We start from the raw sequence: 91,601 nt of genomic DNA on the forward strand, positions 1-91,601 counted from the left end.
GACATCGCCGGTAATCCATTGGCTGCTGCCATCGGCCGCCGCGGTACGTCCATCGAGACTCATCGCCAGCTTCACACGCACGCGTGGCCTGCCCGCGCGCATGCGCATTTCAAACCCCGGATTGAGCGCCCGACAGCGATCGGCCACCACGTCGGCGATCACCTCGATACCGGCATCGCGCAGGCGGGCTATGCCCTGGCCGTTGACCTGCGGGTTCGGATCGGTGGCGCCGATGATTACCTGGGCCACGCCCGCGCCGATCAGCGCATCCACACAGGGCGCGGTGCGCCCAGTATGGCTGCAGGGTTCGAGGGTGACATAGACGGTGGCACCCCGAGCGTTATCGCCACGGCGTTCGACATCCGCGAGTGCGGCTTTTTCGGCATGGTCTTCGCCCGCTCGCTCGTGCCAGCCTTCGCCGATCACGGTCTCACCGCGCACGATCACACAGCCCACACGCGGATTCGGGCGGGTGGTGTACCAGCCCCGCCGCGCCAGCTCGATCGCGCGCTGCATGAAATAGGCATGCACCGCCTGTCGCACGGGCGTTACGCTCATCGCTGACCAGGCTCCTCGCCGGCTGCGCTGTCGATCAGCGACAGCTGACCGCTACGCCGGCCGGGCGTGGCTTCAAGGCGCTCGATTTCTTCGCGAAAGGCCTGTACGTCCTCGAAGCGCCGGTAGACCGAGGCGAAACGCACGAACGCCACCTGATCGAGTTCGCGCAATTCCTCCATTACCCATTCGCCAAGCTGGCGCGAAGCGACTTCGCGCTCGGCATCGGTACGCAGACGCTGAAGAATATGGCTGATGGCGGTATCGATCGCCTCCGCCGCCACAGGTCGTTTGTAGAGCGCGCGAGTAATGCCCTGACGCAGCTTCGCCTCGTCGAACGGTTCGGGCGTGCCGTCATTCTTGACGATACGCGGCAACACCAGTTCGGCCGTTTCGAAGGTGGTAAAGCGCGCGCCGCAGGCCGGACACTCACGCCGACGGCGCACCTGGCTGCCTTCGGCGGCCAGGCGCGAATCGACCACGCGCGTAGCGCGCTCATCGCAGAACGGACACTGCATGCGTGGCTTCCCTGTTCGCTATGCCCGGCTCAGGCGGCGCCGCGTGCGGCCTGGCGATATACCGGGTAACGCGCACACAGCTCATTGACCTGCTTGCGCACCCGGTCGGCCTCGCTGGCGATATCGCCGTTGTTGGCCAGGGCATCGAGCACGTCACAAATCCAGGTCGCGACCTGGCGCACATCGTCTTCGTTGAAGCCACGGGTCGTCGCCGCCGGCGTACCGATACGCAGCCCGGACGTCACGAACGGCGAGCGCGGATCGTTGGGTACGGCGTTCTTGTTGGCGGTGATATGCGCCTTGCCGAGCCATTCCTCGGCGTCCTTGCCGGTAATATCCTGCTTGACCAGACTCACCAGCATCAGATGGTTGTCGGTGCCGCCGGATACCACGTGATAGCCGCGATCGATGAAGACCTGAGCCATGGCCTTGGCGTTAGCCACGATCGTGCGCGCATAGGTCTCGAAATCGCTTTCCAGCGCTTCCTTGAAGGCCACGGCCTTGGCCGCGATCACATGCATGAGCGGCCCACCCTGGGTGCCCGGAAAGACCGCGCTGTTGAGCTTCTTGTAGAGTTTTTCGTCGCCGGCGGCCGACAGGATCAACCCGCCGCGCGGCCCGCGCAGTGTCTTGTGCGTGGTCGTGGTCACGACATGGGCATGCGGCAACGGGCTGGGGTATTGGCCGGTCGCCACGAGCCCCGCGACATGGGCCATGTCGACAAGCAGCCAGGCGCCGACCGAGTCGGCGATCTGACGCATACGCGCCCAGTCGATACGACGCGAATAGGCAGAAAAACCGCCGATCAGCATCTTCGGCTTGTGTTCATCGGCCAGACGCTGAATTTCGTCGTAGTCGAGTTCGCCGGTTTCGGGGTCGAGCCCGTACTGCACGGCATTGTAATTCTTGCCGGAGAAATTGGGGGCCGCGCCGTGGGTGAGATGGCCGCCCGCATCCAGGCTCATGCCGAGAATGGTATCGCCCGGTTTGACCAGGGCGAGATAGACCGCCGCATTCGCCTGCGCACCGGAGTGCGGCTGCACGTTGGCGAAATCGCAATCAAAGAGCTTGCAGGCACGGTCGATGGCCAGCTGCTCGGCCACATCCACATATTCGCAGCCGCCATAGAAGCGCTTGCCGGGATAGCCTTCCGCGTACTTGTTGGTGAGCAGGCTACCCTGGGCCTGCATTACCCGCGGGCTGGTGTAGTTCTCGGAAGCGATCAGCTCGATATGGTCTTCCTGACGCTGATCCTCGTCGGCCATGGCCGCGGCCAGTTCCGGGTCGAATTCGGCGATGCGCTGGGCAGAATCAAACATGTTCGAATGCTCGGGTTGAAGTACGAAAAAAGCACAGCGACGGCGGCGCGATTCGCGCTCGCCAACACGTTTTCGAAGCTTGTAGGGGCGCATAGTGTAGCGCACACGCGCGGCCGACCCCACATATGGGGCCCACGCAGCGCTACGCGGTGATTTCGAGCATGAGATCGAGCGCGGCCTTGGCCTCGCGGGCCTCGTCGGCGTCGACCTTGATCTGGTTCACGACATGCCCTTCGGCCAGATTTTCCATCACCCAGGCCAGATGCTGCGGATCAGTCCGGAACATGGTCGAACACATGCACACCACGGGTGACATGAATTGGACCTTCACGTCCTTTGCCGCCATTTCGTGGTGCAGGCGATTGACCAGATTCAGCTCCGTGCCCACCAGCCAGTGGCTGCCCGGCTCGCTGGCCCGCACCGTCTTGAGGATGGTTTCCGTGGAGCCCACTACATCCGAAGCCTGGCAGACCTCGAAGGCGTTTTCGGGATGCGAGATCACCTTGCCGTGCGGGTGTTCTTCCCGAAACTTCTTGATGTGGTTGGGATGAAACATCTGATGAACCGAGCAGAAGCCCTTCCAGAGAATCATCTTCGCCGCGCGGATCTGCTCGACCGTTAGCCCGCCCATGGGCTTGTCGAAATCCCAGACCACCATCTCGTCGAGACCAATGCCCATGTCGTAGGCGGTATTGCGCCCCAGATGCTGATCGGGAAAGAACAGTACCTTTTCGCGGCGCGAAAACGACCAGTCCAGTACGCCGCGCGCATTCGATGATGTACACACGATGCCGCCATGGCGACCGCAGAAGGCCTTGAGATCGGCCGCGGAGTTGATATAGGTCACCGGCGTGATCGCCTCGTCCGGCTCTAGCACCTCGGCGAGTTCGCGCCACGCGCGCTCGACATTGCGCAAGTTGGCCATGTCGGCCATCGAGCAGCCGGCCGCCATATCGGGCAGGATCACAGTCTGATCGTCGCGCGAGAGGATATCGGCGACCTCGGCCATGAAATGCACACCGCAGAATACGATGTACTCGGCATCAGATTGTGCCGCCTGGGCCGATAGCTTGAGCGAATCGCCCGAGAAATCGGCATGGGCGAAGACTTCGTCGCGCTGGTAGTGATGACCCAGAATCGCACAACGTGAACCCAGCGCCGCCTTGGCGGCACGAATACGCGCATCGCAGGCTGCATCGTCGTAACGGGCGAAATCCTGCAAGGCCAGAGCAGTTGCAGACATGCTTATGATCGGTCGGCGAATCGTCAGGAAAATGTACCACAACCGGGCTAGCGCGTCGGTGCCGGGCGCTTGACCTTTATACTCGCGCCATGACCCAACACGATCGTCAATGGCTCGCGCGGGCAGCGCATCGCCTGCTACGCCCGCTGGTGCGCATCATGCTCGGCCAGGGCATCGCCCATCGCGACTTCGACGCGATCGTGCGCGCGGTTTATGCCGAAGTTGCGCGCGAGTCGTTCACGCCCGAAGGCAAGCGGGCGACCGATTCGCATGTCGCAATCGTGACCGGGCTGACCCGCAAGGAAGTCAAACGCCTGCGCGAACAAGCCGATTCACAATACGACACCAGCCGCTGGGGCGGCGCAAACCGCGCCACGCGCGTGCTATCGGGCTGGCATCGGGATCCGGATTTCACCGACGACGAAGGCGCCCCGCGGCCGCTCGTACTGGATGACGAACACACCGGCTTCAGTGCCCTGGTACGGCGCTACAGCGGCGATATCCCGGTGATGGCCATCCTCGACGAGCTCGAACGCGTGCACTCGGTCGAGCGCGACACCGACGGCACGGTGCGCGTGCTCAATCGCGCCTATCTGCCCGGGCTGGGCGATAGCGAACGCCTGCGCATGCTCGGCTCGGCCGGTCACGATCTGCTGTCGACACTGGAACACAATCTCTCGTCGGCGGCGGATAAAAAACCGCGTTTTCAGCGCACGGTATTCAATACGCGCGTCGATAAACGCGCCTTGCCCGTATTCCATCGTCTGGTTTCGGCGCAGGCCCAACAACTTTTGGAAACGCTCGACGACTGGCTCGATCGCCATGAGGTCGACCCGAAGGACGAGCACACACCGCATACCCGCACCGGCGTGGGTATCTATTATTTCGAAGACAAGGGGGAGAGCCCGGATGATGACCGCTCTGGATAACGCCGGCTTGACCAAGCGCGCGCTGGCCGCGCTGCTGGTCAGCCTGCTCGCGCTACTGACGGTCGCCGGTTGTGGCTCCGATGGCGGCAACGACGGTGGCGGCCAACAGGCCGGTATCGAGGGCACCGGCATCGTCTCGGGGTTTGGCAGCGTTTATATCGACGGCGTGGAGTTCGAAACCGACGCTGCCCAGATCGTATTCGTTGGCGAGCCGGTGACCGAATCCCGGCTCAGCCCGGGCGATCTCGTGACCGTGGTCGGCACAGTCGATGCCGCCGGCCAGGCACGGGCCACACGTATCGTCTACGAGCGCACCCTCGACGGGCCGATCGACCAAATCGAAACCGACGGCGATACTGGCACCCTGGTCGCACTCGGCCAGACCGTGGAATTCGACAGCGATACGGTCTTTGTCAACGCACCGGCCGAGGAACTCGCCGCAGGCGATCTGATCGCGGTGAGCGGCTTCACCCAGACCGATAACCGCGTCCATGCCCAGTCGATCCGGCGTAGCGAGACCGGATTCGTGCCCAACAACTCGACGCTCGAAATCGAAGGCACGGTGGATTCGATCGAGGCCACCCGCCTGCGCGTTGGCGACCAGACCATCGACTTCGCCAATGCACAGATTCGCCCCGATCGTTCGGCGCTGGTCGTAGGCAGTCGGATCGAGGCCTTCGGCACACGGGCCGAATCGCCGGATGCGCCGATGATCGCCAGCCGCCTCAACGTAAGCGTTTTCAAGCAGCCCCCCGCGGGCCGACAGATGCTAGTGGGTGCCCAGATCCGGGATTATGTCGACCAATCGGATTTCGTGGCCGGCGGCTGGCGTATGGACGCCGACGATGCGCAGCGTCTGGACAACCTGGCGAGCGAGCTCTCCAACGGTATGTATATCAGCGCGCGCGGCGTGTTCGAAAACGGCCGGGTCAAGGCGCGCACCGTGCGTGTCGAACCCCCGGCGAACGCGATGCTGAAAGCCGATATCGACACGATCGACACCACGGCCGGGACCATTACGCTGCTCGGCCGGCGTATCGATGTGCGCGACGACACTCGCTATATCGAGCGCCGCGAAAACGGCGACCGCAGCCTGCGCATCGGCACCCTCGTCCGTGGCGACACGATCCGCGTCCAGCTCTATATCGACGCGGACAAGGCGACCGTACGCAGCCTCGAGCGGCTGCCGGCCGGTACGTCCAATGCCGCGGTATCCGGCCAGGTGATGCAATTTGAGCGCAACGACAACACGGCCACGATCGTGGTCGCGGGCGTCACCGCCGAGCTGGCCGACGACACCACCGTGTATCGCGATACCGAGGGCGACGAGATCGATGCCGATAGCTTCTTCGCCCGTGTCGAAAATGGCAGGCGCGTACGCCTGAGCGGCCCACAGAACGGCGAGCGAATCAGCATCGTGCGCAGTGCACGCCTTCTACGCGATACGTCAAAGTAAGCGATCGCTTGGCAAACGGGCACGCGTCGGCGGGCACGACACAGCGCGCGGGTTGCTGGCGCCGCGCGCCGCATAGCCCATGCAAAAAAACCGGCCCGGGCAGAACCCGGGCCGGTCGTACACGAATGACCCGCCGTTGATTTAGTTCGAATCGTTGGCCGTGGCCTGTGCCTGGAACGAAACGGTCGGCCCGGTGATTGGCAGCCCGTCGCCGATCAGCAAGTCGGTTCCGGTGCCCTCGATCTGGCGTAGTACAAAGGTGACTTCGCCTTCGCCCATCCGATCGTTGCCCGGCTGATTGATCGTGACCCCACGATCGCCATCGCTATCGCTACAGGCGGTGAGCATCATCACCAGCGCGCCCGCGATCAGCAGATACTGCGTACGCCGGCGCACGCCACCGACCGAGACCAGGCCGAGCAGCGCAAGCAGCCCACCGCCCGCATAAAGCGACGTGGGCAGCTGTACAGTCGCCACGCCGCCCACAAGATCGACCTGTTCGACCCGATCGGCCACGACGAAGTAGCTCACGCTATCGTTGGCAGACACGCTCTGCCCCCCGCCGTTGAAGGTCACGGTGAAGTCGTAGCCCTCATCCAGGGTTGCGCTGCCTACCGACATGTCGCTGCCCATGTCATAGCGGCCGTTGTCGTTGCTGTCGGCATAGACCGTGAGACGGATGTCGCTCGGGTCAATACCGGCCGGCAGCCGATCGTCGCGATTTACGTAGCCGGAGAAGCCGCCAATCGTCACCGCGGTGTCGCTGTTGTTGGCCAGCCGCACACCCAGCACCACGGCATCGGCATCGTCGTTTCCGATCACCGCCGAACCCAGGTTCAGGCGGGTTGCTTGTACCACCGGATCATCGGTGAGCTCGAACGCGCCGCTATCGCAGTCGCCGTCCCCATTATTCGGGCCCACGGCATCGAAACCGCGCTCGGCGCCGCGCTGATCGGTGTCGGTGGCCGCACAGTCCGCGTTGGTGTCGAGCGCCGCGCTGTCCGTGGCCAACGGCTGGGTCGCGGTCGGTCCGCCATACAGGCGATACGCGCCGTTGAAGGCCACCTCGCCGGTGACGTTGCCGTTCGCCCCATCGGCGGTCACGCCGCTGCCGAGATCGGGGCTGTTACCGGACACAAGGCTGTTGTTCACGGTAATGGAACCGCCCGCACCGTCGACCGCGAACACGCCGCTGCCCTGATTATTGGTCACGCTGACATAGTCGAGGGTGATGGTGCCGCCGGCCCCGTCGAGATACACGCCGGCCCCACGGGTCGCGCTGTTCTGCGCCACGGTGCTGTTGTCGACATCGAGCGTACCGCCGCCCGAGTTCCACAGACCGCCGCCTTCCACGGCCTTGTTGTTACCCACGCTGGAGTCGACGATCGTGGTTGTGCCACTACCGCCGATATGCAGGCCACCGCCGTTGCCCGGGTTGGCGCCGGCATCATTGCCGTCAGCGCTTGCCGTGCCACCCAGCGTGACCTCGGTCAGCGTCACGCTGCCACCTGCGTTCTCGATACCGCCGCCGGCACGCTGGGAGGTATTACCCGCAATGCGCGTATCGGTAATGTTCGCAGTGGCATTCGGGCTGACCAGAATACCGCCGCCCGAGCCGGAGGTGCCCGATGCACGGTTCATGGCGATACGGCTGGCCGTGATCGTGAGCGTGCCGCTATCGCCCATGTCGTTGCCTTCGGCATAGATGCCGCCGCCGCCCTGGGTCGCATCGGCACCGGTGGCTTCGTTGTTGACGATGGAGACACCGTCGAGGGTCATCGTGCCCTGGTTGTTCCAGAAAGCGCCGCCTTCGACCGCGGTATTACGTGCGAACAAGCCGCCGGTCACATCGACGTCGCCGTCGCCGGTCACGTGCAGAAAGCCACCGTTGCCGGGACTCGCGCCCGCATCGTTGCCGGTCGCCGTGACGTTGTCGAGCGTGGTGGTGCTGCCTGCCAGCACTTCGATGGCGCCACCGGCACGCCGGGCCGTGTTCATGCGAAACACCGAGTCGGAGATCGTCAGCGTGGTGCCGTCGCCGGCCAGAATGGCGCCGCCCGAGGCCGAGCTTTCGTTATCGTCCGAGTTGCCGGCCATGTTCGACACGAACGTGGCATCGGATACGACCACCGTGCCGTTTGCGCCGCCGACCTGGCCGAAGATCGCGCCGCCGCCCATATCGGCTTCGGTGCCGCTGGCCCGATTTTGCGTGAAGCTTGCGCCCGACACGGTCAGGGTGCCGCCGTTGTTCCAGAGCGCGCCGCCTTCTTCGGCGATATTCGCGTTGAACGTACCACCGTTGACGACAATATCGCCGCTGCCGGTCACGTGCAGCGCACCGCCGTTACCGGGATTCATGCCGGCGTTGTTGCCGCTGAAGTTGACGTCGTTGAGCGTCACGCGGACGTTGTCGTTCGCGGTATCGTCATCGAGGTTCGCGGCCGTCGCGCCCGAGGCTTCTTCGATGGCGCCGCCCGCGCGATCGGCGGTGTTGTTGTTCATGGCGCCGCCGTTAACGGTCAGCACGCCGCCGTCGTCGTTGAGAATGGCGCCGCCGGAGCGTGCATCGGCGTCGCCGCCGGAAATAGTCGCCACGCCGTTGACCAGCGTCAGGCCGTTAAGCGTGAGGTTGCCCTGGTTCGTGAAGATACGGCTTTGGTTGTTTGCATCGATGGTCATCGCCATCGAATTATTGGCGCTGTCGGCATCATCGCCGCTGGACATGCCGATGGTCAGCGTCGAGCCGGCGGCGATCGTTGGCAACGCGCTACCGCCCAGCGTAATCGTCGAACCCGACACGCTGCTGGCGAAAACGATGGTGTCGTTCGCGTCGTCACCCGCCGCGCACGTGCCGACCATTTCATTCTGGTTCGCTGCGGCGATCGCATCGCGCAGCGTGCACTGGCCGGCGCCGCTCATATCAGCGGCCGAATCGACGGTTATCGTTGCCGCCATTGCCCCGGGCACGACGGCGGCGAGCGACGTGCCGACGAGCGCAACATGCACCTGTCGACGCAATCGCCCACCGGTTGGCTTGGAAACTGTCATTACGTATTCCCCTTTGCAGTAGCGCGTTGGGCGCGCCGCCCAGAATTTAGGATTTTTATCCCAAACTCTGAATCGACAGTTACTGGGTGCGGGTCACACGGTCAAAAGCGAATGCCAGATACAACAAAGCCGGCGACCGCTCTCGGCGGCGCCGGCTTTGAAGCCCAAGGGTTTTGCGGTATTGGCGTCAGGCGCGTTAGCTGTCTTTCGCGGCCTTGCTGTCGCCGGTCGCGCGCAGCCGAATACCCAGTTCACGCAATTGGGCATTGTCCGCCAGTCCCGGCGCGCCAGTGAGCAGGTCGGTCGCGGTCTGGGTCTTGGGAAACGCAATCACTTCGCGAATCGAATCCGCACCGGCCATGAGCATGACCAAACGATCCAGGCCGAAGGCAATGCCGGCATGCGGCGGCGCGCCGAACTTGAGCGCCTCGAGCAAAAAGCCGAACTTCTCTTCGGCGTCTTCGCGCGAGATACCCAACACATCGAAGGCGGCCTGCTGCATCGCCGGGGTATGAATACGCACCGAGCCACCGCCGATTTCGGTGCCATTGAGCACCATGTCGTAGGCCTGAGAGAGCGCATTCTTGGGATCGTTGCGCAGCGCGTCGGCATCGTTGACCGCGGGTGCGGTGAACGGATGATGCAACGCGTCCCAGCGTTTGGCTTCCGGATCGTATTCGAACATGGGCCAATCCACGACCCAAAGCGGCGCCCAATCGCCTTCGATACGGCCCAGATCGTGACCCAGGCGTACGCGCAACGCGCCCAGGGCATCGTTGACCACGGTGGCCGTATCCGCGCCGAAGAACAGCAGATCGCCATCGGCGGCGCCGCTACGCGACATGATGCCGTCCACCGCCGCGTCGGACAGGAACTTGAGAATCGGCGAGGCCAGGCCGTCCCGGCCCGCGGAGGTGTCGTTGACCTTCACATAAGCCAGGCCCTTGGCGCCGTAGCGACCGACGAACTCGGTATAGCCATCGATCTGCTTGCGCGTGAGGCTCGCACCACCCGGCACGCGCATGACCGCCACGCGCCCGGTTTGGCTGTTGGCCGGGCCCGAAAACACCTTGAAGTCGGCATCGGCCACCAGATCGGCGATATCGACCAGTTCCAGATCGATACGCAGGTCCGGTTTGTCCGAGCCGAAACGGCGCATCGCTTCTTCATAGGTCATGCGCGGGAACGGATCGGGCAGCTTCACGTCGAGCACATCGGCGAACAGCGAACGGATCATGGTTTCGTTGATCGCCATGATGTCGTCGGCATCGACGAACGAGGCCTCGATATCGATCTGGGTGAACTCGGGCTGACGGTCGGCGCGCAGATCCTCGTCGCGGAAACAGCGCGCGATCTGATAATAGCGATCCATGCCCGACACCATCAGCAGCTGCTTGAACAGCTGCGGCGACTGCGGCAGCGCAAAGAAATGGCCCGGCTGCGTCCGACTGGGCACCAGATAGTCGCGCGCGCCCTCCGGCGTGGCCCGGGTGAGAATCGGCGTTTCGATATCCAGAAAGCCGAGCTCGTCGAGCGCATTGCGCACCGCACGCGTCACCTGGGCACGCAGCTGCATATGGCGTTGCATGCGCGGCTTGCGCAGTTCCACATAGCGATAGCGCAGTCGCGCGGCGTCGCCCACGTTTTCGGTATCGTCGAGCTGCAGCGGCGGCGTTTCCGAGGCATTGAGCACGGTCAGCGCGGTGGTATAGACCTCGATCTCGCCCGAGGCCAGGTTCGTGTTCACCGTGCCTTCGGGGCGTGCGCGTACGCGCCCGGTCACCTGAATCACGTACTCGCTGCGCAGTTTTTCGGCTTCCGCGAAGGTGTCGGGTTCGTCCGGGTCGAACACGACCTGGATCAGGCCGCTGCGATCGCGCAGGTCGACAAAGATGACGCCGCCATGGTCGCGGCGGCGATGCACCCAGCCGCAGACGGTGATTTCGCTGTCGATGTCAGCGGCGCTGACATCGCCGCTGTAGTGGGATCGCATCATGGCTATCGTCTTCGAGGTCTGCAAAAGAGCGCGAGTCTAGCAAGATGCGCCGCATCGCCGGTAGCCATGCGCTGAATCAATGCCGGCCGGGCGCGCCGGGCCGGCACTGACCTGCCGTGCGCCCAGGCCGGCGCGCGGCTTTATTCAGCTATCGGCCTTGGGCGACGAGGCCGTGCTGGTCTTTTTCTCGGGCTTGCTGGCGGTGTCGGTCTTCTTGTCGGCCGCCGCCGGTTTGGCCGGCGATGTGGCGGTATCGGATTTGGTGCTTTCGCCACTGCTCGACGAGGCGCTGGATGTCGAGGTCTTGTCGTCGCCGGCAATATTGCGCTTGCCGTCGGATTTGAAATCGGTTTCGTACCAACCACCGCCTGCGAGTCGAAATCCGGCCGCGGAAATCTTGCGTTTGAGTTCTGGCGTATCGCAGGCGGGACACTGGGTTAGCGGCTCGTCGGACAAGCGCTGGAGCCGTTCCAGCTCATGGCCGCAGTTGCGGCAGACATATTCGTAAATGGGCATGCTCTAAACCCCTGAAAGACCTGTAACGGCGCGTATTTTATACGACGTGACGCGTTGCGCCACTGGCCGCGGAGCGGCCGATACCGTAGTAGGTGAATCCGGCCTGTGCCACATAAGACGGCTTGTAGATGTTGCGTCCGTCGACCAGCACCGGCGCGCGCATACGCTGGGCGATATCGGCGAAATCCGGGGTCCGGAAAATATGCCATTCGGTCACGAGCACGAGCGCGTCGGCCTCTTCGACCGCCTGCTCGGCGTTGTCGCATAGGGTCAGATCCGCGCGTTCGCCGTAGATCCGCCGTGTTTCCTTCATGGCTTCCGGGTCGTAGGCGCGCACCTTCGCCCCGGCCGCCCAGAGCGCTTCCATGAGCGTACAGCTGGGCGCTTCGCGCATATCGTCGGTGTTGGGTTTGAAGGCGAGCCCCCACAGCGCGATGGTCTTGCCCGCCAGGTCGCCGTAATGCGCCGAGAGCTTGTCGAACAACACCTGCTTCTGGCGATCGTTGACGCGCTCGACCGCGTTGATGATCTCGGTTTCGTAGCCTAGCTTGCCCGCGGTCTGGGCCAGTGCGCGCACGTCCTTGGGAAAGCAGGAGCCGCCAAAGCCGCAGCCGGGATAGATGAAGTGATAGCCGATACGGTGGTCGGCGCCGATGGCCTTGCGCACCTGTTCGATATCCGCGTCCACGCGATCGGCCACCTGTGACAGCTCGTTCATGAGGCTGATCTTGGTCGCCAGCACGATATTGGCGGCGTACTTGGTGAGTTCCGCCGAGCGAATATCCATGACGATGGTGCGATCATGCTGGCGATTGAACGGCGCGTAGAGCGCGCGCAGATGCTCGGCGGCGCGATCGCTGTCCACACCCACCACCACGCGGTCAGGTTTCATGAAGTCCTCGACCGCGGCGCCTTCCTTGAGAAATTCCGGGTTCGAGGCGACATCGAACGCCACGTCCACGCCGCGTTCGTTCAGCGCTTGCGCCAGCGCATCGCGCACCTTGTCGGCCGTACCCACGGGTACTGTCGACTTGGTGATCACCAGCCGATAATCGTTCATATGCGCGCCGATGGTCGCGGCGACCTTGAGCACATATTGCAGATCGGCACTGCCATCCTCGTCGGGCGGCGTGCCGACGGCGATGAATTGCAGCATACCGTGTGCAACCGCGGCTTCTGCATCGGTGGTAAAGCGCAATCGGCCCGAGCGCACGTTATCGTGCACGATCTGCTCCAGGCCCGGCTCGTAGATCGGGATTTCGCCGCGCGTCAGGCGCGCGATCTTGTCTTCGTCGATATCCACGCACACCACATGGTTGCCGCTCTGGGCGAGACATGCGCCGGTGACGAGGCCGACATAGCCGGTTCCGAAAATCGTGATATGCACGCTGACCCCTTGATTGTGTCGATGGCTAAGATCGCGTTGAAACGCCGGCGATTATGCGCAACCGCGCCCACGGATGCGAGTTCGGTCTGGGCATCCAGACATAAAAAAGGGCCAGGCCGACTGGCCTGACCCTCGATCAATTCTGGTGGGCGGTACTAGGTTCGAACTAGTGACCCCTGCCGTGTGAAGACAGTGCTCTACCGCTGAGCTAACCGCCCGGTTCGCTTTGCGAGCGCGAAATTCTAGTGCGCAAGCGACGGCGGGTCAACGCATAAATCGATCGCGCACCCGTCAGGTGGCGGCGATGCTAGAATTCGGCCGATTTGATACTTCTGACCAGCAAGCGGGAGCCCGGATGCAACTTATCGATCTGCAAGCCCAGTACCAGCGCATCAAGCCGGACGTCGACGCCCGCATTCAGGCGGTTCTCGATCACGGTCGTTACGTGATGGGCCCGGAAGTCGAAGCCCTGGAAACGCGACTGGCTGAATATGTGGGCATCGACCATTGCATCGCCCTGTCCAGCGGCACCGATGCCCTGCTGGTCGCGATGATGGCACTGGAGATTGGCCCGGGCGATGAAGTGATTACCACGCCGTTCACGTTTATCGCGACCGGCGAGATGATCGGCCTGCTCGGCGCTACGCCCGTGTTCGTGGATATCGATGACGAAACCTACAATATCGATGCCGCGCTCATCGAAGAAAAGATCACCGATCGCACCAAGGCGATCGTACCGGTGAGCCTGTTCGGCCAGACCGCGGATATGGACGCAATCAACGCCATCGGCGAACGCCACGGCGTACCGGTGATCGAAGACGCTGCCCAGAGCTTCGGTGCGACCTACAAGGGCAAGCGTTCCTGCGGTCTGTCATCGATTGCGGCCACCTCCTTCTTCCCGGCCAAGCCGCTGGGCTGCTATGGCGACGGCGGCGCGGCCTTCACGACCGACGCGGCACTCGCCGAGCGCATGCGCGAACTGCGCAACCACGGCCAGAACGCGCCCTATCAGCACCCGCGGCTGGGCATCAACGGGCGTCTCGACACCATTCAGGCCGCCGTGCTGCTGGCCAAGATGGAAGTCTTCGACGATGAAGTCGAACGTCGTGCGCGGGTGGGCAAACGTTACGCCGAATTGCTCGAGGGGGTGGCGCACGCGCCGGTCATCGCCGAGGGCTGCACCAGCGTCTATGCCCAGTACACCATCGAAGTGGACAATCGCGACCAGGTACGCCAGGCGCTTAACGACGCCGGCATTCCGAGCGCGGTCTACTACCCGGTGCCGCTCAATCGCCAGCCGCCGCTGTACTCGGATGTCGCGATTCCCAAGTCGGAGCGCGCGGCCGAGCGCGTGCTGAGTCTGCCCATGCACCCCTATCTGGAAGACGCCGATCAGCGCCGTGTGGTGGACGCGTTGAAAAACGTATTAAAAAAATAGTGCTGTAGAGGTTGGCAAGGGGCCAAGCAATCTCTACAATACGCCCTCGCTGCAGATCAGGGGCCATAGCTCAGCTGGGAGAGCGCAACACTGGCAGTGTTGAGGTCGGCGGTTCGATCCCGCCTGGCTCCACCAAAACTGTCCCCATCGTCTAGAGGCCTAGGACACTGCCCTTTCACGGCAGCGACAGGGGTTCGAATCCCCTTGGGGACGCCATTACGGCAGAAGCCGCCCACCGCAAGGTCGGGCGGCTTTTTTTTGCTTCGAACAAGGGCCACCAGGCCGAGCGCCGGGCACGGCGGTCGAACGCGATGCCACGCCGCCCTCGCGCAGACATCATCAACGCGCGTGGCTGCACCCGCCTTGTCGTCGTTCCGGCGCGACCCTTACCCAATCCAGGCGTGCTTGGCTAACCCGCTGACTTCGAGCGCTAAAGCCGTAGCTGGCTCGACCCGTACCAGAACCCCGCGCAATCTGCGCGCTGTGCATGTTCCCCATGCGCCTATAGTCGGCTCGACACCTCAACGATCCGCGCGCTAAATTAAAGCCTGTTTTCCCAGTGAATGCGTTGCTGTAATGGATTATTCCCGTCCGAGCCAGATTGACGACGACGCCTACCGCGGTGTTCTCGAAACCTACCGCTGTAACGAGGCCGAGCAAGTCAATCGACTGATCGAAATCGCCCGGCTGTCGCCGCATACCAGCCGGCGCGTGGAAGCCGAGGCGGCCAAGCTGGTACAGGCGGTACGCAAGAAAAACGCGCACGGCAGCGGTATCGACGCGTTCATGCACGAATACGAGCTATCCAGCCAGGAAGGCGTGGTGCTTATGTGTCTGGCCGAAGCACTGCTGCGTATTCCGGATGCGACCACCGTGGATCGTCTGATCGATGACAAGATCGGCGGTTCGAACTGGGAGTCACATCTGGGCGAGTCCAAATCCTGGTTCGTGAATGCCTCGACGTGGGGCCTGATGCTCACCGGCCGTATTCTGCGCTACGAGGATTCACCGCAGCGCAACTTCCGCAGCGTGCTGCAACGACTGGTCAAACGCAGCGGCGAGCCGTTCATCCGTCAGGCGGTAAGCCAGGCGATGCGCATCATGGGCAAGCAGTTCGTGATGGGCCGCACCATCGAGGAAGCGATCAGCAACGCCAAATCCCTGGAACGGCGCGGCTACACCTACTCCTACGACATGCTCGGCGAAGCCGCGCGTACCGATGGCGATGCGCAGCGTTACTTCGACGACTACTGGCATGCCATCGAAGAATGCGGCAAGGCCAGCCGCGGCCTGGGCCCGGAAAAATCCCCGGGCGTGTCGGTCAAGCTCTCGGCCCTGCACGCCCGCTACGAGCTCAGCCACCGCGTGCGCGTGCACCGGGAGCTGTTGCCGCGCCTACTCAAGCTGGCCCGCCTGGCGGCCAAGCACAATATCAACATGACCATCGACGCCGAGGAAGCCGCGCGTCTCGATCTGTCGCTGGAACTGTTCGCCTGTGTTTCCCAGGAAGACGATCTCGCCGATTGGCAGGGCCTCGGTCTGGCCGTTCAGGCTTACCAGAAACGCGCGCTCGACGTGATCGACTGGCTGGCCGACCTGGGCCGCCGCCATAACCGACGCATCATGATTCGTCTGGTCAAGGGCGCCTACTGGGATACCGAAATCAAGCGGGCTCAGGAAGCCGGTGTCGACGGCTATCCGGTATTCACCCGCAAGATGAACACCGATGTTTCCTTTCTGGCCTGTGCACAGCACATCCTCGACGCGTCCGACGTGTTCTACGGCCAGTTCGCCACCCATAACGCGCATACGCTGGCCTATATCCGCCAGGCCGTGGGCGAGCGCACCGATTTCGAGTTCCAGCGTCTGCACGGCATGGGCGAGGAACTCTATGAAGAAATCGTGGAAAAAGGCGAGCGTCGCGCGGCCTGTCGTATCTATGCGCCGGTCGGCGCGCACGAAGACCTGCTGGCCTATCTGGTCCGACGCCTGCTTGAAAACGGCGCTAACAGCTCGTTCGTCAATCGTCTGGTCGACGAAGACGAGCCCGTAGAAGACATCGTGGCCGATCCGGTTTTCGCCGCCGAAAAACAGGACCAGGCCCAGCATCCGCGTATCCCCCTGCCCCATAACTTGTATGGCGAACGCCGCCCGAACGCCAAGGGCGTGGATCTATCCGACATTCGCGAGCTGGATGCGCTGGCCGAGGGCATGCGCGCCGCGGACGCACAAACCTGGCGCGGCGTGCCGTTGCTCGGCGAGAACAAAACCAGTTTCGACGATCGCAGCGCAGTGGCGGTGAAGTCCCCCGCGGACAACGACATCAGCGTAGGTGATGTCGTCTGGGCCAACGAAGACGACATCGAAACAGCACTGGCCGGCGCCGCTGCGGCCGCCGATCGCTGGAGCGCAACCCAGGGCCGCGAGCGCGCGGCCATACTGCGCCGCTATGCCGACCTGCTCGAGAGTCATACCGCCGAGTTGATCGCGCTGTGCGCGCGCGAGGCCGGCAAGAATATCGGCGACGGCGTGGCCGAAGTCCGCGAAGCGGTGGATTTCTGTCGTTATTACGCTTGCCAGGTCGAAGACGAATTCGATGGCGAGATGCTGCTGCCCGGGCCGACTGGTGAGCGCAACACCTATCGGCTGGTCGGCCGCGGCGTGTTCGTATGCATCTGCCCTTGGAACTTCCCGCTGGCCATCTTCACCGGGCAGGTCACTGCGGCGCTGGCGGCCGGCAATGCCGTGATCGCCAAACCCGCCGAACAGACCTGTCTGATCGGCTATCGTGCCATTCAGTTGATGCATGAAGCCGGCGTACCGCGCGACGTACTGTATTTCCTGCCCGGCGACGGCCCCTCGGTGGGCGCCAAGCTGGTCGCCGATCAACGCGTGTCGGGCATCGCCTTTACCGGCTCGCTGGCCACGGCGAAGGCCATCAACAAGACCCTGGCCGAGCGTGACGGCCCGCTCATTCCGATGATCGCCGAGACGGGCGGCCAAAACGCGATGATCGTGGACTCCTCCGCGCTCATCGAACAGGTAGTGGCCGATGTCATCCGCTCGGGCTTTCAGAGCGCCGGGCAGCGTTGCTCCGCGCTGCGCGTGCTCTATGTCCAGAACGATATCGCCGATACCCTGCTGACCATGCTCTCCGGCGCAATGGCCGAACTGTCGATCGGCGACCCGTGGAAGCTGTCGACCGATGTCACGCCGGTCATCGATGCCGAAGCCCGGGATGGCCTGGCCGACTATGCCGAAAAAGCCAAGCAGAAGCTCGATACCATCTATGCCTGCACGCCGCCCGAGGGCAACGGCACCTATTTCGCGCCGCGCGCCCTCGAGCTGAAAAGCATCGACGACCTCGGCGACGAGCAGTTCGGCCCGATCGTGCATGTCATCCGCTACGAAGCCGAAGACATCGACAAGGTCGTGGATCAGATCAATAGCCTGGGTTACGGGCTGACGTTTGGCATTCACAGCCGTATCGATACCACGGTCGAACGCGTGGTACGCCGGATCAAGGTCGGTAATGCCTATGTCAACCGAAACATGATCGGCGCTGTCGTGGGCGTGCATCCGTTCGGCGGCGAAGGGCTATCCGGCACCGGCCCGAAAGCCGGCGGTCCACACTACCTGCACCGCTTCGCCACCGAGCGTGCGATCAGCCGCGATACCACCGCGGCTGGCGGCAATGCCTCGCTGATGTCGCTGGAAGAAGACGAACCGGCCGATAACCAGTTCGTGACGCCGGAGCCGCAGCGCTACGCATAAGCGCTCGCAGCCTACGACAGCCCCGTCGGTCAGCGCGCGGTTCGCGTTGGCCGGCGGGGCTTTTTTTTGCGACGAATCGCGCGTTGCCCCGTTCAGCTCGCGCGTTTTTGAATCATTGGCGCGGCAGGCTATCGCGACAATGTCGCGATTGCGTCATAAGCCAACGCGTGCAAGGCACGGCTGTACCCATGCTTGACTAAGCCTTGAGCCGTAACCCGCCAGGTCAACCAAGGCGACGACCTGGGACGGAGCCACGCTGCGCCGAGCGCATAGCCGCCCTGGCCGCCATGGCCGCCAGCGCTGACGCGAGCGCGCTCAGCCGGCTGCGGGCAGCCCGAGCCACGCGGAATTATCATTCGAGCGCTATGTGCGCAGGCATAAAAAAGCCGGGCCATTACTGGCCCGGCGCTTCCACACCCGCATTCCGGTTGCGATCAGGCTTTTTCGATGGCCCGATATTCACCGCTGGACTGTGTGGCAAGACTCACTGCATAGATCGCCAACCACGACACGACAAAGCCTGGAATGATCTCGTAGATACCGGGCCCGCCGAGGAAGCTGCTATTCCAGCCCATCGAGATCCAGACCAGCACCGTCACCGCACCGCTGACCAGCCCCGCCACGGCGCCGGTCCCGGACATACGTGGCCAGGTCAGCGAGAGAATGATCAGTGGCCCGAAGGCAGCACCGAAACCGGCCCAGGCGTTACTCACCAGCCCCAGCACCTCCGAGTCCGGATCACGCGCGATAAAGGCCGCGACCAGGCCCACGATCAACACGCTGATACGGCCGATCATTACGCTTTCGCTTTCGCTGGCATCGCGTCGTACGAACAGACGATAGAAGTCCTCCGTAAGCGACGAGGACGCGACCAGCAACTGGCTTGAGATCGTACTCATGATCGCGGCCAGCAGGGCTGCAAACAGAAAGCCCGTCACCAACGGATGAAACAGCAGATCGGCCAACACGATAAAGATGGTTTCCGAATCTTCCACGTTCAGGCCATTGCGTTCGGCATAGGCCCGACCGAACACGCCCACACAAACCGCGCCGATGAGCGATATACCCATCCAGGTCATGCCGATGTTACGGGCCTTGGGTACGTCGGCCACGCTACGCACGGCCATGAAACGCACGATGATATGCGGCTGACCGAAATAGCCCAGCCCCCAGGTCACCGCCGAAAGAAAGCCGAAGAACGTCAAACCATTGGTCAAAGACAAAAAGTTTGGATCCACACCGGCCAGGGTTTCCGAGGCCTGGGAGAAACCGCCCCCGCCGCTGCCGAATAGCACGACGGCCGGCATGATGATCAACGCCAGCATCATGATCACGCCCTGGCAGAAGTCGGTGAGGCTCACCGCGAGAAAGCCACCCACGACGGTATAGGCCAGCACCACCGCCAGCGTGCCCCACACGCCGACCTGATAATCGGACAAAGACGCGATATTGACGACTTCGCCAAAGGCGCTTTGTACCAGCTTACCGCCGGCCACCAAACCGGACGCCGTATAGACGGCGAAGAACACCACGATGATGATCGCCGATACGGTACGCAGCGCCATCGCCCGGGTGGGAAAGCGTTTGGACAAAAACTGGGGAATGGTCAGGCTGTTGTCGTAGCGTTCGGTCTGTTCGCGCAGACGCGGCGCCACGATAAGCCAGTTGAAGAACGCGCCCACGAACAGACCGATGCCGATCCAGGCCTCGACCAGCCCGGAGGCATAGAGCGCGCCGGGCAGACCCAGCAACAGCCACCCGCTCATGTCCGAGGCGCCGGCAGAGAGCGCGGCCACCGCCGGACTCAGATTGCGCCCGCCCAGCATGTATTCCTCGGACGACGCTGTGGACTTGCGCCACGCATAAAAGCCGATGCCGAGCATCAACGCGAAATACAGGATCAGACTGATCCATACCCCAATAGCCATGCGATTCCCCCTTATAAAAAAACAGTCTTACGTCATTAGCTTTTCATATTCGATTGATAGTGGGAAGGTCGACATAGGTCGCGTAAGCCTGGTCGGAAGGCAAAGCGACGTTGTTGGGCGAAACACAAAACGTGCCAAATTCTGCACTTAGTGCAAACACCCGCACAAAAAGAAAAGCCGGCGCGAGGCCGGCTTTTCCAGTTCGAAGTGCTCAGTCTTCGAGCGAGGTCACGGTATTACCGTCGAAGTTGAACCCGTAGATACCGTTGAAGAGTTCGTCTTCCGCGTCGTCGTAATAGGAGTCGAACGCGCTTTGGCAGTAGCCTTGGTTATCGCGCACGACCACCTGCATGTAGTAGTCACCCGCACTCGGCACCGTCACGGTCACCGCGTTACCGGTCAACCCATTCTGAGAATAGACGTTACCGGTGATAACCGGCATCGGGTCGTCGGCGGTGGTGCATTGCGCGCTATTGCTGCCAAGCTCCGGATTCGTGCCCAGGCGGACGTCATACACCAGCGAATCGCCCTGAATGTCGTAGGACTCGTCCCAGGTCAGCCGCAGTGTATTGGTCCCGGTGGCTTCGACGCCCATGAATACCGGCATCGGCCGTTCGAGGGTATCCAGATAAAGATCACGCGCGGCCGTAACCGTGCCCGGTAGCCGATAGATCTCCGCGTTCATCGCAGCCGCAGGATCGGCAGCATCGCCGGTCGGCAGGTACTGCGCGTCCTGGTTAGAGGTCGATATCTCCACGATTTCGTCGATCGGGTAGCTTTCGATCTTTTCTTGGACACTCGCCGGGCTGAGCGGCCCGTTGAACAACGTATTGACCTTGGTGGTCAACGCCGCTGTATTGCCGTTACGGATATAGCGCTGCACCAGCGGCATGAACCACCAGTTGCTAATCCCTTCCTGCCAACGGGGGCGATCCGCGGCATTCTCGGCAGGCTGGCCGTAGAAATCGAAGGCGCCGTCGTAATCCCAGGGCGTGAAATAGAACTGGTCGATCTGCGAAGGCCGGTAGAGATAGTAGTTCTGGGTATTGGAGTCCGCATTCGCCAGCAGGATGTTGATGCTCAGCCAGGTCTCGAAATTGTCGCGGTTGAAATAACGCGTCAGGACATTGTTGAAGTTATTGCCGCCGTCATTCAGAGCGCGAAGCATTTCCCGAAGTTTGGCCGGATCCTCATCGTCACCCTTGGACTCGAGCACGGTTTCGAAGGCATCCGAGTCGACCGGTTCAAGCAGTTCCGGTGTTGCTTCGAGCGACTGGAACGAAAAATCCTCCGTCTTGAAGATATTCGATTCTTCTTCCTGGCCGTGATAGCGCGCCCACTTGTCGTCCATGTACTCGACATTGGTGAACAGACCGGCATCCTGTGTTACGTCACTGTTATCCGGGTCGGACTCGTCGATTAGAAAAACATGCACAAACTGGGTTCGCAGACTGGGAAAATTTTCGATGTCCCGAAACAGGTCGAAGGCGAGCTTGTTACGAATACGGCTCAGATCGTAGGGATGCTTGTTGAGCTGTAGCCGCTCCATCTCGAACCAGTCGTTGGCATATTCGTCGTTGTCGTCGTCAACGAACTCGACCTTGTACGACTTCTGCTTGCTTAACCGGCTGGTGGCACCGCGGACTTCGACCTCGTCGGAAAACAGCGTCAAATCGGCACTCGGAATCGTGACAACAGCTCTTAATTCCGGGTCGAACGCATCATCACCATCGGTATCACCCAAGTCATCCGGGTTATCCCCACCGTTTAGATCAGCCAGCGTACAGCCGCTGTAGTCCTCTTCGTCCACGTCGGGCGTGGCCGGATCATCGCCCTGACAAGGCCCGCCGGGATTCGTTGGCGCGAGGATTCGCACATCGATATCCAGGATCTCGCTATCGTCGGGGTTGGCATAAATATTCGGCGTGTCCGGACCCGGGTCGACGATATGACCGTTCGCATCCAGGCCACGTACCGATACCGGGTCTGTAGGCTGGTTCGGCGTGCCGCCGCCACCGCCGCCGCCATCGTCGTCGGAGCCCCCACCGCCGCTGCCACAAGCACTTAGTGCGCCGACGAGCGCAACGGCGATCAACGGCCGCGCGTACGGGCCGCGAAGCAAACATTCAAGCATTTTGTTCCCCCTGGGTATGAACGGACAGCACGCCATCGCTTTCTATAGCACGGCGGATCGTTGCCCGATAGTACTGCATCATGAAAGATTACCGGCAAACGACTCGAGCATTTTGACAGTGTGATCGAGCGCGCCGGCACGCTCGCGCACAAGCCGCCGGCCGGCCTCACCGGCCGCGCGTGCCTGCGCTGGGTCGGCCAACCACGCCGCTAGCGCCACCGTTAATTGCGCTGGCGTATCGCATACCCGCGCCGCGCCGACGGCGGCCAGTGCGTCCACAATATCGCGCCATTCGCGCACATACGGGCCGACACACAACGGACAGGCCTGGGCCGCGGCTTCGAGCACGTTATGGCCCTCGATACCAGGCACCAGACTACCGCCCACCAGCGCGACATCGGCTGCGGCATAGAACAACGGCACCTCGCCAAGGGTGTCGGCCAGCACGATCTCGGTATCGGGCGTTACGGGCTGCTGCGAACTTCGCCGGGCGAAACCATGCCCGCGGGCGCTTAGCAACTCGGCGACCGCTTCGAAGCGCTGTGGATGTCGCGGCGCGATGACGAGCAATAGCGACGGAAATCGCTCACGCAGGCTCGCCCAGGCATCGAGCACCCGGGCCTCTTCACCTTCGTGCGTACTGGCCGCCACCCAGATCGGCCGCTGGCCGGCGTGCCATGCGTCGCGCAAGTCCCGGGCACCAACGTCATCTGCGCCGGCGGCGACTGTGTCGTATTTTAGATTGCCAATGGCATGGGTGCGATCCGCACGGGCGCCCAGGGCGACGAATCGCTGCGCATGCGCATGGCTGGCCGCGCCAATCGCCGCGAGCGAGGCCAGCATGTCGGCGACCGTTGCCCGCCATAACGCAAAGCGATAGCGCGACGCCGAACGCGACGAAATACTCGCATTGACCAGCGCTACCGGTACGGCGTAACACCGGGCTGCCGCGAGCAGGTTCGGCCAGAGTTCGGTTTCGGCAATCACGGCCAAACCGGGGCGCGTGGCGCGCATGAAGCGTCGTGTTGCGCCGCGCGTATCGAGCGGTACATAACGACAATAAACCGTATCCGCGAATACGCGCTCGATATGCGCACGCCCGGTCGGCGTCATGGTCGTGACCAGAATCGCACGCTGCGCATGATCGCGCTGCAAGCGCTGAATCAGCGGCGTGACCAGCACGGCCTCGCCGACAGAGGCCGCATGCACCCAGATCGCGCCTGTCGGCACGCCACGTACCTGCCCCAACCGTTCGCGCCAATGTTGGCGATAGGCCGGTTCACGGCGCCCGCGCCAAAAGAAGTAGGCGAGCACCCCGGGCAAGGCGCCCCAGGTGAATAACGTATAGAGTCCGCGCACCAGCCGATCGGCGAGCGCCGCCGCCAGACCGTTCGTGCGCGAACCGGCGGCGCGCTGTGTGTTCACCGCGGCTTGGCCGTGTCGCCCTGCATGCGTTCGATGATCGATGTCGTGGAATAGCCATCGACGAAATCGAGCACGCGCACCTCGCCGCCGGCCGCACGTACACACTCGCCCCCGGCGATCTGATCGGGCGTGTAGTCGCCGCCCTTGACCAGCACATCGGGCAGGATCCGGCAGATCACCCGTTCCGGCGTATCCTCGGAAAACGCCACCACCCAATCCACCGCAGCCAGACCACGCAACACCTGCATTCGGTGGTCCAGATCGTTGAGCGGGCGGGTTGGCCCTTTCAAACGGCGTACCGAAGCATCGTCGTTGACGGCCACGATCAACCAGTCGCCGAGCGCTCGGGCGGCTTCGAGATAGGCGATATGCCCGGGGTGGAGTAGATCGAAACAGCCATTGGTCATGACCACACGTTCGCCGCGGGCACGACGCTGGGCCACGATCGCAGCCAGCTCGTCTTCATCCACGACGCCGCGGCGCCCCTGGCGCTGGCTGTGGGCGGCCTGCTTGAGTTCACCGGGGGTGACCGTGGCGGTGCCGAGCTTGGCCACCACGATGCCGGCGCCGAGATTGGCGATCGCAGCCGCGTCCGCCAGCGGCATCTCGGCGCCCAGCCCGGCGCCCAGCAAGGCGATCACGGTATCCCCGGCGCCCGTCACATCGAAGACTTCCTGGGCCTGGGCGGGCAGATGTAGATGACCGGCTTCGGCGAACAGACTCATGCCCTTTTCACTGCGGGTAACCAACAAGGCATCGATACCCAGACGCGTACGCAGGGCATCGGCTTCGCGCTCCAAAGATGCGTCGTCGCCGACCACCCCCACCACCGCTTCGAACTCGTGCAGATTGGGGGTAATCAGGTGCGTGCCGGCATAACGCTGCCAATCGCTGCCCTTGGGGTCCACGAGCACCGGAATACCGCGTTCACGCGCCGTTGCGATAATCGACTGTACGTCGGCGAGTGTGCCCTTGCCATAGTCCGAACAGATCACGACATCGGTGTGTGCAAGCGCGGCTTCATAGCGCGCCACAAGCTGCGCGCGGTCGAAAGCCCCGTCGAGGGCGAACGACTTTTCGAAATCCAGGCGAATGAGCTGCTGGTTGCGACTCATCACGCGAAGCTTGGCGATCGTCGGATGGCTATCGCTGGTGATCAGATCGGCGACCACGCCCGCCTGCTCAAGCAGTGCGCGGGTCGCACTGCCCGGCTCGTCCTCGCCGATCACGCCAATCAACCGGGTCTGCGCGCCCACGCGGGCCAGATTAAGCGCGACATTGGCCGCCCCGCCCAGACGGCGCTCTTCGTCGGCAATACGCACCACCGGTACAGGCGCTTCCGGCGAAATGCGGCCGGTATCGCCGTACCAGTAGCGGTCGAGCATGATGTCGCCCACCACGAGGACGCGCGCGTTTTCGAACGAAGGAACCGTGAGCATGCTTTCACCGGACGAACAATTCGCGCATCATACAAACCCTTGTGCGCGCTGTGTAGCGCGCGACCCACGACCTGATTCTCGTTCGTGCCTATGATCGCCGACCGACTGCTGCGGGTTGCTTTGCATGGCTAGCCCCGCCCCGGAGCAAGATCCCCAATCCCCGTCCTTGAGCAGCCCTCGTTACTGGCCGAGCTGGCTGCTGATGGGCCTGGGCTGGCTGCTCGCCCGGCTTCCCTATCGCCTGCAAATGGGCTTGGGCAAGCGATGCGGTGACCTCGCCTATCACCTGATCGGCGAACGACGGCGTATCGCCGAGGTCAATCTGCGACTGTGTTTCCCCGAACTGGATGCCGACGCACGCCAGCAATTGCTGCGCCGTCATTTCCAGTCCGTGGGTATGGGCGCGATCGAAACCGCGCTGTGCTGGTGGGGCCCGACCGCCAAGATCGAGGCGCTGGCGCATATCGAAGGCCAGGAAAATCTCGAGGCGGCGTGCGCGCGCGGACGCGGCATTATCCTGCTGTCGGCACATTTCACGTCGCTGGAGCTGGGCGTACGCATGGCCAAGCGGCCGCTGCGCGAACTCGGCTATATCACCACGGCGATGTACAAGGCCCCGCACGACCCGGTGGTCGATCACGTGATGCGCACGCGTCGCGAGGCGCATATCGGCGGCTCCAGCATTCGTGACGACGACGTCAAGGGTCTACTCAAAGCCCTACGCCGCAAGGATGCGGTCTGGTATGCCGCCGATCAGAAGCCGCCGAAGCGTCTGGGCACGGTCGTGGACTTCTTCGGCCAGCCGGCGCGTACGCATATCGCGCTCAGCCGGCTGGCGCGCATGAGCAAGGCTAGCGTCGTGCCGTTTTTCACCCTGCGCTGTGACGATGGCAGCGGCTACCGGCTGATCATCCTGCCGGCCATCGAAGATCAACTCGGCACGGACGAAGCCGAAGACGCCCGCATTATCAACAACATGATCGAATCGGTCGCACGCCAGGCGCCGGAACAGTATTTCTGGCTCCACCAGCGTTTCAAGCTGTCGAACTACAACCCCTACAAGGCGCCAGCCAAAACCGATACATAGCCGCCGCGCAACGCACGCCAGTCGGCATCGAGAAAGTTGAAGGTCAGTGATGAGTCGCTGAATTTGGTCAGCGAGCGATGAAAACGATCGAGGTTGGCCTGGCGCCACGTGCCCGGCGCACGCAGCCGCGCCTTGTCGAAATCGATCAGATGAAACGTATCGTGCGTATCGACGAGCACATTGCGCGCATTCAGATCGGCATGCCACAAGCCGGCGCGATGAAAACGCGCGAGCACGGCACCGAGCTGCTGCCAAGCGGTCGACGCCAGCGCCTGCTCGGCCAGCCGATCGGCCAGTGGCTGGGCGTCGACGATACGACGGGTGATTACATCGCCGCGATACAGGCCCAGCCACGGCATGACCCGGGCCGCGATCGGCTCGGGGACCGGCAGACCGTGCGTGCGTAGCGTCGCGATGAGGCGCAACTCGCGTACCGGCCGGGCACGCTCGAGGCCGGTATACACGAAGCGGTCGTGATTGACGCGGGCCAGCGCCCCGCCGCGCCGGTTGTGGCGCAGCACCCATTCATGGCCATCGACGCCCTGCAAAAAATACGCTGCGCCGCGCCCTTCGGCTTCGCCGAGCAACGCATTGCGCGCACGCCACCATGTCGGATCGAACCACTGGGAATCGACGCCGTCGACGACGGCGTCGTTCCAGATCATGCATTCGCCATGCGCGCCGCGATCGATCTGCAACGTCATATCCGACACGCGCGCAGCACGCGCCTTATACGAACGTCAGCCAGTCCGAATGATCGTCCCGCTTCCCAGTGACCTGATCGAAGTAGCGCGACTGCATGGCCTCGGTGATCGGGCCACGCTTGCCTTCACCGATGGTGCGGTCGTCGAGTTCACGCATGGGCGTGACTTCGGCGGCTGTACCGGTCAGAAACGCTTCATCGGCGATATAGACTTCATCGCGGGTGATGGTCTTTTCCCGATAGGGAATGCCCATTTCCTCGGCATAGGTGAGAATCGTACGCCGCGTGATGCCATCCAGCGCGCTGGTCAGATCCGGCGTGTAAAGCACGCCATCGCGCACGATGAACAGATTCTCGCCACTGCCCTCGGACACGTAGCCATTACAGTCGAGCATCAGCGCTTCGTCGTAACCGGCCTTGTTGGCCTCGGTGACGGCGAGCATGGAATTGAAGTACGGCCCGTTCGCCTTCGCTTTGGTCATGGCCGAATTGACATGATGGCGCGAAAACGACGAGGTCTTCACGCGAATGCCCTTGGTCATGTTCTCTTCGCCGAGATAGCTACCCCAGGTCCACGCCGCAATGGCCACATGTGCACTCAGATCATGCGCGTGCAGCCCCATGGCCTCCGAGCCATAGAAGATGACCGGCCGGATATAGGCCGATTCGAGCTTGTTTTCGCGCACGACCGCGACCTGGGCGGCATTGAGCTCGTCTTCGCTGTACGGCATGGGCATGCCGAGAATCTTGGCCGAGCGACACAGCCGACGGGTATGGTCGGCCAGCCGGAAAATCGCCGTACCGCGATCGGTGTTGTAGGCGCGTACGCCCTCGAACGCGCCCATGCCGTAATGCAGGGTATGCGTGAGTACGTGGATCTTGGCATCGCGCCAGTCGACGAGTTCGCCGTCGAACCAGATCAGGCCATCGCGGTCGGCCATGGAAGTCATGCGCTTTTCTCCTGTTACGCGGACAGCGGCGCGCCGCATGAATACGGCGCGGCCGGGTATTTGACCATACCCGCGCCCTTGCAGGCCAGCCTATTCGGTGTATAGCGCAGCTAGCCGGTCGCGTTGAGTGCCCGGTCAGCGTCGCCCCGCTCGGCAAGCCAGTCCAGATAGCGAGCCACGCCCTCGCCGACCGTGGCAAAGGCCGGGCCATAGCCGGCCGCGCGCAGGGCATCGATATTGGCCTGGGTGAAGCTCTGGTAGCGCCCGACCAGCGACTGCGGAAACGCGATATAGCGTTTTTCGCCGCGGCCATACCAGTCGATCACCGCATCGGCGACATCGTTGAAGGTCTGGCTGCGCCCGGTACCGCAATTGAAGATGCCGGACACGCCCGAGTCGAGCAGCCACAAATTGACATCGACACAGTCGCCGACATAGACGAAGTCCCGGCGCTGTTCGCCGTCGCCATAGCCTTCAGCGCCTTCGAACAGCCGGCAAACGCCCTCGGCTTCGATCTGGCGCGAAAAATGCCAGGCAACGCTCGCCATTTTGCCCTTGTGCTGTTCACGTGGGCCGTAGACATTGAAATAGCGCAGCCCGGCCACCTGCGAGCGGGTTCTGGCCGATTGCGCACGCACGTACTGATCGAAGGCGAACTTTGAAAACGCGTACATATTGAGCGGACGCTCGGCATCGCGTTGTTCGACGAAATCCGGTCCCATGCCGTAGACCGACGCCGACGAAGCATAGATGAACGGGACTTCACGGGCCACGCACCAGTCATGCAGACTCTTGGAATAGCGATAGTTGCGCGCCATGACGTAGCGTCCGTCCCATTCGGTGGTGTCCGAACAGGCGCCCTGATGGAACACCGCGCGAATGTCGCCGAGCTCGTCGCCGGCTTCCACACGCGCGATCAGATCGTCGTATTCCAGATAATCGCTGAAGTCCAGATCGGCGAGATTCAGGCATTTGTGGCCATCGGACATGTCGTCGACGATGAGAATGTCACGCTCGCCGCGGGCATTGAGCCCCGCCACGATATTGCTGCCGATGAAGCCCGCGGCCCCGGTTACGATGATCACTGGCCCGTATCTCCGTTGTGTTCGTTGCTTGGATCGATGCCCGCGATATCGTCGGCCACGCCCAGATCCAGGCCCAGGGCGCGATACCAGCGCACATAGCGATCGGCCATCGCGGCGGCAGTATACGCGAGCGATTTCTGCCCTGCCGCGTTCGCCAGACGCCGCGCCAGCGCCGGGTCGGCGCGCAAACGCTTCAGTGCCTCGGCCAGCGCAGCGGCGTCACGCGGCGCCACCAATAGCCCGTCTACGCCATCGGCCACGATATCGGGAATGCCGTCGACATCGCTGGCCACGATCGGCAGGCCGGCATGCATGGCGTCGAGCAGTGCCGACCCCAGGCCTTCGTGGACCGACGGAAAGGCAAAGATATCGAACGCCGCCAGATGATCGCCGACATTATCGACATGGCCGGTAAAACGAATCGCCGGATTGTCGCCCGCCAGCTCGCGCAACATCGCCTCATCACGCCCGCCGCCTACGAACACGAACCGCCAACTGGCGTCGACGGCACTTAGTTCATGGGCCGCCGCGATCAGATCGCGCTGGCCCTTCTGGCTATCGTCGAGCGCGCCGACGTGGCCCACCACGCAATCACCGCCGAACTCGGCGCGCAACGCCGCGACATCCGGATGCGAGGTATGAAACTCGCCGCAGGCACTGGGAATACGCACGGTGGCAAGCCCCGGAAAGCGCGCCTGCAGAATGCGGTCTATCGCCCGCGATAATACGGCCACGCCGAGCGCCTGTCGGTACATGCGCCGGGTCGTCCAACTGTTCGAGGGCGCATTGTCGACCCGCCGGGTAAACACATAATCACAGCCCACCAGCGTATGCGCGGCATGCGCGAAATGCGCGCCCTTGCCATCGTGTGCATGGACGAAATCGCCGCGTACCAGACGTGCATTCAGGGCAAACGGCTTGGCGATCGGCAAGCGTTCGAGGTTGGGCACATCAGCCAGCCGTTCAAACAGCACCTCACCACGACGTACCACCACGCGCTGCGACACACCGCGGGCGGCCAGCTCGCGAATCAACAATTCGGTCTGGCGTTCGCCGCCGCGAAAACCGCGGGCGAGATTGACATGGGTTAACCGCGGTTGCGTCATATCAGTAGGGTCACGGGTCATGTTCAAGCGCCGGCGAAACGTCGCAACACCGCGCTACGCTGCCGCGCGCTCTCGTGCGAATGCGGCCACCGATGTTGCGCAGAGCTTGCGCCCGAGCTGCGTAGAACTCAAATGGCTGGACAATCGCTGCGCGAACACTTGCCACTCTGCCGGCGAGATGAAGTCCCGCGAGGTATACGCCAACTGCCGTAACGAGCCATCGAACCGACGCCGCAAAACGTCCGCCCGTGCGCTATAGCGTAGATCGTTATCGACCCATATCAAGTCTGGATAGGACGCATTCGGCCCCTCAGCATCCGTTTTCGGCAGCACCACATTTTCCAGGTGACAGTCCTTGTGATGCCAGCCATTGCGGTAGAGCCTGGCGATGTCCTGAGCGATACGATCGATCAGCAGCGCTCGGCCGTGCTCGTCGGTCACCTGGCGCAGCACCACGCGAAGCGTATCGTGCGCGGGCAGTTCGTCCATGAACAGCAGCGACTCCAGTCGCGACCAGGGCATCAGGCGTATCCCGTAGCCGATGAGAGTCGCGGTCCGTATGCCCAATCGCTGCATGATGCGGTTCGCCGCCATCTCCCGCTTTGCCTGCGCGGCCCAGTACTTGCGCACGTTATCGCGCGGCGCGCTCTTGACCCAGGAAAGCTTGCTTATAAGCGCCGGCTGGCCCGGGTGGCGCCTGATACGGGTATACGATCCCTCGTAAATCGTTTGCGCGTTGGCAAAGTCCGGCTGGCGCAACGCGATGGCTTCGTCCAGCCACCAAACGTCGTTTCGCGCCATGAGCCCGCGGCAGAGCGTCATCGTCATACGTGGCTCAGTCGCCCGCGTCGCCAGGATGCGGTATCAGCGAAATTCGTCATAGAACTCGAGCAATTCGCGGCGCATACGAGCAATCGAATAATCCTGGGCGATCGCTTCGCAGGAGATTCGGCTGCGTTCACCGGCCGCCCGATTGCGCTCGGCATATTGCTGCATTGCATTGGCGAACCCTTCAATATCGAGGGCGTCCAGCAAGCAGCCCGTTTCCGGGCCCGCGACCATAGCGCGCGCCGCGCCGGTACGCTCGGAGGCTATAACGGGCAGGCCGGCGGCCATGGCCTCGGCGATGACGATGCCGAATGCCTCGTAAAGCGCAGGATGGACCAGCGCATCCGCGGCCCAGAAATATGGACGCACATCGTCTTGCGAGCCCGTGAAATGCGTGCGCGCATCCACGCCGTGTGCGCGCGCCATCCGTTGATAAGCGCCCATACGGCTATCGCGACCGACGACCACAAGATGCGCGCGCGCGTCGGTTTTCGCCAACGCGGCGATCGCCGTTTTCACGCCCTTGCGTTCGAAACCGGAGCCCACACAAAGAAAAACCGGCGCGTCTTCGGGAATACCGAGCTCTGCACGGGTGCGCCGGCCGATATCGATGGCCGATTCGTCGCGTTTGAAATACGCCACATCAATGCCGTTTTCGATAACCCAGAGCTTCGCTCGACAGTCAGGAAAACGGCGCCTGATGTCATCGCGCACCATATAGGAATTGCAGATCACCGCCTTGAGCTGGTCGCTGGCATACATCTGCTGTTCCATGCGCAGCTTGTCGCGATGATACCCCCCGAAACGCCGCCACCACCGCGAGAGCGGCTCCGCGCCGCGTCGACGCTGATCGAGCCATTCGGCATGGACGCCCCCATCGGCCCGAAAAATATCCACCTGAGGCAAATGAACCTGTGACTGGATGAAATCGACCGACAGCGTGCTGAGCTGGCTTTCGAGCGCACGCACAAATGCCTGTAAGCGCCAGCGCCGACCGATAGCGAAGGGCCGACATTCAATCACCTTCACGTTCGCCGGCAGCTCGCCACCCCAGCGCCGGGTCAGCACAACCCATTCCACATCATCCTCGGCCAGTGCATCGAAAACGCTGGACGTAATACGTTCTGTACCGCCGTCGCTACGGTAGCGGTTAAAGATCAGTCCGATGCGAATGCCCATACGGATCAGCTTGCCATGGTCGTGAGGCCCAGCTTCGGGGTAGGAAATCCAGCAGTTGTCCGAAGCGCTTCGATGGCGCGCAATTGTGCCATATACACTGTTCCCAGCGCTGTGCCGGACGCCCAGCCGTGGCTAAGCGGCTTTTTTATCGTCAAAATATGTCGCTCGGCAACCCCGACTCCAGCCCGTGAGGAGGCCCTTGCGCCCCATGCCAGATCAGACACGCCATATCGCTTTCTTCTTACCCACATTCCCGGCGGGCGGCCAGGAACATACCACGCTGTTGCTCATGAAAGGCCTCGTCGAGCGCGGGCACCGAGTCGATCTATTGCTCGAGCGTAAAGTGGGCGCCTATCTGCCGCGCGTGCCTGAAACCATCCCGATACATGAGCTCAAACGACGTTCACGCTGGAGTGGTTATCGACGACTGATTCCCGGCTGGCCAAGCGAGGGCTTTCGCCATCTGCGTGGGTCGCTCGGGCTCGGGCAACGCTCCATACCACTGCATCGCTTGATCGCGCTCGTCGACTATATGGAAACGCAGCGTCCCGATGTGGTGATAAGCGCCCACGATCGTGCCCCGCTACTCGCCCAATGGGCCGCCGGCATCTCGCGTCACCGCGTGGCAACCGTCGTCATCGAGCGCAGCATTTTCTCGCGCAACTACGAGGCAACACGCTCGGATGCGCGCGCCTACGCCGTCATGCAGCACCGCCTGACGCTCATGCGAAGACTCTATCCCGAAGCCGATCGACTCGTCGCGGTGTCGAACGGGGCCGCGGCCGATCTGGCCCAGATTTTGAACCTCCCGCGGGACGCAGTGGGCACGATGTATAACCCGGTTCTGCGCCCTGAACTCATGCAAAGAGCCGCAGAACGAATCGACGACCCCTGGTTGAACGACCGCAGCACGCCGCTCATCGTCACGGCCGGCCGGCTGGCGCCGGAAAAAGCGCAGCATGTATTAATCGATGCCTTTGCCCAGCTCATCGACGAAGGCCGGGACGCACGGCTGGTCATACTCGGGGAAGGCCCGGAACGCGACAAACTGACACGCCAAATCGCCGAGCGCGGCATCGAAGCCCGTGTGCGCCTACCGGGCTGGGCCGAAAACCCATACGCGTGGATGGCGGCAAGCGCACTGTGCGTGCTGCCGTCCGAATTCGAGGGCCTGCCCAATACGTTGATCGAAGCCATGGCCTGCGGCTGCCCGGTCGTGGCGACAGACTGCCCCGGCGGCACGCGTGAAATCCTTGCCGACGGTGAATATGGACGGCTGGTGCCGGTGGGTGACGCCAAAGCCCTGGCCGACGCCATGGCCGCAACGCTTGACGACCCGACCCCGGTCGAGCGATTGCACGCACGGGCCGCGGATTTTTCCCTGGAACGATCGGTCGATGCCTATGAAGCCGAGATCGAACGCCTGTGTACGCGTGCCGATGACGAGACCCGCTAGGCGCGCCTCAGCGGTTCACCGTCACGAGTGCTGTCCCTTTTTCGGTCGCTTCAAAAGCCAAATCCATGGATGGAAACGCCTCACGCCAGCGCGCCAGGGTGGCTTGCTCGCCCGGCCGGTCCGCATCGTCGAGCACCAGCACCGCGGTGGGCGTCAGGCGCTCGGCCAGCGCCGGCAACGCAGGGGAACGCACAAGCGGACCGCCGGCTGCCGGCGGCCCGTCCACGATCACCAAGTCTATGTCGCCAGGCAGCGCCTCCACGACGGCGTCGTCGTACCACGCAATCGGCTGGCCTTCATCATCCAGATACGACGACGACTTAAGCTCGGCGACGCGCACATCTGCCCCGCCACCCAGGTCATGGCGCGACAGCTCGTCACGGGTTCTGGCAGCGAATTGTGGATCGTGATCAATCGAAATGATCTCACCGCCGCCTAGCCGCTCCAGACAATATGCGCATACGAGCGTCGAATTGCCGCTGCCGAACTCGACGATGCGTTTCGGCCGGCGATCCTCGATGAGGCGCACCAGCAGCACGGCGAAATCCGGTGAGATGGCCCAATCGCGCATCGGCGGCAGTATGAAACGCGGACGCAGATAGGCGTGTAACTGCTGGAACGTCGTGAGTTGGCGATACTCGTTGAGATCGTGATACACGCCGGCACTACGCTGATCCGCGAGTCTTCCCAGAATGCGTTTCTGCGCTTTGCCCAGCCGATGTTGCTGCCTACTAATGACGACCAGCGCCACCACGATCACCGTGAGAACCGCGATTAGCCACCATGTCTGCATCATTACGCACGCTCCGATTTTCGAGTAGCAAGTTTTCGGTCGCGCTCACGCATGCGAAACACTTCCCAGGCCAGATCGCGCCGCGGCCAGTCCAGGCGACGAAGAACGGGCACTTCACTGCGCCATCCGTGGTTGGTCGTGACATACGCACGTTGGTAGCCCGCCGCGGCCGCGGCACGGCGCACACGCGCATCGGTATCACCAAAGGGATAGGCCAGCGTCGTAACCCGATGCCCGAGCCAGTCTTCGAGTCGATCCCGCCCGGTGACGAGTTCTTCGCGCAACTCGGCATCCGTCACGTGGCGTAAATCCGGGTGGCTGACCGTATGGGCACCAATCGTAATCAGCGGGTGCGCATCGAGCTCGCGCAGTTGTTCCAGCGTCAGATAGTCCGCTGTCAGCTCGGCCGCAGCCAGGTCGTAGTCGGCCATGATCGCCTGTTGGTGCGCGAAGCGGTCCTGATTGGTCATCTTCTTCAATACACCGCGTAGCTCGGCGAACGCGGCTTTGCGCTCGTCGCGAGCGATGGCGCCTAGCCACGGCGCGACCGACGGCCGGCTCCAATCGTCATGGCGTGCCACCGCGGCCGCAATACGCGACAACAGCGGCTGACTGCGATCAATAAAACCGGTCGTCACAAAGACCGTCGCGGGCGTGGCGTATCGCTCCAGAATGGGCAGTGCTACGGTCAGGTTGTCGGCATAGCCGTCATCGAAGGTGATCTTGGCCTGGTGCGAATGCCGCCGTAAAAACTCATCGAGATCGGCCGGGTGTACATAGGTCACCCGGTCGGAGCTGACCTCGGGTGCCGAGAGTGGGTCGGCGACGCCGTGGCCATAGAAAACGCGGCGATAACGCGAGCGAATACGTGCCATGAATCATTCCGTTATTGCGCGACAATTGGCATCGGTATTGAAGACATCGACGCCCTACGCGTCGGTGTGCAATATACGTAGCGATATGCGCTGACGCCACCCGGCCAGATCAGGGCTTGGCGGCCAGCACCCGTTCCACGAGCGCACGGTAACGTTGTGTCGCAGCCGCCACCGAATAATGCTGAGCCCGAGCGATCAACACATCGCTATTGCGGTCGGCGTCGAGTGTGTGCTCGATAGCCGATGCGAAGGCGTCTACATCGTTAACCGGCACGAGCCGCCCGTAGCGCCCATGATCGAGAATTTCGCGCGGGCCGTGTTGGCAATCGGTGGCCACAACCGGAGTGCCACATGCCAAAGCCTCAATCACAACCGTCGGCAACCCCTCCCAGTTGGACGATAAGGCGACGACTGCCGCACGGGCCATCCAGGCATGGGGATTATCGACCCAACCGGGCATTAGCACGCATTCGGTGAGTCCAAGTTCGTCACGAAGGCTTTCCAGGTGTGTCCGCTCACTACCTTCGCCAAGAATGGCCAGGCGCACATCGGGGCGCTTCATACGCAGTCGCGCCATGGCACGGAGTAATAATGCATGGTTTTTCTCGGGGCTCAGGCGCCCAACGGCTACGACTAGCGGCGACGCACCATCCGCTAGCCAGGCATGGGTCACATGCTCGGCGGCACGTTCGGCCAGCTTTGGCGAAACAACTGGATTCGACAACGTTTCAACGCGGTCGCGGGCGATGCCCACGATCCGGACCAGATCCTGACCCACACCGTCGGAAACGCTTGCGAGCGCGTCCGCTTGGGAATAGAAATGGCGACAAAATGCAAAGAAATGCCGCCATCTCAGCGGATGCTTGCGCGCTGAGCGCCGCTGGATAGCCTCGGCAAAAAAGGTGCCGTGAAACAGGCCGATCAAGCGCGGCCGTGACTGGGCTGCCGAACAGGCGCAGGCCGCGACCAGCACCGTATTCCATACGTTGGCAAGCACTAAAGCCGGCCGGTATGTTTCAAGATAGTCGACGAGCGCCGGCAGGAACACTAAATCGGTCAGGCGATTGGGCGAGATGTAACGCGCGCGAATCCGCATCAATGGATGCCCGCGTAGCGAGCGTGCGATATAGCGGCCGGTTCGTTCGGCATCCGCGCGTTCCAGCAGCAGAACGCGCACGCCCTCGGGTACCTGCGCTCGATACTCGCCGGCCTCCTCATGCAGCACCAAATCCACTGTATAGCCGGCCGCCTGCAGTATGCCGATTTGGGCCAACGCGATATGCGCCACCCCACCGCCGAGATCGGGGCAATAGACCGCCACGTGGTCAGGTGCTGTAGAAGGCGTATTCATCCTTGGGCCTTGCCTGTTTTGCTGCGCCGTGTCGATAAAACCTGGTCGCGAGGCGAGTAGTAGGTATAGCCTGCGCGATTGCCCAGACCCGTTCGGCCAAGCGCAGAGCCGGTGGGTGTAATCCGTATCATCGGGCGCCGTTTTACACCCGTGCTACGCGCAAGCGTACAGGGCGCACCAGCTTCGCGAACACTCGCCCGAGTGCCGCATAGAAACATGGCGGCCTCGCAACCCATGTCACCGTCATCGACAACGCGAGCCGTGCACACGACAATACTTACGATGTGCGGCATAACCGGTATTCTCCAGCGCCAGCCCGATACCCAATCCCTGGCTGACAACATCGGTCGGATGCGCGATGCGCTCGTGCATCGCGGCCCCGACGATTGTGGCAGCTGGATCGATCGCGCGGGCGGCCAGGTTGCCCTCGGACACCGTCGCCTGTCGATCATGGATACCTCGTCGCTGGGCGCCCAGCCCATGATGTCCGCCGAGGAGCGTTATGTGCTCGTGTTCAACGGCGAAATCTACAATTTCCGCAGTCTGCGGGAAACGCTCGAGCAGAAGGGACATCTGTTTACCAGCCGCTCGGATACCGAGGTGATGCTGAATGCGTTCGTGCAGTGGGGTATTGAACAAGCCCTGCCTCTGTTCGAAGGCATGTTCGCGATCGCGGTCTGGGATCGACAGCAAAGCGCGCTATATCTCGCTCGCGATCGCTTTGGCGAAAAACCGCTCTACTACGGTCTACACGACGGTACCCTGCTATTCGGCTCGGAGCTCAAGGCACTCGCGCGCCACGATCGATTCGTCGACACGATCGATCGCAACGCCCTCACCGAGATGATGCGGCTCTCATACATCCCCTGCCCGTACAGCATCTTCACGCACTACCGCAAACTGCCACAAGGCAGCTACCTGCGGATAACCAACCGGCTCGAACCCGGTGAGCCCATACAATATTTCGATGCCGATACGCTGGCACATGCGAGTACCGAACCGCTTGCGGACGAGGCGGCCGTCGACAAGCTCGAACGTCTTCTGTCGGCATCGATCGCCGACCGCATGGTCGCCGACGTACCCGTGGGCGCTTTTCTATCCGGCGGTATCGATTCCTCACTGATCGTATCGTTGATGCAGGCGCATACGGATCATCGTATTCAGACGTTTACCATTGGCTTCGACGACCCGAGCCTCAATGAAGCCGCCCAGGCACGCGCAACCGCGGCCATCCTCGGCACCGAACATCACGAACTCACCGTCAGCGATGACGATCTGCTCGCGGTGGTCCCGCGCCTGGCTCGAATCTATGACGAGCCGTTCGCGGATCCAGCGCAGATTCCGGCCGTGTTGCTGTCGCAGATGGCTCGCCAACAAGTCACCGTTGCACTTTCAGGCGACGGCGGCGACGAACTGATGGCCGGCTACGATCGCTATCACGATATCGGGCGTCACTGGCACGGCCATGAACGCTCCGCTCCGGCCCTGCACGGCGTTCAAGCCCGGTGGCTGGGCTTCAAAGCCAGGATCCAGCCCCGTAAAGGCGCGAAGTATCGCCGCCAGCAAGCCATCAAACGCGCCGGATCGGATCTCCCGCGCTTCTACCGCGATAGCGTGAGTGTCTGCCCGGATCCGCAGCAGTTCGTCATCGACGGCGCAGAGGCCCGGACGGCCTTCCTGCGCCACGAATCGATGATCGCGCGACAGGATGCACAGCGATGGATTCAAGCCACGGACGTTCAGTGCTACCTGCCCGATGACATCATGGCCAAGGTCGATCGAGCCGCGATGGCCGCAAGCCTGGAAACCCGGGCCCCGTTTCTGGATACCGAACTCGCGACATTCGCCCTTGGCCTGCCGGTCGACCAGCAGTATCGGGATGGCAAGGCAAAATGGCTTTCGCGTCAGCTGCTATATCGCTACCTGCCCCGCGAAACCGTCGAACGGCCCAAGCACGGCTTCGAGGTGCCGCTCGCCCAATGGCTGCGCGGCCCACTGCGCGAATGGAGCGAAGCAATGCTCGAGCCGGCCCGGCTGGATCGCGAGGGCTATTTCGATAGCACGTATGTACGACGCCTCTGGGCCGAGCATTTATCCGAAAGCCGCGACTGGAGCAACCAACTGTGGTGTGTACTGATGTTTCAAGCCTGGCTGGCGGACTTCTTCGAGCGCTGAATGGCGCGGGAAGATCACGCCTCGGATTCAACCCGACACGGCGCACATGGCATGCAACGGTACAGTCCCGTCACGTGCTTCGCCGCTCCCCGAATAGTTTGAGCGCCGCGAGCACGCTGTCGATGTGGCGCTCGAAAGAAAAGCGCTCGCGTGCGTGCGCGGCGGCCGCCCCCGCCATGTCCGAATGTACCTGCGAATCGCCCACAATATGCGCGACCGCCTCCGCAAGGGCCTCGGGCGACGCGAATGCCGCGGCACGCAAGGCGTCGCTGTCCGGGTCATAAACGCGCGTCGATTGCATCGACGAGCGCCCGCCACCGAACGCCTGGTACGTTGCGTAAGGCTCGCTAGCGGCCACCAGACGACCCGTTTGGTTATCGACAACGGTTTCGGCCATACCGTCGACACGCGTTGCCACCACCGGCACCCCGAACGCCTGGGCTTCGATGGTGACGTTGCCCAGCGGCTCCTGGAGCGCGGGATGCAAGAGCACATCGATACTCCGATAAAAGGCGGGCATATCCGACACGCGTCCGAGAAAACGCAGATGCGGTTGCAGGCCAAGCGTTGCCGACAGCGCTTCCAGCGCCGCACGATCAGGGCCCTCACCCGCGATCTGCAACTCGCAATCAATGCCCTGCGCACGCAGATGCTTCAAGGCATGAATGGCCAGACAAACACCCTTCTCCGAGGCCAGACGCGCCGCCACACCGATGCGTGGCCGGCGCGCCGAGAGCGTACGCGTACTCACATCGGTCGCATCCGCGGAACGCATGACCTCGGGGCGAATTCCACCAAGACACACCCGCGCCGGCCCGTCGTAGCCCCACTTGAGCTGCAGCATGCGCATCGACGCCCGGGTATTGCAGATGGCGCCACTGATTTCGCGGATGAACTGTGCAGCCGCTTTGGGTGGATGCTCGAACCAGCAGCCACCGCCCTCGCGGTAAACCAACGGTGTCTGGCTGGCCCGGGCCGCTGCAGCGACCGATGTGCGTGCAAAACCGCTCCAGGAGAACACGATATCCGAGTGCAGGCGTTTGATGCGTGCCGCCAGCGCCCGCTCGCGTAGCACCAGCGGGCGCCGCGGCAAGCGCAAGCGACCAGCACGTTTGAACGATACGGCAGTATCGACGAACGGCGCGATATGGGGCAGCAGGTCCGGGTGCAACCGACTGCCATAGACCACATCGTGATCAAAAGCGGCCTGCACCAATGGATGGCCGAGAAACGCACAAAACTGATGCTCGACCCCGGCCGGCACGTCCAGATTGATCCGATGCAGGATACGCATTACGTGGATTTAATCCTTCAGAAAAGCGAAGCGTCAGCCGTTCACCGCCATGGCCGAGCCTATGCCGGCCCAGCCGCCAGACGCATAATGGCGCGATCGAGTGCCGGTCCATAATCGACGACCGAAAAACGCTGGCCCACATGGACCAACCCCGCCCGGCTCGCACGATGATAAGCCGCATCGCTGCCGAGCAACGTCATCACCGCAGCGGCAATGCCATCCGGCGTCGGGGCACGCGGGGCGACGAGTTCATCCTGGCGCGGATCGTAAACCCATGGCACCCCCAGTTCGGCCTGGCCATCAAGTTCGCGGGCGTATTCCGCCAAAGACCATTCCGGCGCGACCAGACTTTGTGCATGCTGTGTCGCGGCGAGTGTTTCCGGCAGGCCGTCGACCCAGGTGGCCACCACGGGGCACCCCCGAGCCTGGGCTTCGATGCTGGTACGCCCGAACGGCTCGCGCATGGATGCGACAAGCATGATGTCGATCGCATCATAGAATGCGCGCATATCATTAACAGCACCCTCGAAGCGCACGAAACGCGACAGCCCCAAGGTGTGTGCGGCTTCCCGCAGCGCCGCTTCGCGTTCCCCCGTCCCGGCAATCGCCAGGCGCGCATCGATGCCATGAACGTCGCGTAGCACCTTGAGCACATGCAGCGCGATCAGATGTCCCTTGAGTTCGATCAGCCGGCCTGCACTGCCCAGCCAGATTGGCCATTGCTGCGGTAACGCCGTGCGCGCAGCGTCTACGTCGAGAATACCGTCGATCGCGCAATAGACCCGCTCGGTCGGCCCCTGCCAACCCCAGCGCAGCGCCAGCATGCGCTCCGCGGCCAGACTGTTACTGATCACGCCCTTTGCACGGGCCATATAGGCGCGCGCGTGGCGGCGCTGCTCACGCCATGCCTGCCCGTGCTCGTAATGGATAAGCGGCAAGGCTGCCTGTTCGGCGATGTCTGCGATATCGCGATTGCCGATGCTGTTCCACCCGACCAGCGCCGTCTCATGGCCGCGTACCAATTGGGCCGTGGCCGTACGGGCGCGCAGATGGCGAGCCGCGCGTGGCAAACGGATTCCGTGCCAGCGGGCTAGCGTGCGACGGGCAACCGTTCGCATCGGCGGTGCAACCACGGGCGTGAAACGTGGATGGATCTCGCCGTGCACGATTACGGTGTCGGCATGCCCGGCACCACGCCGATAGTCGGCGTATTGCGCAAACGATACCTCGGCGCCGCCCACGACATTTAGATTAAGCCGATAGATCAGGGCAGCCGGCGCCGCTCGACCATTCGATTCAACCGAATCGCCCATGTCTTGTGTCATCGCCTTTGTATTCACGAAAGGCCTGGAACGTCGATTAGGCGCGTCCTACTCAGTCGACGGGCGAGCGGGCGCATCAACAGGTCGCTCATTCCGGTTCCTTGCCTACCGCGCGACTGTCCAGATAACCACGCAGACGGCCGGCCCGCACCTGCCACTGCCAGCCATACTTGAGCCGAAAATGGCGTGGCCCGAAGGCAAAAGGCGCATAGCGTAGCCAGGCCCGAAGTGCGCCGGACCAATAGCGCAACGGCACGCCGAAGACATAGAGCCCGCGCTCAGAGCGACCATGCGTTAGCGCCATACTGCGCCCCCATAGATAGGCGCGCGACCAGACCGCTTTCACGGTCAGTTGCTCCGGGCGCACGCGGTGCTCGGCGCGTGCCGCGGGCACATACACATACGGGTGATAACCCAATCGCGCCAGCCGATACTCGAATTCGGTCTCATCGCCCATCAGGCGATGCGTCCCCCCGGGCCCGAGTCGCTCATCGAAACGGTGCTCGCCGATGGCGCTGCGCCGGATCATCATGTTCGGGCCGAGCGGCACACGGGTCGTCAGGCCCTCATCTTCACGTGCCTCGTAGTAGGCGAACATGGGGCTCTGGCGTACGTAGCGCTGGTCTTGAACCCAGTCCGGCGCACCGGCGGGAAATACGGGAATAATCGGGCCGCCGAAGATTGCATGATCCGGCCAGCGCCCTGCGGCGTCGATGTAGGATTGCAGCCAGTCAGGGCCCAGATTGACGTCGTCGTCGATAAAGACGACCAGCCCATCGTCGATCTGCTCGAGCGCACGATTGAGGGCCCGCGGTTTGCCCGGCTGCGGCTCGCTGAGCGCCAACAGCTCAAATCGGGTATCGGCCGCAAAACGCGCCAGCACATTGGTTGTTTCATCCTCGCTCGCGTTATCGACGGCAATCACGCGCCAGCGCGCATGATCGACCCGTTGCTGGCCAAGACATTCGAGCGTGGCTGCCAGCGAACGCGCACGATTGTGGGATGCGACCACGACGGTTACGCACTGATGAACGGATGGAGACAGGGGTTCGGTCGGCATCGTGACGGTCTGTGAAGTCCCAAATTGAAGGCTATGGCGCCGGTCCATGCGACTCAATGCTTCTGAGGGATCGCCTGTACGACATGGACAGCGACCGGGTAAAAATACCAACCGCCGCGCGCGGAGTGCTATCGTCTGGCTCGGAGCCGCTTATTGGCGAGCATCGAATACAGCGACCTTGATGAAACATAATAACAACCCGCGAAAGGCACGAGTCCATTGGCTAGCAGCCCGATAGAGTCCAGGCCGAGCGAGGGCGGCGCGCAGCCCTGTTTGAACACGGAGGGCGGGCATGAGCCATCATGCCGGGTCACTGTGCTGATGCCGGCATTCAACGTCGAGCACTACATCGCTGCAGCGATCGAGAGCGTGCTTGCACAAACCTTTACCGATTTCGAGCTTCTAATCATAGATGACGGCTCGACCGACGCCACGCCGGCCGTGATTGCCGGCTTTGCGGGCGACCCGCGGCTACGTGTCGTTACCCATGCAGAGAATCGCGGCCGGCCGATGGCACGCAATCACGGCGTTGACCTGGCACGCGGCGAATATATTGCTTTTCTAGACGCCGATGATCTGTGCGCGCCGCACAGACTACATCGGCAAGTGTCGTATCTCGACGCTCATACCGATATCGCGGGCGTTGGCAGCTGGATGAACTGCATCGATGCCCGCGGCAATGCATTGCCCGGCCAAACATACGCCGTGCCTACCGACGCCGACGACATTGCCTGTCGCATGCTCTATGACTGTGCGCTGGTCCAAGGTTCGATGATGTTGCGCAGGTCGGCTTTCGAACACTACCGCTACGATGAGGCGTTCTGGATCGCTCAGGATTACGAGCTATGGGCGCGCATGATCAGAACGCTCAAGTTCGCCAATCAACCCGAGCCGATGACGAGCTATCGGCGACATGACAGCCAGGTGTCTGTTACCCATACGCCGGCCCAGCGCGAGGCCGACTTGGCGATTTATAGCCGCCAACTCGCCGCCCTTGACGTCGAGCACAGCGACCATGATCTATTGCGACACGGCTGCCTGTTCAAATGCCACGGCCGCAAACCGGTGCTGAAACACACAGGTCGACCATTCGATATAACCTATTTGCGCTGGTGTCGGATATGGCTGGAAAAATTACTGCAGGCGAATGAACGACACCAGATCTATCCAGAACCGGCATTTTCCAACATGATCGTACATCGCTGGTTGTTTGCGTGTCGCAAAGCGGCACGTACCAGCTCCTGGTTGACGGTCGCGGTTGAGTTTTCAAAATCCCCGCTTTCCTTGCGTGTGACTACTTACCACTGGAATAAGTCCAAAACTGCTGCGCGGCCTGCCCCCTGACGACCCGACGCAACCATTACTCACGTCAAATTCACGTAACGGTCTATCTGTTTTATGAGGTTATTCGGAAAACCCGCGAAGCCGACACCAGCGCCGCGCTCCAGCGAAGAGATCATCCGCGCCTACGAAAACAACGAAAACATCACGCGTGACGAGTGCCGAATACTCTACGACCTGGTCGAAGACCCCTGGGATCTGGGCTCGCAGACACATTATGAATCCTATGCCCACTTGATCGCGGTCACCGACAAGTACATCGACTGGGCTAATATCGACTGGGTGGTCGATTACGGCAGCGGTGTGGGCACCTTCACCAAGGCGCTCAAGGATGCCCACCCGCATATTCGCTCGCTCGGCATCGACTTCGACCGTGCGCGCGAAGCGGCCGACCGGCGTTTCGGAAACGATTTGTTCGACGCGTTCTATGAGATGACGCCCGGCACGAGTGAATACGACCTGATGCGCGATGGCTTGCCGGATATCGATCTCGCGCGCGTGTGTATCTGCTTTATCAACAGTACCTATTACGTGTTCACAGAGCAGCGGCGGCGCCAGCGAATCGAACATATGTCACGGCTGATTGGGCGCTTCGAGGAACGGGCTCGAACCAATGCCGTCAAGTATCTGCTCGTGACCGCCAACAATACCGATCGGGCCGCGGTCGATGCGATCAACAAGCGCGGTGCGGAACTGGTCTATCTATCACGCGATCTGGAACTGGCCAGCCGTATCGCACAGTTCAATTCCGAACTGCATACCCGCGTATGGCAACGATGAGTCGAGATCAGTTGTGTTCGTCTGCGGCCTCTTGCATATCGCTGATCCAGGCCTGCCATATTGCGGCCACCGCACGGCGCTGTTCGGCGTATTCGTCGGCCTTGATCATGGCTCGCTGACGTTGCAGCGACTGCGCATGGATGATGCGCCGATAACGTCGATAAGCCGAGGTAAGCGTCTTGATGTCGGCGTATTCCGCCCGCCCAGCTGATTCGTAGGTTTCCAGTACCCGAATCGCGTCGGTAAAGATCAAAAGTTCCGGGCACTCTGCACCGTAGGCGAGTGCGATGAACTGGGCGATGAACTCGATATCGATCAGCCCGCCGGGCATTTGTTTTACGTCGAGACATTCACCCTGACTTTCGTCCTTGACCCCGCGCATGCGATCCCGCATACCGCAGACCTCGCGCGCCAGTTCTTTTATATCGCGACGCTTGCCGAGCACCGCGCGCCGGATCTCTTCAAAACGCGCACCCAGGCCTTCGTGGCCACTGACCGGCCGCGCGCGCACCAGCGCTTGATGCTCCCAGGTCCAGGCGTGCTCCTGCTGATAACGCTCGAAGGCATCGATGTGCGTGACCATCATGCCGGCCTTGCCGCTCGGGCGCAGACGCATATCGATTTCGTATACCCGCCCGGCCGCGGTCTGCGTACTCAGCACATGGATCAGGCGCTGCGCCAGGCGCGTAAAAAACGCCTGGTGCGTAAGCTGACGATCACCGTCGGTCATCGCCTGGGTGGCGCCGTCGTAGACGAATACCAGATCCAGATCGGAGGTATAGCCCAGCTCCAGACCACCCAGCTTGCCGTAGGCGATGATTGCGAACGGCGCGCGTTCGCCGTTGTCGTCGCGGGGTGTGCCATAGCGACGGGTCATCTGATGCCAGGCCATATCAAGGGCCACATCGAGTACGAGTTCGGCCAGCTCGGTGAGATGATCGGACACGATCATCAGCGGCATGGAATTGCTGACGTCCGCCGCGGCAATACGCAACGTCGCACTCTGCTTGAAGCGCCGCAGCGTATCCATACGCAGTTCGAGATCATCCGCGTCGATGGCCGCCATATCGGCGGCAAGACTGGCCGCCAATTCGGCACGCCGCGGCGGGCGATAGAGCTGGCGCGGGTCCAACAGACTGTCCAGCAACGAGGGCTGCGCGCGGATACGACTGGTAATCCACTCACTGGCCGAACACAGCCGCATGAGCGTGGACAGTGCAGCCGGATGCTCCACCAGCAAGGCCATGTACGTACTGCGGCCGACGATGGCGGACAAAACACCAATGGTGCGCGTGATCGCCAAATCGGGATCGTCGGCGCGTGCGGCGGCACTGAACAACAAGGGGATCAGCCGCGCGATCCAGCGCCGCCCGCGATCCTCGAGGCCACGATAAAGACTCTGGCCCTGGATCTCTGCCAATGCCTCGCGTACGGCAACGACATTCTCGATGCCATATTCGGCCAGCAACTCGCGCGACTGCGCTTCGTCGAGATCGCCATCCCAGAAAGCGCTCAGGCGCTGGGTTTCTGCGTCGGCCGAGGTGTCGTCAGCCTGCGGCGACACGAAGACCTGCTCGAACGCCTGGTGGACGCCATCCCGCGTGTCCTGCATGGCCTGGCTGAACGCGTTCCAGCTGTCGTATCCCATCGACTCGGCGAGCGCCACGCGCTCTTGCTCGTCTTCGGGCAGCTCGTGGGTCTGGCGGTCGTCGACCATTTGCAGTCGATTTTCGGCACGACGCAGGAAGCGATAGGCGGTTTCCAGCTCCTGTGCTGTGTGCGACGGTAAATGGTCGTCTTGCGCCAAACGCTTGAGCGTCGGTAGCAAGCGGGCATCCTGCAACGAGGGCTCTTGGCCGCCACGAATCAGCTGAAACGCCTGGACGATAAATTCGATCTCTCGAATGCCGCCGCTGCCGAGCTTTATGTTGTTCTGCAATTCGGCCTTGACGACCTGTCGATCGATCAGCGCTTTCATCTCGCGAATCGACTCGAACGTGCCGTAATCGAGGTAGCGCCGGTACACGAACGGACGTAGCGCCCGAATCAGGCTTTGCCCGCCGTTCAGATCGCCGGCCACCGGCCGTGCCTTGACCCAGGCGTAGCGCTCCCATTCGCGCCCGTGCGCCTGGTAGTAATTCTCCATTGCCGTGATGCTCGCGGTCAGCGCGCCGGAATCGCCGAACGGCCGTAATCGCGTATCAACGCGATAGACAAACCCCTCGGCTGTCGTTTCGCTCAGGATCTGGACCAGCCGCCGGGCAACGCGCTTGGTATAGCCTTCGGCATCCAACGGCTTGTCGCCATCGGACTCGCCCAGCCCGCGGTAGGCAAAGATCAGATCGATATCCGAAGAAAAATTCAGTTCACGACCGCCAAGCTTGCCCATGCCGATCACGATAAGCCGCTGCGCGTGGCCTTCGGCATCGCGCAAGACGCCGTGCCGTTCCTGAACAGCCTGCTCGGCCGCGACAAGGGCTGCCTCGATACAACGATCCGCCAGCGTGCTCAATGCCCCCAGTGTGGTTTCCAGCGCATCGATGCCGGCCAAATCACGCCAGGCGATGATCGCCATGCTTTCGTTTCGATAGGCTCTCAGCGCGGCGTCGAAATCTTCTATCTTTTTGCAAACCGGGGCGTCGTCCAGAAATTCAGTCGCATCGCCCTCCAGGCGTCCGGCATCGACCAGCACCTGCATGCGCTGCGGATGGGCAGAACACCACGTGTCGAGGAAATGACTCCAACGGCGAATCTGCGCCTGCGGTTCAGATACGTTCACACCACTCCAATCCTGGCTGCCGGCTGACCCTGCCGACTTTAACAGGCGTGGTGGCCCTACGGCCGGGATTCATCGATGGCGAGATATTCGACGGCACTATCCACCAGGTCGGCGCCATCAATATATAGAGGGCGCTTCTTGCCACGCGGGACGAAAAGCCACACGCGCTCCTGAGCAACACCTCGCCCAATCACGGCCGTGGCCCGGTCGGTCTTCGTTGACCGCCGGCTTACCGCTTTCCGCGCTAGCTACCTGCGTCCACAAGGAACGCACTATAGGTTGCTTCAATGCCTTGTCGAAGCGGCGTCGATGCATGCCAACCGGTTGCGTGGACCCGCGACACATCGAGCAATTTGCGTGGTGTGCCGTCCGGCTTGCTGGTATCGCACACGATCTCACCCTCGAATCCGACGACGTCCGCGACCAGGCGAGCCAGGTCAAAGATCGAAATGTCTTCTCCAACACCCACATTCACCGGCGCCGCCTGGTCATAGCTGTCCATGAGATGGACACAGGCATCCGCGAGATCATCCACGTACAAAAACTCTCGGCGTGGCCGGCCACTCCCCCAGATCGTGACTTGTCCGGCACCCTCGACCTTGGCCTCGTGGCATTTGCGTATCAGCGCCGGAAGTACGTGCGAGGTTTCGAGATCGAAATTGTCGCCCGGCCCGTACAGATTGGTCGGCATCACCGCGATGGCATTGAAACCGTACTGCTGCCGATAGGCCTGACAGAGCTTGATGCCTGCAATCTTGGCGATCGCATACCATTGGTTGGTTGGCTCGAGCGCCCCCGTGAGCAGGGCGTCCTCGTGGATAGGCTGCTCCGCGTGTTTCGGATAAATACAGGACGACCCGAGAAAGAGCAGCTTGCGCACGCCGTGACGATAGGCCGCATCGATCACATGGGTCTGAATCAGGAGATTCTCGCGCAAAAAATCTACCGGTGCGCGGTCATTAGCCAGAATACCGCCAACCCGAGCAGCCGCGAGATAAACCTGATCGATATCGTGTTCAGCAAAAAACCGATTCACGGCATCGGCATTGGTCAAGTCCAGGTCGGTCGAGCTGCGTGTGAGAATCGAGGTCTCGCCCTGTCGACGTAGCCGGCGTTCGATCGCCGAGCCCACCAACCCCCGATGCCCGGCGACGTATATCGAGCCGCGGCTTTGGCGTTCGCGATGCATCTTCAGTTCCCTGTTCGATTCGGCCCATGCATCTGTTCGCGTTTCGCCGCGAGCAGGTCGTGGGTCACCATCTCCGAAACGAGCCCATCGAACGACACCTCAGGCCGCCAGCCGAGACGCTCGCGCGCGCGAGAGGCGTCGCCAAGCAACGACGCCACTTCCGTGGGCCGATAGTATCGCGGGTCCACACAGACAATCGTTCGACCCGTAGTGCGGTCGATCGCGCATTCGTCCACACCGCCTCCCTGCCACTCGATCGTCATATCGAGATGCGCGGCCGCCGCCGAAACAAACGCGCGCACGCTGTGTTGTTCACCAGTCGCGATCACGTAGTCGTCTGGCTTGTCCTGCTGCAGCATCAACCACATGGCACGAACATAATCACGGGCGTGGCCCCAGTCGCGTAGCGCGTCGAGGTTGCCCAAATAGAGCCGTTGCTGCAGGCCGAGCTTTATTCGTGCGAGTGCCCGCGTGATCTTTCGCGTGACGAACGTCTCACCGCGACGCGGCGATTCGTGGTTGAACAGAATGCCGTTCGAGGCATGCATGTCATACGCCTCCCGATAATTGACGACGGCCCAGAAGCTATAGAGCTTGGCCACTGCATAAGGCGAGCGTGGATAGAACGGCGTGGTTTCGTTTTGCGGAACGGCCTGGACCTTACCGTACAGCTCGGACGTCGACGCCTGATATAGCCGCACCTTTTCCTGCATTCCCAGTATGCGTAAAGCCTCGAGCAGCCGCAGCGTACCCAGCGCATCCGCGTTGGCGGTGTACTCCGGTGTTTCGAACGACACCTGCACGTGACTCTGAGCAGCAAGGTTATAGATTTCGGTCGGCTTCACTTCCTGAATGATACGAATCAGATTCGTGGCATCGGTCATGTCGCCATAGTGCAGAATGAAACGCGGCTGCTGCTCGTGCGGATCTTCGTATAGATGGTCAATGCGCTGCGTATTGAAAGACGACGCACGCCGCTTGATGCCGTGCACTTCATAGCCTTTTTCCAACAGGAGCTCGGTTAAATACGCACCGTCCTGACCGGTGACTCCCGTAATCAGTGCGCGCTTCATTGCGTATTCTGCCTGCTGGTTGATATGCGCGTACTCACGGCAGCACGATCCATTCTTCGGGCAGGATGTCGAGCTCGCGCGTAGCAACATTGCCGAACCATTGCGCTGGCGCCACCACCTTCTTCGCAGGGTCCGGATTAAGCCACGCCCCCCACCAAGAAAACGAGGAATTCGCAATGATGTGTGCCTTGCAAAGGCTCATGAGTGCCATGTCTTCATAGTTCCTGTTCTCGCCTTGCTCATTCATGTACATGACTTGGTAAGGCAGCTCGATATTGTCTTTTACCCACGCCAGGTCATCTGAAAAGACCAGAAAAACAGGCTCGGCATCGTATTGCGCTGCCAGGTGTGCGGCGGCCTGCTCATAGTATTGCGGCGTACAGCAGGGGTGCATCGCGTTGCCGACGTAATCGCCACGCCGCACATGAACCGAGATCGGCGTGGCATCGACCTCGTTTGGCCAGACTGCCCCGGCCGGCGACGGCAGCCGGATATCCGACCGGATCGTCTCGGCATAACGAACAAAGTACTTTTCCGTCTGCCAGTAACCATCTAGGTAAACAGGCGGCCGATGACGCAGCAGGTGCGGGTCATAACCATGACCAACCTGCTCTATTCGTTTCGGCCTACTGCCCGTCCAATACAGAATCGAATTCCGCGCGGCCCGTCGAATCCGCTTGTATGGCGAAGGCGAAGTGCTCGCTCGCGGTGCGATTTGAGGTTGCGTGGCCACGTCATAGTCCGCCAACAGCGCATCCAAACAAAACGCCATAGGGCCAGACGTTTGAACATCGCTCACGTCGAGCTTTAACGGCACACCGTGATGCAATGAAAGCGCTCGCGCTGTTGCATACTGGAACAGCTGGTTGCCCAGGCCGCCTTTCATTCGAACGGTTATATAGCTGATCTCGTTCTCCAACTGACAAAGCCGCGGCGTACGAGCGTCACTACGAAGCCGCTTGAAGATCGGCACGGATATAGGCTCGCAGAGCATCAGCCATCCATGTGAACTTCGAGCGGAAATTACACATAAAAAAACCCCGCCACAAGCCGTGGCGGGGTTGTCTTTCACGCGCTATGGGCGTGACAGGACAGGCAATGAGCCCATGATTTACATCATGCCGCCCATTCCGCCCATGCCACCCATGCCACCCATATCGGGGGCACCGCCCTTGTCGTCGTCCTCGGGGACGTCGGTCACGGCGGCTTCGGTCGTCAGCATGAGGCTGGCGATGGAAGCGGCGTTCTGCAGCGCGGTACGGCTGACCTTGGTCGGGTCGAGAATACCCATGGCGACCATGTCACCGTATTCGCCAGTCGCGGCGTTGTACCCGTAGTTGCCTTCCTTGGAAAGCACTTCGTTGACCACGACGGACGGCTCGGCACCGCTGTTGTGCACGATCTGGCGCAGCGGCTCTTCGACCGCACGACGCAGGATACGGATACCCGCGTCCTGATCGGCGTTGTCGCCCTTGGCGTTTTCGATCGCCTTGAGGGTGCGCAGCAGGGCCACGCCGCCGCCCGGGACGATGCCTTCTTCGACGGCTGCACGGGTGGCGTGCAGGGCGTCTTCGACACGCGCCTTCTTCTCTTTCATCTCGACTTCGGTGGCCGCACCGACCTTGATCAGTGCCACACCGCCGGCGAGCTTGGCCACGCGTTCCTGCAGCTTCTCCTTGTCGTAGTCCGAGGAGCTTTCCTCGATCTGCGCACGGATCTGCTTGATGCGGGCTTCGATATCGCTGTTCGGGCCGGCGCCGTCGATGATGGTGGTGTTCTCTTTCGAGATCTGCACCTTCTTGGCTTCGCCCAGATCATCCAGCGTAGCCTTCTCGAGGCTCATGCCGAGATCTTCCGAGATCACGGTGCCGCCGGTGAGCACGGCCATGTCTTCCAGCATCGCCTTGCGACGATCGCCGAAACCGGGCGCCTTCACAGCGGCGACCTTGACGATGCCACGCATGTTGTTGACCACCAGCGTCGCCAGGGCTTCGCCCTCGACGTCTTCGGAGATGATCATCAGCGGACGGTTCGCCTTCGCCACGTTCTCCAGCAGCGGCAGCATGTCGCGGATGTTGGAGATCTTCTTGTCGTGGAGCAGGATGTACGGGTTATCCAGCTCGGCCTGCATCGTCTGGTTGTCGGTGACGAAGTACGGCGACAGATAACCGCGGTCGAACTGCATGCCTTCGACGACATCCAGCTCGTTGGACAGGCCGGAGCCTTCCTCGACCGTGATCACGCCTTCCTTGCCGACCTTGTTCATCGCATCGGCGATGATCTTGCCGATATCGGCGTCGGAGTTGGCCGAGATCGAGCCCACCTGGGCGATGGCTTTTTCGTCGTCGCAGGGCTTGGACAGGTTGGCCAGTTCGGCCACGGCCGCGTCGACGGCCTTGTCGATGCCGCGCTTGAGATCCATCGGGTTCATGCCCGCGGAAACGGCTTTCACGCCTTCGCGCACGATGGCCTGGGCCAGAACCGTGGCGGTGGTGGTGCCGTCACCGGCGATGTCGGAGGTCTTGGAAGCGACTTCCTTGACCATCTGCACGCCCATGTTCTCGAACTTGTCTTCGAGTTCGATTTCCTTGGCGACCGAGACACCATCCTTGGTGATCGTCGGCGCGCCGAAGCTCTTGTCGAGCACAACGTTGCGGCCCTTCGGGCCCAGCGTCACCTTGACGGCGTTCGCGAGCGTGTTGACGCCGCGTACCAGACGCGAGCGTGCGTCTTCGCCAAAACGTACTTCTTTAGCTGCCATTGCTAGCTTCCCCTAAATACTGTGTGCGTAAACGGTGAACGTCAGCGACGCGGGCGTTAGCCCAGCACCGCCAGGATGTCGTCTTCGCGCATTACGACGACTTCGTCACCGTCGACCTTGATTTCGGTGCCCGAGAACTTGCCGAACATGACCTTATCGCCGACCTTGACTTCCGGCTTGCGCGTTTCGCCGTTATCCAGCGGCTTGCCGTTGCCAACCGCGACGACTTCGCCGCGCTGGGGCTTTTCGGCCGCCGTATCGGGAATGACAATACCCCCGGCCGTCTTCTGCTCTTCCTCGAGCCGTTTGATGACGACACGGTCATGTAAAGGACGGATATTCATGCCACCCTTCTCCTCGAAACGTTGGTTGTTGATCAAAACATATTGCCGACGTGCCATCTTCGGCCGCCGGGAGAGAGCGTCTTCATTGACGTTCTCAATCACCGCCATTGATGCGGCCGTGGCGCAGCCTTTCAAGAGCGCATCGATATTTTTTTCCGCTCGCGCCCACGAGCGAACGTTTTGAAGCCCAACAGGATTTGAAAGGGTTTCTTGTCACTTTGCACTGCAACAATTATCTTGGGCGCGTCAATCAACCGCGCCGGCATCGGGCCGGCGACACTGGAGGGATCAATGGCTGAGAACATGCCACGCCGAGTCGCCATCGTCGGCGGCGCCCGTATTCCGTTCTGCCGCTCGAACACCAAGTACTCGCATCAGTCCAATCAGGACCTGCTCACCGCCTCGCTCAAGGCGCTATCGGAAAAATACAAACTCGCCGGCAAGCAGATCGGCGAAGTCGCCGGCGGCGCGGTGCTCAAGCATGCGCGCGACTTCAACCTGACCCGTGAAGCGGTGCTCGGCACCGACCTGGATCCGCATACCCCGGCCTTCGACGTACAGCAGGCCTGCGGCACCAGCCTCGAAGCCACCCTGCTGATCGCCAACAAGATCGCCATGGGCCAGATCGACTGCGGTATCGCCAGCGGTGTGGACACCACCTCGGATGCGCCGATCGCGATCAACGAAGAACTGCGCAAGATCCTGCTCGACGTCAACCGCGCCAAGACGGGCGGCGAACGCGCGAAGCTCCTGGCCCAGATCCGGCCACGTCATATCGTGCCGAACTTCCCGGGCGTGTCCGAGCCCCGTACCGGCCTGTCGATGGGCGAGCACTGCGAGCTCATGGCCAAGGAATGGAAGATCTCGCGCAAGGCGCAGGATGAACTGGCCGTGGCCAGCCACAAAGCCGCCGCCCAGGCCTATGTTGACGGCTTCTATGACGATCTGGTCTTCCCGTATCTGGGCGTCGAACGCGACAACAACCTGCGTCCGGATACCAGCGTCGAGAAGCTGGCCAACCTCAAGCCCGCCTTCGACAAGGAAAACGGCACGCTCACCGCGGCCAATTCCACCCCGTTGACCGACGGCGCGTCTTCGGTGTTCCTGTGCAGCGAAGAATACGCCGAGGCCAACGGCCTGCCGGTACAGGCGTTCTTCACGCCCTATTCGCGCACGGCGGCCGTCGATTTTGTCGATGGCGGCGAAGGCCTGCTGATGTCGCCCACCTATGCCGTGGCCGACATGCTCGACGCGGCCGGGCTGACCCTGCAGGATTTCGATTTCTACGAAATCCACGAAGCCTTCGCCGCGCAGGTGCTGTGCACCCTCAAGGCGTGGGAATCCAAGAAGTACTGCAAGGAACGTCTGGGCCGTGACACGCCGCTGGGCTCGATCGATACCAGCAAGCTCAACGTCAAGGGCTCGTCGGTGGCACTGGGCCATCCGTTCGCTGCCACCGGGACCCGTATCGTGGCGACGCTGGCCAAGATCCTGGATGAAAACGGCGGCGGCCGCGGCCTGATCTCCATCTGTGCCGCGGGCGGTCAGGGCGTGACCGCGATCCTGGAAAAACCGTAACGCCATATCCAAAGGGCATCGAAGGGCCCTTAAGGCGAATGAAAAGACGGGCCACGTGCCCGTCTTTTTTTGTGTGCGGCACGCGCGGCAGCAGACCAACCGGCCGGCATCGCAGCGATTCACACGCTGCGCCACGACTATCCACCGGTTGCGCGGCCACTGATCACGACGCACGCAGGCCTGTGATCCAAATGGATAGAGGACAGCATGATTCTAAGATGGCAGGATGACAAAACCGTGTCGGCGCAAGGGGAAATCACAGGCCGGCACGAATAATGCAAAGCCAGCGTAGCAGGCACAGACCCTTACACTACGGCGACGATTCAGCAACACAATCAGGGGGTAGCATGAACAGCAACACGATTATCGATGGCATTATCGGGCTGACCCGGCCATGACGGCAGCCCGCGAACATTGGGGAAGTCGCCTCGGGTTCATCATGGCCTCGGCGGGTTCGGCAGTCGGGCTCGGCAATGTCTGGAAATTTCCGTACATGGCCGGTGAAAACGGCGGCGGCGCGTTCCTGATCATCTATCTGGGCTGTGTGTTGTTTTTCGGCCTGTCGCTGGTCATGGCCGAACTCCTGATCGGGCGAATGACCCAGCTCAACCCCGTCGGCGCCTTTCGCAAGCTCGGCGGCCGCGCCTGGGCCGGCGTCGGGGCCATGGGCGTACTCACTGCGTTCATCATCCTGTCCTTTTATATTGTGGTCGCCGGCTGGACGCTGGCCTATATCGTGTTCATGGGCGAGAACACCTTTGGTGGCCTGAACGTCGACCAAAGCACGGCGATATTCGAAGGCTTCGTGGCCTCGCCCGTCCAACCGCTTATCTACGCCGCCGTCTTCACCGTTCTCATGGTCGGTGTGGTGCTGGGCGGGGTCGCCTCGGGCATCGAGCGCGCATCGAAATGGCTCATGCCGCTATTGTTCGTACTACTCGTGGTTCTGGCGATTCGTGCGGTGAGCCTACCCGGCGCCGGTGAAGGCGTGGCCTTCTATCTGATGCCGGATTGGAGCCGTGTGACGGCCGGCACCTGGGGTGGTGCGATCAGTCAGGCGTTTTTCTCCTTGTCGCTGGGCATGGGCGCCATGCTCACCTATGGCTCCTACATGTCGCGGGATCAGAACCTGCCCCGTGATGCATCGCTTGTGGTGGGCCTGGATACGCTGGTCGCCCTGCTGGCCGGGCTCGTGATTCTGCCAGCCGTTTTTTCTGCCGGCATGGAGCCCAGCGCCGGCGCGGGGCTCACCTTCATGACCTTACCCACGGTATTCGCGCAAATGCCGGCCGGGGCGATATTCGGGCTGGCCTTTTTCGTGCTGCTCGCTATCGCCGCACTGACATCGGCCGTATCGCTACTCGAAGTGGTGGTGAGTTATCTCGTCGACGACAAGGGCATGAGCCGTTTCAACGCGGCCGTAGCCACGGGCGTCGTGATCTTCATCCTCGGCATTCCGGTGTCCCTGTCGCAAGGGATCTGGGCAGAACACACGATCGCCGGGATGACCTTCCTGGATTTCGCCGATTTCGCCACCGCGCAGGTAATGATGCCGATTGGCGGTCTGCTGATTGCATTGTTCGTGGGCTGGCAGCTGGGACCGCGTGCCGTCGAGTCGCTGAAGTCGCATCCCGATCAGTCGTTGCCACTGGCCGGGCTGTGGTTGTTCATCCTGCGCTTCGTCGCACCGCTCGGGATTGCCTGGATTCTGCTACAGGGGTTTTTCTAAATAACGTCATTCGGGTTGCATACGTAGCCCATACAGGGGGATTCAAAAATGGAAATGCTTACTAACGCGCTGAGCACGCTCAGCGGCTGGGTCTGGGGCCCGGTCATGCTGATACTGCTGCTGGGCACGGGTATCTATCTGACCGTGGGGCTGCGCGGCATCCCGCAGCGCAAGCTGTTCTACGGGTTTTCGATGCTGTTCGCCGGGCGCAAACAGACCACCGAGCCCGGCGATATCACGCCTTTTCAGGCACTGGCCACCGCACTGGCGGCCACCGTCGGCACCGGCAATATCGCGGGCGTGGCCACCGCCATCCACCTCGGGGGACCGGGCGCGGTGTTCTGGATGTGGGTGACCGCCATCGTGGGCATGGCCACCAAGTACGGCGAAGCCGTGCTGGCGGTGAACTTTCGCGAAACCAATCGCGATGGTGCCTATGTCGGCGGGCCGATGTACTACATTCGTAACGGCCTGGGCGCGAACTGGAAATGGCTGGCCTTCGCCTTTGCCCTGTTTGCCACGGTCGCGGCCTTTGGCATCGGCAATACCGTGCAATCCAACTCGGTATCCCAGGTATTCGACGAAACCCTGTCGATCCCGCGCTGGCTGACCGGCCTGGTCATGGCGGCCGGCGTGTTCGCGGTGATTATCGGCGGCGTGCAACGCCTGGCCAGCGTCACCGACAAGCTCGTGCCGGTGATGGCTATTGTCTACGTGATTGGCGCGGCCGTCGTACTCATCCTCAACGCCAGTGAAGTCCCGGGCGCGATCGGGCTGATCTTCTCCGATGCCTTCACGGGCACCGCGGCCACCGGCGGCTTTGCCGGCGCCGGTATCATCATGGCCATTCGGTTTGGCGTGGCCCGCGGCATCTTCTCCAACGAAGCCGGTCTGGGCAGCGCGCCAATCGCCCATGCCGCTGCGCGCACCGATAGCCCGGTGCGCCAGGGCGTGGTCGCCATGCTCGGCACGTTCATCGATACCCTTATTGTCTGCACCATGACGGCACTCGTGATTATCGCCACCGGTGCCTGGTCGTCCGGCACCACCGGCGCGCAGTTGTCCGCCGAGGCCTTCACCACCGGCATGCCCGGCCCCGGCGGCTGGATCGTAAGCTTCGGCATGGTGATCTTCGCCTTCTCCACCATGCTCGCCTGGAGCTACTACGGCGAACGCACGGCCGAGTACCTATTCGGCTCGCGTATCGTCACGCCCTATCGCCTGCTGTGGGTGGTGGCCGTGTTCGTCGGCGCGATCGCCAAGCTGGATTTCGTGTGGCTGGTCGCCGACGTAATGAACGCGCTCATGGCGATACCGAACCTGATCGCGCTGGTGCTGCTCGCGCCGGTGGTGTTCAAGCTCACGCGCGCCTATTTCGATAAGACGTAGGTGACCACGCCGCGGTAAAATGGGTGACGGGATGCAGCCGGCCGGTTGCATCCCGTATCATCGCCCCTACGTATCGTACCCCGCGACACGATAGCGAGAGCCCATGCCGAATTCCCGCAGCGCGCAGCGCCCTATCGGGGTGCTTTTTACCAATCTGGGCACGCCCGACGACACGTCGGTACCGGCGGTACGCCGCTATCTCGCCGAATTTCTGAGCGACCGCCGTGTGGTCGATCTCAACCGCGCGTTATGGCTGCCCATCCTCTACGGCATCATTCTCACCTTCCGGCCGAAGAACTCGGCCGAGGGCTATCGATCGGTGTGGACCCCGGAAGGCTCACCGCTACTGGTGTATGCCCGCCGTCAGGCCGAGCAGATCCAGGCCCGCCTCGACCGCGAAGTCGAACGTCCCGTTCATGTGGCGCTGGCGATGCGCTATGGCAACCCCTCTATCGAAACCGGTCTGCGCGAGCTCGATGCCGCCGGCTGCAAACAGGTACTGGTGGTACCCGCCTATCCGCAATATTCGGCCACCACGGTGGCGACCACCTTCGACAAGATCGGCGAAGTGCTCGCCGACTGGCCGGAACCGCCGGCGCTACGACAGATCAACCGGTATTACGACGAGCCCGGCTATATCCAGGCGCTGGCCAACTCGGTACGCGAACATTGGGCCGAACACGGGCGCGCCGACAGGCTGGTGATGTCGTTTCACGGCATCCCCAAGCGCTATGTGAAAAACGGCGATCCGTACCCGCGCGATTGCGGCATCACGGCGCAATTGCTGGCGACCGAACTCGGGCTGACACGCAGTGAATACAAGGTCTGCTTCCAGTCCCGCTTCGGCCGCGAACCCTGGCTCCAGCCCTATCTCGACGAGACGATGAAAGCCTGGGGCGCGGCCGGCATGAAAAGCGTCGACGTCATGTGCCCCGGCTTTTCTTCGGACTGTCTGGAAACACTCGAAGAAATCAAGGAAGAAAACCGCGAATACTTCGAGGAAGCCGGCGGCGGCTCGCTGCGTTATATTCCGGCCCTCAACGACCGCGACGATCATGTGGACATGTTCACCCGTCTGATCAAGCGCGAACTCTCGGGCTGGATCTGACCGGTCGACTCACATGTCGACAGAATTCGCCCCTCCCATCTCCTTAACGAATAAAGGCGTGCCATGGAGCTGATCGCCGACTTCGCCCTGAATTACGGGCTGTTTCTTGCAAAGGCGCTGACCGTGGTCATCGCCCTCGGCCTGGCCGTGGGCTGGATATTGAGCATGGTCGCCCAGGCCCGCGCCGCGCGCGAGGGCGATCGGCTCAAGATCACCCATGTCAACGAGCGCCTTGAGCGCATGGCCGATACGCTCAACGCCACCCTGCTCAACGACAGCGAGCGCAAGGCCCGCCACAAGCGCAAGAAAGTCGAGGAAAAGCAACGCCGCAAGGCCGAAAAACTGGGCAAGCGCCACGAACCCGCACGCTTGTTCGTGCTCGACTTCGATGGCGATATCCGCGCATCCGCCGTGGAATCGCTACGCGATGAAATCACCGCCCTCATGCAGGTGGTAGAAGCCGAAGACGAGGTCATGATTCGCCTGGAATCGGCCGGCGGCATGGTTCATAGCTACGGCCTGGCGGCCTCCCAGCTGGCGCGCCTGCGCGACGCAGGTGTTCGCCTGACCGTGTGCGTGGATCGCCTGGCCGCCAGCGGCGGTTACATGATGGCCTGCGTGGGCGAGCGCATCGTCGCCGCGCCCTTTTCCATCATTGGCTCCATCGGCGTGGTCGCCCAGATTCCCAATTTTCATCGCCTGCTCAAGGACAAGCAGATCGATTTCGAACTGCATACCGCAGGCGATTACAAGCGCACGCTCACCGTGTTCGGCGAAAACACCGAAGAAGGCCGGGCCAAGTTCCGCGAAGAACTCGAAGACACCCACGGTCTGTTCAAGCATTTCGTGGCCCGCTACCGGCCCGCACTGGATATCGACCGCGTGGCCACCGGCGAACACTGGCACGGCACGCAGGCGCTCGATCTGGCCCTGGTCGATGAAGTCGCCACCAGCGACGATGTCATGCTCGCCGCCGCCCGCGACGGGCGCGACGTCTTTACCGTGGCCATCGAACACAAGAACGGCCTGATGGCGCGTATCGCCGAACAGTCCCGACTGGCGATCAGCCGCAGCCTGGGTGAAAGCGGTCTGGCCCGCGTGGTACATCGGGCGCGCTAGCGCGCCGCCCTGCGGGCATAGCGGGCCCATTTTGTCCGCTGTGCCCTGCAACTGCCTGTATTGGCCAGGTTCTCGCACACCCCATGAAACTCGTATGCCTTGATACGGTCTTAGGCTGCGGGACGATCCGGGGTACGCCGGTCGTATGGTGAACACACCAACGAGAAAGAACCTATGACGCCAATCGCACGTACGCGTTTCACGACGCTGATTTTTTCCTTTTTCCTGTTAATGACTTTGAGCAACGCGCAAGCCGCCATACCCAGCGGCATGCTCAGCGGCGACAACCCGTCGCTCGCACCCATGCTCGACAAGGCCCTGCCGGCCGTGGTCAACGTGGTGGTCACCGGCAAACCGCAGCAGATGCCGGATAACCCGCTGTTCAACGACCCCTTCTTTCGGCGCTTTTTCGACATGCCCGAACAGCAACAGCAGCGCCAGATGCCGCGCCAGCCCACCGCTGCCGGCTCGGGCGTGATTGTCGACGCCGACAAGGGCTATGTGCTGACCAACCACCACGTGGTCACCGACGCCGAGAAGATCGTGGTCCGTCTCAACGACAACCGCGAGTACGAGGCCAAGCTTATCGGCGACGATCCGGAAACCGATATCGCGGTTCTGCAGATCAAGACCGACGACAAACTCACCGAACTGCCCATCGCCAACTCCGACGATCTGCGCGTGGGTGATTTCGTGGTCGCCATCGGCAACCCCTTCGGCCTGCGTCAGACCGTGACCTCGGGCATCGTCAGCGGCCTCGGCCGGCACGGGCTGGGCAATCGCTACGAAGACTTCATCCAGACCGATGCCTCCATCAACCCCGGTAATTCCGGCGGCGCCCTAGTCAATCTCCAGGGCGAACTGGTGGGCATCAATAGCGCCATTCTGTCGCGCACCGGCGGCAATATCGGTATCGGCTTCGCCATTCCCAGCAATCTGGTCAACAGCGTCTATACCCAGATCGCCGAGAACGGCGAGGTCCAGCGCGGGCGCCTGGGCGTGGTCGGCCAGAACCTGACCGCCGATCTGGCCTCCGCCTTCGACCTGGATATCAATCAGGGCGTGGTCGTGGCCCAGGTCATGCCGGATTCGCCGGCGGCCAAGGCCGGAATCAAAGAGCGTGACGTGATCACGCAGGTCAACGGCAAGGACATCGACGACTTCTCGCAGCTGGCCAATGCCATCGGTCTGAAATCACCCGGCGACAAGGTCACTATCACCCTGTTGCGCAACGGCAAGGAACGCGAGGTCAAGGCCACGCTCGGCAACGCAGCCGACGCGCCCGACAGCGCCGGCACCGCGGGCGGTAACAGCAGCGACCTGGCCGCCGGGTTGCAAGGCGCGAGCTTCGGCCCGCTCACCGACGACAATCCGCTGGCCGGGGAAGTCGAAGGCATCGTGGTAACCGATGTCGAACGCGGCTCGCCGGCTGCACGTGCGGGCCTGCGCCCGGACGACGTGATCACGTCGATCAACCGGCAGCCGATCAAAGACGTCTCACAGCTGTCCAAGCTCGCCGGCCCGGATACGAAGCAACTGCTGTTGCACGTACGACGTGGCCGCGGCGCGCTGTTCCTGCTGATCCGCTAGTCCGCTTACGCGATCCACGCGATCGCTACTCGAGGCCCGGCTTTTTGCCGGGCCTTTTTTTGCATATTTCCCGCAGCGCCTGCCGGGCGCTATACTCGGAGCCCTGTCCAGGGAGCGCTATGAGCCAGTTCGAGATCGCCCACTTCGAAGACCGTGTCGAGGCCTTGATCCAGGCCTATCGCGCGCTGCTGCGCGATTACGAAGCGCTCCAGCATACTTATGAGCAGGAACAGGCCCGCAATCGAGAAACGCGCGAACGTCTCAACGGCGTGATCGAACGTATTCGCGCCCTCGAGGCGGAAGCCGACAACGCCTAACGGATCGACGCATGCCGCCAGAAAAACAAACCGCGCTGACCATCCGTATCCTCGGCCGCGATTATTCCATCGCCTGCCCGGAGGGCGAGCGGGAAAGCCTGTTGCATTCCGCCGAATACCTGTCGCGGCGCATGCATGCGATCCAGCGCAAGGGCAAGACGCTGGGCATAGAGCGCATCGCGGTGATGGCCGCGCTCAATATTGCCCGCGATCTGATCGCAGCCGAACGCCGGCTCGAACGCCAGGACGCCGGCCTGCCCGCCACCGACGGCGAAATCACCGAGCGCCTGTCGCAGCTCCAGCTGCATATTGAATCCGCGCTCAAGGAACCCAACTAGCCGCGAGACGCGTCCTCGCGCGCGATGACCGCCCTCGCGCTGCGATAATCGCCGCCAGCCCCGGCACACGCGATCCTTCGATCGCATGATTGGCACCACCGCTTCGAGCCGCGTATCATCAATCTTGCCGGCACTCCTGCGGTGTTCGACGACCTCCCGGTTCCCCTTGAGCCTAAGTACCTAAACCGGGGTGGGAAACGTCGCAGGTGAGTACGCCCGCCTTGCTGCGGGAAACCTAATGCGGCGTGGAACGCCCCACTTGAGCATTCGTCTCAAGGATAGTGGACGGTCGACGGCACAGGCGGGAGTGTCGGCCCTTTCGTTTTCTCTGCCAGTCGTGGATGCTGTCACGCCATGAGCGTTTCCATCGACGACCAGCGCCGCGCCGCACTGCGCGCGCGCCGCCGCCTTGCCCCCCAGCAAGCCCATATGGCGAGCCGCCAGGCCTGCCAACGCATTGCACGGCTGCCCGTATTCCGGCGTGCGCGCCGTATCGGCCTGTACTGGCCCATGCGCCACGAAGCCGACCCGCGCCAGCTGCTGCCCTATTTCCAGGCACACCAACAGGCTTTCTTACCGCGCGTCGCCGGCCAGCAGCTCGAATTCGTGACGATCGACGGTCCCGGTTTTCGTCAGCGCCGCAGCGCACTGGGCATCGTCGAGCCTACCCTGCGCCATGCCCGGCCCGTGGCCGCGCTCGATCTGCTCATCATGCCCCTGGCCGCGTTCGATGCCGCCGCGCGCCGTATCGGCATGGGTGGTGGCTTTTACGACCGCACCCTCGCGGCCAAGCGCAATGGCGGTTTTCGCGGCCCCTGGCTGCTGGGCCTGGCCTTCGATGTGCAGCGCGTCGACCCGATCGCCACCCGCGCATGGGATATTCCTCTGGATGCAGTGGCCAGCGATGCCGCCATCTACCGGCGCGCGACCTGCCCCGGGTCACTACGGTAAACTCGGGCGCAACGCACTCAATACGTTTTAAAGGACTGGCTACGCATGCGTTATTGGCTGATGAAATCCGAACCGGACGAGTTCAGTATTCAGGATCTACAACAGCGCAAGAACCAGACCGAAGGCTGGGACGGCGTACGCAACTATCAGGCGCGCAATTTCATGCGCGACGATATGTCGGAAGGCGATCTGGCTTTCTTCTATCACTCGAACACCAAAGTGCCCGGCGTGGTCGGCATCATGCGTATCTCGCGGGCCGGCTATCCGGACGACACCGCCTTCGACCCCAAGGATGCCCACTACGACCCCAAATCCGATCCGGCAAAGCCGCGCTGGTATCGCGTCGACGTCACCTTCGAGCGCGAACTCGAACGCGTGATTTCCCTGGCCGAAATCAAGGATCATGCTGACGAGCTCGGCGATTTCCCACTGGTGCGCAAGGGCAACCGTCTGTCAGTCATGCCGGTGGATAAAGAGCACTGGGATTTCATTCTCGGCCTGGAACACAACGCACCGGAGTAGCCCATCCCTGCGCACGTCGTCCTGCGCCCCAACTTAAAGAGGCCCGATTCATGCCCCAAGATCCGATTGCCGCGTGGCACGAACTCGTCGAACGCCGTAGTCCTGAAGGACTGGATGCGCTGGTTGACGAAAACGCCGTGTTCTACTCGCCCGTCGTCCACACGCCGCAAACCGGCAAAGCGGTCACGGTGCAGTACCTCAGCGCAGCACTACAGGTTTTCGTCACCGACGATTTCCACTACGTGCGTCAGGTAAAAGACGACAACAACGCCATCCTCGAATTCGAGGTGGAACTAGACGGCATCCAGGTCAACGGCGTGGATATGATCCGCTGGAACGACGCCGGCAAGATCACCGAATTCAAGGTAATGCTACGACCGCTGAAGGCCGTCAACCTCATCCATCAGAAGATGGCGGCCATGCTGCAGGCGCGCTAGATCCCGCCCGCATAGTCCCAGAGACACGCGCTCGCGCTGTGCCGACCGGTATCAGCGCCATGACGCCGGCATCGTCCTTGATGCGCTTGCCCCATTTAAGCGTGGCGCGCATACGCGTGATTTCGTCAACCAACACCGTCTATTAATTCTTATTTCTCGCCTCAGAACGGCCAAAAAAAAGTTTAATAAAAAACTGCAAGTATCCGATTGAAGCGGTAGCTGCGTACATCAAATACAACTGGAAGAAAAGACGCTGCTCGGTCCAGACGGTCCGACTATCGAGTGCACTGCTGCTCGCCCATGTCTCAAAATCATCAGAAATCGGAGAGGCAAAGGCGATTGTCCCGAGCAAAACAATAACGGCAGTAAATATCGCCTTAGTGAGTTCCGTTCGCCTACAACAGTACCCGCGACCCAGTACGTCGCGCTCCTTTGTTTTACTAAGGATAAAAGTCTTGAACGCCTGCGCGTCGTTGTCGGACTTTGTAATAAGCTTTAATATCGAACGCGTATAAAACAAATTAGCTACAAGAATGACGACCAATAAACCGTAAAAGAAAAGTAGCTCGATCCGAGCAGGGCTTAGCGGCGCTCCGATATAACTTAAAAGTTCTTCGGCGTAATCTGGCGCCTCAAGTAAATATAGCGCTAACAATGCAACGCACCCTAAAATCGGGACGAGATTAAAACTTGAACTGAATGAAGCCGGCCTCTCATTCTGCCACCAAGTGGTAAGTGACTTACGGCTTTGTTCGTGATGTTCCATAAGTACGAGCTTACTCGCAGCTTTGGTTGTTTAGCGAACGTATCACCTGCGTCGCTTTCCGCACGATATTCATCGATTAACACACAAGCGAATTGCGTTTTAGCGGGAAGTGAATATTTAAACAAAGATCCATCGTCGAACGGCGGTCACGCATTTCGGTAGCAATAAACCGCTTTCACATAGCCGCGCCGCGAGTACTCTCAAGGCGCTAGATGAATGCGGAGGTGATTCAAGCCTGCTTTATTAATACGGCAGGTCTTAGCCCCTAGCCAGCGCCTGATCTATACGCGCTGTCACCGCGTCGACCGGAATCAGCGCCATGACGCCCGCGTCGTCCTCGATACGGGTGCCCCATTTGAGGGTGTCCGGCGTGGCGTTGCGGTAGCGGGCCGCGGCTTCGGCGAAGTAGTCCACACAGAATTCGCGTGAGCGATAGGCGCCGCTGCGGCGTGGGTCGGTCGCGGCGTGCAGCGAGATCGTGGTGATGTCGGTCGCGTTGGCCATATGCGCCGGGCCGGAGTCGGGCGTGACCAGCACGCGCCCGCGCTCGAACAGGGCAATCAGCTGTTTGAGGCTGGTCTGGCCGATCAGGTTGGTGGCCGGCGCGGTCATGGCCGTTTCGATATCCGCGCCCATCTGGCGTTCGAGATCGCTCGGCCCGCCGACGAGCACGACGCGCAAGCCGTGTTCATGGGCGGCGTGATCGGCCACCGCGGCATAGCGATCGGCCAGCCAGTTGCGGCGCGTATGACTCGAACAGGGGCTGATGAACAGAATATCGCGCGGGTCGTCGCCGAGTAGTTCGTTTGCCCGGTCGCGGTCAGCTTCGGCGATCGGAACACGCCAGTCCATGACCGGTTCGGTCGCGCCCAGCATGCCGGCAAAGGCGAGAAAGCCATCGACGACATGTCGGCTTTCCACGGCGGGGATACGTTCGCGCACGAACAGGCGCTGGGCGTCGCGCGCTCGGCGGGCATCGAAGCCAATACGCCGGTCGGCCTTGACCAGCAGACTGATGCGATTGGCCCGCCAGCTGGCATGCATATTCAACAGCGCATCGAAATGGCGACCGGCGAGTTGGCGCTTGAGATCGACAATCGCCGCACGCCCGCCGCGTTTGTCGTAGACCAGACAATCCACACCGGGAATATCGGCCACCAGCCCGGCTTCGGACTTGTTGATGATCCAGCTGATCTGGATATCGGGACGCGCCGCCTGCAGGGTCCGGATCGCGGGTACGACGTTGGCGCAGTCGCCGAGTGCCGACAGCCGCAAAATACAGACTCGGCGCGGTATTGCGTCCTGCCGCCCGCCGGTCATTGCGTAGGTTTGGCGTCGTCCGGCTCGCCGCTATCGTTTGCGCGCTTGTCATCGCCCGGCGACGGCCGGTCGGCCGAGCGCTCGGCTTCGATGAATATCCGTTTGACGTTTTCGCAGCGTGCCTTGATATCGCGATCCATGCGCTCGATCTCGGTCTGGATCTGCTCGCCGGTCAGGCCGCCGGCAAAGCGCACACTGATATTGACGAGAATGAAATTCGGCCCGACATGCATGGTCAGCACTTCGTTGACCCGGACAACGGCGTCGTGGGTGGACACCACGTCGCGAATATCGCGGACCACGTGCTGGTTGGCCGCTTCGCCAATCAGCAGGCCCTTGGTTTCGATCGCCAGCCATACGGCCGTGATCGCGAGGATAATGCCGATACAGATCGAGGCGATGCCGTCGAAGATCTCGATACCGGTGAGCTGGCCGGCCAGCAGCGCCGCGAAAGCCACCACCAGGCCGAGCATGGCGGCACTGTCTTCGAACAGCACCAGGAATGCGCCCGGGTCCTTGCCGCGGCGCACGGCCTCGAACACGCCCCACTTGCCCTTCACCCGGTTGAATTCCTTGGCCGCGACAAACCACGCCGCACCTTCGAAAAGCATCGCCAGGCCGAGCACGATGTAGTTGATCAGCGGGCTTTCGACCGGATGCGGGTGCAGCAGGCGATTCACGCCTTCGTAAATCGAAATGCCGGAACCCACCGCGAAGATGAGCACCGCGACCATGAAGCTCCAGAAATAGATTTCCTTGCCATAGCCAAACGGAAATTTCGTATCCGGCGGGCGTTTGGCCCGCTTCATGCCATAGAGCAGCAGCCCCTGATTGCCCGTGTCCACGGTCGAGTGAATGCCTTCGGCCATCATCGCGGCACTGCCAGTGAAGGCCGCGGCGACGAACTTGGTCACCGCAATCAGCAGATTGCCGGTGAGCGCGGCGATGATGACGGTCTTCGAACCCGAGGCCATGGCGTTATCCCTGAGAGACAAACGGCCGCCGCCCACACGGGCGACGGCTTGAACGATCGATCAGTGCGAGTGCAGAAACAGCTGGTAGGCCGGGTTCTGACTTTCCTCGGCGTAGTCGTAACCCAGCGCATCCAGCGTGGCGCGGCAGTCGGCCTGCTGATCGGGCCCGACCTGCATGCCCACCAGCACGAGCCCGTGGGCATGACCGTGGTTGCGATAGTGAAACAGCGAGATGTTCCAGCGATCGCCCACGCTGTTGAGGAATTTCAACAATGCGCCCGGGCGCTCGGGGAATTCCACCCGGAACAGCACTTCGTCACCGGCACCACGCGCCCGGCCGCCGACCATATGGCGCACATGCAGCTTGGCCATTTCGTTGCGGCTCATATCCACCACCTCGTAGCCATCGGCTTCGAGATCGGCGATCAACGCATCGCGCTCGGCTACGCCGTTGGTGAGCTTGACGCCACAGAACACCTGGGCACGCTCGGCATCCGCATAGCGGTAGCTGAATTCGCTGATCGAGCGATCGCCAATACGCATACAGAACTGGCGAAACGAGCCGGGGCGTTCCGGAATGGTCACCGCCAGCAGCGCTTCGCGGCGTTCGCCCAGTTCCGCGCGTTCGGCGATATAGCTCAGCCGGTCGAAATTGACGTTCGCCCCCGACGTGATCGCCACCAGATCCTGGTTTTCGATACCGGTTTCGGCGACGTATTTCTTCGCACCCGCCACGGCCAGCGCCCCGGCCGGCTCGGCCAGCGCGCGGGTGTCTTCATAGATATCGCGCACCGCGGCACAGATTTCATCCACGCTGACGGTCATCATCGCGTCGACATGCTTGCTGCACAGCCGAAACGGTTCCTTGCCGGCCTGCTTGACGGCCACGCCATCGGCAAACAGCCCGACTTCCGGCAGCATCACCCGCTCGCCCGCACGCAAAGCCGCGCCCATGCTCGCGGCATCTTCGGGCTCCACGCCGATCACGCGGATCTCGGGGCGTACGCTCTTGATATAGGCGGCCACGCCGGCCAGCAGCCCGCCGCCACCGACACACACGAACACCGCATGAATATCCTGCGGATGCTGACGCACGATCTCCATACCGATCGTGCCCTGGCCGGCGATGACGTCCGGATCGTCGTAGGGATGGATATAGACCAGCCCATCGCGTGCCTGCAATTCGGCGGCATGGGCCGCGGCTTCGTCATAGCTGTCGCCGTGGAGCACGATCTCGCCGCCAAAACCGGCCACCGCCCGGACCTTGATCTCGGGCGTGGTGCGCGGCATGACGATCACTGCGCGAATACCCATATTGCGCCCGGACAGCGCCACGCCCTGGGCATGGTTGCCGGCCGATGCGCAGATCACGCCGCGCTCACGCTCTTCGGGCGTGAGCTGGGAAATTTTGTTGTAAGCGCCGCGCAACTTGAACGAATGCACCGGTTGCAGATCTTCGCGCTTGAGATAGAGCGCGTTACCGATACGCTCACTCAGCTGGCGGGCCTGCATCAACGGCGATTCGATCGCCACATCGTAGACACGCGCGGTGTTGATGCGCTTGAGATAATCGGCATCGCCGATATCCACGGCCGGCGCGGTCGACGATTCGGCGGTCTGTTTCAGGCTGCTGTTCATGGGTCGCATGGGTTAGAACAAGCGTCAATGCTAAACCCTTGCGTGCTTGCAGACCATCGTCGAGGCGTATCCAGGCCACCGATATCGGCTCGCGACAGGCACACGCCATCGCGTATCATGCGCCCAGTTTGTCGACCGGGGTCGAAATGGACACCAGCATTGTTTTTGTAGGCGGCGGCAACATGGCCACCAGCCTGATCAGCGGCCTGCGCAACGCCGATTGGGCCGGCGATCGTATTACCGTCATCGAGCCGGATGAGGCCAAGGGCGAACAGCTCGCCAAAGACTACGGCGTGAACACCGTCGCCCAGGCGGATGCGCAAACCCTCAAGGCGGATGTGATCGTGCTCGCGGTCAAGCCGCAGATGCTACGTGAAGTCGCGCAAGGCCTGGTCGAACCGCTGGGCGATCACAAGCCGCTGTTCGTATCGATCGCCGCCGGCGTACCGATCGCCGGGCTGCGCGAATGGCTGGGCGCGGATCATGCCTATGTGCGCTGCATGCCCAATACGCCATCGCTGATCGGCGCGGGCGCGACCGGCCTGTATGCCGACGACGGGGTGAGCGACGACCAGCGCAAACTCGCCGACGCCATCCTCGAAACCGCCGGCGTGACTGCCTGGGTCAACGACGAATCGCTACTCGATGCGGTCACCGCCACCTCTGGCAGTGGCCCGGCCTATTTCTTTGCCTTCATGGAAGCCATGCAGGCGGGCGCGATCGAACTCGGCCTGGATGAAGCCACGGCACGCGAGCTGGTACTGCATACCGCACTCGGCGCCGCGCGCATGGCAATCGAATCCGGCGACGACCCGGCTACCCTGCGCGAAAAAGTCACTTCGCCGGGCGGCACCACCGCCGCCGCGCTCGAACAGTATGCCGAGGGCGATCTGAACGCACTCGTGGGCCGCGCCATGCAGGCTGCGGCCAACCGTGCCGACCGTCTTGCAAACGAACTGCTCGATAAGTAGCCGATGCTCAACAACGCCAACGACGCCCTGCTGTTTCTCGTCGATACGGTCTTTGCGCTGTATATCGTGGTCGTGCTCATGCGCGTACTGCTGCAGTGGGTGCATGCGGACTTTCGCAACCCCATTTCGCAGTTCGTCTGGCAGGCCACGCGCATGCCGGTAGGCCTGATCGGCAAGCTCATCCCGCGCTGGCGCAATCTGGATATCCCCGCGCTGGTCTTCGCGGTGATCCTTTGCTTCATCAATATCGAGATCGATCTCGCCCTGGCCGCGCCCCAATTCGGCCCCCAGCCCGTGCTCGCCCTGTGGTGGTCCGTGCTCAAGGCCGCGGTGCTGGTCTGCAATTTCTATTTCTTCACCATCCTCATCCAGGCGCTGATGTCGTGGATATCGCCCGGCCAGTATTCCCCGGCCACGGCGATTCTGTGGACGATCAATGAACCGCTGCTGCGCCCGGTACGCAATGTCGTGCCCATGGTCGGCGGGCTCGATCTGTCGCCGCTGGTGGTGATCATCGGTTTGCAGGTCATCAGCCGCCTGCTGCCGCTGCCGGGCCTGTTCCGTTAGCGATATGACCAGCCACGCCCACACGCCGGCATCGGTGGGTCTCGTTGCGCCGCAGACCCTGCATGTCGAAGGCCCCATGCGCCTGGATTGCGGCAAGCAGCTGACCCACTTCGATCTGGTTTACGAAACCTACGGCACGCTCAATGCCGATGCCTCGAACGCGGTACTGATCTGCCACGCCCTATCGGGCAATCATCACGCGGCCGGCTATCACAGCGAGCAGGATCCCAAGCCGGGCTGGTGGGACAAATGCATCGGCCCCGGCAAGATGATCGATACCGATCGTTTCTTCGTGGTGTGCCCGGCGAACCTGGGCGGCTACAACGGCTCCACCGGGCCGGGCAGCTTGCATCCGGACACCGGCCGCCACTACGGCCCGGATTTCCCCGTGGTGACCGTCGCCGACTGGGTGCGCTCGCAGGACATCCTGCGTGCGGCGCTGGGTATCGAGCAGTGGTGTGCGGTCATCGGCGGCAGCCTCGGCGGCATGCAGGTCATGCAGTGGGCGATCGACTTCCCGAATCGGCTGCGCCATGCGGTGGTCATTGCTGCCGCACCCAAGCTATCGGCCCAGAACATCGCCTTCAACGAAATCGCCCGTCAGGCCATCGTGACCGATCCGGAATTCCACGGCGGGCGCTACTACGAACACAACGTGGTACCCCGGCGCGGCTTGATGCTTGCACGCATGCTCGGCCATATCACCTATCTCTCGGACGAGGCCATGCGCGCCAAGTTCGGCCGTGACCTGCGCGACGGGCGGATTTCCTACGGCTTCGACGTGGAGTTCCAGGTCGAATCCTATCTGCGTTATCAGGGCGCATCGTTCGTCGATCGTTTCGATGCCAACACCTATCTGCTGATGACCAAGGCGCTGGATTATTTCGATCCGGCCCATACACACGGCGGTGATCTGGCCAAGGCCTTCGCCCCAGTAACCGCACGTTTCATGGTGATTTCGTTCACTTCGGACTGGCGTTTCGCGCCGGCGCGCTCGCGCGAGATCGTGGATGCGCTGGTCGATGCCGGCAAGCAGGTCTCCTACGCCGAGGTGACGTCCGATCTCGGCCACGACGATTTTCTGCTGACCATGCCGCACTACGTAAATACGCTGCGCGCCTATCTCGATCGCGCCGCACGCGAGATCGGCGCATGAATACGCAAGCCACGAACAGCCATGATGGCCTGCGCGACGATCTGGCGCTCATCTCGAACTGGATCACCCCCGGCGCGCGCGTGCTCGATCTGGGCTGCGGCGACGGCGCGCTGCTGGCCCATCTACAGGCCCACAAGCAGGTCAGCGGTTATGGCCTGGAAATCGATGCCGACAACGTCATCGAATGCGTGGCCGCCGGCGTGAACGTGCTCCAGCTCGATCTCGATGCCGGCCTGGAGCAGTTCGAGGACAACAGCTTCGACTTCGTGGTGATGAGCAGCGCGCTCCAGGAAGTGCGCCGGCCCGACGAGCTCATCGACGAAATGCTGCGTATCGGGCGTGACTCGATCGTGACCTTTCCCAACTTCGGCCACTGGAAACCGCGTATATCGCTGGGCCTGCGCGGGCTGATGCCGGTCTCCGGTTCCTTGCCGAACCGATGGTACGATACCCCGAACATCCATCTTTGCACCGTGCGGGATTTCGAAACCTTATGTCGGCAAAAACAGGTGGACATCGTACGCAGGCACGTGGTCAATCATGCGCATCGCAGCAATATCGGCATGCGCACCTTTCCCAACCTGCTCGGCGAAATCGCCCTCTACCAGCTACGCCATCACGCCACGCGCTGATTGCGCTCGCATTTTTCGCCCTGCTGTGGATCGCCCTACCGGCAGTCGCCGGCGGCAGTATCAACAGCGGCGACTATGTGCTGCATTACAGCGCCGTGAACAGCTTGCAGATCCCGCAGGCCGTGGCCGACGCCAACGATATCGAGCGCGACGGCGATACCGCGATCGTGATGATCACGCTGCAAAAACCAACCGGCGATGCGCCCCTGAATGCGGTGCCGGCCAACGTCACCGGCAGCGCACGTTCGCTCATGGGCGAACGAAAAGCGCTTTCGTTCAAGCGTGTGGAGAGTGCGAACAGCGTGTACTCGCTGGCGCCGGTGGCAATCAAGGATGATCAGACACTGACCTTCGATCTGGACGTGCAGGCCGTAGATGGCCGCGCCACCATCCCGGTGCGCTTCAACCAGACGTTCTTTACCCGCTAAGCGCTGATTGCTGCCATACCACGGTGCTGCCGTACCACGGCATGCTCAAGGCCACTGTCGATGATGCAGAAAACATAGCGGGCCGTGCTCAAGCAAGCAGGTTGTCCGCAAATGAACGCGAAGAAACGCGAATAAGACACCAGAGCAATGGATTTCAGGGCCGGGATCGGTGGTTCGAGGCAAATACCAACCGCTGTCGAAGCGCGTAAAGCCTTCGCTGGTAGTTCTTCGAGCGACTTCGCGGCCGGCTCGCGCCTCGAGCCCGCAACGCCTGGAACGTAACACGGTATCCGCGTGAATCTGCGTCGATCTGCGGAGGGTTTGCCTCGTCAAGACAAACCCCTAAAGGACGGGCGACCACTGATGCGTATGCGCTGCGGAAAAAGTCGGTCCGCGCCGTTCAAGCAGGCAGGTTGTCCGCGAATGAACGCAAAGCCACGCGAACAAGGCGAAAATCAGATCGCGCCACGCCCGGGTGGCCTGCTGTTCACGCCGCAAGCTGGGCCCTGTACTAAATAATCAAACCGCTTGGATACGATCAAACGCGCCCTTGGTGCGTGACCACGCGCTACGTACGGTGTGTCTTCTGGCGCTCAGTTGCAGCCAAATACCGGACGCGGCCGTTGCACGGCGCCAGGCGACCGCCGCGTTTTCGAAGCCGGCCACCATGTTTGCGTTCCTTGGCGCATCCGGTAGCGCCCAGGCGAATGCCCCGTTGGATCGATCCGAGTCAGCAAAGCTTAGTAGTCCGACCGTGGTGCGATGGATCCGGCTACGCGCCGGTCACCGCGAGCTTGGCGCGAATGAACTGCTCGTGCGGCAGGTATAGCAGTTCGGAGAGTTCGCGTAGCAGATGCTCTTCATGGGCATCGATATGGCGGTCGGCATAGGCCACGCGCCACAGCATTTCCAAGACCTGGCGTTTTTCGCCCTCATCGAGGCCGTCGTTGAGGGTCTTGAGGTATTTGTACAGCGATACCGATTGCTGCGCCTTGGGCGCGGCCGCGGCCATGAGTTCTTCGGTTTCGCCCGCATCGAGGCCGAAGTGACTTTGCAATTGACGGCGTATCTCGGCGTATTCGACCTCGTCGTGGCGATGGTCGGCATGGGCCATCTCCAGCAGCAGCACGGCTGCAGCGATGCGCTGGGCGCGCTCGATATCGCGCGGTTCGTCGACCTGAGGATTGAGCGCCTGGCTCAATCGTTCAAACAACCCCATTACAGACTCTCTTTCAGATGCGCGACCACGCGTTTTCTCAGATCGGTGAGCCGGCCATGCAGGAAGTGCCCGGCCCCTTCGAGAATCTGGACATCGACCGGCGGCTCGAGTTCACGTACCGCCGCGATCGACGTATCGACATCGATCACATCGTCGGCATCGCCGAACACGGCGAGCCAGTCGGTTTGCGGACGGGGCAGCGCACCGTCGAAATAGGTCGACGGAAAGCCGACCGTCACCAGGCTCGGCGGCGCGTCGCGATCGGCCAGCCGTAGTGCGACCGCCGAACCGAACGAAAACCCGGTGAGTGCGGCCAGCGGCAAGTCGGAAGCGGCCAGCGCCCAGTCGCGCACTGCGGCCGCATCGTCCACCTCGCCGAGGCCGGCATCGTAGCTGCCCTGGCTCGCGCCGACACCGCGAAAGTTGAAGCGGATCGCGGCAAGGCCGGCCATGACCGCGGCGCGCGCGATCATGAACACCACCTTGTTGTCCTTGGTGCCGCCATGCTGCGGATGCGGATGACAGATCACCACGATACCCCGCGCGCCCTCCTCGGGCGTATCGATATCGATCTGCAGTTCGCCGGCCGGGCCGTCGATCTGTCCGCTGGCGCTTTCGCCGGCTTCGGGCCATTCGAGCATGGTTTTCTAGGCTTTGTCGGATGAATCGGGCAGGTTCGGGCCGGAGTCCGGGGCGATGCCGCCCGTGCTCGGGTTCTCGGCATTCTGGGCCGCGGCCACGCGTTCGCTCGCCGCCTCGGCGCGTTCGGCACGTGCGCGCCGGCGTTCGCTGCTGCTTTTCTTGGGCGCGTAGTAGATCACCGTATCGCCCTCTTCCGGGCGCGGTGTGCCGCCTGCGGCATGAAACAGCACCGTGCTATCGGCATAGAGCGTGGCAATAATCACCGCATCGGCCGGGCAATCCCGCCGAAAATCCTCGCGCGTATAGGTATCGGTCAGGCGCGTCTTGTAGAACTGCCAGCTCTGGAAATGCTTGCGCCAGAGTTCTTCGTACTGGGCGTTCTCGTGAAAGGCCGGACGCCCACGCAACGGACGGGCCACGACCTTGGACTCGTTGTCCTCGTCGGCGGCATACATCGGCAGCTGGAATACGCGATCGTGCTCGAGGCTGGTCACGAAATGCGAACACACCAGTGCGTTATAGGCATCGTTGCTGGTGGCAGCCAGCAGGCAGGATATTTCGTTGAGTTCCAGCGATTGCTGGATCTGGTCCGAGAGTACCTCGCCGTAGAGCACGCGCACGCCCGCCAGACGCGCGGTACGCAGACGATGCCAGGATGAATCCACCAACAGCACCTGCACATTGAGCTCGTTGGTGAGCGCTCGCGCGAGCTCGGTCGACCACGGCGAGGCGCCGACGATGAGCACACCGTTGGGCTCTGCCGACAGACGCAGCCAGCGCGATACGCGCCCAATCGAGAAGCCGTGCAAAATAACGGTCGAAAAGACGATGGCGAAAATCAGTGGCAACAGCTGCTCGGCGCCGCCATAGCCGGCCTCGACCATGCGCGGGCCGAACACACCCGCCACGGCGGCCGCCACGATACCGCGCGGCGCAATCCATGCCACCAGGGTGCGGTCGCGCCAGTTCATGTCGGTGAACGCGGTCGCCAGCAATATGGCCACCGGCCGCACGACGAACACCACGGCGAACACGAGCGCGGCCGCATGCCAGTCCAGATGCAGTAACACGTTCGGATCGAGATCGGCCGTGAGCACGATGAACACAGTCGACACCAGCAAAATGGTGATGTATTCCTTGAATCGGCGCAGTTCGGCCATGCCGGCAATCGAGAGATTGCCCATCACCATGCCCATGACCGTCACCGCCAGCAGACCGGCTTCGGCAAAGAACTCGCTGGCGACACCATAAATGACAAGCACGAAGGCGAACGTCAGCGGCGCCTTGAGATATTCCGGCACCCAGGTGTGATTGAACGCCCAACCCAGCGCCAGCGCGACGCCGCCGCCGAGCAGGAACGAGATCAGAATCGCCCAGCCCAGGTCCACGAATACCTGCGCGCCGTCGGCGGCATCGGCCCCGGCGAACACGAAATACTGAAACACCAACACCGCCAGCAACGCGCCGATCGGATCGTTGATGATGCCTTCCCATTTCAGATAGGAGGCCGTGCGCCGGTTGAGCCCGGCCTGGCGCAGCATGGGAATGATCACGGTCGGCCCGGTCACGATCAAAATCGCGCCGAACAGCAGCGACACCGCAATCGACAGCTGGCCGATATAGTAGGCTGCTGCCGTATACAGCGCCCACGAAAGCACCGCGCCCACCGAAACCAGGCGTTTCACGCCCGACGCGGCTTCCTTGAATTCGTGCAGGCGCAGACTCAGCCCGCCCTCGAACAGGATCACCGCGACGGCCAGCCCGACCATCGGCGACAACACGTCGCCGATATCCTCGGAGGGATTCACCACGCCGAATACCGGCCCGGCCAACACGCCACTGACCAGAAACAGCACGATCGCCGGCATGCGCAGCCACCAGGCGATCCACTGCGAGAACACGCCCAGGGCGACAATCGAAATCAGGATCAGGGAAAGATGATGTTCCATTCAGCGTTCGCTAGGCGACGCGGGGCGCGCATCGGAAACACGGGTAACCATAGCCGGCACGCGGCCGGCCCACAATGGCAATGTACGAGCGGTGGCCGCGCTCAGAGCGAATCCCAGCTGCTGCCCTTGCGCCGACGCCGGAACAGCGGCAGCACCAGCCCGATAATCACGCCACCGATGAGAATCAGCGCGCCGATCTTCATGCCATCGCGCCGGCTTTGCAGGGCCGCGTTTTCGTGGCGCAGACGCTCGTTGTCGCTACGCATCGACAACAGTTCTTCGCGGTATTTCTCGTTTTCGTTGCTGATGCGTACCGCATCCGCCGACGTCTCGCGCAGCTGCTGCAGGCGCTGGGACAGCTCCTGATTCTCGTTCTGCAGGTTCGTCTTGGTCTCGGTCAGTTCTTCCGAGCCGCTGCGGACTTCGGAGAGCTGCTCCTTGAGCTGCTCGTTTTCCTGCTTGAACTTCTCGACCTGGGCCTGCATCGAAGCGATACGCGTACGCGCGGCCGGCTGATCGGACAAAAACCGGGTCAGCACATAACCGGTGGTGCCATCGGCAGTACGCACCTGGGTCCAACCATTCGCCTCGGAGAGCGTGGTCAAGCGATCGCCGGCTTCCACCAATTCACTGATGCGATAGCCCGTGCCCGGACCACGACGCATGTTGATCGACAACTCGTCGCTGACATAGCGCGTGGCGGCAGTCGCAACGCTGCTGAACAGCATGATCCCGACAAGGCCGGCGAGCAGCCCGGATTGATAACGCATGAGAGGCCTTTCTTCGATTCAGGTTTCAGTCGTTCGAGCGTCGGCACGCAATCCGCGCGGCGGTAAACACCACGGCGGTCGGCCAGCGCCCGAGTGTAGCAAACCCTTGCCGCGCTTCGACGCTCTTTTTAAGCGGGTGTCGCCAATGCCGCGAAACTGCCCGGCCTGCGACTGCATTATGGCTGCCCGCTTGTCAGGGAAGCTCTGCATAACCTCTCGCGGTTCGCGTTCGAGTGCTCAAATGCGTTGGGACAAGGCGTCCGAGCGCAGCGCCTGCCTCATTGGCAGGTCAAGCTCGGCAACGCCGTCGCGGAGCATTTGAGGCCGAACCGCTTAGCGGCCGGGGCTTTGCGCGCGCCTGGTCGGCGTCGAGGCAGGCGCACCGTGCAACCAGCACGCTACGTCTCCCTCTCCTTGCCAGCCACGCGCAAAGCACGCCGGCGCGACCGTGACAGGTTGTGCAGAGCTTCCCTAGACTACGCCGGTTTATCAGCAGCGGCGCGACTATGGAACTGACCGATATCGGCGCGAACCTCGCGCATGAAAGCTTTGCCGATGATCTGGACGACGTGCTGGCACGCGCCGAGGCGGCGGGCGTACGCCGGCTGGTGGTCACCGGCAGCGATCTGGACAGCAGTGAGGCCGCGGTTGATCTGGCCGGGCGCTATCCCGGCCAGTGCTTCGCCACGGCCGGGCTGCATCCGCATCATGCCCGGGACTGGAGCCCGGCCCACGAACAACTCATGCGCGACAGCGCGAGGGCCCAGCGGCTGGTCGCCATCGGCGAAACCGGGCTGGATTTCTTTCGTGACATCGCCCCGCGCGATGCACAGGAGCGCGTCTTTGCGGCCCAACTGGCCGTAGCCTGCGATCACGGCCTGCCGGTATTTCTGCACCAACGCGACGCCCATGCACGCTTTCTGCCCATTCTGCGGGAGCATTTACCGCATCTCACGCGTGCGGTGGTGCACTGTTTTACCGACAGTGCTCAGGCACTCGATGCCTATCTCGACGCCGGCTGTTATATCGGGGTCACCGGCTGGATATGCGATGAACGCCGCGGGCGTGATCTCTACGACAATGTGGCGCGTATCCCCGACGACCGCCTGATGATCGAAACCGATTGTCCCTATCTCATGCCGCGCACGATCCGGCCCAAACCCAAAACGCGGCGCAACGAACCGGCCAACCTGCCGTGGGTGGCCGAAACCGTAGCAGCCGCGCGTGACCAGTCGGTGGCGCAGGTCGCGGCACTCACGCATGCGAACGCGGGCCGTTTTTTCGCGATCGAGGGCTCGGACGCGCAGGGGCAGTAGTACGGATAGTCGCAAGGGGGTGAAAGCCGTTATGCTGGTTTCACCACTTTCGAATCCAGAGATTCCCATGAGCCAGAGCGCCGAAACCGAAACCCTGAAAAAAGACATCGAACAACTGCGTAACGACCTGGCCGCGCTCGCGAAAAGCTACCGTGCCTCTGGCGAGAATCACGCCCAGGCCGGCCTCGATGCCGCCCGCGGTAAATACGACGAATTACGCCGCGAAGCCGGCCGCCATGCCCAGGACGTGGGCAGCGAAATCGAAGCCCGCCCGTTCACCAGCGTGCTCGCCGCTTTCGGTATCGGCCTCGTTCTGGGCAAGCTGATCGGCCGCTAGGCCATGGGCACCGTTAAAGAAAAGATCATTCAGGTACTCAGCCTGAATGTCGTGCTCTGGCTGCTGATGCTGCTGGTGTTCAGCGGCCTGCTGCTGTGTACGGCCGGCGTTTATCTATGGCTGGCCACGCATTACACGCAGGTCGAGGCGCTGCTGCTTGCCGGCGGCGGGCTGATCGGCATCGTCGTGCTGTTGCTGATCGTGGTATTGCTGTCCAGACGCAGCACGCCGGCCCAGAAGCAGGCCCCGGCCAAGGCAAGCGCGAACAAGCCGGTGAACGCTTACGCCGACAACGCGATCGAACAACAGCTACGCCCGATTCTGGGTAACCAGGCAACCGACTGGGCCAAGCGCAACAGTGGCGTGGCGATCGCCGGGGCGCTGACCGCCGGCGTGGTACTGGCCGCAAGTCCGCGTGCGCGCGCGCTGATCGCCGGTGCAGCCGGGCCGATTTTCACCCGTAAGGCCATGCAGATGTTCGAGCGCATGACTGATAGCTAACCGAAATGGCGCCGCGGGCATGTCGAAAGGCGGCATGTCGGCGGCGCCGGTCTACGAAGCGAACCCTAAAACCCGCGCGCACCAGATCGCGCGCGATGGCGTAACGCGTCGCTGGGCTTATCGGTTTGTTCGGCCCAACCTGCGTCGCCCGGCCTGAGTTGCATGGACTACACCACCGCCCTTCGGTGCTTCGGGCTTGGAATAGGAATGATTATCAGTTAGTTTTTAGCCGTTCATTCATTCCGTGTTGGCGTATTTACGATGAAGCCTGTCTCGATTCTCCCCCGCTGCGCGCTGATTGGCGCGGCGCTCCTGTTTGCTCAAACCGTATCTGCCCACGGCGACGATGCCCCCAGCGTGGCCGAGGTCGGCGAACATATCGGCGACTACGAAAATGAAATCGCGGACATGAGCGATACCGTGGCCGCGATCGTCGCCGATTACGACAAAGGCGATTCGGTCGGCGAACGGGTCGACGAGCTGGTCGATACCTGGGAGAACGTCGAATTCCACGAAGCGGTCGAAACCCATGCGATGGTGCTCTACCCGCCGATCTGGACCGCGCTGGGCGGGCTGCGCGAAGCCGTGGACGAACCGGATGCCACCGCCGAGGTCCAATCCTGGCAGGCGCGTTTCGATCATGCCCTGCACGAAGGCGTTGGCGCCTTGAAGCTGGTGGCCGCACAAGGTGCCGCGGCACCGACCCCCAAACCCGCGGAACCGGCCGATGCCTCGACCATCGATATTATCAAACGCAATCTCGATACGGTGGTGGAACGCTATCGTTCGGGTGATGTCGAAGCCGCAAATGCGCTTCTCCATCAGACCTATATGGAACGCTTTGAAGGTATCGAAGGAACCCTGATCGAAAGCGATGCCGATCTCGTGACCGACCTCGAAAAAGACTTCAATGCCACCCTGCCGCTGCTGATGGAAAAATCCGCTTCGCCCAATAAACTGGCCTCGGCGGTGGAATCCATGCAGGCCAAGCTCGACCGCGCCCAGACCATTCTCGACGAAGCGGCCGATAACAAGCCGTCGGTGTTCTAGCCATGGATCGTCGCAGCCTGCTCAAAAGTGCGTTGGCACTTGGCCTGCTCGGCCCGGTAACCCCGTTGTGGGCGGCAGAAACGACGGCTGCGGCCGAGTCGGCCGACGACCTGCCGCCGCTGTCGGGCTCGCTGACGGTGTATCTGGGGCGCGGTGAAGGCGGACTCTACGATGATATCGTCGCCGCCATTCGCAAGCGCAACCCGGACCTCGATCTCAAGATCCGGCGTGCGCCCTCGGCGGCCCTGGCCAACACGCTGATCGCCGAATCCAAGGCGGGCGTGCGACGCGCCGATCTGTTCTGGTCGATCGATGCGAGTTCGCTGGGCGCAGTGGCCGCGCACGCGAAGACCACGCCCATACCCGGCGCGATCCAGCAGCACATCAAGCCCGATTTTCGCTACGACCAGTGGGCCGCGATCTCGGGCCGCCTGCGTACCGTGCCGTACAACCCTACGCGAATCGATCCAGCGCAGCTGCCTTCGCACATCATGGACTTCGCCGATACCGACCTGAAGATCGGCTGGGCGCCGGCCTATGGGGCGTTTCAGTCGTTCGTAACCGCCATGCGCCTGCTTGAAGGCGAAGATCGCACACGCGAATGGCTGCTGGGCGTCAAACGCCAGGCCAAGAGCTATGCCGGCGAACTGGGCGTAGTCATGGCGGTCGCCCGGGGCGAAGTGGACGTCGGCTTTGCCAATCACTATTACACCCTGCGGCTGAAAAAAGGCCAGCCCGATGCCAATGTGGCCCTGGCGCTTACGCAGAATGATGCCGGCAGCCTGGTCAATTCCTCCGGCGTACTGTTGCTCGACGATAATCCGCTGGCGCGCAATTTCCTGCGTTATCTGCTCAGTCGCGAGGTGCAGTCCTTTCTGGCCAGCCAGGCCTACGAGATTCCCATGGCCGCTGATGTGGCGCCGCCGGCCGGCCTGCCGGGCAAGATCCATCCGCCCGAAATCGATCTCACCCGCCTGAGCGATTTACAGCCGATCCTGGATTTGCTGCGCGAAACGCGCGTGCTATGAAGCGCGTGCCGCTGCTGTGGCTGGCTGCCGCCGTCATCGCGGCGGCCGCGCTCGCCCCCGTCGTCGTACTGGTATTCATGAGCCTGAATGCCGATGTGCTATTCGACGGGCGCAGTATCGAAATCCTGATCAACACCGGCCTGCTTGGCCTGCTCACGGTCGCCGGTGCTGTGATCATCGGCGTGCCGCTGGCGATCGTGACTACTTATACGGCCATGCCGCTGCGCCGGCTATGGGTGGCCCTGCTCGCCGCACCACTGGCCGTGCCCAGCTATCTGGGCGCATTCGCCTTCTTTGCTGCCTTCGGCCAGGGTGGCGAAATCGACGCGCTCACCGGCATTGCCACCCCGCGCGCCGAGGGGCTGATCGGCGCGACGCTGGTGATGACGCTCTATACCTATCCGTTCGTGTTCCTTGCCACGCGCGCTGCGCTGCAGACACTGGATGCCAACGTGGTCGATGCCGCGCGCACGCTCGGACTGCCATTGCCGGCCGCACTATTGCGTATCGTGCTGCCACGCGCCGCCAACGGTATCGCCGCCGGCGCGCTATTGGTCGCGCTGTATACCCTGTCGGATTTCGCGACCCCGGAGATCATGCACCTGGATACGTTCACCCGCATGATCTATGTCGAATACAACGCCTTCGGCCTGGATCGTGCGGCGTTGATGTCGTTGCAGCTGCTGGCCCTGGTGGTCTGCGTGCTGGTGCTAGAAGCGCGTATTCGCGTACGCCGCGAACGCCCGGGGCGCGTGCTGCGTTTGACGCTGGGCTGGCCGCTGCGCGTGGCGGCCACGCTGCTCGCGGTCGCGGTGCTCGCGGCCGCGTTGGTCCTGCCGATCGGAATATTCCTGCTCTGGCTGATACGTGAAGGCGGCGCCGGCTTCGAGTTCGGCTATGCGCTCAATTCCGCCTACGCCGCGCTTCTGGTTGCCGGTGCGGCGGTCACCGTGGCCTTGCCGCTGGCCTATGCGGCAAGCACGGGCTGGTTCGGCAAGTTGTGTGAGCGCGCCAGCTATCTGGGTTTCGGTATTCCCGGCATCGTCATGGGCACAGCACTCGTCTATCTGGGCCTGCGCGTACCCGTGCTCTACCAGACGCTGGCGCTGATGGTCGCCGCACTCACCCTGCGTTTTCTGCCGCTGGCCGTGGGCAGCGTGCGCTCCAGCACCGAGCGCGTGGAATCGAGTCTGATCGGTGCCGCACGCAGCCTCGGCGCCACACCGGCCGAGGCTTTCAGGCGGGTTAGCCTGCCGCTGATTCTGCCCGGCATCGTGGCCGGGGCCGCGCTGGTATTTCTGGAAGCCATGCGCGAATTGCCGGCGACCCTGCTGCTTCGGCCGAACGAATTCGATACCCTTGCCACCTATCTCTGGCGTGTCTACGAAGCCGGTTACCTCGGGCGCGGCGCGTTGCCCGCCCTGGCGTTGATCGCCGTATCGGCAATTGCGCTCGTACTCATGCTTTCCGGCGAGGCACGCCGTCAGCGCACCCTCGGTGTGTAGACAGGACAACAGCCCATGCTAGAAATCGACAATCTGTCGATCCGTTATGACAATGCCCCGGCGGTCGAAGACTTCAGTCTGGCACTCGCGGACGACGAAATCGTAACCCTGGTCGGGCCGACCGGTTGCGGCAAGACCAGCGTGCTACGCGCCGTCGCGGGCCTGATCGCGCCGTCGGCGGGCGAGATCCGTATCGGCGCCCACCGTATCGATGCAAAACGCCAGGTACCGCCGGAAAAACGCGGCGTCGGCCTGGTGTTTCAGGATTTCGCGCTGTTTCCGCATCTCAACGTTGAAGACAATATCGCCTTTCGCCTGAAGGATCGCGCGCCGGCCCGCCATTGGCTGTACACGCTGGGCATGGAAAAGCATCGTCATGCCATGCCCGATACGCTCTCCGGCGGCCAGAAACAGCGCGTGGCCCTGGCCCGCGCCCTGGCCCATGCGCCGTCGGTGCTGTTGCTCGACGAACCGCTGGCCAGCCTCGATGCCGCACTCAAGGCCGAACTGCGCTGGCAGATTCGCCAGGCCCTGAAGGCCGCGCGCGTACCGGCGATCTGGGTCACCCACGATCAGACCGAAGCGCTGTCGGTCGGCGATCGCATGGGCGTGATGCGCGCCGGCCGGCTCGAACAGCTCGATCGGGCCGATGTGTGTTTTCGCAAACCCGCGACCCGGTTCGTTGCCCGTTTTCTCGGCGATGCCGCCTTCGTGCCCGGCTGGATCGAGGCCGACCGCGTGCATACGGATCTTGGCGACACACCGCTGGATGACGCCCATTATGGCCACGGTGATCGCGTGGATGTACTGGTACGCCCGGACGATCTCGCACTTCGTCGTAAAACTGACGGCAACAGTCGTATTGAATGGAGCCGCTACGAAGGCGAAACCCGACTGCATGGCGTTCGCCTCAAGCAAGGCGAGCAACTGCTCGTGCGCACCAACCACGAAGATCGCTTCGAGGATGGCGAGTCGGTCGACATGCGCATCTGTGCCGGCCATGCGCTGGCTCTGTTCGAGCGCTCGGCACGCGAAGCGCGCGCTGAACCGGCATGAACTGAATTAACAAACAATAACTTATATCGCGTTTTTAATCGCGTTTCGATAGTTTAATCAATACCGCGCCCAGGAGCGCGCCGAGCAGCGTCAGGGCCGCACTCACGCCAAAGGTCAGGCGAAACGCATCCGCCGGACCGATCAACCAGCCGGCAACGGTCGGCCCGATCAGCTGGCCGGCGGCAAAGAATACGGTGACATAACTCACCGCCAGCGGTGCCTGATCGATATTCACCCGTTCCGTCGAGGCCGCCAGCGACGAGGTGAACATGCCGGTCACGGCCGCACCCAGAATCACGTAATGGGCGGCGAAGCCGAACAACGAAGGCGATAACACCGGCAACACGGTGCTCACGAACGCCAGGCTCATGGCCAGCGTCAGGCTCTGGGCGCGCCCGAGCCGATCGGACAGATTGCCCCAGAGCGGGCCGAACAGAATACCCAGCATTCCCATGAACGACGCCAGCGCCCCGGCGACATCGTCCTCGTTCGTGTAGCCGATCGGTCGCATCCCAGGGAAAGCCCTTCCATGCCCGCCTATCGTCGTGCAGCGTCAAGTACAGCAAGGCGAGCACGGCCGCGTCGATTTTATCGTCATCAGGTTCCATAAGCGGACATTACCGCGACCGCTCAGCAATATCCAAATCGGCTCGAACCGATTCCGAGCGCCTCAAAGCGCTGCGGGTGACCGGCGCCGAATGTGGCAATGCAAGACCTGACCCCACCGCCCTTCGCTATCTGTTCACATAACGCCAAAGCTCAGTTGCCGGCCGAAGCGCGGCAGCGCTTTGGGCGGTCAACTGCAGCGACCAGTTAGGTTTTTGATGGACGATATTCCACCGACTTTTTTCCCTCTAGAAGACCTAGAACCGATATGTCTTCATCTACGTCGGGCCAGTGAATGCCTTCTCCCTCGCCCAGCAGTTCGAAGTTCGAAAGCTGTTCGGGCGTAGCGCGTGCAAGACGAGGGAACCACACGAGCGGGACCGACAAAACCCGGCCATCGCTAAGCGAGACCACAAGCTCTTCGCTTGTGCATTTAACTTGAGTCGCATGTGGCACGACATCAATTGCTAAAGAACTCATTCCATGCCTCCATTAACGTATTTCGATGTTTCTCGACCAGCTTGAATAGCTCGTTGAGTTCATGAGCTGCAAAGCCCGTGCTTGAAGCAAGTGATACAGGTTCCAGCCAAAACTTCGCTAACATGCGCTCTCGCTGAACGTGGATATGCACGGGTTCGCTATTTTCGTTCGCGTAGAAGAAAAACCGGTATCCACCTATGCGTAATACGGTTGGCAAGACAAAACCTCTTTTAAACCTAACGCCGAAGCTCAGTTGCCGCCCGAAGCGCGGCAGCGCTTCGGGCGGTCAACTGCAGCGAACTGTTGGGTGACGCTAGCCACTCTATTACGCAAAGTGACTGAATCCCTAGACAAGCCAGGGGCACCCAGTTGCAGCCTCTAAATGAGCGGTTTTAATTCCACGCGAAACAATTAGCTCTATTTGCCTTTCGACGGCGGGGCATTGCCGCGGTTACCCCCAGAAGGATTGCCGGTGGTGCTCGGCCAGCCACCAGGAGCACCGTAACCTTTGCCGCCGCCACTCGAACCGCCTTTACTACCTCCACCGCTACTCTTTCCACTTCCTTTACCCATACATCCTCCGTTTTAATGCACGCCGGATATTTATCCTATTAAGCTCGCTCCGGCGACGAACTTAATTGTTAGACCCAACGCCGAAGCTCAGTTGCCGCCGGAGTGGCCGTAGGCCGCGGAGGGAACCCGAAGCGCGACAGCGCTTTGGGCGGTCAACTGCAGCGACCTGTTGGGTTTTTGTTGCTACCTGGTGCCACATACTCGGAACTGAGCTGCTTAAATTTCGGCCATCGGTTATAACCAATGCCAGGATTATTGGCTCGATGCGTACGAATCAGCTCCAGCTCCTTTCGGTTGATTTCGGCTCTGTTGGCGGTGTCCGATTCCCACAGAATTTCCCGGGTAATTGTGAAGCATTGCCGATCGGCTGCCGAGAAGTCCGCGGCGATTAAAGCGCTGTCAGCGCTACCGAAATAGTTGATGCTATTCGTCCTATCTTGCCCGATGTAGATCTTTCCATTCGGATAAGTAATTCGGTAAACGACTGCTTTGCTCATTCGATCTTTCGACAATATACCCAACGCCTAAGCTCAGTTGCCGCCGGAGCAGCCGAAGGCTGCGGAGGGTACCCGAAGCGCGGCAGCGCTTTGGGCGGTCAACTGCAGCGACCTGTTGGGCTATTTTTTGTCGGGCTCGCTGTCAGTGGTAAAGATTGAGCCGACTGTTTTTTGCTCAGAGTTGGTAGCTATATCCGAACCTCCGTTATCAGCAGGAGGAGGCGGTTCGGGAACGTTGAGTTCTGCAGTTTCTTCCGGTTGTTGTGCTTCGGCGGAAGTCCCGGGGTCGTCGTCAGGCATTTGAATTTCCTAGCTAAGAATTATTCACGGCATAGAAACCGGCCGCGATAGCGGCGGTTATACACGCACTTGAGAAAGAGCCAATCAAAACCCACGAGGTTCCTCTCAGCAGCCTCGCTCGCCCTCTATTACTGCGCATGTTGTGCGCGTATGCAAGGTCCATTTTATTAATAAAGCTCGTGAGGAAAACCGCATGCGAGTTCGGTCTCGAGTGTTTCAGCAGATCGTATGCCTCTCGACTGAACTCTCCCCAACCTCGTTGAGGTATTGAACGGTATCCCTTCCGAATAGGGATCGCATAGAGACAGAGACCAAACCCTACAGCGGCTAAAGCCCCGCTCAATAGACCAAAACCTAAAGAGTAAGTTTGCGAGGTTATATATGAACCGTAGCGATCAAACGCAGCCGTATAGACTCCTATTAATGCTGCAGAAACCCATAAATACGTTCTGGAAACATTCAGCTGATGCTGATTTATATTGACGATGCCTACGAAGTAGTCACGCATCACACCGTCTCGGATCGTATCTAAGGATTTCTCGTATTCTTCGTAATTTGGTGAAGGCATATTTATCTAGGCCCAACGCCTAAGCTCAGTTGCCGCCGGAGCGGCCGCAGGCTGCGGAGGGAACCCGAAGCGCGGCAGCGCTTTGGGCGGTCAACTGCAGCGATTTGTTAGGCCAATTTTTATATAACGGTGACACTTGGGCTTGCGGGCCTAAATTTCTTGAGTGTGGCTGATACAAATGTCTGGCGATGAGATTTTTTACCCTCGAACCACACGCACGAAATGTTTTCTCCTTCTACTTCCTCAACCGTCATGGGCACACCACCTGATTTCAGCTGAACAACATCACCAGCTTTAAAAGACTCACTCATTGTTACCCCTCGTTATTTCGTTTCAAGATTATCGTACTTCGGGAACGCCACTGGCACGCGAAATTTCACGCGGGACTCAATGCCACGAGATTCACTGCTCTTGCCTCCTGCGCCTACGTTGAGGAGCGATGCGACCGTTATGCCAACTCCTCCTTTCGTCTCGGTTCCTGAGTTAGCCAAAATAGCGACATCAAAATCGACATGTTCGATAGAACTACGCCGTCCGCCGATAACTAAATTTCCCGATTCATCTTTAGTCATGAAGGTGTTTATACGCGCCGTAGAACCAGCAGCCTGTAACTGCTTTTGAGCGTCCTCAATACCGGTTGAGATTTGCATGAGCGTTTCGGTAACGAACTGGCTCAGTTCCATATCTACTCCATAAGGCCTAACGCCCAAGCTCAGTTGCCGGCCGAAGCGCGGCAGCGCTTTGGGCGGTCAACTGCAGCGTTTTGTTAGGGCTTTAAATTAGCTACGTACTTTCCCAATCAACCGGCGCGGTGAACTCGGTTACTTCGAAAGGAACCCAAGACTCTTCGGCGTTATGCTCGACGTCCGGTGAGAGATTAGCGACCACACCAAAATTAAATTCTATTTCTGAAGGGTCGAACGACACGTGATATGGCTGGCGTTTTAACCCGGCACGTGTGGCATTTGCGAGCTGGACTGGTTGAAAAGAAAGCAGCCTTTCTAATTGCACCTGATTAAAGTGTAACGACATAGCCATATCCACATCGCCTGGCACGGTGGTTATAGTTGTATATTTGTCATCCTCCATTTTGCCTATGAAACACGATCTGCAAAATGGAGCAACAAATTCCGTTTCACTATGCGCACCGGTTCTGCATAAGAAAATCCCAAAGTCGGGATCGTATTCAACAAGCTCAGGATTGCCTTGGATGCTGCTGTTGAGGATTCTGTAGAGCTGTTCCCAAACAGAATCAATATCTCGAAGATCAAACCGCAATATCGGGTCGAATTTTTTCACTTGATAGAGAATAAATTCGTGGCCGTTGCATAGCGCATAAAGCTCGGCTCGAATATCTGGATGTATAGCGTAGCTATACGCTTGCTCGACATTAGAGCTTTTAAAAACGTCTTCGCGAGGCGATTTAGCATCGAGAATCCATAGTGGTTTAGCGTCTGAAAGAAAAACGTAGTCAGGAATTATCGATATTTTTTTCCGCTGAGACCCAATCGAAACGTACGGATGTATTAATGACTTGCTACGGATAACTCGTCTATCCCCTGCTACTGAGTAGCCTAGAGCTTTTATTATCGGTACGAGCAACTCTTCTCTTACCGAATCTTCTTTGAAATCCGGACCATCTAGAACAGTAAAGTCGAAATCTTCAAACATACGATATAGTCCTAACGCCGAAGCTCAGTTGCCGGCCGAAGCGCGCCAGCGCTTTGGGCGGTCAACTGCAGCGTATCGTTAGATTTATCAGACAACGTCACCATAGGCTTTTTTTAGTTCGAGAATAAGGCATTCGCTACGAGGCACGATGTATCGCTTGCCTACCGAATCCTCAAACCAGAAATTCCAATACGACGAACTTTCGCCGTCCGGGAACTGCACATAGAGATCCTCACGAACAATAGGTCGCTCGGTAAACTCACCCTCGCCTAAGCGCACGCCACCTGACTTATCCCCTAGTTGAACCGCCTCCCAGCCGCCTACCTCTAAGTCCCCGCCGAAACGGGAAATAATGGCGGCGCGTCGACCGTGGTTTGTGGCCTTTACCACTATATGAGGTTGGCCGTAGGTGTATTCGGCCGTATAGAAGATCGCTTCCACCTTTATTTTGCTTCGATCCAGCACCGTCCCATAGAGCGAGAGTAGGAACCCTGCAATCGAGATAATCAGTGCACAAGCTGCAATGTAGCCAGAAGGTTCCACTTTATATCTAACGCCCAAGCTCAGTTGCGGGCGGAAGCACGGCAGTGCTTTTGCCCGGCAACTGCAGCGCAATGTTAGGCTTCAATACATCCGCATATTAGTAATCTGCTGCTCTGGGAATATCCCGTTGCTTTCAAAAAATGCCTTGAGTTCTTCATACTGATTCCGAAACTTATTGGATTTAATAACCTTTGGGCTAAAAAACAAACTTAGTTCAGAAATATACCCATCGGATCGCTCCGAATAAAACAGTGGGGCAAGCATTCTAAGCAAGGTTCGAGCGGATGAAATCCTGTCCTCGTCGGCACGAGTAAAAGCATTAACCGCGAATCGAAACGAGCCGAGAACGATATCAATTACGCTCCCGAAGTGGGATTGCCCGATAGCCGAGTAATGAAAACCAATCACTCGGCTGAGTCTCATGCGTTTGGTATACGGCAAGCCGGTAATACCGATTGAGAACTTCTCTCTTAGATGCGCGTCAATTTGCTTGTCATCAAATCTATCTACGAGCACTAGCCCGTGACTGTCCGGGCGGTGCAAGTAACAATCGAAGTGATAGCAAATGGTATTGATCGCGTTCCTACGCGCTTCGTCTGGACTGCTCGCGATGTTGTGCAGAATCAAAGAGGAGAAAAACAAGCCGCCATGCTCGATAGCGGCCTCGATAATTCTCTGCTTCAGTTGGTTGAATTGCTGATGAGAGAGGTTCGGTGGGCTCGGGTTGAATTTGAGCACGAATTCCGGATCAACACCCGCTTCTACGCGTATATGCTCTACGGCCTCTGATAACGCTTGAGCGGCCTCCGCATTAACTACGAAGCCGCCGTACACGAAGAAATCGTCTTCGCGTTCTTCCAAGTTGCTTTCATCGCAGTAGAGGAGATGCATCAAAATACGCCTAACGCCTGAGTTCAGGTGCGCGCCTCGTGGCCTCCAGCGTAGCCGCTGGGGCTCGCCGCGTCACCTGCAACGACCGGTTAGGATTGCCTCCGAGACCGGCCAAGATAGGGCCTCTTCGAGGCCGTAAAACGCGAGTCACAGAATCGTTTAAATTCATGCCCTTAGTTAGATTTCACCCCACCTCTTAGTAAGGTGGGCTAGCCAGCCCCCTAAAAAGCAGTTCGACAGGCGCGGGAAAGGCCGGCAGATCGCCTGCCTGTGGTACCCGCAAACCTGGCTTTTGAGATACGCCGAGATGGTCCCCGTACCGGTAGAGCATGCTTCGCATTTCCACTAGCCGGATGGGAGTTGGTAACGGTAAGGCAGCGCGCACGGCCGCTGCGCCTGTCCGTCGCGCTGCTGGGCCGCCTGAGGCCCTCCAGGCCGCTAAAAGCGACAATTCGCCCCACGATGCCGCCCTGCCTCGCCGAAGGATTCAAGCAGTGACTGACAGCCGATTCGCCCCACGATGCCAACCTGACGGCCTAACGCCGAAGCTCAGTTGCCGCCGTAGCGGCCGCAGGCCGCGGAGGGAGCCCAAAACGCGCTAGCGTTTTGGGCGGTCAACTGCAGCGAATTGTTAGCGGCTGCTTCTTGGAGGAACACTGGCGCTGACTTGTTCGGCCTGCGGGCCCAGAATGTCTTGATGCAGAAGTAGCTCTACCAGATCAAGAACGAATATAACGGTTTCTTTTGACGGGCTGAAACCTCGATGTGCGGCTGCGCTTCCGGCTTCGATTGCTGGTTCGATTTGTTCAAGTTGGGCTGCTGAAAGGAAACCAATTTGTACGAGTTGTTTCAGTTTTCTCTTAAAAGAGCCGCAATCTCCGACCTTTTTAACCATATAGACGTCTAAAAGCGCTCTAAGTCCCATCAAAGCAAGCGAAAGAGCTTCGGCGTGAAGCGCAGTGTATATTTCAAGGATAAGCTGGTGTTCGGTACCATCTAATTTCTTATGCCACATTGGTAATTGCCGTCCAATGAGTGATGGATACCAAGTGTTATAACACTCCTCCTCGAGACTCTCCCCTGGTTCCATGTCGGTGTGCCAGAAACGTCTCCTTAAAACGATATTTTCACAGCCGCAACACTCATATAACGTCCATCTGGTACCGTATGAGGCGAGTGGATGCCCCGTCTCGTCTAGATCATCCTCACCTTCAGTGTCCTTCTCAAATAGGATCAGGTGCCGATTGACTCGCAGACATCGACTGCAGTGAATTGACTCAATTTGGTTCGTCATACGCTAACGTCACGCTTATCAGTAAATTTGGAACGGACCGAACTCTATCTGCTTAAAGCCCTTACTAGGCGCTTTACTTGCCATCCCAGTTTTCATTGAGCAAGTCCTTAAGACGGGCAAAGCTAGAAGTCAAATTAGTCAATACAGCATCAATCATAGCCATATTTAGCGGAACGCTTTGGCCTTGTGTTGATGTCATTGAGGATCTCTCGGCGGCAGACTTAAGTAATCGTTTCGAGTTTTCCATGCTGGCTTCCATATGCTTTTTATATGAATTCATTGCTTGCCGGTAACTAGCAGAAGTTTTAGGGTAGGGTAGCGATTTTTCAAACTTTACTGGAAGTTCAGTTTCTAATTCAGTTAGTCGCGGCGTCTTTACAACCCGCCTGTTTTCGTAAGATTTTTTTGCACTCTCCCACAGTTCTCTTTGATACTGTTGGGCGATGAGTACGTTTGCATTTAAACTCTTCTTTATTAAATCTATTTCTTGAGGGGTGCCAAGCTGTTTTATCTCATTCCAAAACTCTCTATGCATTTTTTGAGTTAGATATCCATTCTCAGCCATTGTCTTTTTCAGGATGACTTGCGCCCTAGGTGTGACCTCTCAGTAGATTGTTCATCCGAGCCGCAAGCCTTGAA

The 91,601-nt window shown here is 61.3% G+C and carries 83 protein-coding genes, 3 tRNA genes, 1 other RNA gene and 1 pseudogene (1 of these 88 running past the window's edge); 36 read left to right on the forward strand and 52 right to left on the reverse strand.

Features of this window, described 5'->3' with window-relative positions; translation table 11 throughout:
* From ribD to nadA, 4 genes are all read right to left on the reverse strand, one after another.
* A protein-coding gene (ribD, locus tag T5B8_RS02855; protein ID WP_353176047.1) for a bifunctional diaminohydroxyphosphoribosylaminopyrimidine deaminase/5-amino-6-(5-phosphoribosylamino)uracil reductase RibD crosses the window boundary here: on the reverse strand, positions 1-558 show its 5' end (the start). 570 nt of this gene lie to the left of the window's left edge; the window shows 558 of its 1,128 coding nt (coding positions 1-558); the start codon lies at positions 556-558; the stop codon falls past the left edge of the window.
* The gene (gene nrdR, locus T5B8_RS02860; protein ID WP_353176049.1) at positions 555-1,073 is read right to left on the reverse strand and encodes a transcriptional regulator NrdR; all 519 of its coding nucleotides are present in this window, start codon (positions 1,071-1,073) and stop codon (positions 555-557) included. Before nrdR ends, ribD begins: the two co-directional genes overlap by 4 nt.
* Before the next feature lie 29 nt (positions 1,074-1,102).
* Entirely contained in the window at positions 1,103-2,392 is a 1,290-nt protein-coding gene (glyA, locus tag T5B8_RS02865) for a serine hydroxymethyltransferase (protein WP_353176051.1), read from the reverse strand.
* Positions 2,393-2,534: 142 nt separating this feature from the next.
* A complete protein-coding gene (nadA, locus tag T5B8_RS02870; RefSeq protein WP_353176052.1) occupies positions 2,535-3,635 on the reverse strand; it encodes a quinolinate synthase NadA in 1,101 nt (366 codons plus the stop codon).
* An 89-nt stretch (positions 3,636-3,724) separates the two neighbouring features.
* Between nadA and T5B8_RS02875 the strand changes: the two genes are divergently transcribed.
* Together T5B8_RS02875 and T5B8_RS02880 are read left to right on the forward strand one after the other, a co-directional pair.
* Positions 3,725-4,564: a DUF6502 family protein gene (locus tag T5B8_RS02875; protein WP_353176054.1), complete on the forward strand. Its 840-nt coding sequence runs from the start codon at positions 3,725-3,727 to the stop codon at positions 4,562-4,564.
* Positions 4,545-6,020 (forward strand): DUF5666 domain-containing protein, encoded by a 1,476-nt coding sequence (locus tag T5B8_RS02880; protein WP_353176056.1) that lies wholly within the window; start codon positions 4,545-4,547, stop codon positions 6,018-6,020. The genes T5B8_RS02875 and T5B8_RS02880 overlap by 20 nt, the downstream gene beginning before the upstream one ends.
* Before the next feature lie 141 nt (positions 6,021-6,161).
* On the opposite strand, the gene T5B8_RS02885 is transcribed toward T5B8_RS02880, so the two are convergent.
* Positions 6,162-8,699, reverse strand: a complete 2,538-nt coding sequence (locus tag T5B8_RS02885; RefSeq protein WP_353176058.1) for a beta strand repeat-containing protein — start codon at positions 8,697-8,699, stop codon at positions 6,162-6,164.
* On the opposite strand from T5B8_RS02885, the gene T5B8_RS02890 reads away from it, so the two are divergent.
* Entirely contained in the window at positions 8,692-9,090 is a 399-nt protein-coding gene (locus T5B8_RS02890) for a hypothetical protein (protein ID WP_353176060.1), read from the forward strand. The two genes, T5B8_RS02885 and T5B8_RS02890, sit on opposite strands and share 8 nt — an antisense overlap.
* A gap of 174 nt (positions 9,091-9,264) precedes the next feature.
* On the opposite strand, the gene aspS is transcribed toward T5B8_RS02890, so the two are convergent.
* From aspS to T5B8_RS02910, 4 genes are all read right to left on the reverse strand, one after another.
* A complete protein-coding gene (gene aspS, locus T5B8_RS02895; RefSeq protein WP_353176195.1) occupies positions 9,265-11,061 on the reverse strand; it encodes an aspartate--tRNA ligase in 1,797 nt (598 codons plus the stop codon).
* A gap of 147 nt (positions 11,062-11,208) precedes the next feature.
* On the reverse strand, positions 11,209-11,580 hold the full coding sequence (locus T5B8_RS02900; protein WP_353176061.1) for an FmdB family zinc ribbon protein: 372 nt from the start codon (positions 11,578-11,580) through the stop codon (positions 11,209-11,211).
* Positions 11,581-11,617: 37 nt separating this feature from the next.
* Complete coding sequence (locus T5B8_RS02905; RefSeq protein ID WP_353176062.1) at positions 11,618-12,967, reverse strand: UDP-glucose dehydrogenase family protein; 1,350 nt, start codon at positions 12,965-12,967, stop codon at positions 11,618-11,620.
* Between the two features lie 143 nt (positions 12,968-13,110).
* Positions 13,111-13,185, reverse strand: a tRNA-Val gene (locus tag T5B8_RS02910).
* An 86-nt stretch (positions 13,186-13,271) separates the two neighbouring features.
* Here T5B8_RS02910 and T5B8_RS02915 point away from each other — a divergent pair.
* From T5B8_RS02915 to putA, 4 genes are all read left to right on the forward strand, one after another.
* Positions 13,272-14,405, forward strand: coding sequence for a DegT/DnrJ/EryC1/StrS family aminotransferase (locus tag T5B8_RS02915; RefSeq protein ID WP_353176064.1), 1,134 nt, complete (start codon positions 13,272-13,274; stop codon positions 14,403-14,405).
* Between the two features lie 59 nt (positions 14,406-14,464).
* Positions 14,465-14,540 (forward strand) — tRNA-Ala (locus T5B8_RS02920).
* Between the two features lie 5 nt (positions 14,541-14,545).
* Positions 14,546-14,621: transfer RNA gene (locus T5B8_RS02925), tRNA-Glu, on the forward strand.
* Between the two features lie 360 nt (positions 14,622-14,981).
* On the forward strand, positions 14,982-18,179 hold the full coding sequence (gene putA / locus T5B8_RS02930) for a bifunctional proline dehydrogenase/L-glutamate gamma-semialdehyde dehydrogenase PutA (RefSeq protein ID WP_353176065.1): 3,198 nt from the start codon (positions 14,982-14,984) through the stop codon (positions 18,177-18,179).
* Positions 18,180-18,613: 434 nt separating this feature from the next.
* Here putA and putP read toward each other — a convergent pair whose 3' ends face one another.
* The 4 genes from putP to hldE form a co-directional block, all read right to left on the reverse strand.
* Positions 18,614-20,107, reverse strand: a complete 1,494-nt coding sequence (gene putP / locus T5B8_RS02935) for a sodium/proline symporter PutP (RefSeq protein ID WP_353176067.1) — start codon at positions 20,105-20,107, stop codon at positions 18,614-18,616.
* Positions 20,108-20,318: 211 nt separating this feature from the next.
* Positions 20,319-22,241, reverse strand: coding sequence for a CotH kinase family protein (locus tag T5B8_RS02940; RefSeq protein ID WP_353176069.1), 1,923 nt, complete (start codon positions 22,239-22,241; stop codon positions 20,319-20,321).
* A gap of 78 nt (positions 22,242-22,319) precedes the next feature.
* Positions 22,320-23,666: a 3-deoxy-D-manno-octulosonic acid transferase gene (locus T5B8_RS02945; protein ID WP_353176070.1), complete on the reverse strand. Its 1,347-nt coding sequence runs from the start codon at positions 23,664-23,666 to the stop codon at positions 22,320-22,322.
* Entirely contained in the window at positions 23,663-25,105 is a 1,443-nt protein-coding gene (hldE, locus tag T5B8_RS02950) for a bifunctional D-glycero-beta-D-manno-heptose-7-phosphate kinase/D-glycero-beta-D-manno-heptose 1-phosphate adenylyltransferase HldE (RefSeq protein WP_353176072.1), read from the reverse strand. The genes T5B8_RS02945 and hldE overlap by 4 nt, the downstream gene beginning before the upstream one ends.
* A gap of 166 nt (positions 25,106-25,271) precedes the next feature.
* Here hldE and T5B8_RS02955 point away from each other — a divergent pair, with 166 nt between their 5' ends.
* The gene (locus T5B8_RS02955; protein ID WP_353176074.1) at positions 25,272-26,192 is read left to right on the forward strand and encodes a lysophospholipid acyltransferase family protein; all 921 of its coding nucleotides are present in this window, start codon (positions 25,272-25,274) and stop codon (positions 26,190-26,192) included.
* On the opposite strand, the gene T5B8_RS02960 is transcribed toward T5B8_RS02955, so the two are convergent.
* From T5B8_RS02960 to T5B8_RS02985, 6 genes are all read right to left on the reverse strand, one after another.
* Positions 26,162-26,896 carry a 3-deoxy-D-manno-octulosonic acid kinase gene (locus T5B8_RS02960; protein WP_353176076.1) on the reverse strand — a complete coding sequence of 245 codons (735 nt, stop codon included), beginning with the start codon at positions 26,894-26,896 and terminating at the stop codon, positions 26,162-26,164. The two genes, T5B8_RS02955 and T5B8_RS02960, sit on opposite strands and share 31 nt — an antisense overlap.
* A 25-nt stretch (positions 26,897-26,921) precedes the next feature.
* Positions 26,922-27,845, reverse strand: a complete 924-nt coding sequence (locus tag T5B8_RS02965; protein WP_353176078.1) for a branched-chain amino acid transaminase — start codon at positions 27,843-27,845, stop codon at positions 26,922-26,924.
* Between the two features lie 110 nt (positions 27,846-27,955).
* Entirely contained in the window at positions 27,956-28,930 is a 975-nt protein-coding gene (rfaD, locus tag T5B8_RS02970) for an ADP-glyceromanno-heptose 6-epimerase (protein ID WP_353176080.1), read from the reverse strand.
* Positions 28,927-30,036, reverse strand: coding sequence for a glycosyltransferase family 4 protein (locus T5B8_RS02975; protein WP_353176081.1), 1,110 nt, complete (start codon positions 30,034-30,036; stop codon positions 28,927-28,929). The genes rfaD and T5B8_RS02975 overlap by 4 nt, the downstream gene beginning before the upstream one ends.
* A 54-nt stretch (positions 30,037-30,090) precedes the next feature.
* Positions 30,091-30,864, reverse strand: a complete 774-nt coding sequence (locus T5B8_RS02980; protein ID WP_353176082.1) for a lipopolysaccharide kinase InaA family protein — start codon at positions 30,862-30,864, stop codon at positions 30,091-30,093.
* A 36-nt stretch (positions 30,865-30,900) separates the two neighbouring features.
* Positions 30,901-32,043, reverse strand: coding sequence for a glycosyltransferase family 4 protein (locus T5B8_RS02985; RefSeq protein WP_353176084.1), 1,143 nt, complete (start codon positions 32,041-32,043; stop codon positions 30,901-30,903).
* A 208-nt stretch (positions 32,044-32,251) separates the two neighbouring features.
* Here T5B8_RS02985 and T5B8_RS02990 point away from each other — a divergent pair, with 208 nt between their 5' ends.
* On the forward strand, positions 32,252-33,499 hold the full coding sequence (locus T5B8_RS02990; RefSeq protein ID WP_353176086.1) for a glycosyltransferase: 1,248 nt from the start codon (positions 32,252-32,254) through the stop codon (positions 33,497-33,499).
* A 7-nt stretch (positions 33,500-33,506) separates the two neighbouring features.
* On the opposite strand, the gene T5B8_RS02995 is transcribed toward T5B8_RS02990, so the two are convergent.
* From T5B8_RS02995 to T5B8_RS03005, 3 genes are all read right to left on the reverse strand, one after another.
* Positions 33,507-34,295, reverse strand: a complete 789-nt coding sequence (locus tag T5B8_RS02995) for a class I SAM-dependent methyltransferase (RefSeq protein ID WP_353176088.1) — start codon at positions 34,293-34,295, stop codon at positions 33,507-33,509.
* The gene (locus T5B8_RS03000) at positions 34,295-35,167 is read right to left on the reverse strand and encodes a polysaccharide deacetylase family protein (RefSeq protein ID WP_353176089.1); all 873 of its coding nucleotides are present in this window, start codon (positions 35,165-35,167) and stop codon (positions 34,295-34,297) included. Before T5B8_RS03000 ends, T5B8_RS02995 begins: the two co-directional genes overlap by 1 nt.
* A gap of 109 nt (positions 35,168-35,276) precedes the next feature.
* Positions 35,277-36,455, reverse strand: a complete 1,179-nt coding sequence (locus T5B8_RS03005) for a glycosyltransferase (protein ID WP_353176091.1) — start codon at positions 36,453-36,455, stop codon at positions 35,277-35,279.
* A 345-nt stretch (positions 36,456-36,800) separates the two neighbouring features.
* Between T5B8_RS03005 and asnB the strand changes: the two genes are divergently transcribed.
* A complete protein-coding gene (asnB, locus tag T5B8_RS03010) occupies positions 36,801-38,693 on the forward strand; it encodes an asparagine synthase (glutamine-hydrolyzing) (RefSeq protein WP_353176093.1) in 1,893 nt (630 codons plus the stop codon).
* A 70-nt stretch (positions 38,694-38,763) separates the two neighbouring features.
* Here the strand turns inward: asnB and T5B8_RS03015 are convergent, their stop codons facing one another.
* The 3 genes from T5B8_RS03015 to T5B8_RS03025 form a co-directional block, all read right to left on the reverse strand.
* Positions 38,764-39,987, reverse strand: a complete 1,224-nt coding sequence (locus T5B8_RS03015) for a glycosyltransferase (RefSeq protein ID WP_353176095.1) — start codon at positions 39,985-39,987, stop codon at positions 38,764-38,766.
* Positions 39,988-40,046: 59 nt separating this feature from the next.
* Positions 40,047-41,300, reverse strand: coding sequence for a glycosyltransferase family 4 protein (locus tag T5B8_RS03020; protein ID WP_353176096.1), 1,254 nt, complete (start codon positions 41,298-41,300; stop codon positions 40,047-40,049).
* A gap of 97 nt (positions 41,301-41,397) precedes the next feature.
* Positions 41,398-42,417 (reverse strand): glycosyltransferase family 2 protein, encoded by a 1,020-nt coding sequence (locus T5B8_RS03025; RefSeq protein WP_502950772.1) that lies wholly within the window; start codon positions 42,415-42,417, stop codon positions 41,398-41,400.
* Positions 42,418-42,684: 267 nt separating this feature from the next.
* Between T5B8_RS03025 and T5B8_RS03030 the strand changes: the two genes are divergently transcribed.
* Positions 42,685-43,713 (forward strand): glycosyltransferase family 2 protein, encoded by a 1,029-nt coding sequence (locus T5B8_RS03030; protein WP_502950773.1) that lies wholly within the window; start codon positions 42,685-42,687, stop codon positions 43,711-43,713.
* Between the two features lie 54 nt (positions 43,714-43,767).
* The gene (locus tag T5B8_RS03035) at positions 43,768-44,490 is read left to right on the forward strand and encodes a hypothetical protein (RefSeq protein WP_353176100.1); all 723 of its coding nucleotides are present in this window, start codon (positions 43,768-43,770) and stop codon (positions 44,488-44,490) included.
* Between the two features lie 7 nt (positions 44,491-44,497).
* Here T5B8_RS03035 and glnE read toward each other — a convergent pair whose 3' ends face one another.
* From glnE to groES, 6 genes are all read right to left on the reverse strand, one after another.
* A complete protein-coding gene (gene glnE / locus T5B8_RS03040) occupies positions 44,498-47,269 on the reverse strand; it encodes a bifunctional [glutamate--ammonia ligase]-adenylyl-L-tyrosine phosphorylase/[glutamate--ammonia-ligase] adenylyltransferase (RefSeq protein ID WP_353176102.1) in 2,772 nt (923 codons plus the stop codon).
* A gap of 244 nt (positions 47,270-47,513) precedes the next feature.
* Entirely contained in the window at positions 47,514-48,458 is a 945-nt protein-coding gene (locus tag T5B8_RS03045) for a GDP-L-fucose synthase family protein (protein ID WP_353176104.1), read from the reverse strand.
* A 2-nt stretch (positions 48,459-48,460) separates the two neighbouring features.
* The gene (gmd, locus tag T5B8_RS03050) at positions 48,461-49,531 is read right to left on the reverse strand and encodes a GDP-mannose 4,6-dehydratase (RefSeq protein WP_353176106.1); all 1,071 of its coding nucleotides are present in this window, start codon (positions 49,529-49,531) and stop codon (positions 48,461-48,463) included.
* Positions 49,532-49,565: 34 nt separating this feature from the next.
* Positions 49,566-50,504: an alpha-1,2-fucosyltransferase gene (locus T5B8_RS03055; protein WP_353176107.1), complete on the reverse strand. Its 939-nt coding sequence runs from the start codon at positions 50,502-50,504 to the stop codon at positions 49,566-49,568.
* Positions 50,505-50,642: 138 nt separating this feature from the next.
* A complete protein-coding gene (gene groL / locus T5B8_RS03060; protein ID WP_353176109.1) occupies positions 50,643-52,292 on the reverse strand; it encodes a chaperonin GroEL in 1,650 nt (549 codons plus the stop codon).
* Positions 52,293-52,348: 56 nt separating this feature from the next.
* Positions 52,349-52,636: a co-chaperone GroES gene (gene groES, locus T5B8_RS03065; RefSeq protein ID WP_006913560.1), complete on the reverse strand. Its 288-nt coding sequence runs from the start codon at positions 52,634-52,636 to the stop codon at positions 52,349-52,351.
* Between the two features lie 291 nt (positions 52,637-52,927).
* On the opposite strand from groES, the gene T5B8_RS03070 reads away from it, so the two are divergent.
* The 12 genes from T5B8_RS03070 to T5B8_RS03125 all read left to right on the forward strand — a co-directional run bounded on the left by T5B8_RS03070 (position 52,928) and on the right by T5B8_RS03125 (position 63,714).
* Complete coding sequence (locus T5B8_RS03070; protein WP_353176110.1) at positions 52,928-54,214, forward strand: acetyl-CoA C-acetyltransferase; 1,287 nt, start codon at positions 52,928-52,930, stop codon at positions 54,212-54,214.
* Positions 54,215-54,608: 394 nt separating this feature from the next.
* Positions 54,609-55,943, forward strand: a complete 1,335-nt coding sequence (locus tag T5B8_RS03075; RefSeq protein WP_353176112.1) for a sodium-dependent transporter — start codon at positions 54,609-54,611, stop codon at positions 55,941-55,943.
* Positions 55,944-55,991: 48 nt separating this feature from the next.
* Positions 55,992-57,332 carry an alanine/glycine:cation symporter family protein gene (locus T5B8_RS03080; protein ID WP_353176113.1) on the forward strand — a complete coding sequence of 447 codons (1,341 nt, stop codon included), beginning with the start codon at positions 55,992-55,994 and terminating at the stop codon, positions 57,330-57,332.
* A gap of 103 nt (positions 57,333-57,435) precedes the next feature.
* Entirely contained in the window at positions 57,436-58,440 is a 1,005-nt protein-coding gene (gene hemH, locus T5B8_RS03085) for a ferrochelatase (protein WP_353176114.1), read from the forward strand.
* Between the two features lie 63 nt (positions 58,441-58,503).
* A complete protein-coding gene (gene sohB / locus T5B8_RS03090; protein ID WP_353176115.1) occupies positions 58,504-59,559 on the forward strand; it encodes a protease SohB in 1,056 nt (351 codons plus the stop codon).
* A gap of 174 nt (positions 59,560-59,733) precedes the next feature.
* A complete protein-coding gene (locus tag T5B8_RS03095; RefSeq protein WP_353176116.1) occupies positions 59,734-61,149 on the forward strand; it encodes a DegQ family serine endoprotease in 1,416 nt (471 codons plus the stop codon).
* 119 nt (positions 61,150-61,268) lie between these two features.
* Positions 61,269-61,466, forward strand: coding sequence for a hypothetical protein (locus T5B8_RS03100; RefSeq protein ID WP_353176117.1), 198 nt, complete (start codon positions 61,269-61,271; stop codon positions 61,464-61,466).
* Positions 61,467-61,477: 11 nt separating this feature from the next.
* Positions 61,478-61,804, forward strand: coding sequence for a cell division protein ZapA (locus T5B8_RS03105; RefSeq protein WP_353176119.1), 327 nt, complete (start codon positions 61,478-61,480; stop codon positions 61,802-61,804).
* A 130-nt stretch (positions 61,805-61,934) separates the two neighbouring features.
* A non-coding RNA gene (gene ssrS, locus T5B8_RS03110) (6S RNA) lies at positions 61,935-62,116 on the forward strand.
* 42 nt (positions 62,117-62,158) lie between these two features.
* On the forward strand, positions 62,159-62,755 hold the full coding sequence (locus tag T5B8_RS03115; RefSeq protein WP_353176121.1) for a 5-formyltetrahydrofolate cyclo-ligase: 597 nt from the start codon (positions 62,159-62,161) through the stop codon (positions 62,753-62,755).
* A gap of 45 nt (positions 62,756-62,800) precedes the next feature.
* Entirely contained in the window at positions 62,801-63,277 is a 477-nt protein-coding gene (locus T5B8_RS03120) for an EVE domain-containing protein (RefSeq protein WP_353176123.1), read from the forward strand.
* Between the two features lie 50 nt (positions 63,278-63,327).
* A complete protein-coding gene (locus T5B8_RS03125) occupies positions 63,328-63,714 on the forward strand; it encodes a nuclear transport factor 2 family protein (RefSeq protein WP_353176125.1) in 387 nt (128 codons plus the stop codon).
* 142 nt (positions 63,715-63,856) lie between these two features.
* Here T5B8_RS03125 and T5B8_RS03130 read toward each other — a convergent pair whose 3' ends face one another.
* The 4 genes from T5B8_RS03130 to ilvA form a co-directional block, all read right to left on the reverse strand.
* Positions 63,857-64,480, reverse strand: a complete 624-nt coding sequence (locus tag T5B8_RS03130) for a hypothetical protein (protein WP_353176127.1) — start codon at positions 64,478-64,480, stop codon at positions 63,857-63,859.
* 258 nt (positions 64,481-64,738) lie between these two features.
* Entirely contained in the window at positions 64,739-65,800 is a 1,062-nt protein-coding gene (locus T5B8_RS03135) for a glycosyltransferase family 9 protein (RefSeq protein ID WP_353176129.1), read from the reverse strand.
* Positions 65,797-66,774: a cation diffusion facilitator family transporter gene (locus T5B8_RS03140; protein ID WP_353176131.1), complete on the reverse strand. Its 978-nt coding sequence runs from the start codon at positions 66,772-66,774 to the stop codon at positions 65,797-65,799. The genes T5B8_RS03135 and T5B8_RS03140 overlap by 4 nt, the downstream gene beginning before the upstream one ends.
* 60 nt (positions 66,775-66,834) lie before the next feature.
* Complete coding sequence (gene ilvA, locus T5B8_RS03145; RefSeq protein WP_353176199.1) at positions 66,835-68,412, reverse strand: threonine ammonia-lyase, biosynthetic; 1,578 nt, start codon at positions 68,410-68,412, stop codon at positions 66,835-66,837.
* Between the two features lie 146 nt (positions 68,413-68,558).
* Between ilvA and proC the strand changes: the two genes are divergently transcribed.
* The 5 genes from proC (at position 68,559) to T5B8_RS03170 (ending at position 72,166) form a co-directional block, all read left to right on the forward strand.
* The gene (gene proC / locus T5B8_RS03150) at positions 68,559-69,383 is read left to right on the forward strand and encodes a pyrroline-5-carboxylate reductase (protein WP_353176133.1); all 825 of its coding nucleotides are present in this window, start codon (positions 68,559-68,561) and stop codon (positions 69,381-69,383) included.
* 3 nt (positions 69,384-69,386) lie between these two features.
* The gene (locus tag T5B8_RS03155; RefSeq protein ID WP_353176135.1) at positions 69,387-69,950 is read left to right on the forward strand and encodes a YggT family protein; all 564 of its coding nucleotides are present in this window, start codon (positions 69,387-69,389) and stop codon (positions 69,948-69,950) included.
* A gap of 4 nt (positions 69,951-69,954) precedes the next feature.
* Positions 69,955-71,106, forward strand: coding sequence for a homoserine O-succinyltransferase MetX (gene metX, locus T5B8_RS03160; RefSeq protein ID WP_353176137.1), 1,152 nt, complete (start codon positions 69,955-69,957; stop codon positions 71,104-71,106).
* On the forward strand, positions 71,103-71,738 hold the full coding sequence (metW, locus tag T5B8_RS03165; RefSeq protein ID WP_353176139.1) for a methionine biosynthesis protein MetW: 636 nt from the start codon (positions 71,103-71,105) through the stop codon (positions 71,736-71,738). The genes metX and metW overlap by 4 nt, the downstream gene beginning before the upstream one ends.
* 77 nt (positions 71,739-71,815) lie before the next feature.
* On the forward strand, positions 71,816-72,166 hold the full coding sequence (locus T5B8_RS03170) for a DUF4426 domain-containing protein (RefSeq protein WP_353176141.1): 351 nt from the start codon (positions 71,816-71,818) through the stop codon (positions 72,164-72,166).
* Positions 72,167-72,938: 772 nt separating this feature from the next.
* On the opposite strand, the gene T5B8_RS03175 is transcribed toward T5B8_RS03170, so the two are convergent.
* The 4 genes from T5B8_RS03175 to T5B8_RS03190 all read right to left on the reverse strand — a co-directional run bounded on the left by T5B8_RS03175 (position 72,939) and on the right by T5B8_RS03190 (position 76,746).
* Complete coding sequence (locus T5B8_RS03175) at positions 72,939-73,385, reverse strand: tellurite resistance TerB family protein (protein WP_353176143.1); 447 nt, start codon at positions 73,383-73,385, stop codon at positions 72,939-72,941.
* Positions 73,385-74,026 (reverse strand): alpha/beta hydrolase, encoded by a 642-nt coding sequence (locus T5B8_RS03180; protein ID WP_353176144.1) that lies wholly within the window; start codon positions 74,024-74,026, stop codon positions 73,385-73,387. Before T5B8_RS03180 ends, T5B8_RS03175 begins: the two co-directional genes overlap by 1 nt.
* Positions 74,027-74,032: 6 nt before the next feature.
* Positions 74,033-75,976, reverse strand: a complete 1,944-nt coding sequence (locus tag T5B8_RS03185) for a cation:proton antiporter (protein WP_353176146.1) — start codon at positions 75,974-75,976, stop codon at positions 74,033-74,035.
* A 101-nt stretch (positions 75,977-76,077) separates the two neighbouring features.
* On the reverse strand, positions 76,078-76,746 hold the full coding sequence (locus T5B8_RS03190; RefSeq protein WP_353176148.1) for a TIGR04211 family SH3 domain-containing protein: 669 nt from the start codon (positions 76,744-76,746) through the stop codon (positions 76,078-76,080).
* A gap of 506 nt (positions 76,747-77,252) precedes the next feature.
* On the opposite strand from T5B8_RS03190, the gene T5B8_RS03195 reads away from it, so the two are divergent.
* The 7 genes from T5B8_RS03195 to T5B8_RS03225 all read left to right on the forward strand — a co-directional run bounded on the left by T5B8_RS03195 (position 77,253) and on the right by T5B8_RS03225 (position 83,539).
* Positions 77,253-78,062, forward strand: a complete 810-nt coding sequence (locus T5B8_RS03195) for a TatD family hydrolase (protein WP_353176150.1) — start codon at positions 77,253-77,255, stop codon at positions 78,060-78,062.
* A 67-nt stretch (positions 78,063-78,129) separates the two neighbouring features.
* Positions 78,130-78,399 (forward strand): ElaB/YgaM/YqjD family protein, encoded by a 270-nt coding sequence (locus T5B8_RS03200; RefSeq protein WP_353176152.1) that lies wholly within the window; start codon positions 78,130-78,132, stop codon positions 78,397-78,399.
* A gap of 3 nt (positions 78,400-78,402) precedes the next feature.
* Positions 78,403-78,900: a hypothetical protein gene (locus T5B8_RS03205; protein WP_353176153.1), complete on the forward strand. Its 498-nt coding sequence runs from the start codon at positions 78,403-78,405 to the stop codon at positions 78,898-78,900.
* Positions 78,901-79,161: 261 nt separating this feature from the next.
* On the forward strand, positions 79,162-79,950 hold the full coding sequence (locus T5B8_RS03210; RefSeq protein WP_353176155.1) for a hypothetical protein: 789 nt from the start codon (positions 79,162-79,164) through the stop codon (positions 79,948-79,950).
* 2 nt (positions 79,951-79,952) lie between these two features.
* Positions 79,953-80,978: a substrate-binding domain-containing protein gene (locus tag T5B8_RS03215; protein WP_353176157.1), complete on the forward strand. Its 1,026-nt coding sequence runs from the start codon at positions 79,953-79,955 to the stop codon at positions 80,976-80,978.
* Entirely contained in the window at positions 80,975-82,483 is a 1,509-nt protein-coding gene (locus tag T5B8_RS03220; RefSeq protein ID WP_353176159.1) for an ABC transporter permease, read from the forward strand. The genes T5B8_RS03215 and T5B8_RS03220 overlap by 4 nt, the downstream gene beginning before the upstream one ends.
* A 15-nt stretch (positions 82,484-82,498) precedes the next feature.
* Positions 82,499-83,539, forward strand: coding sequence for an ABC transporter ATP-binding protein (locus T5B8_RS03225; protein WP_353176160.1), 1,041 nt, complete (start codon positions 82,499-82,501; stop codon positions 83,537-83,539).
* A 34-nt stretch (positions 83,540-83,573) separates the two neighbouring features.
* On the opposite strand, the gene T5B8_RS03230 is transcribed toward T5B8_RS03225, so the two are convergent.
* The 13 genes and pseudogenes from T5B8_RS03230 to T5B8_RS03290 form a co-directional block, all read right to left on the reverse strand.
* Positions 83,574-84,050 carry an MFS transporter gene (locus tag T5B8_RS03230; RefSeq protein ID WP_353176162.1) on the reverse strand — a complete coding sequence of 159 codons (477 nt, stop codon included), beginning with the start codon at positions 84,048-84,050 and terminating at the stop codon, positions 83,574-83,576.
* A pseudogene (locus T5B8_RS03235) lies at positions 84,022-84,147 on the reverse strand (DUF6429 family protein); the annotation flags it as partial. The gene T5B8_RS03230 and the pseudogene T5B8_RS03235, both read right to left, overlap by 29 nt.
* Before the next feature lie 205 nt (positions 84,148-84,352).
* Positions 84,353-84,625, reverse strand: coding sequence for a DUF2442 domain-containing protein (locus T5B8_RS03240; RefSeq protein ID WP_006915657.1), 273 nt, complete (start codon positions 84,623-84,625; stop codon positions 84,353-84,355).
* Positions 84,606-84,842 (reverse strand): DUF4160 domain-containing protein, encoded by a 237-nt coding sequence (locus tag T5B8_RS03245; protein ID WP_353176164.1) that lies wholly within the window; start codon positions 84,840-84,842, stop codon positions 84,606-84,608. Before T5B8_RS03245 ends, T5B8_RS03240 begins: the two co-directional genes overlap by 20 nt.
* 508 nt (positions 84,843-85,350) lie before the next feature.
* A complete protein-coding gene (locus tag T5B8_RS03250; RefSeq protein WP_353176166.1) occupies positions 85,351-85,695 on the reverse strand; it encodes a GIY-YIG nuclease family protein in 345 nt (114 codons plus the stop codon).
* Positions 85,696-85,815: 120 nt separating this feature from the next.
* Entirely contained in the window at positions 85,816-85,995 is a 180-nt protein-coding gene (locus tag T5B8_RS03255; protein ID WP_353176168.1) for a hypothetical protein, read from the reverse strand.
* Positions 85,996-86,682: 687 nt separating this feature from the next.
* Positions 86,683-86,874, reverse strand: a complete 192-nt coding sequence (locus T5B8_RS03260) for a YodC family protein (RefSeq protein ID WP_353176170.1) — start codon at positions 86,872-86,874, stop codon at positions 86,683-86,685.
* 12 nt (positions 86,875-86,886) lie between these two features.
* Entirely contained in the window at positions 86,887-87,246 is a 360-nt protein-coding gene (locus T5B8_RS03265; RefSeq protein ID WP_353176172.1) for a hypothetical protein, read from the reverse strand.
* Between the two features lie 100 nt (positions 87,247-87,346).
* Positions 87,347-88,234: a hypothetical protein gene (locus T5B8_RS03270; protein WP_353176174.1), complete on the reverse strand. Its 888-nt coding sequence runs from the start codon at positions 88,232-88,234 to the stop codon at positions 87,347-87,349.
* An 87-nt stretch (positions 88,235-88,321) separates the two neighbouring features.
* Positions 88,322-88,777 carry a hypothetical protein gene (locus T5B8_RS03275; protein WP_353176176.1) on the reverse strand — a complete coding sequence of 152 codons (456 nt, stop codon included), beginning with the start codon at positions 88,775-88,777 and terminating at the stop codon, positions 88,322-88,324.
* 81 nt (positions 88,778-88,858) lie between these two features.
* Positions 88,859-89,668 (reverse strand): DUF3800 domain-containing protein, encoded by an 810-nt coding sequence (locus tag T5B8_RS03280; protein WP_353176178.1) that lies wholly within the window; start codon positions 89,666-89,668, stop codon positions 88,859-88,861.
* 631 nt (positions 89,669-90,299) lie between these two features.
* Positions 90,300-90,683 carry a DUF4145 domain-containing protein gene (locus T5B8_RS03285; RefSeq protein WP_353176180.1) on the reverse strand — a complete coding sequence of 128 codons (384 nt, stop codon included), beginning with the start codon at positions 90,681-90,683 and terminating at the stop codon, positions 90,300-90,302.
* Positions 90,684-91,035: 352 nt separating this feature from the next.
* Positions 91,036-91,527, reverse strand: coding sequence for a hypothetical protein (locus tag T5B8_RS03290; protein ID WP_353176182.1), 492 nt, complete (start codon positions 91,525-91,527; stop codon positions 91,036-91,038).
* Between the last annotated feature and the right edge of the window lie 74 nt (positions 91,528-91,601).

The organism is Salinisphaera sp. T5B8, assembly GCF_040361255.1.
In the GTDB taxonomy this organism is placed as follows: Bacteria; Pseudomonadota; Gammaproteobacteria; order Nevskiales; family Salinisphaeraceae; genus Salinisphaera.

Excerpts from the sequence above, each read along its gene's own strand:
- nrdR (WP_353176049.1), bottom strand. The coding sequence starts at position 1,073 with ATGCAGTGTCCGTTCTGCGATGAGCGCGCTACGCGCGTGGTCGATTCG.
- glyA (WP_353176051.1), bottom strand. The coding sequence starts at position 2,392 with ATGTTTGATTCTGCCCAGCGCATCGCCGAATTCGACCCGGAACTGGCC.
- nadA (WP_353176052.1), bottom strand. The coding sequence starts at position 3,635 with ATGTCTGCAACTGCTCTGGCCTTGCAGGATTTCGCCCGTTACGACGAT.
- T5B8_RS02875 (WP_353176054.1), top strand. The coding sequence starts at position 3,725 with ATGACCCAACACGATCGTCAATGGCTCGCGCGGGCAGCGCATCGCCTG.
- T5B8_RS02880 (WP_353176056.1), top strand. The coding sequence starts at position 4,545 with ATGATGACCGCTCTGGATAACGCCGGCTTGACCAAGCGCGCGCTGGCC.
- T5B8_RS02890 (WP_353176060.1), top strand. The coding sequence starts at position 8,692 with ATGGTCATCGCCATCGAATTATTGGCGCTGTCGGCATCATCGCCGCTG.
- T5B8_RS02885 (WP_353176058.1), bottom strand. The coding sequence starts at position 8,699 with ATGACCATCGATGCAAACAACCAAAGCCGTATCTTCACGAACCAGGGC.
- aspS (WP_353176195.1), bottom strand. The coding sequence starts at position 11,061 with ATGCGATCCCACTACAGCGGCGATGTCAGCGCCGCTGACATCGACAGC.
- T5B8_RS02900 (WP_353176061.1), bottom strand. The coding sequence starts at position 11,580 with ATGCCCATTTACGAATATGTCTGCCGCAACTGCGGCCATGAGCTGGAA.
- T5B8_RS02915 (WP_353176064.1), top strand. The coding sequence starts at position 13,272 with ATGCTAGAATTCGGCCGATTTGATACTTCTGACCAGCAAGCGGGAGCC.
- putA (WP_353176065.1), top strand. The coding sequence starts at position 14,982 with ATGGATTATTCCCGTCCGAGCCAGATTGACGACGACGCCTACCGCGGT.
- putP (WP_353176067.1), bottom strand. The coding sequence starts at position 20,107 with ATGGCTATTGGGGTATGGATCAGTCTGATCCTGTATTTCGCGTTGATG.
- T5B8_RS02940 (WP_353176069.1), bottom strand. The coding sequence starts at position 22,241 with ATGCTTGAATGTTTGCTTCGCGGCCCGTACGCGCGGCCGTTGATCGCC.
- hldE (WP_353176072.1), bottom strand. The coding sequence starts at position 25,105 with ATGCTCACGGTTCCTTCGTTCGAAAACGCGCGCGTCCTCGTGGTGGGC.
- T5B8_RS02960 (WP_353176076.1), bottom strand. The coding sequence starts at position 26,896 with ATGACGTTGCAGATCGATCGCGGCGCGCATGGCGAATGCATGATCTGG.
- T5B8_RS02965 (WP_353176078.1), bottom strand. The coding sequence starts at position 27,845 with ATGACTTCCATGGCCGACCGCGATGGCCTGATCTGGTTCGACGGCGAA.
- T5B8_RS02975 (WP_353176081.1), bottom strand. The coding sequence starts at position 30,036 with ATGACGCAACCGCGGTTAACCCATGTCAATCTCGCCCGCGGTTTTCGC.
- T5B8_RS02980 (WP_353176082.1), bottom strand. The coding sequence starts at position 30,864 with ATGACGATGACGCTCTGCCGCGGGCTCATGGCGCGAAACGACGTTTGG.
- T5B8_RS02985 (WP_353176084.1), bottom strand. The coding sequence starts at position 32,043 with ATGGGCATTCGCATCGGACTGATCTTTAACCGCTACCGTAGCGACGGC.
- T5B8_RS02990 (WP_353176086.1), top strand. The coding sequence starts at position 32,252 with ATGCCAGATCAGACACGCCATATCGCTTTCTTCTTACCCACATTCCCG.
- T5B8_RS02995 (WP_353176088.1), bottom strand. The coding sequence starts at position 34,295 with ATGATGCAGACATGGTGGCTAATCGCGGTTCTCACGGTGATCGTGGTG.
- T5B8_RS03000 (WP_353176089.1), bottom strand. The coding sequence starts at position 35,167 with ATGGCACGTATTCGCTCGCGTTATCGCCGCGTTTTCTATGGCCACGGC.
- asnB (WP_353176093.1), top strand. The coding sequence starts at position 36,801 with ATGTGCGGCATAACCGGTATTCTCCAGCGCCAGCCCGATACCCAATCC.
- T5B8_RS03015 (WP_353176095.1), bottom strand. The coding sequence starts at position 39,987 with ATGCGTATCCTGCATCGGATCAATCTGGACGTGCCGGCCGGGGTCGAG.
- T5B8_RS03020 (WP_353176096.1), bottom strand. The coding sequence starts at position 41,300 with ATGGGCGATTCGGTTGAATCGAATGGTCGAGCGGCGCCGGCTGCCCTG.
- T5B8_RS03025 (WP_502950772.1), bottom strand. The coding sequence starts at position 42,417 with ATGGACCGGCGCCATAGCCTTCAATTTGGGACTTCACAGACCGTCACG.
- T5B8_RS03035 (WP_353176100.1), top strand. The coding sequence starts at position 43,768 with ATGAGGTTATTCGGAAAACCCGCGAAGCCGACACCAGCGCCGCGCTCC.
- T5B8_RS03045 (WP_353176104.1), bottom strand. The coding sequence starts at position 48,458 with ATGCATCGCGAACGCCAAAGCCGCGGCTCGATATACGTCGCCGGGCAT.
- gmd (WP_353176106.1), bottom strand. The coding sequence starts at position 49,531 with ATGAAGCGCGCACTGATTACGGGAGTCACCGGTCAGGACGGTGCGTAT.
- groL (WP_353176109.1), bottom strand. The coding sequence starts at position 52,292 with ATGGCAGCTAAAGAAGTACGTTTTGGCGAAGACGCACGCTCGCGTCTG.
- groES (WP_006913560.1), bottom strand. The coding sequence starts at position 52,636 with ATGAATATCCGTCCTTTACATGACCGTGTCGTCATCAAACGGCTCGAG.
- T5B8_RS03070 (WP_353176110.1), top strand. The coding sequence starts at position 52,928 with ATGGCTGAGAACATGCCACGCCGAGTCGCCATCGTCGGCGGCGCCCGT.
- T5B8_RS03075 (WP_353176112.1), top strand. The coding sequence starts at position 54,609 with ATGACGGCAGCCCGCGAACATTGGGGAAGTCGCCTCGGGTTCATCATG.
- T5B8_RS03080 (WP_353176113.1), top strand. The coding sequence starts at position 55,992 with ATGGAAATGCTTACTAACGCGCTGAGCACGCTCAGCGGCTGGGTCTGG.
- hemH (WP_353176114.1), top strand. The coding sequence starts at position 57,436 with ATGCCGAATTCCCGCAGCGCGCAGCGCCCTATCGGGGTGCTTTTTACC.
- sohB (WP_353176115.1), top strand. The coding sequence starts at position 58,504 with ATGGAGCTGATCGCCGACTTCGCCCTGAATTACGGGCTGTTTCTTGCA.
- T5B8_RS03095 (WP_353176116.1), top strand. The coding sequence starts at position 59,734 with ATGACGCCAATCGCACGTACGCGTTTCACGACGCTGATTTTTTCCTTT.
- T5B8_RS03100 (WP_353176117.1), top strand. The coding sequence starts at position 61,269 with ATGAGCCAGTTCGAGATCGCCCACTTCGAAGACCGTGTCGAGGCCTTG.
- T5B8_RS03105 (WP_353176119.1), top strand. The coding sequence starts at position 61,478 with ATGCCGCCAGAAAAACAAACCGCGCTGACCATCCGTATCCTCGGCCGC.
- T5B8_RS03115 (WP_353176121.1), top strand. The coding sequence starts at position 62,159 with ATGAGCGTTTCCATCGACGACCAGCGCCGCGCCGCACTGCGCGCGCGC.
- T5B8_RS03120 (WP_353176123.1), top strand. The coding sequence starts at position 62,801 with ATGCGTTATTGGCTGATGAAATCCGAACCGGACGAGTTCAGTATTCAG.
- T5B8_RS03125 (WP_353176125.1), top strand. The coding sequence starts at position 63,328 with ATGCCCCAAGATCCGATTGCCGCGTGGCACGAACTCGTCGAACGCCGT.
- T5B8_RS03130 (WP_353176127.1), bottom strand. The coding sequence starts at position 64,480 with ATGGAACATCACGAACAAAGCCGTAAGTCACTTACCACTTGGTGGCAG.
- T5B8_RS03135 (WP_353176129.1), bottom strand. The coding sequence starts at position 65,800 with ATGACCGGCGGGCGGCAGGACGCAATACCGCGCCGAGTCTGTATTTTG.
- T5B8_RS03140 (WP_353176131.1), bottom strand. The coding sequence starts at position 66,774 with ATGGCCTCGGGTTCGAAGACCGTCATCATCGCCGCGCTCACCGGCAAT.
- ilvA (WP_353176199.1), bottom strand. The coding sequence starts at position 68,412 with ATGAACAGCAGCCTGAAACAGACCGCCGAATCGTCGACCGCGCCGGCC.
- proC (WP_353176133.1), top strand. The coding sequence starts at position 68,559 with ATGGACACCAGCATTGTTTTTGTAGGCGGCGGCAACATGGCCACCAGC.
- T5B8_RS03155 (WP_353176135.1), top strand. The coding sequence starts at position 69,387 with ATGCTCAACAACGCCAACGACGCCCTGCTGTTTCTCGTCGATACGGTC.
- metX (WP_353176137.1), top strand. The coding sequence starts at position 69,955 with ATGACCAGCCACGCCCACACGCCGGCATCGGTGGGTCTCGTTGCGCCG.
- metW (WP_353176139.1), top strand. The coding sequence starts at position 71,103 with ATGAATACGCAAGCCACGAACAGCCATGATGGCCTGCGCGACGATCTG.
- T5B8_RS03175 (WP_353176143.1), bottom strand. The coding sequence starts at position 73,385 with ATGGGGTTGTTTGAACGATTGAGCCAGGCGCTCAATCCTCAGGTCGAC.
- T5B8_RS03180 (WP_353176144.1), bottom strand. The coding sequence starts at position 74,026 with ATGCTCGAATGGCCCGAAGCCGGCGAAAGCGCCAGCGGACAGATCGAC.
- T5B8_RS03185 (WP_353176146.1), bottom strand. The coding sequence starts at position 75,976 with ATGGAACATCATCTTTCCCTGATCCTGATTTCGATTGTCGCCCTGGGC.
- T5B8_RS03190 (WP_353176148.1), bottom strand. The coding sequence starts at position 76,746 with ATGCGTTATCAATCCGGGCTGCTCGCCGGCCTTGTCGGGATCATGCTG.
- T5B8_RS03195 (WP_353176150.1), top strand. The coding sequence starts at position 77,253 with ATGGAACTGACCGATATCGGCGCGAACCTCGCGCATGAAAGCTTTGCC.
- T5B8_RS03200 (WP_353176152.1), top strand. The coding sequence starts at position 78,130 with ATGAGCCAGAGCGCCGAAACCGAAACCCTGAAAAAAGACATCGAACAA.
- T5B8_RS03205 (WP_353176153.1), top strand. The coding sequence starts at position 78,403 with ATGGGCACCGTTAAAGAAAAGATCATTCAGGTACTCAGCCTGAATGTC.
- T5B8_RS03210 (WP_353176155.1), top strand. The coding sequence starts at position 79,162 with ATGAAGCCTGTCTCGATTCTCCCCCGCTGCGCGCTGATTGGCGCGGCG.
- T5B8_RS03215 (WP_353176157.1), top strand. The coding sequence starts at position 79,953 with ATGGATCGTCGCAGCCTGCTCAAAAGTGCGTTGGCACTTGGCCTGCTC.
- T5B8_RS03220 (WP_353176159.1), top strand. The coding sequence starts at position 80,975 with ATGAAGCGCGTGCCGCTGCTGTGGCTGGCTGCCGCCGTCATCGCGGCG.
- T5B8_RS03225 (WP_353176160.1), top strand. The coding sequence starts at position 82,499 with ATGCTAGAAATCGACAATCTGTCGATCCGTTATGACAATGCCCCGGCG.
- T5B8_RS03230 (WP_353176162.1), bottom strand. The coding sequence starts at position 84,050 with ATGCGACCGATCGGCTACACGAACGAGGACGATGTCGCCGGGGCGCTG.
- T5B8_RS03240 (WP_006915657.1), bottom strand. The coding sequence starts at position 84,625 with ATGAGTTCTTTAGCAATTGATGTCGTGCCACATGCGACTCAAGTTAAA.
- T5B8_RS03250 (WP_353176166.1), bottom strand. The coding sequence starts at position 85,695 with ATGAGCAAAGCAGTCGTTTACCGAATTACTTATCCGAATGGAAAGATC.
- T5B8_RS03255 (WP_353176168.1), bottom strand. The coding sequence starts at position 85,995 with ATGCCTGACGACGACCCCGGGACTTCCGCCGAAGCACAACAACCGGAA.
- T5B8_RS03260 (WP_353176170.1), bottom strand. The coding sequence starts at position 86,874 with ATGAGTGAGTCTTTTAAAGCTGGTGATGTTGTTCAGCTGAAATCAGGT.
- T5B8_RS03265 (WP_353176172.1), bottom strand. The coding sequence starts at position 87,246 with ATGGAACTGAGCCAGTTCGTTACCGAAACGCTCATGCAAATCTCAACC.
- T5B8_RS03270 (WP_353176174.1), bottom strand. The coding sequence starts at position 88,234 with ATGTTTGAAGATTTCGACTTTACTGTTCTAGATGGTCCGGATTTCAAA.
- T5B8_RS03280 (WP_353176178.1), bottom strand. The coding sequence starts at position 89,668 with ATGCATCTCCTCTACTGCGATGAAAGCAACTTGGAAGAACGCGAAGAC.
- T5B8_RS03285 (WP_353176180.1), bottom strand. The coding sequence starts at position 90,683 with ATGTGGCATAAGAAATTAGATGGTACCGAACACCAGCTTATCCTTGAA.
- T5B8_RS03290 (WP_353176182.1), bottom strand. The coding sequence starts at position 91,527 with ATGGCTGAGAATGGATATCTAACTCAAAAAATGCATAGAGAGTTTTGG.